A 106,846-nucleotide genomic window follows, 5' to 3' on the forward strand; every position below is an offset into this window, starting at 1 on the left:
CTCTTTCCCTACCCGACGCTCTGCCGGTCTCCGCCTCCGCCGAGGGTGGCCGTCGCCCCGCCGCGTCCGGCCGCACCGCCGCCACGCCCCGCTGCGCCGGCGCCCAAGAAATGTCCCCCCAACCAGCCGAAATGCTAGGGAGCAGGGGTAATTACGGAATGGGCCTTTCCCGGGCGAAAACCGCCCCCGAAAGGCCCTTATTTCCTTGCTTCTGGCCGAAATGGCGCTATATAGCGCGCCATCTCACACGGAAACATGGCTCACAAGGCCGTCCGGTGGCAGCCGGGGCGAGAACGCTCCGTTTTGCTCACACGTTTCCGGAGGAACCAACCGGAGAATTAGAACGATGGCACTACCCGATTTCACTATGCGTCAGCTCCTCGAAGCCGGCGTGCACTTTGGACACCAGTCGCACCGCTGGAATCCGAAAATGGCTCCGTTCATTTTCGGCGCGCGCAACAACATTCACATCGTCGACCTCGCCCAGACCGTGCCGATGCTGCACACGGCCCTTCAGGCCGTCAGCGACACCGTCGCCAAGGGCGGCCGCATCCTGTTCGTCGGCACCAAGCGCCAGGCGCAGGACGGCGTTGCTGACGCGGCCAAGCGCTGCGCGCAGTATTTCGTCAATTCGCGCTGGCTCGGCGGCACGCTGACCAACTGGAAGACGATCTCGGCCTCGATCAAGCGCCTGCGTCATCTCGACGACGTGCTCTCGGGCGGCGAAGCCAATTCCTACACGAAGAAGGAGCGCCTGACGCTGCAGCGCGAGCGCGACAAGCTCGATCGTTCGCTCGGCGGCATCAAGGACATGGGCGGTCTGCCCGACCTGATCTTCGTGATCGACACCAACAAGGAAGACATCGCGATCCAGGAGGCCCAGCGCCTCAACATCCCGGTCGCCGCGATCGTCGACACCAATTCGGACCCGAAGGGCATCACCTATGTGGTCCCCGGCAATGACGACGCCGGCCGCGCCATCGCGCTGTATTGCGACCTGATCGCGCGTGCGGCGATCGACGGCATCTCGCGTGCCCAGGGCGATTCGGGCATCGACATCGGTGCCTCCGCCCGTCCGCTCGCCGAAGATCTGCCGGCGGCGTCCTCGAGCGGCTTCCAGGGCCTTGCCGGTCCGCGCGGCACCGCCGACGACCTCAAGAAGCTCCCGGGCGTGTCGGGTGCGATCGAGAAGAAGTTCAACGACCTCGGCATCTTCCACTACTGGCAGCTCGCCGAGCTCGACCACGACACCGCGCACACGATCGGCGAAGAAGTCGGTCTGCCGAGCCGCGCGGACGCCTGGGTGGCCAAGGCCAAGGCGCTGACCGCAGAAGCGGAATAGTCAAAAAGAGCGATCGGCTGGCCGGATCGGATCCGGCCACCATTTCATTCAGTTGACGCGAATTCCTGAGATGGACCGCGGCGGGGCAATTGGAGCCACGCCGCGGCGAACCGGCAGGCAAGAAGGATTTTCAACGATGGCAACGATCACTGCTGCGATGGTCAAGGATCTGCGCGAGTCCACCGGCGCAGGCATGATGGACTGCAAGGCCGCGCTGACCGAGAACGACGGCAATATGGAAGCGGCGCAGGATTGGCTGCGCAAGAAGGGCCTGTCGAAGGCTGCCAAGAAGTCGGGCCGCGTTGCGGCCGAAGGCCTGATTGGCGCGCTTACCAAGGGCAACAAGGGCGTCGTGGTCGAGGTCAACTCCGAGACCGACTTCGTCGCGCGCAACGGCCAGTTCCAGGGCCTGGTCAAGATGGTTGCCCAGGTTGCCTTCGACGCCGGCGCCGATGTCGAGAAGATCAAGGCCGCCAAGGTCGGCGACGTCACGGTGGAAACCGCGATCAATGACGCGATCGCCACCATTGGCGAGAACATGACGCTGCGCCGTGCCGCTGCGCTCGAGGTGAGCCAGGGCGTGGTGTCGCACTACGTCCACGGTGCCGTCATCGACGGCGCCGGCAAGATGGGCGTGATCGTCGCGCTGGAATCGCCCGGCAAGGCCGACGAGCTCGCGACGCTCGGCCGCCAGATCGCGATGCACATCGCGGCCGCCAACCCGCTGGCGCTCGATCCGTCCGGTCTCGATCAGGCGGTCGTCAAGCGCGAGAAGGACGTGCTCGCCGACAAGTATCGCCAGCAGGGCAAGCCGGAGAACGTGATCGAGAAGATCGTCGAGTCCGGCCTCAAGACCTATTACAAGGAGGTCTGTCTGCTCGAGCAGGCCTTCATCCACGACACCGGCAAGTCGGTGGCGCAGGCGGTGAAGGAAGCCGAAGGCAAGGTCGGCGGCGCGATCAAGATCGCGGGCTTTGTGCGCTATGCTCTCGGTGAGGGAATCGAGAAGCAGGAAAGCGACTTCGCGGCCGAGGTCGCGGCGGCCAGCGGCAAGAAGTAAGCGCCGGAACGTTCCTTCCGGCGTGCCGCCGGAAGCGGCGCCCGGACGAGGAAAGTGCTCATGACTGATCCGGTCTATCGTCGCGTCGTGATCAAGCTGTCCGGCGAATATCTCGCGGGACAGCAAGGCTTTGGCATCGATCAGCCGACCATGGACCGGGTTGCGGACGATCTGATCGCCGCCCGCCAGCTCGGCACCGAGGTCGCGGTCGTGATCGGCGGCGGCAATATCTTTCGCGGTGTCGAGGTGTCCTCCCGCGGCGTATCGCGCCCGACCGGCGACACCATGGGCATGCTTGCCACCATGATGAACTGCCTGGCGCTCGAAGCCACGATCGAGCGCAAGGGCATGCCGGCGAGGGCTCTCTCGGCGTTCGTCATGCCCGAGGTTTCCGAGCTGTTTACCCGCACGGCAGCGCACAAATATCTCGCCGAGGGCCGGATCCTGCTGCTTGGCGGCGGAACCGGCAATCCGTTCTTCACCACCGACACGACCGCGGTGCTGCGCGCCGCCGAGATCGGCGCCCAGGCGGTGCTGAAGGCGACCAATGTGGACGGCGTCTACTCGGCCGACCCCAAGAAAGACCCGACCGCGACGCGATTCGACCGTCTGACGCATTCTCAGGCGATCGAGGGCGGCTACAAGGTGATGGATGCGACCGCCTTCGCACTTGCCCGCGAGACGTCACTGCCTATCATCGTATTTTCGATCGCGGAGCCCGGTTCGATCGGCGCGATTCTGCGTGGCGCCGGCCACGGAACCATCGTCGCCGGCTGACGGCTCATCTGGCGCGCCCCAGAAGCAGGGGCGCGAGGTCGCCGGGATTTTGAAGGAGAAACGTGATGGCCACGGGTAATTTCGACCTCAACGAAGTGAAGCGTCGCATGCAGGGCGCCGTCCAGTCGCTCAAGCACGAGCTTGGCGGCTTGCGCACCGGCCGCGCCTCGGCCTCGATGCTCGATCCGGTGCAGGTCGATGCCTATGGCAGCCACATGCCGCTCAATCAGCTCGCCACCGTCAGCGTGCCGGAGCCGCGCCTGATCTCGGTGCAGGTCTGGGACAAGTCGATGGTCAAGGCGGTGGAAAAGGCGATCGTCGATTCCAATCTCGGCCTGTCGCCCGCGACCGAAGGCCAGGTGCTGCGCCTGCGCATCCCCGAGCTCAACGAGGAGCGCCGCAAGGAGCTGGTGAAGGTCGCGCACAAATACGCCGAAGCCGCCAAGGTCGCCGCGCGCCACGTCCGCCGCGACGGTCTCGACGTTCTCAAGAAGCTCGAGAAGAATCACGAGATGTCGGAGGACGACCAGAAGCGTCACGCCGACGAGGTGCAGAAGGCCACCGACGGCACCATCACCGAGATCGACCAGCTGCTGGCCGCCAAGGAAAAAGAGATCCTCACCGTCTAAAGCGCGGTGAATTGTCATCGCGCTTTGGGTTATTGTTCGCGCATGATCGTTTCGGAAAGTCGCTTCGCATTTTTCCGGGTCATGCTTTAAGGCCGCTTCCATGTCCAACGCCGCCGCGCCTGCAACGGAAGGACCCGACCGGTCCGACGCGCCTGCGCATGTCGCCATCATCATGGATGGCAACGGGCGTTGGGCGGCCGCGCGCGGCCTGCCGCGTGCAGAGGGGCATCGCCGCGGCGTCGAGGCGTTGCGCCGCGTGGTGCGGGCCTCGCACGAACTCGGCATCCGCTACCTCACCATCTTCTCGTTCTCGTCGGAGAACTGGTCGCGGCCGGCGAGCGAGATCGGCGATCTCTTCGGTTTGCTCCGCCGCTTCATCCGCAACGACCTCGCCAGCCTGCATCGCGATGGCGTCAAGGTCCGCATCATCGGCGAGCGCGACGGGCTCGAGGGCGACATCTGTGCGCTGCTGAACGAGGCCGAGGAGCTGACGCGCGACAACACGCGCCTCACGCTGGTCGTCGCCTTCAACTACGGCTCGCGGCATGAGATCGCGAAGGCGGCGCAGAAGCTCGCGCGCGAAGTTGCCGAGGGCAAGCGCGATCCTGCTTCGATCGACGCCGAGACGCTTGGCGCGCATCTCGATGCACCCGACATTCCCGATCCCGATCTCATCATCCGCACCAGCGGCGAGCAGCGCCTGTCCAACTTCCTGATGTGGCAGGCCGCCTATAGCGAGCTGGTGTTCGTGCCGATCCACTGGCCCGATTTCGACAAGGCGGCGCTGGAAGGCGCGATCGCCGAATTTGCCAGGCGCGAGCGCCGTTTCGGCGGCCTGGTCGCGAAAACCGCCTCGTGAGCGAACCAGACGCCGCATCGGCGGGCGCCAAGCCTGCCCCGAGCAATCTCGTGATGCGGGTTCTCGCAGCGCTGGTGCTGGCGCCGCTCACCATCGCGGCCGCCTATGCCGGCGGCTGGCTGTGGGCGCTGCTCGTCACCCTGGTGTCGATCGGGCTGTTCGCGGAATGGCTGACGGTTGTGGGCGCGGGCTCAGCCGCGCTGACCGGGGCGGGGACGGTCGTCATCGCCATGATGGGTCTGTGCGTTGCCGCTGGCGCGCTCAAGACCGCCATCATCGTCGGCTGCGTCGGCGGCGCGATCATCATGCTGATCGCGCGCGGCAAGTTCGTCTGGGCGGCGACCGGCTTTGCCTACGCCGCGGCGGCCCTGCTCGCCTCGATCCTGGTGCGGAAGGATCTCGCCAACGGTTTCTCCGCGCTGATGTTCATTCTGCTGGTGGTGTGGGCGACCGATATCGGTGGCTATTTCGCCGGCCGCAGCATCGGCGGTCCGAAGCTCTGGCCACGCGTCAGCCCGAAGAAGACTTGGTCCGGCGCCCTCGGCGGCTTCACGGCGAGCCTTGCGGTCGCCGCCGGCTTTGCCGCGTGCGGGATCGGGAAGGCAGTTCCGCTGCTGCTCGTCAGCGCGGTCCTGTCGGTGGTGTCGCAGCTCGGCGATCTCTTCGAATCTGCCGTGAAGCGGCGCTTCGGCGTCAAGGATTCCAGTCACTTAATTCCCGGTCATGGCGGTCTATTGGACCGTCTGGACGGTTTTGTCGCCGCCATCCTGGCGGCATGGCTTATCGGCTTTCTCCGCCATGGTGTGCATAGCGCCGGAAGCGGTCTTATGGTTTGGTGAGGATATGAGCGCCGTTCCCTTGCGTAATAACAGGCTTGCTGCGTCCGACATCCGCAGCGTCACAGTCCTCGGTGCCACCGGCTCGATCGGCGACAGCACGATGGATTTGCTGCGTGCCTCGCCCGAGCGCTACCGCGTCGAAGCCTTGACCGCGAACAGCAACGTCGAGGCGCTGGCCAAGCTCGCCAAGGAGTTTTCCGCGCGCTACGTCGCGATCGCGGACGCTTCCAAGCTCGGCGAGCTCAAGGCTGCGCTCGCGGGCACGAGCACCGAATGCGGCGCCGGCGAGAGCGCCGTCATCGAGGCGGGCGCCCGTCCGGCCGATTGGGTGATGGCGGCGGTCAGCGGCGCGGCCGGTCTGAAGCCGGCATTGGCGGCGGTTGATCGCGGCGCCCATGTCGCGCTCGCCAACAAGGAATGTCTCGTCTGCGCCGGTGATTTCTTCATGCAGCGCGCGGCAAAAGCCGGTGCCTGCATCCTGCCGGCCGATTCCGAGCACAACGCGCTGTTCCAGGCGCTGGCATCGGGCAATCGCGACGAACTGGTCCGCGTCATCATCACCGCGTCGGGCGGCCCGTTCCGGACCTGGAAGCCCGCCGACATCGAGCAGGCAACGCTCGAGCAGGCCCTGAAGCATCCCAACTGGAGCATGGGCCAGAAGATCACGATCGATTCCGCCTCGATGATGAACAAGGGCCTCGAAGTGATCGAGGCGTCCTATTTGTTCGCGCTCTCGCCCGACGAGATCGACGTCCTGGTGCATCCGCAGTCGATCATCCACGGCATGGTCGAGTTCTCCGACCGCTCGGTGATGGCGCAGCTCGGCTCGCCCGACATGCGCACCCCGATCGCGCACTGCCTCGGCTGGCCCGACCGCATCAAGGGACCGGCGGCCAAGCTGGACCTCGCCAAGATCGGCCAGCTCACCTTCGAGGCGCCGGATTTCGAACGGTTCCCCGGACTGCGGCTGGCGTTCGATTCGCTGCGGACCGGGAAGGGGGCGACCACGGTCTACAACGCCGCCAACGAGGTCGCGGTCGCCGCCTTCATCGCCGGCAAGATCCGCTTCGGCGCCATCGCGCGGCTGGTCGAGGCGACGCTGGACGACTGGGTCCGCGGCGGGAACCAGGCCCCGATGACGTCCGCGGATGACGCAATATCCGTTGACCATGTTGCTCGAAATAGAGCTGCCGCCCTATTGCCTCAAATTGCCTTAAAGGCATCCTAGATGGTTCGGGGCCAGGGCCTTGCGGCGCTGGATGAGGGAATTCGATGATCGACTTTTTTACCCATAGTTTCAATGCGTTGAGCCATGGGCTCCTCGGCTACGTTGTTCCCTTCCTCTTCGTCCTGACCATCGTCGTGTTCTTCCATGAGCTCGGCCACTTTCTGGTCGCGCGCTGGGCAGGCGTCCGGGTCCTAACCTTCTCGCTCGGTTTCGGACCTGAGCTGGTCGGTTTCAACGACCGCCACGGCACCCGCTGGAAGATTTCGGCGATCCCGCTCGGCGGCTACGTCAAGTTCTTCGGTGACGAGAGCGAGGCCTCGACCCCGTCGGCCGAGACGCTGGCGGCGATGACCGCCGAGGAGCGCGCCGGCAGCTTCCACCACAAGAAGGTCGGCCCGCGGGCAGCCATCGTTGCGGCCGGGCCGATCGCCAATTTCATCCTGGGCGCGCTGATCTTCGCCGGCATGGCGCTGTATTATGGCAAGCCGAGCACGATCGCGCGGGTCGATGGCGTCGTCGCCGACGGCGCGGCAGCCACGGCCGGCTTCAAGATCGGGGACGTCGTCGTCCAGATCGACGGCAAGCCGATCGAGAGCTTTGCAGACATGCAGCGAATCGTGGCGATGAACGCCGGTTCTGCGCTTGCTTTCCAGGTGAAGCGGGACGGCGCCATCGTGTCGCTGACCGCGACCCCGGCGCTGCTCGACCGCAAGGACCCGTTCGGCAACAGCCATCGGGTCGGCGTTCTCGGCGTCGAGCACAAGTCGCAGGCCGGTGAGGCCTCGACCGCGCCGGTCGGCGTCGGCGAAGCGCTCAAGATCGGGGTCGAGCAGGTCTGGTTCATCATCACCAGCACCTTCAAGTTCCTGGGCTCGCTGTTTGTCGGGCAGGGCAATCCGAACGAGGTCAGCGGCGTGCTCGGCATCGCCAAGATGTCGGGACAGGCGGCCAGCGCCGGGTTCCAGTTCGTGATCAATCTGTGCGCAGTGCTGTCGGTGTCGATTGGCCTGCTGAACCTGTTCCCGATCCCGCTGCTCGATGGTGGCCACCTTATGTTCTATGCGGCGGAAGTCGTTCGCGGCCGGCCCTTGTCCGAGCGGACCCAGGAGATGGGGTTCCGAATCGGGCTGGGTTTGGTGCTGATGTTGATGGTGTTTGCCACCTACAATGACATCCTGCGGATGGCCGCTTCCTAATACGGGCTTTTTTGTGGCGTTGCTGATCAGCAACGTCTTGGAATGAAATTGAAATTACGGTGTCTGCTGCCGTTTGCGGCACCGAGGAAATTGGCTACAAGCGGCTTCGAACTTGGGGAATCTCCCAGACCGGCGTTGGGGTTGGGTCTGGTACTGATAAGGGCGCGTTGCGCAATGAAGTTTGGACTGCGACTCCGGGGGGGCTTGCTCGCAACCCTGATCTTGTTCGGCGCGCCGGTGGTTGCCCCGGTTGGGGCTGTTTTGGTGTCTTCGTCTGCGCTTGCGCAGACCGTCCAGTCGATTTCCGTCGAAGGGAATCGCCGTGTCGAGGTGGAGACGATCCGCTCCTATTTCAAGCCGGGTCCGGGCGGTCGCCTGGATCAGGGCGCCATCGATGATGGCCTCAAGGCGCTGATCGAGACGGGCCTGTTCCAGGACGTCCGAATCAACCGTGGCGCCGGTGGCCAGATCATCGTCTCCGTGGTGGAAAACCCGGTGATCGGCCGCATCGCCTTCGAGGGCAACAAGAAGATCAAGGACGAGCAGCTCACCGCTGAGGTCCAGTCCAAGGCGCGCGGCACCTTCTCCCGCGCCATGGTGCAGTCCGACACGCTGCGAATCGCCGAGATCTATCGCCGCTCCGGCCGCTACGACGTGCGCGTCACGCCCGAGATCATCGAGCAGCCGAACAACCGCGTCGACCTGGTCTTCACGATCGAGGAAGGCGCCAAGACCGGCGTCAAGTCGATCGAGTTCGTCGGCAACAACGCGTTCTCGTCCTATCGCCTGCGCGACGTCATCAAGACGCACGAATCGAACCTGCTGAGCTTCCTCGCCAGCAGCGACATCTACGATCCCGATCGCGTCGAAGCCGACCGCGACCTGATCCGCCGCTTCTATCTCAAGAACGGTTTCGCCGACGTCCAGGTCGTCGCCGCGCTGACCGAATACGATCCGGAGAAGAAGGGCTTCAACGTCACCTTCAAGATCGAGGAAGGCGCGCAGTACCGCGTCGGCGCGGTCGACTTCCGCACCAGCATTCCGAACTTCGACCCCACCTCGATGCGCAGCTATTCGCGCGTCAATGTCGGCTCGCTCTACAACGTCGAGTCGGTCGAGAAGTCGGTCGAGGAGATGCAGATCGAGGCCTCGCGCCGCGGCTATGCCTTCGCCGTGGTCCGTCCCGGCGGCGACCGCAATTTTGACGCGCACACGGTCAACGTCGTGTTCAACATCGACGAGGGCCCGCGCACCTATATCGAGCGCATCAATCTGCGCGGCAACACCCGCACGCGCGACTACGTGATCCGCCGCGAGTTCGACATCTCCGAGGGCGATGCCTACAACCGCGCGCTGGTCGATCGTGCCGAGCGCCGCCTGAAGAACCTCGACTACTTCAAGAGCGTGAAGATCACGACGGAGCCGGGCTCCTCGAGCGACCGCGTCATCCTGATCGTCGACATGGAAGAGAAATCGACCGGCGACTTCTCGATCTCGGGCGGTTACTCCACGACCGACGGTGCGCTCGCCGAAGTCTCGGTCTCCGAGCGTAACCTGCTTGGCCGCGGCCTGTTCGCCAAGGCGTCGGTGACCTACGGCCAGTACGCGCGCGGCTACTCGTTGTCGTTCGTCGAACCCTATCTGCTCGACTACCGCGTCGCGCTGGGTCTCGACCTCTATCAGCGCCAGCAGCTGTCCAACAGCTACATCTCCTACGGCACCAAGACGCTCGGCTTCTCGCCGCGCCTCGGCTTCTCCTTGCGTGAAGATCTGTCGCTCCAGCTGCGCTACTCGATCTACCAGCAGGAAATTACGCTGCCGTCCTACTTGGCGAACTGTAACAACAACCAGTTCCTGGCGGATGGCGTGACGCCGAATCCGCTCTTCAACCCGAGCCCAGCCTTTGCCAATGCCAATGGTATTAGTCTCGCCTCGACGAACGGCCTTGGCTGCTACAGCGACGGCGAAGCCTCGTTGCCGGTGCGCAAAGAGCTTGCCGGCGGCAAGACCCTGACCTCGGCTCTCGGCTACACGCTGAGCTACAACACGCTGGACAACAACAAGAACCCCACCGACGGTCTGCTCGTCGACTTCCGCCAGGACTTCGCCGGCGTCGGCGGCGACGTCTCCTACCTGAAGTCGGTGGTCGACGCGAAGTACTACACACCGCTGGTGTCTGATATCGTCGGCCTCGTGCACATGCAGGGGGGCATGCTGAACCAGATCGGCAACAAGGAACTGCGCATGCTCGATCAGTTCCAGATGGGGCCGAACCTTGTCCGCGGCTTTGCCCCGAATGGCATCGGCCCGCGCGATTTGAATCCCTACGGCACGCAGGACGCGCTTGGCGGCACCAAATATTGGGGCGCTTCGCTCGAATTGCAGATGCCGTTCTGGTTCCTGCCGAAGGAAGTGGGTCTGAAGGGCGCGGTCTACGCTGACGCTGGCGGTCTCTTCGACTATCAGGGACCGACGACGTGGTTCGCGACCAACGAAATAACCACGACCAGGAATTCGAACTGTACGCCGTCGACGATCAACCCGGCCACGCCTGGCACCTGTACCGGCCTGGTGTATGACAACGGCAATACCGTCCGTTCGTCGGTTGGTGTCGGCCTGATCTGGCAGTCACCATTCGGACCCTTGCGCTTCGACTACGCCGTGCCGCTCACCAAGGGCAAGTACGACCGTGTGCAGGAGTTCCGGTTCGGCGGCGGCACCACGTTCTAATTCGAACAGCACGGCATGATCCGGCCCCCTGGGTTACCCTTCTTGGGTTTCTCTCGGGGGCCGATCTTTCAAAAAGATCGTGCTCAATCCATGAGATAAGGCATGATGCGGCCTGACCGCTTCATGCCGAAGCCGGACCGCAACGGGGTGGAATGGCGCAGCCGACCTTCTTCAAGAAACCGCCTGCCACAGCGCTGGCCGATATTGCCACGCTGACCAAGGCGCAGCTGGTCGACCTCACACGGGGCGACCGCGTCATCACGGGCCTGGCTTCGCTCGACGAGGCCGGCCCGATGCATTTGGCGTTCTTCGACAACCTTAAATATGCCGATGAGCTCAAGGCGACCAAGGCCGGCGCCTGTCTGGTGAGCCCGCGCTTCGAGGCCCAGGTGCCCGCGCATGTGGCCGTGCTGCGGGTGGCGCAGCCGTTCAGGGCCTTCGTCAGGATCGCCCGGGAGTGGCACGAGGACGCGCTCAGGCCGCAATCCTGGGTCGGCAATGACCGCATCGCTCCGTCCGCCATCATCGATCCCACGGCGCGGCTCGAGGACGGGGTGATCGTCGATCCCCTCGCGGTGATCGGCGCCGACGTCGAGATCGGCAGCGGCACAGTGGTCGGCGTCGGGGCTGTGATCGGCCCGGGCGTCAAGATCGGCCGGGACTGCAATGTCGGCGCCCGTACCGCCATCCAGTGCGCCCTGATCGGCAACAACGTGCTGATCCATCCCGGCTGCTCGATCGGCCAGGACGGCTATGGGTTCATCTTCTTCGGCCCCGAGGGCCATCTGAAGGTGCCGCAGACCGGGCGTGTGCTGATCCAGAACGACGTCGAGGTCGGGGCCAACACCACCATCGATCGTGGCTCCCTGCGTGACACCGTGATCGGCGAGGGCACCAAAATCGACAATCAGGTTCAGATCGGCCACAATGTGACGATCGGTCGGCACTGCCTGCTGGCGGCCCAGATCGGCCTCGCCGGCAGCCTGACCATCGGCGACAACGTGGCGCTGGGAGCGAAGGTTGGTATCAACAATCACCTCAAGATCGGCGACGGAGCCCAGGTGACCGCGATGAGCGCCGTCAAGGACGACATTCCGCCGGGCGGCCGCTGGGGCGGGCACTTTGCCAAGCCGACCAAGCAGTGGTTCAAGGAAATTATCGCGGTGGAGCGCCTGGTACGCGACAGCAAGGCCGATCCGAAGAACGAGGGACGGGAATGACGGAGGAATCGCCTATCAAGTTCGAGCTGGTGGATATCAATGCGATCCTCCGGACGCTGCCGCACCGTTTCCCGATGCTGCTGATCGACCGCGTGATCAACATCCGCGCCGATTACAGCGGCATCGGCATCAAGAACGTCACCTTCAACGAACCGGCCTTCCAGGGCCATTTTCCCGAGCGCCCGGTCTATCCCGGTGTGATGATGATCGAGGCGATGGCGCAGACGGCGGGCGTGATCGGCATCACCTCGGTCGAGGGCACCGAGAAGCCGCGCGCGGTGTATTTCCTCACCATCGACAAGTGCAAGTTCCGCAAGCCCGTGCTGCCCGGCGATACCATCGAATACCACATGCGTTCGATCGGCCGCCGCAAGGCGATGTGGTGGTTTCACGGCGACGCCAAGGTCAACGGCCAGGTCGTTGCGGAAGCCGACGTCGGCGCCATGCTGACGGATTAAGCGAGATCAGCTCCTCTGGACGCGTTCGCGCGTCGGGCAGGCGTAACGGCCGACTGTCACATCGCGCTTGATGTTCTGGTTGAAGAACTGGCCCATGGACGGTGCGCCCAGCAGGTGCTCGACCGTGTCCGCCGTCACGCCGCAATAGCGGTCATAGGCGCCGTTCACCGTGACGAGAAGGTGCTGCTGCGCGGGATCGTAACAGACTCGCTGCAGCACCGTGCTGCGGGTGATGTCGCGGCATTCGAATGTCTCGAGATCGACGCGGCGATGTTCGCCAGTCTCGATCGTCTCGGATACGACCGGCGCGGTCGCGAGCTGTGCGAGCAGGATTGCAAGGGCCCTGACCACGATGACTTCAAGCTCCACATGAACGCGTTGAGGCGTTGCGGCGGCCGGCTCATCCGGCACCTGAAACACGCCGAGATGATACGTCACTGGACAGATCGGGCATAGTCGCGCTAACCAGCGGAAAACTGAGCGACTTCAAAGCCTAACCAGACCTTCTTGATGAGTCAGATTGCTTGATGAGTAAGATTGATCCTACCGCACGGGTCGAGGACGGGGCCGTGATCGGCGAGGGCACCGAGATCGGGCCCTTTTGCATCATCGGCCCGCATGTCGTGATCGGCGCGAACTGCAAGCTGATCGGGCATGTGCACATCACGGCGCAGACCACCATCGGCGACAATTGCACCATCTATCCTTTCGCCTCGCTCGGCACACCGCCGCAGTCGCTCAGCTATCGCGGCGAGCTGACCAAGCTCACGATCGGCTCGGGCTGCACCATCCGCGAATCCGTCACCATGAACGCCGGTACCGTCGCCGGCGGCGGCATCACCACGGTCGGCGACCGCGGCTATTTCATGAATTGCAGCCATGTCGGCCATGACTGCCATGTCGGCAATGACGTGATCTTCGCGACCTCGGCGACGCTCGGCGGTCATGCCGAGATCGGCGACTTCGTTTTCATCGGCGGCCTGTCCGCGGTGCACCAGTTCACCCGCATCGGGCCGCAGGTGATGGTCGGGGGCGTTTGCGGCGTGCGCGACGACATCATCCCGTTCGGGCTGGTCAACGGCCAGTACGCCGTGCTCGAAGGTCTCAACATCATCGGCATGAAGCGGCGCAAGTTCACCAAGCAGCGGCTGGCGACCGTGCGTTCGTTCTACCAGAAGCTCTTCCACGGCCCCGGCATGTTCGCCGAGCGCCTCGCGGCGGCGCAGCCGCTGGCGGGGGAAGACCCCGCGATTGCCGAGATCCTCGACTTCATCGGCAAGGGCAAGCATCGCCCGCTCTGTCTTCCCGCCATCGAGAAGTGATCCTGGCATGGCCGCGGACATGACATCGGCGGCAGCGGAGATTTCATCGCCGGTCGGCGTGGTCGCAGGCGGCGGCGCCATGCCGTTCGCGGTCGCCGACTCGCTCGCCGCGCGCGGCTTCACGCCGGTGCTGTTTCCGCTGCGAGGCGCCTGCGATCCGGTGCAGGTGGACAAATTCCGCCATCGCTGGATCTCGGTCGGTCAGCTCGGCCGCGCCATGCGGCTGTTCCGCGAGGAGGGCTGCCGCGACCTGATCTTCATCGGCACGCTGGTGCGGCCTTCGCTCACGGAAATCCGCTTCGATGTCACGACGCTGCGGCTGCTCGGCAATGTCATCCGAGCCTTCCGCGGCGGCGACGATCATCTGTTGTCCGGTGTCGGCCGCATCCTTGAGCAAGGCGGTTTTCGCATGGTCGGCATCAAGGACGTCGCGCCCGACCTGCTGATGCCCGAGGGCTGCATCAGCCGCGCCTGGCCGGCTGACAATGCCAAGGCCGACATCCAGCGCGGCCGCGCGGTGCTGACCGCGCTCGGGCCGTTCGACATCGGCCAGGCGGCCGTGGTGATCGACGGCCATGTCGTGGCGGTCGAGGACATCGAGGGCACCGATGCGCTGCTCGCGCGCGTCGCGCGGCTGCGCGAGGAGGGGCGGATTCGCGCGGCCACGGGTCGCGGCGTGCTGGTGAAGGCACCGAAGAGTGGCCAGGATCTGCGCTTCGACCTGCCTACGATCGGGCCGCGGACCATCGAGGGCGTCGCGAAAGCCGGCCTTGCCGGCATCGCCGTCATCGCCGGCAACACCATTGCCGCCGAGCCGCAGGCGATGATCGCGCTCGCCGACGCCAAATATCTCTTCATCATCGGCCTGCCGGCGTGATGCAGAACCGCGATCCCAAGCGCAGGATTTTCCTGATCGCGACGGAAGAATCCGGCGACCGGCTCGGCAGCGCCTTGATGAAGGTGCTGCGCCAGCGCCTCGGCGACGGCGTGCAGTTCGAAGGCGTCGGCGGCCGCACTATGGCGCGCGAGGGGCTCGAGACGCTGTTTCCGATCGATGAGCTGTCGATCGTCGGTTTCGCCGCGGTGATCCAGCAATTGCCAAAGATCCTGCGGCTGATCCGCGAGACCGCGGATGCCGTGCTGGAAGCCGCGCCCGATGCGCTCGTCATCATCGACAGCCCGGATTTCACCCATCGCGTCGCCCGCCGCGTGCGCGCGAAGAATCCCGCGATCCCGGTGATCGACTACGTCTCGCCCTCGGTGTGGGCCTGGCGGCCGGGCCGGGCGCGCGCCATGCTCGGCTATGTCGACCATGTTCTCGGACTGTTGCCGTTCGAGCCGGAGGAATATCGCAAGCTCGGCGGGCCGCCCTGCAGCTATGTCGGCCATCCCCTGGTCGAGCAATTGCCTTCGCTGCGGCCGAGCGCGGAGGAGCAGGCACGTCGTGATACCGAGCCGCCGGTGCTGCTGGTGCTGCCCGGCAGCCGCCGCAGCGAGATCCGGCATCATCTCGACGTCTTCGGCACAACGCTCGGGCGGCTCCAGGCCGAAGCCCGCGCGTTCGACCTGATGCTGCCGACCATGCCGCATCTCGAAGCAACCGTGCGCGAGGGCATCGCGAGCTGGCCGGTCAAGCCGCAGATCGTGGTCGGCGAGGCCGAGCGGCGCGCCGCCTTCCGCATCGCGCATGCCGCGCTGGCCAAATCCGGCACGGTGACGCTGGAGCTCGCGCTGTCGGGGATTCCCATGGTGACCGCCTATCGTGTCGGCGCGATGGAAGCCTTCATCCTGCGCCGCGCGATCCGCGTCTCCTCGGTGATCCTAGCCAATCTCGTGATCGGCGAGGACGTCATTCCGGAATATCTGCAGGAGGACTGTACGCCGGAGAAGCTCGCGCCGGCGCTGACGGAGCTGCTCACGGATACGCCGCTGCGCAAGCGGCAGGTCGAGGCGTTCGCGCGGCTCGACCAGATCATGTCGACCGGCAACAAATCGCCGAGCGTGCTCGCGGCTGATATCGTGCTGGCGACGATGCGCAAGGTGCGGCGCTAAGACGACGCGAGGACTTGGCCGACTTCGATCGCGCCCTACGCCAAGCCGCCATCGACCCGAAAGCATTGGCTGGTGATGCGCCGGCTCTCGTCGGATGCGAGGAACAGCGCCAGGCCGGCGATGTCGTCGGGCGTCACTGCATCGGGAACGGCCTGGCGGGTGCGCATCTCCGAGATCTTCTGCTCGTCCGGAAACCAGAGCCGGCGCTGGCGCTCGGTGATGACCATGCCCGGCGCGATGGCATTGACGCGAATGCGGTCGGGACCGACGATCCTGGCCAGCGAGTTGGTGAAGCCGGCAATCGCCGCCTTCGCCCCGGCGTAAACCGGCAGCGCGGGCGCGCCGCGCATCCAGGCCACCGACGACATGTTGATGATCGAACCGCCGCCGCGCACCTGCATCTGCGGCACGATGGCCTGCGCGGCAAAAAAGACGTGCTTGAAGTTGACGCCGATCATCCAGTCGAACTCGGCCGAGGTCACCTCGGCCAATACCTGGCGCTGATCGTTGGCGGCATTGTTCACGAGGACCGCGGCATCGCCGAGCGATCGGTGGACCTCTGCCATGGCGGTGCGCAGGCCATCGATGTCGAGGAGGTCGCACGGCACGAACAGCGGTGCGGCGGCGGAGGTCTTCGCCAATTCCTGCACCAGCGCTTCGCCCGCCTGCGTATCGATGTCGAGGAAGGCGACGCGGGCGCCCTGGCCCGCGAAGGCGCGCACGAAGGCGGCGCCGATACCGCTGGCGCCGCCGGTGATCAGCACCACACGGCCGGCAAGGCTGGAATAGGTGACGTCAGTCATGCGATCAGTCGCTCCGTCTCGGGGTCGAACAGGCAGATGCGGCGGGTGTCCAGCGCGAAGGAGGCCGAGGCGCCCGGCGTCGGGCGGATGTCCGGCGAGATGCGCGCCTGCGCAGGCTCGCCGCCAAGCCGGAGCAGGACGATGGTCTCCGCGCCCGTGGGCTCGACCAGCTCGACTGGTGCGGTAACGATGACAGACGCGCCCACAGCACCGGAGAACACGCGGTCCCCCTCGGTGATGCATTCCGGCCTGATCCCAAGCACCACCTCGCGGCCGACATAGGACTGGGCGGCGTCGTAGCTTTGCAGGCGCAAGCGAACCTCGTCCGGCCGGCCAGCGCCGATCACGACCACCGGTCCACCAGAATCCGCCTCGAGCCGGGCCGCCATCGTGTTCATCGGCGGTGAACCCATGAAACGGGCGACGAACAGATTGGCGGGATAGCGGTATACCGTGTCGGGGTCGGCGAATTGCTGCACCACGCCGCGATGCATCACCGCGATTCGCGTCGCCATCGTCATCGCCTCGATCTGGTCGTGGGTGACATAGATGATGGTGGCGCCGATGCGCTGATGCAGCCGCTTGATCTCCATCCGCATCTCGACGCGCAGCTTGGCGTCGAGGTTGGAGAGCGGCTCGTCGAACAAAAAGAGCAGGGGATCGCGCACGAGGGCCCGCCCCATCGCCACGCGCTGGCGCTGGCCGCCGGAGAGCTGCGACGGCTTGCGGCCGAGCAGCGGCTCGATCTGCAATAGGCGCGCGACATTCGCGACGGCCTTCTCCTGCTCAGCCTTCGGCACATGCCGGCACTCCATGCCGAAGGTGATGTTCTGGCGCACCGTCATCGACGGATAGAGCGCGTAGGACTGGAACACCATGGCGATGTCGCGGTCCTTGGGCGGGACGTCGTTGACGACGCGCCCGCCGATTTCCACCGTGCCGTCGCTGGCACGATCGAGCCCGGCCACGATGTTGAGCAGCGTGGACTTGCCGCAGCCGGATGGACCGACCAGCACGGTGAATTCGCCGCTCTCGATGTCGAGGTCGATGCCCTTCAGCACCTCCAGATTGGCGTAGCGCTTCGACAAGGCGCGAATGCTCAGTGCTGTCATGACACATCCATCATTTCACCGCGCCCGCGGTGAGGCCGCGTACGAAGTATTTGCCGCCGATCAGATAGATCAGCAGGGTCGGCAAAGCCGCGATCATCACTGCGGCGCTTTGCACGCCATGCTGCGGGATATCGGCGACCGCGGCGGAGAGCGCGATCAATGCGGCAGTGACCGGCTGCTGCTGGCCGGTCGTGAACGTCACGCCATAGAGAAACTCGTTCCAGATATGGGTGAACTGCCAGATCACGGTGACGACCAGGATCGGTGGCGAGAGCGGCAGGATGATGCGCCAGAAAATGCGAAAGAACCCTGCGCCGTCGATGCGCGCCGCTCTGATCAGCTCCTGCGGGATCGCGACATAGTAGTTTCGGCAGAATAGCGTGGTGAAGGAAAGCCCCTGGACCGTGTGAATCACGACCAGGCCCGTGAGCGTGTTCATCAGGCCCGTATCGCGCAGCACGATGGTCCAGGGCAGCAAACGCATCTGCTGCGGAAGGAAGATGCCGAGCGTGACGATCCCGTAAATCCAGCTGTCGCCGCGAAAGCGCCAGAGCGACACCGCGTAGCCGGCGACCGCACCAAGCAGGGTGGAGAAGATCGTGGCGGGAATGGTGACCAGCGCCGAGTTCAGCATGTACGGCCGGATGCCGGCGCAGGTTTCGGCGACGCAGAAACCGCTCCAGGCGGCAGGGTAATTGCTCCAGGCCAAATGTTGCGGCCAGCCGATCATCGAACCCTGCGCGATCTCCTCGTTGGTCCGCAGCGAGTTCAGCACCACAACGGCCAATGGCGCGAGCCACGCTGCGGCGACCAGCGTAACGACGAGATAGATCAAGATCCGGCTTGAGGTGAAGGTTCGGTCACGCATGGAGCGCCCGCCGCCGCTGGACGTAACGCCACGCCGCATAGGGCAGCAGCACCGCAAGAAGAATGAGCAGCATGAGGACAGCCGCCGCCGCGCCCCGGCCGAGCAGGCTGCGCTGGAACATCAGGTCATAGACGACGAGGGCCGGCAGCTGGGTCGCAATTCCTGGACCGCCATTGGTGAGGGCGCGGACGAGGTCGAAGGTTGAAATCGCGAATTGCAGCTGGATGACGATGACGGTGATGGTGATCGGCCACAGCGTCGGCAGGATGACGCGCCGGTACATCCTGATAGGTCCGGCGCCGTCGATCTGCGCAGCCTTGATCAGGTCGACGTCGACGGAGCGGAGGCCGGCGAGGAAGAGCGCCATGGCAAAGCCCGAGGACTGCCAGATCGCAGCGATGACGATGGTCCAGATCGCCATGTCGCGGTCGATCAGCCAGTCGAACCGGAAGGAGGTCCAGCCGAGGTCGTGGACCAGCTTCTGGATGCCTAGGCCGGGATTGAGCAGCCAGCTCCAGACCGTGCCGGTCACCACGAACGACACCGCCAGGGGATAGAGGAAGATCGAGCGCAGCACGTTCTCGCCGCGAATGCGCTGATCGAGCAGGATCGCAAGGATGAGGCCGGTTGCCAAGCTCAGCAACACGAAGGCGCTGCCAAACAGCAGCAGATTGTCGAGGGCGATCTGCCAGTTTCGCGAGGCCGCAACCGCGGAATAGTTGCGCAAACCGACCCAGCCCGAGACCGGGACAAGAGTGGATGGTGTGAACGAGATCCAGATCGTCCACAGCGAAAATGCAATGAGGTGCGCCGCTGACAGCAGCAGCGGCACCCAGATCATCAGATATTCGGGCAGCCGGCGGACCATGTCAGAGCTCGCCGGCCGGCCCGGTCGTATTGTTGTCGCGACGGCGTTGGTCAACGTGCGCTCTCGACGGCGTCGGCGAGGCGGGTGGCCGCTTGCTCCGGCTTGATCGTCTTGTTCTTCACATATTCGGTGATCACGTCGATCAATGCTGCGGTCATGCCGTTTTCCTGCGCCATGTTGTGCGCAAGACTGAGGACGGCCTGGTTGCTGGCGATCGCGTCTTTCAGGGCTGCTGCGGTGCGCCGTTGACCGTCCGACCAGCCTTCACCTGAGAGATCGACATCGGTGCGCACGGGGATCGATCCCGTGATCTGCGAATACATCGTCTGGATCGCCGGATCCATGACGAGCTGGGCCATCAGCGTCTGGCCGGCCTGCAGATCGGGCTCCTTGCGCTGCCAGAAGATGAAGGCATCGGCATTCAACAGGAAGACCGGCTTGCCATTGTCGCTCGGGCCCGGGGCGATCATGAAGTCTTCGAACTTGAAACCGGCGTTGCGCAACACGCCCTGCGCCCAACCGCCCATGATCATCATGCCCATGTCGCCGTCGACGAAGCGCTTCAGATTGGTCGAAAAGTGCTGGGCACCGACGTTGGGGTCCATCCAGTCGGCGATCTTGCGGACCTGCGCGAACGCAGCCTTGATCTCCGGGCCCTCCAGCGCCTTCTTGTCGAGGTTCATGATGGCCGCGCGGTAGGCGGCGGGGCTGATGCCCGCCAACGCGGCCTCGAACTTCTGTCCATCATCGGGGCGAGTGCCGCCATTGGCGACGGGATAGGCGACGCCGCCCGACTTCATCTTCTCGGCGAGATCGTTGAACTCGGCCCAGGTGACGGGGATCTTGTCGGCCTTGGCCTTGTCCATCGCGCGCTTGGAGAGGAACAGCATGTTGGTGCTGTAGATCTGCAACGGCAGCGCTATCCACTTGCCCGCGGGCTTGTGCAATTTCGCAAGGTCCGGCGCGACGACCTTCTCGTAGCCGGCGGCCGCGACCACCGCGTCGAGATCGACGGTGGGGGCAATCTTCGACCACGCCGCAATCTCGGGTCCCTTAAGCTGCGAACAGGCCGGCGGATCGCCGGCGATGATCTGGGCGCGCAGCTTGTTCATCATCTCGGTGGTGAAACCGGGGACGGGCGAGTGCTGCCAGACGCCGCCTTTCTCCTCGAACTTCTTGCCGAGCGCGGTGATGGCCGCCCCATCGCTGCCTGCGGACCATTGCGAGATCGCCGTCAGGCGCGGCTTGGCCGCGCCTTGCGCGCGGGCAAAGGCCGGCAGCGCGAGCATGGCCGCGGATCCAGCGAGCAGACGACGCCTTGTTGTGGTGATCGGCATGGCAAGTTCCTCCCGGTGTGAACTTCTTGTTTGAGTGCCTGAGGTCGCGTGTCAGGGCATGTCAGGCGGCCTCCGTCGATGCCGCGGGCATTCCGCCGCGGCTGGCGAGGCAAAAGGAGGCGAAGGCCAATGCGGCCTGCGGATCGTTGCCGTTCGAGGGCGGCACGAAGGCGAGCGACATCTGCGCCAGTTTCCGTCCGCCCAGGAGGCATGCATCGATCCCGTCGATGACGGCCTTTCGATCGTCCTCAGAGAGAAGGGACGGCCAACCGCTGACGACAACGCCGCGGCACGGCTTGACGTTCAATGTGTTGCCGATTGCGAGGCCGAGCCTGAACAGCCGTTGCCGCAATTCCTGGCGCATCCGCGAGGTGAGGGGGATCGTGGTCACCCATTCACTGCCGAGCTGAAGCAATTCCGCTTCGGTGGTGCGCAGGAGCTCGGCCAGCGCCGGCAGCGACGTATAGGCTTCGACGCAGCCGTGATGGCCGCAGCGGCAACGCGGTCCATCAGTGCCGAACACCATGTGACCGAGCTCGACCGGCTGGAGCGCATCGTCCTCGATCGGATCGTCCATCCACGCCCCCGCGACGCCCTGGCCGACGAAGACGAACAGATGCGCATCGCTGAACGGGTAGTGCTCGCTGCGGCAACGGTGAAAGGTGGCATGCGCGACCACCGAATTGGTGAAGGCGACCGGGACGTCCGCAAACAGCTCACCGAGCATGGCGCCGATACGTTCGACGTCGCAGGGGATGATCGGATTGCCAAACTCGCTCAAGCGGCCAAGGCCGGGAATGGTGATGCCGATCTGCGCGAGCCTGACGCGGCGCCGGCGCGTCCAGTTGCGCAGCAAGGTCAGGGCTTCGCGAAACACCCGGCTGACCGCCTCGGCTGTTGGCTTTGCCGGCAGCGGCACGCGCTCGGCGTAATGCAGTTCGCCCGACAGGCCGCCGACGCCGATGCCGAGCCACTGACCGGTCAGCTCAAGGGCCCCAAGCGCCACAGTGCGATCGAGCGAGACGAGGCCGGTCGGGCCGCCGACATAGGGGGCAGGGCGCCGCACTTCCTCGATCAGGCCTTCGGCCCTCAGGTCAAACAGGATGCGCGACAGGCTCGCTTCCGACAGGCGCACGGCCTTGGCCAGCGGCGGGCGGAACGAGCCGCCCGACTGAAGCAGATGAGTCAAAATGGCAGCGCGCGTCTGCCGCCGACTTCTCGGCTGCTCCGGCATTTCCATCCCTGTCGTCATTCTTACTTAGTGTAAGAATTTGCGCGCGGAGCGTTTCGGCTGTCAAGCGTTTGCCGGCGCAATGCGCCGACTTGTTGTTGTGCGTGGCAGCAAGACCCGCGAGCGATCCGATCAGGATTTTGGTGGCCGGCCTTCCGCCCATTCCGGCAATTCGACCTTCGGGTCGTACCAGTTGGCTGCGTCCGATCGCCAGATGTGCACCTCGGGCCGTTCCGCGATCAGTGTATCCAGGCATCCCATCCGCAGCAGCACCGTATCCTTGCCATCGCGTGCGGCGACGATGTGCGATCCACACTGCGAGCAGAAATACCGCGTCTTGCCTGGAGAGGATTCGAATCCGCGCAGCAGCTCTTCGCCCCTGGTCCAGCGAAAGCAGTCGCGTGGAACATTGGTGACGGTGGAGAAGGCCGAGCCGTGCGTCTTCCGGCAGGTCTGGCAATGGCAGTGCACGATCATGCTCGGCGAGGCATCGACTTCGTAGGCGACATGTCCGCAGAGGCAGCTTCCACTCAGCATCAGGTTCTCCAAATCTATGGGGTGGGCAAAGCGAAGCGCGCCCACCATTTCTGTTCCCAGCACGGAGAGGTGGTGGGCACGCTGCGCTTTGCCCACCCTACGGCATCTGCGCAAAACAAAAACGGCGCCATCCGGAGATGGCGCCGTTTAGAAAGCCGTGTGTCGGCTTAGGTCTTACTTGCGATCCTTGATCGCAACGTAGTCGCGGCGGGTGACGCCGGTGTAGAGCTGGCGCGGACGGCCGATCTTCTGCTGCGGGTCCTCGATCATCTCGCTCCACTGGCTGATCCAGCCGACGGTGCGGGCGACCGCGAACAGCACGGTGAACATCGAGACCGGGAAGCCCATCGCCTTCAGGGTGATGCCCGAATAGAAGTCGACGTTCGGGTACAGCTTGCGGTCGATGAAGTATTGGTCGCTCAGCGCGATCTTCTCGAGCTCAAGCGCCACCTTCAGCATCGGATCGTCGCCGTGGCCGGTCTCCTTGAGAACGGCGTGACACATCTTCTGCATGATCTTGGCGCGCGGATCGTAGTTCTTGTAGACACGGTGACCGAAGCCCATCAGGCGGACTTCGGAGTTCTTGTCCTTCACCTTCGCAATGAACTCGGGGATCTTGTCCACGGTGCCGATCTCGGCGAGCATCGCGAGCGCGGCTTCGTTGGCGCCGCCATGCGCCGGGCCCCAGAGGCAGGCAATGCCGGCGGCGATGCAGGCGAACGGGTTGGCGCCGGAGGAGCCGGCGATACGCACCGTCGAGGTCGAGGCGTTCTGCTCGTGGTCGGCGTGCAGGATGAAGATCTTGTCCAGCGCGTCAGCGAGCACCGGGTTGATCTTGTACTCCTCGCACGGCACGGCGAAGCACATGTTGAGGAAGTTCTCGGCGAAGGAGAGCGAGTTCTTCGGATACACGAAGGGCTGGCCGACCGTGTATTTGTAGGCCATCGCCGCCAGCGTCGGGATCTTCGCGATCATGCGCATGGAAGCGATCATGCGCTGCTTCGGATCGTTGATGTCGGTGGAGTCGTGATAGAACGCGGCGAGCGCGCCGACCGAAGCGACCATGACGGCCATCGGGTGAGCGTCGCGGCGGAAGCCCTGGAAGAAGCGGGCCATCTGCTCGTGCACCATCGTGTGATGGATCACGCGGTGGTCGAAATCCTTCTTCTGCTCGGCCGTCGGCAGATCCCCGAACAGCAAGAGATAGCAGGTCTCGAGGAAGTCGCCGTTCTCGGCGAGCTGCTCGATCGGGTAGCCGCGGTATTCCAGCACGCCCGCGTCACCGTCGATATAGGTGATCTTGGACTGGCAGCTCGCGGTCGAGGTGAAGCCGGGATCGTAGGTGAACAGGCCGGACTGGCCGTACAGCTTGCCGATATCGATGACGTCAGGCCCGACGCTGCCACTGTGGATCGGGAGATCGTAGTTCTTATTTCCGACCGTCAGCGTGGCGGTCTTATTGCTTGATTTTGCGTCCATCAGAGGTCCCCGATGTGTGGTGAAACGGGCCGGACCCGGAAGACCCCGATGAGATGGTGGGGCAGGCCGGATATTCCAGAATGTACGGGGAAGATGGGTATATTATTGCTGTGTGCGCTGCAAGATCATGGCAGCCATGGCCTACTTACGTCTTAGTCTAGTCCTTGGACTGATCCTTGAGCCGCTCCAGGCTTTCCTGGCGTCCCAGCACGTCCAAAACCTCAAATATACCAGGCGAAGTGGTACGGCCGGTCAGCGCCGCCCGCAGCGGCTGGGCTACCGCGCCGAGCTTGAGACTATTTTCCTCTGCAAAAGCACGCAGCGCGGCTTCGGTGGTCGCACCGCTCCACGTCTCGACTTTCTCCAGCGCGGAATGAAGCTGGCCGATCAGCTTGCGATTCTCCGGCGTCAGCAGGGCGGCCGCCTTCGGATCAAGCTGCAGCGGCCGGTCGGCGAAGATGAAATAGGCGCCGTCGATCAGCTCGATCAGCGTCTTGGCGCGTTCCTTCAGCGCCGGCATGGCCTTCAGCAACTGCGCCCGCGTGGTGTCGTTTAACTTGGCCTTAATCTCGTCGCGGGCGGGCACGATGTGATCGAGCACGTCCTCGAACATCTTCACGAGTGATTGATCGTCGGCGTGGCGGATGTAGTGGCCGTTGAGGTTCTCCAGCTTGGCGAAGTCGAAGCGGGCGGCGGCGCGGCCGACATTGGCGAGGTCGAACGCCGCGATCATCTCCTCGGTCGAGAAGATCTCCTGGTCGCCATGGCTCCAGCCGAGGCGGACGAGATAATTGCGGAGCGCGGCGGGGAGGTATCCCATGGCGCGATAGGCATCGACGCCGAGCGCGCCGTGGCGCTTGGAGAGCTTTGAGCCGTCCGGGCCGTGGATGAGGGGAATGTGCGACATGCTCGGCAGCGCCCAGCCCATCGCATCGTAGATCTGCTTCTGGCGGGCGGCGTTGATCAGATGGTCGTCGCCGCGGATGACGTGGGTGACGCCCATGTCGTGGTCGTCCACCACCACTGCGAGCATGTAGGTCGGGTTGCCATCGCCGCGCAGCAGGACGAGGTCGTCGAGGTTCTCGTTCTGCCAGACCACGCGACCCTGGACCTGGTCCTCGATCACGGTCTCGCCGGTCTGCGGCGCGCGCAGGCGGATGGTCGGCTTGACGTCGGACGGAGCGGTGGCGGGATCGCGGTCGCGCCACATGCCGTCATAGAGGCGGGTGCGGCCCTCCGCGCGCGCCTTCTCGCGCATCGCGGTGAGCTCCTCGGCGGTGGCGTAGCAGCGATAGGCCTTGCCGTCGGCGAGCAGCTGCTCGGCTACCTCGCGGTGCCGGGCGGCGCGGCTGAACTGGTAGATGACGTCGCCATCCCAGCCGAGCTCCAGCCATTTCAGCCCGTCCAGAATCGCGCCGATCGCGGCCTCGGTGGAGCGCTCCCGATCGGTGTCCTCGATCCGGAGCAGCATCTTGCCGCCGTGCTTCTTCGCATAGAGCCAGTTGAACAGCGCCGTGCGGGCACCACCGATGTGGAGGAAGCCGGTCGGCGAGGGAGCGAAGCGCGTGACGATTGGGGATGTGGTCATTCGATGGCGAGCAAGGAGGGTAAAGCTGTGGGGCGACCGTGTATCATAGGGATGGGAGATTTTGCCAATGCTAATCCAGGTCGTTCATAGCCATCCGCTTGCGGACAGCTACAATCATGCGTTGTTCCAGACAATTGTGGAGACGCTCGGGCGCCGGCATGAGGTCATCGCGACCGACCTTTACCGCGAGGGCTTTTCCCCGGCGATGACCGAGGCAGAGCGGCGCAGTTACTTTCAGAGCCCCTACGCCGACGAGGCGGTCGCAGGTCTGATCGGGCATTTGCGGCGTGCCGATGGCATCATCTTCTGTTTTCCGCATTGGTGGTTCTCGATGCCGGCCATGCTCAAGGGCTATTTCGACCGGGTCTGGGCGCCCGGAACGGCGTTTGCCCACGATCTGGCAGGCGGGCGCATCCGGCCGCTGCTGACCAATATCCGCCTGTTTGGCGTCGTGACGAGCTACGGCTCGCCGTGGTGGCTGACCCGGATCGTCATGCAGGATCCCGGCCGCAAGGTGTTGTTTCGGGCGCTGAAACCGATGTGCGGGCCTCGCGTTCGTTCGTTCTATCTGGCCCATTACGACATGGATCGCTCAACGCCGGCTTCCTGCGCTGCCTTTGTCGAGCGCGTGCGCGCCAGGATCGCCGAAGTTTGACCGGGGAGCGGGTATGGGGCTTGGCCTGACGGCGCGAATTTGGCAGAAGGACCGCTGATTTCCCTGCAGGATTATCGTAATGACAGAACCGGTGGCGACTGAGGTTGGGCGCGATTTCATTCGTGACATCATCCAGGCCGACCTCGATCAGGCCAGGTACCAGGAGATCGTGACCCGGTTCCCGCCGGAGCCGAACGGCTACCTGCATATCGGCCACGCCAAGTCGATCGCCCTCAATTTCGGCATCGCCCAGGAGTTTCCGGGCCGCTGCCATCTGCGCTTCGACGACACCAACCCGGTCAAGGAAGAGCAGGAATATATCGATTCCATCCAGGCCGACGTGCATTGGCTCGGCTACGATTGGGGCAAAAACCTGTTCTTCGCCTCGGACTATTTCGATCGCCTGTACGAATGGGCGGAGAAGCTGATCCGTGACGGGCTCGCCTATGTCGACGACCAGTCCCAGGAGGAGATTCGCCTGGCGCGCGGCACGCTGACCGAGCCCGGCAAGAACTCGCCGTTCCGCGACCGCTCGGTGGACGAGAATCTCGACCTGTTCCGCCGCATGAAGGCGGGCGAATTCCCGAACGGCGCGCGCGTGCTGCGGGCCAAGATCGACATGTCCTCGGGCAACATCAACCTGCGCGATCCCGTGCTCTACCGCATCCTGCATGCGCACCATCCGCGCACCGGGACCAAGTGGAGCATCTATCCGAGCTACGACTATGCCCACGGCCAGTCGGATGCCATCGAAGGTATCACGCACTCGATCTGCACACTGGAATTCGAGGACCACCGGCCGCTCTACGACTGGTTCATCGAAAAGCTGCCGGTGCCGTCCAAGCCGCACCAGTACGAAATGGCGCGGCTCAACCTGACCTACACGCTGCTGTCCAAGCGCGTGCTGACCCAGCTCGTCCGCGACGGCCATGTCGCCGGCTGGGACGATCCGCGCATGCCGACCATGGCAGGGATGCGCCGCCGCGGCGTGCCGCCGGCGGCCTTGCGTGAATTCATCAAGCGCATCGGCGTCGCCAAGGCCAACAGCGTCGTTGACGTCGGCATGCTCGAGTTCTGCATCCGCGAGGAACTGAACCGCACCTCGCAGCGGCGCATGGCGGTGCTGAAGCCGCTGAAAGTGGTGATCGAGAATTATCCGGAAGGGCAGACCGAGGAGCTCGAGGCGATCAATCACCCCGATGATCCCTCCGCCGGCACGCGGAAGATCACCTTTGGCCGCGAGCTCTATATCGAGCAGGACGACTTCATGGAGAACCCGCCCAAGAAGTTCTTCCGCCTGTCGCCGGGCAATGAGGTGCGGCTGCGCTACGCCTATTTCGTCAAGTGCACCGGCGTGATCAAGAACGACAAGGGCGAGGTGGTGGAGCTGCGCTGCACCTATGATCCCGCGACCAAGGGCGGCAACGCGCCCGACGGCCGCAAGGTCAAAGCGACCATGCACTGGCTGCCGGCAGCAAATTCGGTGCCCGCGGAGATCCGCATTTACAACCAGCTGTTCGCCAATCCGAGCCCGGACGCCTCGAATTTCGCGGCTGACCTCAATCCGCAGTCGCTGGAGATTCTCTCTGGCGCCCGGATCGAGGCCTCGGTTGCCGAGAGCAATTCGATGGAGCCGATGCAGTTCGAGCGCCAGGGCTATTTCGTGCGCGACAAGGACTCGACGCCCGGCAAGCCGGTGTTCTCGCGCACCATCGGCCTGCGCGACACGTTCGCGAAGGAAGTCGCCAAGGGCTGAGGGGCGATAATGAGCCGTGGGGCCGACGCCATCGTTTCCGCCATCATCGCAAAATGGTGCGCCGGCTTCGCGACGCTCGATGCCGCCGCGCTGTCGTCGCTCTATGCGAAGAACGCGTTCTTCTTCGGCTCCAACCCGACGCTATATCGGGGCAGGGACGGAGTAGCGGCCTATTTCAATGGCCTGCCGCGCTGGCGCTCGTCGAGCGTCCGCTTTTCCGAGGTGGCTGCGGCGCAGGTTGCGCCCGATGTGATCAACATGGCCGCGATCGCCTCGTTCGATCTCGGCGAGGAGGCCGCGCCGCTGTCGGTCAAGCTCACCTGGGCAATCGTGCGTGAAGACGGCGAGTGGAAGATCGCCAGTCATCACGTGTCGTCACGGACGCCGTTGATCGAGTTATAGGTTCGAGACAGCGCTTACGCGCCTCCTCACCTTGAGGGGCCGACATATCACGCCCGCAGGCCGTCATCTTCGACGGTCGGTCAGATGTCGTAGTAGAGATGGAACTCGTAGGGGTGCGGCCGTAGCCGGATCGCATCGACCTCCTTCTTTCGCTTATAGTCGAGCCAGGTCTCGATCACGTCAGCGGTGAAGACGCCGCCGCGCAGCAGGAATGCGTGATCGCGCTCAAGCGCGGCCAGCGCTTGGTCCAGCGAACCCGGTGTCGACTTCACCTCCTTGGCTTCGGCGGGCGGCAGGTCATAAAGATTCTTGTCGATGGGGCTGCCGGGGTCGATCCGGTTTTCGATACCGTCGAGGCCGGCCATCAGCATTGCAGCAAAGGCCAGGTAGGGGTTGCAGGAGGGGTCGGGCGAACGAAACTCGACGCGCTTTGCGCGTGGATTCGGCGAGTACATTGGAATCCGGCAGCAGGCCGAGCGATTGCGCTGGGAGTAGACCAGGTTGATCGGAGCCTCATAGCCCGGCACCAGACGCCGATAGGAGTTGGTCGTCGGCGCGCAAAGCCCGCACAACGCCCAGGCGTGGGTCAGCAGCCCGCCGATGTAGTAGCGGCCGAGCTGGCTCAATTCGGCGTAGTCGCTCTTGTCGTAGAACAGGTTGGTCTCGCCCTTCCACAGCGACTGGTGCACGTGCATGCCCGAAGCGTTGTCCTCAAACAGCGGTTTCGGCATGAAGGTCGCGGTCTTGCCATGTTGATGAGCGGTGTTCTTCACCACGTATTTGTAGATCATCAAATTGTCGGCCATGCGGGTGAGGGTTGTGAAGCGCATGTCGATTTCGTTTTGGCCACCGGTTGCGACCTCGTGGTGGTGAGCTTCGATCTGGATTCCCAGCTGTTCCATGGTCAGCACCATTTCGGTGCGTAGCGCCTGCATGCTGTCGGTCGGAGGAACGGGAAAATATCCCTCCTTTGGGCGCGGCTTGTGCCCCAGATTCGGCGCTTCCTCCGCGCCGGTGTTCCAGCTGCCTTCGCTGGAATCGATCTCGTGCATGGCATAGTTGATGCCCTGACCGTAGCGCACCTCGTCGAAGACAAAGAATTCCGCCTCCGGGCCGAAGTAACTCGTGTCGGCGCGCCCGGATTCCTTGAGATAGGCTTCAGCCTTGTGGGCGATGTAGCGGGCATCCCGGCTATAGGATTCGCCGGTCACGGGGTCGCGGATGTTGCAGATGAGGACCAGCGTCTTTGCCGGACTGTAAGGGTCGACGAAGGCCGTCGTCGGATCGGCGACGACCAGCATGTCGCTCTCATGAATCTCCTGGAAGCCGCGGATCGACGAGCCGTCGAACCCGATGCCTTCCGCGAGCGCATCGACGCTCACCGCGCTCGGCGGGACGGAAAAATGTTGCCATACCCCCGGCAGGTCAGTGAACCGCAGATCGATCATCCGGACCCCCTCGTCCTTGATCGCCTTCACGAGATCTTCGGCTGTCGCACATTTCGGAAACATGGCTCGCTCCCAGCATTATTGCGATGCGCGTCTTGCGGGTCGCGTTGCCGTTCAGCCGCAGCCAAACGGCTTGCGACGGTTGTGGTCCATACTCCGTGTTGCTGCCCCACCAGCCTCAATCCGGCTTGGTGGCATTTGCGGTCGGGCGGCTACGCACGCGCCGGCTGCATCAGCTTTGGTGAGGCCCGCGCATCAGCTTCATGGCGTCTTCAATATGCCGCCAGGTCTTGGCGAGCTCGAGGTCGCCCTTTGACTCGAGATCGATGGCGTTCTGGGCTGCTTCCGCAATGGCCTTGGGGCCATGTGCTTCCAGAAGTTGCCGCGCATAGTCGTGGATGTCGATTTCTCGCATGGCGTCACCTCCCTCTTGTGCCGGGCGCCACGCGAATTGGGTGGGGCCGGGAACGATAGGCCTCGACACCTGTCAAGCGCAGCTAGTCTGCATCCTGGACAGCGCACTCGCAAGGGCTCTTTCCGGGGGACGGCCGCAAGGATTGGATGCGGCTTCAGGAGCGTCAACAAAGCGTAAGTCGGAGGGATGCATTTTCTCCGCTGCGCCCCCATCTAGCCAGGAGAGGGGAGGTGAGCATCATGCGCATCCAACATTGGCAAGACGCTGCCAGCCTCCTTGTGGGCCTGTGGCTCGTCCTTTCGTCCTTTATCCTCGGCTTGTCCGGGGTGGCCGTCTGGGTCTCCATCGCGCTCGGGCTCGGCGTCATGCTGTTTGCCATCGAGGCATTTGTCATCCCGTCCTATTTCGAGGAGTGGGGAGAAATGCTGCTGGGCCTGGCTTTAGTGGCCGCGCCTTGGACGATTGGCTATGAGACAACGGCTGCAACAGTCAGCAGCGCACTGTCCGGCATAGTGGTGATCTCGCTCGCGGTCTGGGAGTTGATGACTGACCGTGACTTCAGCACTTGGTGGCACGATCGCTGGCATCGCTTGGCCGGCTGAGCGGATGTGTTAGCCGCGCGCTTTGCCGACCGCCATAAGCGGTCGGCAAGGTGGAGGTTTGCTCGTTCGAGTGTGCCGAAAGCAGGGCCTGTGCAGGGCTTTGCGGCCCTGCATCGGGATCATTCCCTCACTCGGCGGCTCTCGACTCGATCTGCTGCCAGATGCTGATCTTGCGCGTCTCCGGCATCAGGAAGACCGCGAGCACGAAGCACACCGCGGGGACCACGATCGGATAGAGCAGTGCGTAGCCGATGCTGCCGGTCGCGGCGAATGCCGCTGACGTGATGAAAGGCACCAATCCGCCACCCCAGCCATTGCCGATGTGGTACGGCACTGAGACCGACGTATACCTGATCCTGGCAGGGAAGAATTCCGCCAGAAAGGCGCCGACCGGCCCGTACACCATCCCGACATAGCAAACGAGGATGAAGATGATGAAGGTCGCGGTCGCATAGTTGATGTTTCCGGGCTGCGTAACCGATCCCAGCCACAGATACAGCGGGTAGTACGTGATCGCGGCGAGCAGCATGCCGCCGAGGATGACCGGCTTGCGGCCGATCTGATCCGACAGCCAGCCAAAGAAGATCAGGCTCGGCGTCGCAATGAGCAGCGCGGCCCCCACGATGTAGGCGGAGGTCAGCGCGTCCACCTTGGAGACCTGCTGCAAGAAATACAGCGCCCAGAACTGACCGCTGTACCAGACCACGCCCTGTCCGATCAGGACCACAGTTGCGATCCCGATATATTTGATGTTCGAGCTGAGGAAGGCCTCCTTCCACGGATTCCTCGTCATCTGGCCGCGGGACCTGATCTCCTGGAAGATCGGCGTCTCCTGGAGCTGGAGCCGGATGTAGATCGCGATGGCCACCAGCAGGAAGGACACCAGGAACGGAACGCGCCACGCCCATTCGTCGAAAGCCTGGTTGCCGGCATATGTCCGCGTGAGGACGATGACGGCCAGCGACACCACGATCCCGAGCGTAGGCGAGGTCTGCAGCCAGCCGGTATAGTAGCCGCGTCGATCGTCCGGCACATGCTCGGCCACGTAGGTGATGGCGCCACCATATTCGCCGCCCAGACACAGGCCCTGGATCATGCGCAGCCCGAACAGAACGAAAGCGGCCGTCAGCCCGATGGACTGGTAGGTCGGGATCAATCCGATCGCGCCCGTGCCCAGTCCCATTCCGCTGAGCGTGATGAGAAACGTATATTTGCGGCCGACCCGATCACCCATCCATCCGAACAGGAATGCTCCCAGCGGACGGATCAGAAATCCTGCGGTGAACAGCGCGATCGTGCTGAGCAGGGCGGCGACGGGGTGGGACTGCTCAAAGAACTTGACCGATAGAACTGCGGCCAGGCTGCCAAAGATGTAGAAATCATACCATTCGATGATGTTTCCTACCGAAGCAGCGATGATTACGCGGCGAAAATCGCTCGGTACCTGCATGTGCGCCTCCTATGGTTTCAAAACGTCTCCTCGCTTGTTTCAGCGTCGATCGTCTCGCGGAGAGCGTGATGCGCGGCGTTGCAGGCGCCAATTCAAAGAGTTGCGTCGGCAACGTCTGACCTCAGGCGCGTTTCGCGCCACCTGAGAAGAGCTCCAGCGGCCTTAGAACCGCGAGCCACCACTCCCTGCCCGTCTGTCGGGGGCGGGGGAACCGTAGTGTAATCCCATCACGGGCCGGCAACTCATGAGACTTTCGACTCAATCGAGCTGACACGGGGTGTTTTGCAACGGAGATCGCAAGGGCTCGAATTACCCGCGACTTCTGGCAAGCAGCGAACGGAAAGGTGTCTCAGGCGTTGTGAGGGGGCCAGAAAAGGATCCCACCATGCAGAACATCGCAGAGCATATGGAAGTCATCGGCGCCGACGGCGTCCATGTCGGCACCGTTGACCGGGTCGAGGGCAACCGCATCAAGCTGACCAAGAAGGACAGCGGCGAGGGCAGCCACAAAGGTCATCATCACTTCATCGACAAGGGCCTCGTCGCCGGCGTCGAGGGCAACAAGGTCCGCCTGTCGGCCAAGGCCGATGTCGCCGTGACGATGGAAGAGGAAAAGTAGACCTCAGTTCCTTCGTTCCCGATCCGTACCGCTATTCGCCCGCCTGCACGTTCCGGTAGCCTCTGTGCCGGTCGCGTATCGCAAGGTGCAGGGATGGCGAAGTCGGGCCGGCCGCAGCGTGTCTCGCAAGGGATCGCAGGAACTTGGCCGACGGGCCGCACCGCGTCGGCGGGCGGCTTTGTGCCGGCCGGGTTTGGTGCGTGGCCTGCGATTGTCGAAACGCTGCGCGAATGGCTGCGCGCCGAGGCCGGCGCCGGGCGGCTGCTGCCGTGGGTCCCTGTCGCCTTCGGCAGCGGCATCGCGCTGTATTTTGCCGCCGATCATGAGCCGGTGCTGTCCGTCGTGGCCGCGACGGCCATCGCCCTCTTGCTTGGTGCGATCTTGTTGTGGCGAACCCGGTTGTTTGCGCCCGCGATCATGATCGCGGCGGTCGCGGCCGGCTTTGCCATGGCGACCTGGAAGACGGCGCGGATCGCCCATCCCGTTTTGGCAAAGGCGCTCTATTCGGTGTCGTTGTCCGGCTTCGTCGAGACCCGCGACATCCGCGAGCGCACCGATCGTTTCGTGCTGCGCGTCACCGCGATGGAGGCGCAGCGCAGCGACGTCAAGCTGGAACGCGTGCGGCTTTCGGTGCGCAAGGGGACCGCGCCCGAGGTCGGCAGTTTCGTGCAGTTGAAAGCGCGGCTGATGCCGCCGATCTCGCCGGTGCGCCCCGGCAGCTACGATTTCTCGCGCGACATGTTCTTCCAGGGGATCGGCGCATCAGGCTTTGTGATGGGCGCGATCACGGCCTCGGTGCCGCCGGAGACCGGCGGCTTGAGGCTGCGCTATGCCGCCTTCATGCAGGGCCTGCGCGATGCGATCGATGCGCGCATCCGCGCCACGCTCGACGGTGACAATCGCGCAATCGCGACCGCGCTGCTGACGGGGCGGCGCGATGCGATCACGACGCCCGTCAACGACGCCATGTTCATCTCCGGCCTTGGACACGTGCTCTCGATCTCCGGCTATCACATGGCCGTCGTCGCCGGTGTCGTGTTCTTTGCGGTGCGCGCGCTGCTGGCCTTGATCCCGGGACTGGCAGTCGGCTTCCCGATCAAGAAATGGTCTGCTGCCGCGGCGCTGGTCGCGGCCGCGTTCTATCTGCTGCTGTCGGGAGCGGAAGTTGCGACGCAAAGATCGTTCTTCATGACCGCGGTGGTGCTGATCGCCGTGATGGTCGATCGCCGCGCCATCACCTTTCGCACGCTGGCGGTGGCCGCGCTGATCGTGCTGGCGGTCGCGCCGGAAGCGCTGGTGCATCCGAGCTTTCAGATGTCGTTCGCGGCAACGCTCGGCCTCGTCGCGCTGGTGCAGATCGGTATGCCGAACCTGTTCGCCTCGCCTGATCATTCCGCGACCGCGCGGATTGCCCTGTGGGGCGGCCGCGAGATCGCGATGCTGTTCCTGGCCTCGCTGATCGCGGGGCTCGCGACCACGCCCTATGCCGCCTTCCATTTCCACCGCGTCACGCCCTACGGCGTGCTGGCCAATCTCGGCGCCATGCCTGTCGTCTCGGCGCTGGTGATGCCGGCCGGGCTGCTGGGATTGCTTGCGGCGCCGTTCGGGCTCGACGGCGTGTTCTGGTGGCTGATGGGGATCGGCATCGACTGGATGGTCATGGTCTCGCGCTGGGTGGCGGCCCTGCCGGGTGCGATCGGCCGCCTTCCGGCGTTCGGGATCGCGCCGCTGATCGCGGCCAGCCTCGGGATCATCGTCATGGGTCTGCTGCGCACGCCGCTGCGGTGGTCGGGCGCGGCGGTGCTGCTGGTTGCGGTCCTGTGGGGGCTGACCGCGCGGCAGCCCGATATCCTGATCGCGAGTGACGGGCAGAGCGTCGCGGTGCGGGGCAGGAACGGGCACCTGCATTTGGTCAGGGCCAGCAAGGACGGCTTCCTGCTGAAGGAATGGCTCGCTGCCGACGCCGATCCGCGCGATACCGGGAGCGGCTCGCTCAGTGACGGCGTGTCATGCGATGAGGCCGGCTGTGTCACGCCGCTCGCCGACGGCCGCCTGGTCGCCCTGGCGTTGCGCATCGACGCGCTGGCGGACGATTGCAGCCGCGCCGCGCTGGTGGTGACGGCCCGTCCCGCGCCCCCGGATTGCGCTGCGATGGTCGTTGACCGGCAGCGTCTCGCTGCGCAGGGCGCGCTCGCGCTGACCCAGCGCGGTGACGGCTTTGCGGTTCAGGCAGTGAAAGCCAGAGGCACCGACCGCCCGTGGGCGCCGGCAGCCGCCGGCGAAGCGGATTTCGGCGTGAGCCTTGTGCCCCGGGCGGCGGCTCCCCGGGACGCCACGCCGTCCGAGGCCGATCTGCAGGCCGACGACTGAACGGGCCGGCTACAGGTACCAGGCCAGCACGGCGTCGAGCCCGGCGCTCCCGATCACCGGCAGGGCTACCATCTGGCTCAGTCCGGCGGCACGGGCCTCAATGGCTGCGACCGAACCATCATGCGCGAAATCGTCGTTGAGAGCGGGCATGCCGGTCGCCCAGGCGCCCCCGATGCTGCCGTCGCCCCTGGCGATGGATCTGGTCGCATAGAACGCGGCAAGGTCGGTCTGCGCGCTGCAATCGCCGGCGCGATAGACCAGCGCGGAACGGGCCTCGTTCGGCACCCAGATCTCGAAGCGCCGCGCGATCGGTGTCGCCTGCGCGGAGAGGAAGGTCAGCACCCAGGTCTGGTCGCGCTCGGTGCGGTAGGGAACGCCAACGCCGAGATTGATCCCGACCTCCGCGGCCTCCTCCCAGCGCAGGAAACTCTTGGCGTTGTGCAGGTCCTTGATGATCAGCGGCAGGCCGGCTTTCCAGGTGCGGCCCGGCAGGCCGAAGCCGCGCGGAAACCTGGTGTGGCGGGAGTTGAACTCGAACATGTCGGCGGTGCCATAGTAGCCGTCGACGAGTGCCATTTCGTGGGACGTATCGGGATCGTTGTGCCAGAGCTCGATCGCACCGACATGCGCCGCGTCGTCGCCGCAGAACAGCACCATCACGGCCTGCAGGAATTCGCCCGAAAAGACCGGCACCGCGACGCCGCAGGTGAGGCCTGCCGCGAGCGCCTGGTCGGTTCGCTTGAAATAGGAATTGGCGAATTTGGTGAGGATGACGGGATGACCGGCGGCCCAGGCCTTGCCGGGAAGGCCCTCGTCATGACCGAAGCGCAAGTCCTCGCTCACGGCCTTGAACGCGGACAGCCCCTCGCCGTAGAGGCCTCCTCCGAATTCCAGCCGCATGCGCGTGCGATCAGGCACCCAGAGTTCAACGACGCGAATGAAGGTTTTCATCGAACGTGTCCGCCGCCTCAAGTCACTGGCAGCATCGGCCATTTACCGGCGGAGCGGACGTTCAAAATTCAGGCAGGGCCGCGCAAACTTCGTGCGACGCAAGGGGAACACAAGCATCACCACGTCGCCGGCCACGGCCGGCGATGGCGATTTCCATTCTGGCCCCGACCTGCGAGCCGGGGATCGCTCCGATCAGCCGATCGGCAGACGCGTGATCGTCGGCCTGTCGGCAACGATTTGCGGCGTCTGCTCGCGCTCGCCGAGCGGCTGGGTCACGGGCAGTTGCAGCACGGTTGCGCGCTGGCCTTCGACGAGCTGTGTCACCAACACGTATTTGCCGTCGGCAAATTCGATCGCGTCGTGATGACGATCGGGAATGTGCGGATCGACCTTGCCGAACTTGCCGACGCGCGAATTGATCGTGCGTGTCCAGATCCAGCGATTGTCGTAACGGACGTTGTCGGCGAAAGCGAGCTCCGTTCCCGGCAGCAGACATACGGCGACGGACATGTCCGCTTCGGAAGCGAAGCCGCGCGTCGAGGTGCCGCGGAAGGTTGTCGTGACGATCGTCTCGCCGACTTCTGCGGGACGCGTCGCGACGGCGTGCAGGCTGTAGTCACACATCGTGTTGCTCCTCATTCGAAGATAGCAACCCGCGCCTCTGTTTCGGAGGCGCAGGCCTCTATCAGAGTGGAAGCCCATCAGGTTCTGCTTGGTTGTGGGCAAATCTGCGGCTTGGATCCGCGGGCCGCCATCACAATATCTTTTTCAAATACTGGAGGAACAAAGTCCGCTCCCGTGCATTTAGCGGCCTTATCCGTCAGCGGCCTGCAGGTGCCGACCAGCCGGAGTATGGCCAGACCGGTTGTGACGGCTGCGCGACGGCGTTGCGTGCATTGCGGAATTGTTCGCTCGCCGCTGCCGGTGTTGCCTTGCGGGCATGGTGCGGCTCTGCGGCGATGGCTTGCGACGCGGATTCTGCGATCAGCGCCATCATGATTGTGCTCAAGACGATCTTGCGCATGGTTGTCTCCTCGGTCTGTCAAAGGCCTTACGAAGCGATGCGGGCTTCGTGCGGCGTGCCGAGGATCTAGCGCTGGAGAGGTGGCGGGATAATCTGCGCAAAACCAGAAAGACTATCCAGCCGGAGCGGACAATCATCCGCTCCATCGTTTAAGGCGCGGTCGCCAGAGGGCGCCGCGCGGACGTGTTCAGTACTTCCGGTAAAGCCCGATCAGCTTGCCCTGAATCTTGACCCGGTTGGGCGGCAGGATGCGGACCTCATAGGCGGCGTTGGCGGGCTCGAGCGCGATCGAGGCGCCCCGGCGGCGGAAGCGCTTCAGGGTTGCCTCTTCGTCGTCGATCAGGGCCACCACGATGTCGCCGGTGTCGGCGCTCTCGTTGCGCTGGATCAGCGCCATGTCGCCGTCGAGGATGCCGGCTTCCACCATGGAATCGCCGCGCACTTCGAGCGCGTAGTGCTCGCCCGAGCCGAGCATGTCGGGCGGAACGCTGATGGTGTGGCTGCGGGTCTGCAACGCCTCGATCGGCGTGCCGGCCGCGATCCGACCCATCACCGGCACGGCGACGGGACGCTCGCCCTCGTCGGCGGGCGGGCTTGAGGTGGTGCGCACCTTGCCGAGATTGCCCTCGATGACGCTGGGCGTGAAGCCGCGGCGGTTGCCGGCGGCGGCCTGCAGCTCGGGCAGCTTGATCACCTCGATGGCGCGGGCGCGGTTGGGCAGGCGGCGGATGAAGCCGCGCTCCTCGAGCGCGGTGATCAGGCGATGGATGCCCGACTTCGAGCGCAGGTCGAGCGCGTCCTTCATCTCATCGAAGGAGGGCGGCACGCCGCTTTCCTTCAGCCGCTCGCTGATGAACCGCAGGAGCTCGTATTGTTTGCGCGTTAACATCTCGACCAAAATCCCCCGGTTGATGTCGTTCGATTCCGAGACGCTGAATTCAGCGATAAGCCGCTACATGCTCGAAACAAATCATGAACGGACACTATATGTTCGATACATGTTCCGCAACTGCTTAATTTACCGTGAACGCGACAAAGTTCGCGGAACGCGTGCGAACGAAGCGGTCAGACGGGCAGTCGCAGCACCTCGCAAGGCGCACCGGCCTCGGCCTTCGGTGCGAATGGTGCGCGCACGAGAAGTGCCTGTGCCGCAGCGAGATTCGCAAGCAGCGAGGAGTCCTGGTGGTTGACCGGATTGGCAACGAGCGTGCCGTCGTCGCGCATATCGAGGCGCGCGCGCAGATAATCCTCGCGCTGGTCATTGGCGCCGACGGCGCGGCCGAGCACGGCGCGTTCGCGGCGATGATGAATCACCTGCTGGCCTGCCAGCGCGCGAATCAGCGGCACCAGAAACAGGAAACCGCAAACGTAGGATGACACGGGATTGCCGGGCAGGCCGATCACGCGCATCGCCCCGAGTTGTCCGTTCATCATCGGCTTGCCCGGCCGCATCGCGATCTTCCAGAACGCCATCGAGATGCCTTCGTCCCGCAGCGCCTGCTGCACCAGGTCGTGGTCGCCGACCGAAGCACCGCCGGTGGTGATGAGGATATCGGCGCCGCTCTCGCGGGCGCGGCGGATACCGGCGGTGGTGGCGGCAAGCGTGTCGGCGGCGACGCCGAGGTCGATGGTGTCGGCGCCCTCGCTGCGGGCGAGCGCGTGCAGGGCGTAGCCGTTGGAATAGACGATCTGGCCGGGGCCGGGCGTCGTGCCCGGCATCACCAGCTCATCGCCGGTGGCGAGGACCGCAACCTTCGGGCGGCGACGGACGGGCAGAAGCGGGTGGTTCATCCCGGCGGCGAGGGCGAGGTCGCGCTCGGTGAGCCGGGCTCCCTTGCGCAGCAGCACGTCGCCTTCCGAGAAGTCGACGCCGGCGGGGCGGATGTGCCGTCCCGTCACCGCGGCTTCCTTGATCGTGATGCGCTTGCCGTCTGCGACCGTGTCCTCCTGGATCACGACCGCGTCGGCGCCGTCAGGCACGACGCCGCCGGTGAAGATCCGCACGGCTTGGCCGGCACCGACCGTTCCGGCGAATGGCCGGCCCGCCGCGACCTCGCCGATCACGGTGAGCTGGGCATCGACCTTCGCTGCGTCCGCCGCGCGTACCGCATAGCCGTCCATCGCCGACATCGCCTGCGGCGGCTGGGTCCGCTGCGCCGCGACGTCGCGGGCGAGCACGCGGTGAAAGGCTTGGTCGAGAGCGACCGATTCTTCGGGCAGCGGCTCTGCGCCGGCAAGCACCGCGGCGAGCGCGTCAGAAACCGGCATCAGGGCCACGGTGAAAACTCCAGCTGCGCCCGTTCGGGCAAATCGGCGGCGAGAGTTCTAGCCGAGTGCAGGCACAGAGGCAAAACGGGTGGCCGCGCGGGATGATTTATCCTGCGTCATGCGCTTGGCGATGAGAGGCAGCATCACGTCCGCCGCGGCATGATCCGGAAGGCGAGACAGACCGGCACGAGGGTGGCCATGGCGAGGACGAGAAAGACGAGAGCCACGGCCAGCATCGGTCAGGTCTCCGGCTGTTTGCCCGGACTGACGTCCGGCGCAATCGGCCCCTGATCCTTGTCGGGCATCGGGTCGGCCTGGGCTTTCAGGTCGGCGGCCTTGCTGATCAACTTTGCGGAGAGGTCAGAATCCGAAGTGGTTCTGGCGAATTTCATCAGCAGGGAGGCCTGCTTGGTGAGGTAGGTTTTGCCCAACACGACGATAGGTCCGATGTAGAATTCCCAACGGACTCATGAGTCCTGAACGGGACATTCGTTCCCCGAACTCCGTACAAAAATGCACAAAGTAATTTGGTTCCTCATTTTCGGCGGAATGAGTTCCGGGAACCGGATGGCGCGATGGCGGAATGCCAGTCAGATTCCCAGCGCCCTCAGCGCGTTGCCGACATCCTGGGGCGAGGTCACATGCACCGCGGTCAAACCGCAGGCACGGGCGCCCTCGATGTTCTCGGCGAGGTCATCGAAGAACACGATTCGGTTTGCCGGCACGCCCATCGCCGCGATGACATGGTCGAAGGCTTCCGCATCCGGCTTGCGCAGACCTATGCTGGACGAGAGGTACAGCTCGCGGAAATGGCCGAGCAGGCCGGCATATTCCTTCGAGAAATAGTCGACATGCGGCCGGTTGGTGTTGGAGAAGGCGTAGAGCGGCATTTGCTTGGCCGCGCGCGGCAACAGCTCGGCGATGTCAGGCATCTCGCCGGCGAAGATCGCGTTCCATCCCTCCAGGAACTGCGCATCGGAGATCTCGATGCCGAGCAATGCGCGCAGCGACCGGAAATAATCCTCGTCGCTGATCTTGCCGACCTCATGCAGCCGGTAGGCCTCGCTGTCACGTACAAAGCGCGCGACGACGGCTTCGGGCTCGCACCCCGCATGTCCCGCCCAGCAGGCGATTGCCTTGGAGAAATCGATATCGAGCACGACGCGCCCGAGATCGAACAGAAGCGCATCCGCGCTGCCGGGAGAGAGCGGGGTCACCTGTATCCTTTCACTCAGTATCGATAGGGTTCGTGATCGAACAGCGGGAACGCGCTGAACACGCTCGGCGCATTCGTCGCGGTGGCCGGATGCAGGCAGGACTTGTTGACCCCGGCGAAGGAGGTGGCCCCCAGCAGGCCGAGGCAGCGCAGCACCTCGTCCTCCAGCAGCTCCAGCATCCGCGTCACGCCGGCTTCGCCGGCCGCCGCCAGCGCCCAGCATTGCAGCCGGCCGATGCCGACGAGGTCGGCTCCCGCCGCGATCGCCTTGACGATGTCGGTGCCGCGGCAGAAGCCGCCATCGACCATGATCTTGGCCCGGCCCTTCACGGCGTCGACGATTTCAGGGAGCACATGCATGGCGCCGCGGCCGTGATCGAGCTGGCGGCCGCCATGGTTGGAGACGTAGATCCATTCGACGCCGTGATCGACCGCGATCTGGGCATCCTCGGCGGTGGCGATGCCCTTGAGGATCAGCGGGATCTTGAACTTGTCCTTGACCATCTTCACGGTCCGCCACTCCAGGCCCTTCTGGTAATCGCCGCCGGTGGCGCGCAGCCGGCTCTCGCGGACATAACGCTTGGCGATGTCACGTTCGCGACGGCTGTAATGGGCGGTGTCGACGGTCAGGCAGAAGGCGGCGTAGCCGTTCTTCTCGCTCCGGCTGACGACATCGGCGACGAAGTCGTCGTCGCCGCGGACGTAGAGCTGGTAGAGCCGCAAGGCATCGGGCGCGGCTTCGGCGGTCTTCTCCAGGCCCGGCTCCGACACCGAGCTCAGCATGTGCGCCGCACCGAAGGTGCCGCACGCGCGCGCGACGCTGGCTGCGCCGTGCGGGTCGAAAATCTCCAGCGCACCGACCGGGGCCAGCACGACCGGCAGCCGCATCTTGCGGCCGAACTGCTCGACGGAGCCGTCGACCGTGCGCACGTCGCGCAACACGCGCGGCCGGAACGCGATCTCGTCCAGCGCCATGCGGTTGCGGCGCATCGTGGTCTCGGTCTCGGCGGCGCCGATGATGTAGTCCCAGGCATTCTGGTTGAGGTTGGCGCGCGCCTTCCGGATGAATTCGTGCAGGTTCTGGAACAGCTCGTTGCTGGCGCCGAGTTCGACGTTCCGTTCCGGCCGGATGCGGGGCGCTTCGTTCATTGTTGTCCTCCCGAGAATTTGAAGCCTTGTCTCATCGCCTAACCCGTCCGGCCCTCCAAAACCATCCTAAAATCGCATAGCTGCGAGGCATGGACGGACCGGCCGATTCCCGCCCAGCGCGAGACGGTTTCCGAACGTTGCCAAAAGTTTAGGTCAGGACGAAGAGATTTTTACGGGTGTACCGGCCGGCGTGGCATCCCGGCCTTGAAGAAACCTGAATGGTATTGTGAACAACCGGCTGGATCGCCATTTGCATGGCGGCTCCCGAGCCCCGAGCAAGAAGGCCAAATCATCCATGCGAAAATCCCTGCTGTTCCCCCTGGGCGCGCTCACAGGCGTGTGTCTGACCGTTTTGGTATCCGGCCCGCAAGGCGGACTATGGGCGGCGAGGGCGGCGGCAGGCGCGGATGATGCCTATACCCAGCTCAACCTGTTCGGAGAAGTCTTCGAGCGCGTGAAGGCGAGCTACGTCGAGAAGCCCGACAATGCCAAGATGATCGAAGGTGCGATCACCGGCATGGTGACTTCGCTCGATCCCCATTCGCGCTACATGAACGACAAGGCCTGGACCGAGATGCAGGAGACCACCTCCGGCGAGTTCGGCGGCCTCGGCATAGAGGTCACGATGGAGGAGGGCCTCGTCAAGGTCGTCTCGCCGATCGACGAGACGCCGGCCTCCAAGGCCGGTATCATGTCCGGCGATCTCATCAGCAAGATCGACGGCGAGGCGGTGCAGGGCATGACGCTCGAGCAGGCCGTCAACAAGATGAAGGGCCCGGTCGATACCCAGACCAAGCTCACCATCGTGCGCAAGGGCGCCGATGCTCCGCTCGATGTCGCGATCAAGCGCGAGATCATCCATGTCCGCCCCGTGCGCTTCCACGTCGAGAACGGCGACATCGGCTATATCCGCGTCACCTCGTTCAACGAGCAGACCACCGACGGCCTGAAGAAGGCGATCGCGTCGATCTCCAAGCAGATTCCGCAGGAGAAGCTCGTCGGCTACGTGATGGACCTGCGCAACAATCCGGGCGGACTGCTCGACCAGGCCGTATCGGTGTCGAGCGCGTTCCTGCAGCGCGGCGAGGTCGTCTCGACCCGCGGCCGCAATCCGGAAGAGACCCAGCGCTTCACCGCGCATGGTGGCGACCTCACCAAGGGCAAGCCGCTGGTGATTCTGGTCAATGGCGGTTCGGCTTCGGCCTCGGAGATCGTGGCCGGCGCGCTGCATGACCACAAGCGTGCCACCATCATCGGCACGCGCTCGTTCGGCAAGGGCTCGGTGCAGACCATCATTCCGCTTGGCGCCGGCAACGGCGCGCTGGCGCTGACCACCGCGCGCTACTACACGCCGTCGGGCCGCTCGATCCAGGCCCAGGGCATCGCGCCCGACATCGAGATCCTGCAGGACGTCCCGCCCGAGCTGAAGGGCCGCGTGGACACCATGGCGGAATCCCAGATGCGCGGCCATCTGCAGGCCGCCGACGGCACCGAGCAGACCGGATCGCAGTCCTACGTCCCGCCGGAAGAGAAGGACGACAAGGCCTTGCACGCGGCTTACGACTTCCTGCACGGCGTCACCGCGAATGCGGTCGCCGCCAAGCCCGCGCCGAAGGCTGCGGTGCCGAACTAAGGCTTTACGACTTCGAGACGCCGATATCGCCCGGGAGTGGATCACCGCTCCCGGGCGATTTCGTTTTGGGCGCAGGCTCAGCTCGGGTTCATGGCCGCGAAGGTCGCCTCGTAGCGGCCGTCGCGCTCGGCCCAGCGGCGCGCGCGGTCGCGCTCGACCAGAACTTCGTCGCGGGGATGAACGCGCAGCTCCAGCAATTGCATGACCTCCGCAATGTAGGCGGCCAGCGGCATCGCACGCGCATCGCCGGCCTGCTGCGTGCCTGTCAGTTCGGTCTGTACGTAGGGCGGCGCCAGCTCCAGCACCTCGACCGGAATCTTGCGAAGCTGGTGCCGCAGTGACTGCAGCCAGGAATGCAGGAACGCCTTGCTGGCGCAGTAGGCCGGGAAGTCGGCCCGCGGCACGAAAGCAAGGTTTGAGCTGGTCGCGATGATCGTGGCGTTAGGCTGTCCCTTCAGCAGCGGCAGGAACGCGGCCGTCACGCGCAATACGCCAAGAATGTTGGTCTCGACGATCGCTTCCGCATCCGACGCATCCCAGCCGTCCGCAGCCATGTCCTCCGGCCGCGAGATGCCGGCATTGGCGATCAGCACGTTGAGCTCGGGGAAGCGTTGGCGCACCTCGGTCGCGAGGCGCGGCAGGCTCGAGGGATCGTCGAGGTCGAGCGGCAGGCCGATCAGTTCAGGGCGTTCAGCCGTGATCTGATCGAGCAGGGCCCGCCGTCGCCCGGTGACGATGACGCGGTTGCCGTGGTCGTGGAAAGCTTCAGCCAGCGCGCGGCCGATGCCGCTGGTCGCACCGGTGATGAGGATCGTGTTGCCAGTCATCTTCATGATTGCCTCTCAGGGGAGTTGGAGGCCACGGCAACCGGCGAAATCCCGGCGGCGAGCATCTCGACCAGACAGCCGACATCCGGGCGCGGTCGAGCCGCGCCGGAGCAAAGTCTTGAATGAGGGAGCGTCCGCAGACAGGGGGTGCGATGGGCATGACCGTGGCGTCTCGTGAATCGAGATCTCCCAGCCGGGATCCTCTCGACAAAGGACGCGTTGGATGACGGTAACGCCTACGGCAGCCGCATCGCGGCGGCTGCAAGTGCTGAAATACTTTGGCTTGATGTCACCGTCAAGCGCGAGCCGGGGCCGGAGACCTAGCTCGCCTCGCGGCGTCGCCTTTCGTCGCCTTCGCGCTGGGCGAGGCGGCTGCGGTGCAGCGCGAACAGCTCCAGCACCTTGTCGGCCGGCTTTGCGGCGCTGAACAGATAGCCCTGCATCTCGGAGCAGCCGAGTGCGCGGAGCAGGCGCTGCTGCTCCTCGGTCTCGACGCCCTCGGCGGTAGTGGTCATACGCCGGGCAGCTGCGAGACTGACGACGGCCTGGACGATGCTGGCCGAGCCGTCGGGGCCGGCGATGTCGTTGACGAAGCAGCGGTCGATCTTGATCTTGTCGAACGGGAAGCGGTGCAGGTAGCTCAGCGAGGAATAGCCCGTGCCGAAATCGTCGAGCGCGATGCGCACGCCGATGGCGCGGAGCTGGTGCAGGATCGCAAGCGCGGTGTCGTCGTCGCGGATCAGCACGGCTTCGGTGATCTCGAGCTCGAGCCGGCTCGCCGGCAGATTGGAGGCGGCCAGCGCCGCCATGATCTTCAGCGCCAGCGTGCCGCTCTTGAACTGCACGGGCGAGACGTTGACGGCGAGACGGATGTCGTCGGGCCAGTTCGCGGCGTCCCGGCAGGCGGTTGCCAGCACCCATTCGCCGATCTCATTGATCAGGCCGGTGTCTTCGGCGATCGGGATGAACTCGGCCGGCGAGACCATGCCGCGCTCGGGATGACGCCAGCGCACCAGTGCCTCGCAGCCGGTGATGCGGTCGTCCTTCAGGGCGAGGCAGGGCTGGTAATAGACCTCGAGCCCGCCATGTGCGATGGCGTGGCGCAGGTCGATCTCGAGCTGGCGCCGCTCGCGGACCTTGGCGTCCATCTCCGGCTCGAAGAAGCGATAGGTGCGGCGTCCGGCGGCCTTGGCGGCATACATCGCCATGTCCGCGTTCTTCAGGATCTGGTCCAGCGCGGCGCCGTGTCGCGGCGCCAGCGCGATGCCGATGCTGGCGTCCGTGGTCAGATGATGGCCCATGCAGTCGAACGGCGTGCGGACGGCCTGGAAGACCCGCGCGACCAGCTCGTTGATCTGCTCCAGGGAGGTCACCGCGCTCTGCACGATGGCAAATTCGTCGCCGCCGAGCCGGGCCACGAAATCCGTCGGCCCCGCGCAGAAGCTGAGCTTCGCTGCGACCGACTTCAGCAGCTCGTCGCCGACGAGGTGACCGAGTGCGTCGTTGACGCCCTTGAACTCGTCGATGTCGATGTAATGCACCGCGATCTCTTCGCCGCCGGCGATGGATGCCAGTTCCTGCCGCAGATGCTCGTGGAACATGGCGCGGTTGGGCAGGTCGGTCAGCGCGTCGTAATGGGCGAGGTGGGTGATGCGCTCCTCGATGCGCCTGCGCTCGGTGACGTCCTCGTGCGTCGCCACCCAACCGCCGTCCGTGAGCGGCTCGTTGAGGATGTGAATCGAGCGCCCGTCGGAGGTGTCGACCACCATGGAATTGCGCAGATGGATGTCGCGCAGCACGCGCTCGACATACTGATCGATATCGCCGGTGAACGAGCCGGTGGTCTTGCGATGGGCGATGATGTCGTGGAAGCTGGCGCCGGGCTTCACCACCTCCGCCGACAGGCCGTACATCTCGATGTAGCGCTGGTTGCAGATCACCAGCCGCCGCTCAGCGTCGAACAGCAGAAGGCCCTGGGTCATGTTGTTGACGGCGCGGTCCAGCCGCTGCTTTTCCAGCGTCAGCCGTTCCCGCGAGAGACGGTGCTGCTCCAGCAGCTTGCGCACGATTGCGATCAGGACGCCGGCGATGGCGAGCGCGGAAGAGGCCGCGACCGAGATCAGGATGCCGATCTGCTCGCGCCAGTCTGTCAGCGCCGCAGCGCGCGTCGTGGTCGCCATCATCAGGATCGGGAAGTGGGGCAGGGCGTGCGAGGAGATCAGCCGGTCTTCGCCGTCGACCGGGCTCATGAAGCGTCCGGCGAAATGGTCGAGCCCGAACACCCGCTGATGCTCGAACGGGCCATTTTTGAAATTCCGGCCCATCAACTCGCTGGCATGCGGATAGCGTGCGAGCAGCGTGCCGTCACGGTGCAGCATCGAGATCGTCGCGCCCTCGCCGAGCACGACGGTCTCGAAGAACTTCTCGAAATTGGCCGGCTCGATGCCGCGTCCGACCACGCCGAGGAATTCGCGGTTCGGCCCCAGGATCCTGCGGACGATCAAGATGGTCCAGGCGCCGGAAATGCGGCTGTGCACCGGCTCGATCAGGACGTCGGGCGCGTTGGGGTCGTAGCGGAAGGTGCGGAAATAGGGGCGATCGGCGACGTTGACCTTCGGGGCCGGCCACGCCGTTGACGAGTTGATCACATTGCCGTCGGCGTCGATGACGTTGACGCCGCCCATATACGGCAGCGCCTCGATCTTCGAGCGCAGCAGCCGGTGGATGTCCTGGCCTGAAAGGCGCTTGCGATAGTCGTCAGGGCTGGCAATGCCGGTCGCATGGACGTGGTCGACGAAATCCTTCTGGATGACCGCGAAATCCTGCAATTGCTGATCGAAATGATGGGCCAGCATCAGCACGGTGTTTTCCAGCTCGCGGCCGGAGTTGCGCAGCGCGCGCTCGCGGAAATTCTGCGCCATCAACACGGCGCCGACGGCGATCGCGGCGATCAGGAGCGTGCCGCCCACGACCAGCCAGCGGATCGGGCCGCTGCGCACGAAGGCCTGGTCGAAAAGGCGACTGCCGTATTGCATCATCATGTCGATCGTTGCCGCATACACGCCAGGATCGATTCTGGATCCTCAAGACATCCGTTGGTTTACGGGAACGATGTGGAGGCGGCGTTAGCAAGTGCGGTTAACGCGACATGAACGATCACACACAAAAGCAATCGGTGCGCGGGATGCAAGGCGTGCAGGAATTGCCGCGAGCTCTGCACGATGCCGGTCAATTCCTGCCGGTTTTGCGATGATAAACCAAGGCTTAACCATCTAAGTTGCGGGCTGATCGCCGCAGGCATCGCGCTTGCGATCATCGCCGTCGTCAACAACCTCGGCTCGACGCTGAAGCTGAAATTCGGCTCGATCAGCACGTCGCTGCGCTGACGGAGCGCTTTTCGCTTCGCGTCAATGTCGTCACCACGATCAGCGCCGCGATGATGTTCGTCGCCGCGCTGATCAGGATCGGCAGCGTGTAGCTGTGATTGAGATCGTAAGCGAAACCGGCCGCGCTTGGGCCGATCAGCGTGCCGAAGGCGACGCTGGTGTAGAGGATGCCGATGATGCCGCTGACGTTGCGGCCGCCGAAATAATCCATCACGACAGCCGGCAGCACCGCAACCCAGCCGCCATAGAACACGCCGTAGACGAAGGCGAACACAGCGAGTTGCCAGGCATGGGTCGACACGGCCCAGATCGCGAGTGCGGCCGCCATCCCGACAAACATCAATAGCAGCGCGGAGGTTCGCCCCATGCGATCGGCAAGTCCGCCGAGCAGAAACCGACCAGCGGTGCTACCGATGCCGATCACGCCGAGCAAAAGCGCTGCGGCCGCGGGCGCCACGCCGTGGTCGCCGGCATAAGGAACGAGATGCACGAAGGGTACGAAGACGCCGAACGCGCAGATCAGGCAGGCGACATAGAGCGCGATGAAATTGCGCGAACGCACCGCTTCAGGGACGGACGCGCCGTCCGGACGGTTGGAGCCTGCCGCCAGCGGCGGGTCGCCGTCGGGACCCAGGCCGCGACCGCGTGGATCGTTCTCGATGAGCGACGCCAGACTGGCGCCGACGGCCGCCGCCAGCAGGCCAAGCACAATGTAGGCGCTGCGCCAGCCTAGCGTCCCGATCAGGAGCGTCGCGAGTGGCGGCATCGCCAGCGTACCGACCCCGATCCCGCTGACCGCAAGGCCGGAGGCAAAGCCGCGCCGGCGCACGAACCAGCGTTGCACCGCGCCGATTGCAGGTACGTAGGCGCATCCAACCCCGATCCCGACCCCAAGCCCATAAGCCAGATAGACTTCGACGAGATTGCGCGCAAAGCCGGCGGCAACGAGCCCAAGCCCGGTGAGCAGCATGCCGGTCACCGCCAGCACGCCTGAACCGAAGCGATCGGCGAGCGGGCCGCTGATGATGCCGAGGCCAAAATAGAGAAAGCCCGCGAGCGAGAATACCAGCGAGACCGAGCCGCGCGAGGCGCCGAACTCAAGCTGGAGTGGTGCGAGGAACGCACTGAACGTGTAAGCGGAGCCGAAGCCGACCAGTGTGACCGCGAATGCGCCGGCGACAACGAGCCAGCCGTGGAAAATGCTCCGATGAGCCAGTGTCGATTGAGCAGTCATTGTTGCCTCCCAGAGGTGAGGGACGGATGGCGGCGATGCCAGGACGTTGCGCGCTGGAACGCGGCGCCGGCGCGCAGCAGCGTGGCCTCGTCGAGATGGGCGGCGACGAGCTGGAACGCGATCGGCAGTCCGTCCCTCGATGCACCGCCCGGCAGCGTAATCGTGGGATGACCGGTCATGTCGAACGCGCAGGTGTAGCGCTGCAGTTTCGCGATCAGATCAGGCTGCTCGCCGAGCGTCTGAATCATGGCGAGAGTGACCGGCGGGAACGGGTGGACAGGGATCAGCAGGAGGTCGATGGTCTCGAACAGCGCCGCCACGCGGCCCCGTAGCGCGAGACGCCGCAGCAGAATCTTCTGATAGTCGAGTGCCGAGAGCGCGCGACCAGCCTCGATCACCGAGGCCAGCACCGGGCCATACTCGTTCCTGCGGGCGGGATAGGTCGCCTCGTGCGCGTTCGCGGCTTCCACCGCACAATTCGGCGCCCAGTCGGCAATTGCGTCGGTGACGTCAGGAAATCGGATGTCGACGGAATCAGCGCCGAGCGCACGGAAAACATCCATGACGTCGGCCAACACGCGGCGCGTCGCAACGTCCACGTCGTCGCTGTTCCAGGCGGCGTCCACGCCGATCCGGAGGCCCTGCACGTCCTGTCCTGCTGCGGCAAGATAATCCGCTACTGGCTCGAGCAACGAGGTCGGATCTTTCATGTCGCGTCCGGCGATCACTCCCAGCAGCACGCCGGCATCCGCCGCGCTGCGGCAGATCGGTCCAACGTGGTCGAGCGTTGCAGCCAGCTCGAATGTGCCGTAGCGGCTGACGCGGCCCCAGCTCGGCTTCAGTCCGGTCAGTCCGTTGGCGGCACATGGCCAGCGGATCGAGCCCCCGGTATCGGAGCCGAGCGAGCCAAAGCAAAGTCCGGCGGCTGTGGCGACAGCCGCCCCGCTCGATGAAATGCCCGGCCAGTAATCCGCATTCCAGGGATTTTTCGGCGGCGTCACCGATGGATGGTGATCGGAATATGCGCCCTCGGTAAGCTGCAGCTTGCCGAGCACGACGGCACCCGCGTCCTTGAGCCGGCGCACGACGGTTGCGTCTTCAGGAGGCCGGAAATTGCGATGAAGTGCGGTGCCGGCCGCCGTCGGAACATCCTTTGTCCAGATCAGATCCTTCAGCGCAATCGGCACGCCATGCAACGGGCCCCGATACTTGCCTTGCGCCATTTCCGCGTCTGCAGCCTTCGCCTCTGAGATGGCCGTTTCCGCCATCACGTGAACGTAGCTGCGGAGTTCGGAGTCAATGTTGTTGATGCGGTCGAGCTGCGAGCGCGTAACCTCCAGCGAGGACAGTTGGCGCGCTTTGAGGTGTGCCGCGAGTTCGGTGAGCTCGAGATAGTGCAGGGCGTCGGTCACGGCTCGCATCCTCCGTTTCATTGATCACTATGGCGCTCGATCACACAAGAACGATCGACACCTGTATAAGTACAATACAGGTGTCGATTGTTGTCAACCGGTAAACGTGATTTACTGGTGTCTAGATTTTTTGGAGTTCCGATGTCGAAAGAGTCGCGCAAGTTCAAGGTTCCCGATCCGTTGGCGAACGTCTACGATTTCGCCAACACGCTGGATGTCCGCCATTTCACCCATTTCGGCTTGGCGCACCCGCAGAGCGACGAACTCGCAGGGCCGAAGCAACTGGCGGATTGGATGCAGGATCGCGGCCTTGGTGCCGAGGGCGGGCGGGTCACGTCCGCGATGTTCGAGACCGCGCTGACGCTGCGCGGAGCGTTGCGCGCCTATCTGCAATGCGAGCCGGCCGAACGGCGCCGGAATAGGGACGTTATCAATGCGCTCGGCGACGCGCTGGCGCCGTTTCAATTGCGGGTGGAGCTGCGCGCGGGGCAGGGCGCAATACTGTCGGCAGCGCGCGAAGATGCGCTCGCTGGTCTATCGGCGGTCGCGATCGAGCTTCATGACGCAACCCTTCTGGGATCGCTGGACCGGTTGAAAATGTGTGCGTCGGAGGAGTGCCGCCGGGTGTTTTTCGACCGTTCGAAGCCGGCGACGCGGCGCTGGTGCATGTCGACGCTGTGCGGCAACCGGATGAAAACGCGGGCCTATCGTGAGCGGCAGCGCGAGGCGAAATAGCTCAGGCGCGGTAATGGCCGGACTTGCCGCCGAGCTTCTCGACGAGATGGATGCCCTCGATGCGCACGCCGCGCTCGACCGCCTTGATCATATCGTAGATGGTGAGGCAGGCGACCGAGACGGCGGTGAGCGCCTCCATCTCGACGCCGGTCGGGCCCGTCACCTTCACGCTGGCACGGACGAGGCAGCCGGGCAGCTTTGCGTCCGGCTCGATCTCGACCGTGACCTTCGACAGCGCGAGCGGATGACAGAGCGGAATCAGCTCCGAGGTGCGTTTCGCCGCCATGATGCCGGCGATGCGCGCGGTGCCGAGCACGTCGCCCTTCTTGGCATTGCCCGAGACAATCAGGTCGAGTGTCGCCTTGGTCATGACGACGCGGCCTTCGGCGACCGCAACCCGTTCGGTTGCGGGCTTGTCCGAAACGTCCACCATCCGCGCCTCGCCGGAGGCGCCGATATGGGTGAGGGCAGGGCCGGCTTTCTTGGCGGGCTTGCGCGCCATGTCAGCGCGTACCGGTCGCGCGCGCCGTGGTTTCGCGTGCGAGGAGCGTGCGCGTGGCGGCGGTCACGTCGGTCTGCCGCATCAGGCTTTCGCCGACCAGGAAGGTCGACATGCCGACGCGCTCGAGCCGCGCGAGATCGGCGGGCGTGAAGATGCCGCTCTCGCCGACCATCAGCCGTTCCGAGGGGATCAGCGGCGCCAGTGTCTCGCTGGTCGCGAGCGTGGTCTCGAAGGTGCGCAGGTTGCGATTGTTGACGCCGATCATCGGCGAGCGGAGTTTCAGTGCGCGATCGAGCTCGGCGCGGTCATGGATCTCGATCAGCACGTCCATGCCATAGGCGATCGCTGCGTCTTCGAGATCCCTGGCGGCGGCGTCGTCGAGCGCAGCCATGATGATGAGGATGCAATCGGCGCCATGCGCGCGTGCTTCCGCCACTTGATAGGTGTCGAACAGGAAATCCTTGCGCAGCACCGGCAGGGACGTCGCTGCGCGCGCAGCCACCATGAAGTCGAGATGGCCCTGGAACGAGGGCGTGTCCGTCAGCACGGAGAGGCAGGCGGCGCCACCGGCGTCATAGGCCCTGGCAAGCTGCGGCGGATCGAAATCGGCGCGGATCAGCCCCTTCGACGGCGAGGCCTTCTTGACCTCGGCGATCAGCGCGTAATCGCCGTTGGTGTGCTTGGCCCTGATCGCGCGCACGAAGCCGCGCGGGGCGGGTTGTGCCTTGGCCTTGGCCTCGACGGCGGAGAGCGGCTGCGCGCGCTTGGCGGCAGCGATTTCCTCGCGCTTGTACGCTTCGATCTTGGTCAGGATGTCCGACATGCCAGGCTCAGCCGTTGGAGACTGCGATCAGATGCTTCAGTCGCGCGTTCGCCGCGCCGCTGTCGAGCGATTTCGCTCCGATCGCCACGCCCTCCCTAAGGTCCTTGGCGCGTCCGGCGACAACCAGCGCGGCGGCCGCGTTCATCAGGGCCACGTCGCGATAGGGGCTCGGCTTGCCGCTGAGCACGCTTTGCAGCGCGATCGCATTGGCGTCGGCGTCGCCGCCCTTCAGCGCGCCGGGCTCGCAGCGCGACAGGCCGGCATCCTCCGGCGTCACCTCGAAATTCCGGATCTCGCCATTCTGGAGCGCCGAGACGAAGGTCGGGCCGGTGAGGGTGATCTCGTCGAGACCATCGGAGCCGTGCACCACCCAGGCCGATTCGGAGCCGAGGTTCTTGAGCACCTGCGCCAGCGGCTGCACCCATTGCCGCGAGAACACGCCGACCATCTGTCGCTTCACGCCGGCCGGGTTGGAGAGGGGGCCGAGCAGATTGAAGATCGTGCGCGTCGCGAGCTCGACCCGGGTCGGGCCGACGTTCTTCATCGCGGGATGATGCGCGGGCGCGAACATGAAGCCGATGCCGCATTCGCGCACGCAACGCCCGACCTGCTCGGGCCGGAGGTCGATCTTGACGCCGAGCGAGGCCAGCACGTCGGCTGCGCCCGAGCGCGACGACAGCGCGCGGTTGCCGTGCTTGGCCACCGGCAGGCCGGTGCCGGAGACGATGAAGGAGGCGCAGGTCGAGACGTTGACCGAGCCGGAGCCGTCACCGCCCGTGCCGACGATGTCGACCGCGTCGGCGGGCGCGTCGACCGTGAGCATCTTCGAGCGCATCGCCGAGACCGCGCCGGTGATCTCGTCCACGGTCTCGCCACGGACCCGCAACGCCATCAGCAGGCCACCCATCTGCGAGGGCGTGGCCTCGCCCGACATCATGGCGTCGAAGGCGGACGCTGCTTCCTCACGCGACAGGCTGGCGCCGGTCGCCACTTTTCCAATGATCGATTTCAGGTCGTCCATCGCGTGCTTTCAACTCACTGGTTCGCGCCGGTCACTTGCGCGAAGGCGGCCTGATTAATGGTGGTCCCGATGTCGGTTTCAAGCTTGTTGACGTAGGAGGCGACCTGCTCATCGGTCTGCGCCCGGTCGAGGCTTTCCTTCAGCTTCTTGACCGCGTCGGAGGCGGCGTCGACCGGGGGATCGACGACGTCGGTGACGCGGAAGACGATCACCTCGGCGCCGCCGGTCACCGGCGTCTGTCCGACGCCGTCCTTGGCGGTGCGGAAGGTTGCCGCGACGACGGCGGCCGGCACGCTGGCCGGCGTATCGTCGCGCTTGAAGCCGGTCGCGGTCTCGACCTTGGCGCCGATCGCGGCGGCTTCATCGGCGAGCTTGCCGCCCGCTTCGAGCTTCTGCACGATCTCGGCCGCCTTGGCCTTCAGCTTGGTCGCGATCTGGTCCTGGCGCCACCGCGCCTCGACCTGGTCGCGGACCTCGTCGAGATTGCGGTCGCGCGAGGGCGTGATCGCGAGCACGTCGTACCAGACATAGCCGCCCTTGAACGAGATCGCGTCGTTGTCGACGCCGACGTCGGTATTGAACGCCTGCGACACCACGTCGAGGCCCTGCGGGATGTTGGCGACCGGCTGGCCGTTCGGCGCGCGGCCGGAGCGGTCGACGGCATCGATGGTCACGGCGGTTAGGCCGAGCTTCTGCGCCGCGTCGATCACGCTGGAGCCGCCGCCGCGCTCGTCTTCCATCTTGTCGCGGAGATCGGCGACCTTGACGCGGGCGCGCTCGGTGGCGATCTCGCGCTTGATGTCGCCGGCAAGGCTGGCGTAGTTCGCCTCATTGCCCGGCTCGATCTTGTCGACCTTGACGATCGAGGTGCCGAGCGCGCCCTGGATCGGCTGGCTGATTTCGCCCGCGGGAAGCGCGAAGGCGGCAGCACCGACGGCGGCGTCGAGCGAGGATTTGGTCACGAGCCCAAGGTCGACGTCCGAGGCGCTGAGCCCGCGCTCCTTGCCGAGATCCTCGAACGACATCCCGCCGACGAGACGCTCGCGCGCGGCCTGCGCCTCGGTGGCGTTGGGGAACACGAGCTGCTGGATCTGGCGCTTCTCGGGTGTGCCGAGCCGGTCCTTGCGCTGCTCGAACAGTTTCTTGGCGTCTTCGTCCGAGACCTCGGTCCATTTGCCGATCTCGTCCGGCGAGATCACGACGAAGGAGATTTTGCGGTATTCGGGCGCACGGAACTGGACCTTGTGGTCCTCGAAATAGGCGGCGAGCGCCTCAGGCGACGGCGCCTCGATGGTGCCTGCCTGGGCCGCGTCGAGCCTGACGAACTCGATCGAGCGCTGCTCGTTCTGGAAGCGCGTCAGCACGTCGATCATCGTCTTCGGCGGCTCGAGGCCGGCGCCGATCGTGCCGGTGATCTGCCGGCGCAGCGACACCTTGCGCTGCTCGGACACGTAGCGCTGTTCGGTGTAGCCGAAATTGCGGATCACGGCCTGGAAGCGGTTCGGATCGAAGCTGCCGCTGACGCCCTTGAAGTTGGGGTCGTTCATGATGAACTGGCGGATCTGCTCGTCGGACTGGCCGAGCCCAAGCCGGCGCGCCTCTTCATCGAGGGCGGCTTCCGCGATCGTCTGCTGGAGCACCTGGCGGTCAAGACCGAAGGCGCGCGCCTGGTCCGGCGTCAGCGGGCGGCCGAACTGGCGGCTGATCTGTTGCAGGCGGTCGGTGTAGATCTGCCGGAACTCGTTCAGCGAAATCTCGGTGCGGCCGACCTTGGCCACGGTGGACTGCCCGAAGCCGCGGAAGATGTCGGCGATGCCCCAAATGCCGAAGCTGATGATCAGCACGCCCATCACGATCGCCATGATGGTCTTGCCGACCCAGTTTGATGAGGCCTTGCGCATTCCTCGAAGCATTTGGTCCAACTTGTTTGGCAGGAGGGGAACGGGAGCGCGTCTTAATGCAGATTCCGCAGAAGCGCGTCACCAAATTGATATGCCATCATAAAGTGGCGACTTTCCCCCCGCAACCTCAGGTCAGGCGGCCGCCTGAGACTGCGGTTAAAAGCCCCAAAGCGTTTTCCAGTGACGTGGACCCGGTTCGCGTCAGGAAAACGCGCCAAAACAAGAATCTGGAACTGCCGCGACAGCTCTGCTAGCGCATGCACAAACCTCATTTTGCTGGAAATAGACATGACCGACGCCATCCGACCGCTGATCGCCGGCAATTGGAAAATGAACGGCCTGAAGGCCCAGACTGCCGAATTCGACACCATGCTCAATGGCGCGGCAGACGTCGCCGCCAAGGCCGACCTGCTGGTCTGCCCGCCGGTCACCCTGGTTGCGGCCTTCGCCGACAGGGCGCGGGGCAAGAAGGTCGCGGTGGGGGCCCAGGACTGCCACCCCAAGGCTTCCGGCGCCCATACCGGCGATGTCGCCGCCGAAATGCTGGCGGACGCGGGTGCGACCGCGATCATCGTCGGCCATTCCGAGCGCCGCGCGGACCATGGCGAAAGCGATGCTCTTGTCCGCCAGAAGGCCGAAGCGGCCTGGCGGGCCGGATTGGTCGCGATCGTCTGCATCGGCGAGACGCAAGGCCAGCGCGACGCCGGCCAGACCCTGGACATCCTGCGCGGCCAGCTCAACGGCTCGCTGCCGGACGGCTCGACCGCCGCCAATCTGATCGTCGCCTATGAGCCGGTCTGGGCGATCGGCACTGGCCTCACCCCCACGGCCCAGGATGTTGAGCAAATTCATGGGTTTATCCGCGAGTTCCTGACCTCCCGGTTCAAGGCCGATGGGGCGAAGATGCGAATCCTCTATGGCGGCTCGGTGAAGCCCTCGAACGCGGCCGAACTGATGGCGGTGAAGAACGTCAACGGCGCCCTGGTCGGCGGCGCCAGCCTGAAAGCGGCCGATTTCCTTGCGATCGCGAAGGGCTGCCCCTAGCTAAGCCAAAGCTTTGATCTTGCACTGATCGGGGGTGGCAATACCCCCTCCGATCGTGTAACACCGCGCAACTTCAGGAAAACCCGCGAAGCGCGATCGGCCGCCGTCAGGCGCCGCCCGCTTGTGACGGAAGGATACTATGCAGACCGTTGTCATCGTCATCCACCTCATGATCGTCGCCGTCATGATTGGCGCCGTCCTGCTCCAAAAGTCCGAAGGCGGCGGCTTGGGCATGGGCGGCGGCGCGGGCTTCATGTCGAGCCGCGGCACCGCGAACCTCCTGACGCGGACCACCGCGATTTTGGCTGCGGGCTTCTTCCTCACCAGCATGTTCCTGTCCTGGCACGCGGGCTATAACCGCGCGCCGTCGTCGATCATCGGCACGCCGGCCTCGCAGGGCCAGCCGGCCGGCGGGTCGCCGATCGCACCCCCGACTTCGGGCGGTATCCTGGATTCGCTGAAGAAGGCCGACGAGCAGCAGCAGGCGCCGGCTCCGACCGGTCCGCAGGTGCCTCGCTCGCAATAAAGCAGGGGGGCCATGCAGGGCAGCTTCTACCGTCCTGCATCAAAAATCCCCATCAAGGCACTGTCACCACTCTTAGTTTTGGCTCACCCACAGGCCCGCAAAATCTTTGGGGCGGAATACGAATCGCTTTGGCGAATCGAATTCGAGGGATTAGAGGTTAAGTCCCATGGCGCGGTACATATTCATCACCGGCGGCGTGGTTTCTTCGCTCGGCAAGGGTCTGGCTTCAGCGGCACTGGGTGCCCTGTTGCAAGCCCGGGGCTACAAGGTCCGCCTCCGCAAGCTCGACCCCTATCTCAACCTCGATCCCGGAACGATGTCGCCGTATCAGCACGGCGAAGTGTTCGTGACCGATGACGGCGCGGAGACCGATCTCGATCTCGGTCACTACGAGCGCTTCACCGGGCGGCCTGCGACCAAGCAGGACAACATCACCACGGGTCGCATCTACCAGGACATCATCTCGAAGGAGCGCCGCGGCGATTATCTCGGCGCGACCATTCAGGTGGTTCCGCACGTCACCAATGCGATCAAGGAATTCGTCCTCTCCGGCAACGATGGCTACGACTTCGTGCTGGTCGAGATCGGCGGCACCGTCGGCGACATCGAGGGCCTGCCGTTCTTCGAGGCGATCCGCCAGCTCAAGAACGAGCTGCCGCGCGATCACGCCATCTACATTCACCTCACGCTGCTGCCGTATATCCCGAGCGCCGGCGAATTGAAGACCAAGCCGACGCAGCACTCGGTGAAGGAGCTGCGTTCGATCGGCATTCAGCCGGACATCCTGCTCTGCCGCACCGATCGCGAGATTCCAAAGGAAGAGCGGCGCAAGCTCGGCCTGTTCTGTAATGTGCGCGAGAGCGCCGTGATCGAGGCGCGCGACGCCGACAGCATCTATGCCGTGCCTGAAGCCTATCACGCGGCAGGCCTCGACGACGAAGTGCTCGCCGCCTTCGGCATCGAATCGCGCATCCCGCCGGTGCTCAAGAGCTGGCACCAGATCAACGAGCGCATCCGCAATCCCGAAGGCAACGTCACCATCGCCATCGTCGGCAAATACACCGGCATGAAGGACGCGTATAAGTCGCTGATCGAGGCGCTCTCGCATGGCGGCATCGCCAACAAGGTGAAGGTCAATCTCGACTGGATCGAGAGCGAGATCTTCGAGAAGGAAGATCCGGCGCCGTTCCTCGAGCACGTCAACGGCATCCTGGTGCCCGGCGGCTTCGGCCAGCGCGGCGCCGAAGGCAAGATCCGCGCGGCGCAGTTCGCGCGCGAGCGCGACGTGCCGTATTTCGGCATCTGCTTCGGCATGCAGATGGCGGTGATCGAGGCGGCGCGAAACCTCGTCGGCATCGAAGAGGCCAACTCCACCGAGTTCGGCCCCACCAAGGAGCCGCTGGTCGGCCTGATGACGGAATGGCTGCGCGGCAACGAGCTCGAGAAGCGCTCGCAGGCCGGCGATCTCGGCGGCACGATGCGGCTCGGCGCCTATCCCGCCGCGCTCAATCGCGGCAGCCGCGTCTCGCAGGTCTATGGCGGCGCGACCGAGATCTCCGAGCGCCACCGCCATCGCTACGAGGTCAACACGGCCTACAAAGATCGCCTCGAGCAGCACGGCCTGAAGTTCTCGGGGCTCTCGCCCGACGGCGTGCTGCCTGAAATCGTCGAGTACGAGGATCACCCCTGGTTCATCGGCGTGCAATTCCATCCCGAGCTGAAGTCGCGGCCGTTCGAGCCGCATCCGCTGTTCGCCTCCTTCATCCAGGCGGCGATGGTGCAGAGCCGGCTGGTCTGATCCTCTAAGGTGTCACGGTGAAGTCGTGCTCGCGATGCATTGCGTCGCGAGCGATCGGCGCTGAAGCGTCAGGCGCCCGCGACCCCGCGACGAGGGTCATCTGCGGCCGCCGCGTCAGCTTGTAGACGGCGGCGGGTGGGATATTCAGCATCGCGCGATCGATCAGTGTTGCGCGCAGGCCGAGCCGGTCGAGCACCGGCCGCGGAATCGGACAGCTCATCCCATAGGTGAACTGGTAGAACGCGCCGCCGGGGCGGACGTGACTGAACGCACCGCCGACGATCGAGATCACCTTGCGCGTCGACATGTTGAGCAGGGGCAGGCCGCTCACCACGGCGCCGACGGGCGCGCCGTCGTAGAGGCGCTCCGCCGCAAGCCGCGCCGCGTCCATCCACAGCACGCGTGCACCGGGAAAGCGCATCTGCAGCAGCTTCATGAAGTCCGAGCCGTACTCGATCAGCGTGAGGTCTTCCTCGCGCACACCGCGCTTGAGCAGCTTGTAGGTGAACGCGCCGGTGCCGGGGCCGAGCTCGAGGATCGGGCCGGTCGATGCGCTGACCTCGCGCGTGATCAGATCGGCGAGCGCCGCGCCCGATGGTGCGATCGCGCCGACCCGGCGCGGGGACGACATCCAGGACAGGAAGAACGAGAGAAAATCGTTGGGCATGTGCACTCCGGCATCGTGGTTGCGCCTCGAAAGATCAGAAGCGAGACGGATGCAGTGTTGCGGAGGCGCATTGCGACAGCATTGCGCTGTCAGTCACGGATGCGGATTGATTCAACTCTGTCGCATCGGCGGCAGCGTCATCCTGAAGCAGGCGCCGCCGTCCGGCCCGTCCGCCACCGAGACGTGGCCGCCATGCAGCAGCACGATTTCGCGCACCATGTTGAGGCCGAGGCCGGCGCCGCGATCGAGCGGCGACAGCCGATAGAACGGCTCGAAGATCTGTTCGCGTTGATCGGCCGGGATGCCGGCGCCTTCATCGGTGACCTCGATGCTTGCAGGCCTGCCGACGCGAATGCCGATCGTGCCGCGGCGGGGCCCGTGCTGGATCGCGTTCTGCACGAGATTGGTCAGGGCGCGCTCCAGCGCTGCCGCGTCGCCGATCGTCTCGATCGGTGTCTCCGGCGCGTCGAGCGCCAGCTCGTAGCCGGCGGCAATCGCCAGTGGTGCGAGGTCGGCGGCGACGCTCTGCGCAACCGCGGCGAGATTGACGTTGGTGAAAGGATGGCCGCAGCGGTCGAGCCGCTGGATGTCGAGCAACTGCTCGGCAAGCGTGGCGAGCCGTGCGGCATCTTCCAGCAAGCGGGTCTTATCCGGACCTGCGGCAAGCGATTCCAGCCGCGTGTTCAAAATCGCGATCGGCGTGCGCAGCTCGTGCGCGGCATCGGCGACGAAGCGCTTGTGGCGGGCATAGCCCTGATCGAGCCGTGCCAGCGCGTCGTTGACCGCGCTCACCAGCGGCACGACCTCCAGCGGAATCCGTTCCACCGACAGCCGCGCGCCGCGCTGATGGATGTCGATGCGGCGCGCCTCGTCCGCGGTGGTGTCGAGCCCCCGGAAGGCGCGCTGCACGATCATCGGTGTCGCGATGAAGGTCGCCGTTCCCATCAGGAGCAGGCCGGGCAGGGCGATGCCGAGGAACGCGAGCGATGTCATGAACAGCGCCTTCGCGCCGGTGAGCCGTCCTTGCGTCGCCGTGATGATCTGCACATTGCCGGCGTCGGTCTCGACGCGCTTCAGCCGCGCGGCCGGCTTGCGCGGATCGTCCTCGAACATCTGCCAGCCGAGGCGAGCCTGGCTGATCTGGTCGAGGCCGTTGCCGATCGCAGCGAATTCGGCCGGCACGGCGCCTTCGCTGAGCGAATGTCCCTGCTTGTCGCGGACCAGGAACCAGAGATCCGGCGTTTCGCCGCGCAGCTGCTTCAGCTCGCCGGTCTGGCGCAACATCAGGCCACCTTGCGCGTCGCGCGCGAGCGCGCCCTGCACGACGTCGATGACGCGATCCTCGTCCCGCTCGGCGAGCACGAAGCCGGAGGCGCACAGCCCGGCCAGAACCACAGCAACCAGCGCGATCAGGATCGCGGCCTGGAGTGAGAGCAGGCGCCAGCTCAGCCGCGAGCGCAGGCAATAGGGATCGTCGTGCTTGCTCATGTCAGCTTCTTCAGGAGATAGCCGACGCCGCGAATGCCGTGGATCTCGACGCCGGCATCGGCCTCGGCAAGCTTGCGGCGCAGCCGCGAGATATGGGTGTCCAGCGCATTCGACTGGATCTCGTCGTCGAAATTGTAGACCGCCTCTTCCAGCGCCGAGCGCAGTACGGTGCGGCCCATGCGGCGGAGCAGGGCTTCGAGCACCAGCAGCTCCCGACGCGGCAGCTCGAACGGCTGGCCGTCGATGCTGGCTTCGCGGTGGCCGACATCGAAGGCGAGGCGGCCGGTGCGGATGACTTCGGGGGAGATGCCGGCGGGCCGCCGCAGCACCGCGCGCAGCCTTGCCAGCAATTCCTCGACCGCGAACGGCTTCGCCAGATAGTCATCGGCGCCGCTGTCGAGCCCGGCGATGCGATCGGCGAGCTCGCCGCGCGCGGTCAGGACGATGATCGGCACGCCGTCGGCGCGTGCGCGAAGCTTTGGGATCAAAGCCAGGCCGTCGCCGTCGGGCAACTGGCGGTCGAGCAGCACGGCGGCATGGACGTCGGCGGAAATGGCTTCTTCCGCCTCCGCAAGCGTAGGGGCGTGATCCACCACCATATCGTAGCGCCGCAGTGCCGACGAAAGCGCCGTGGCCATCTCCGCCTCATCCTCGACGAGCAAAATCCGCATGATCCCGATACCTGAACCGCAACTTGACCTTTCTAGCGGCCTGATCATTGCGGCAGCATTGCGGGAAATGGACGCGGCGTGTTGCCGGAAGCTGTCCAGCCATGCGCGAAACGCCACAGGGGGCGGCCGGGCAGGGCTCAAGACAGCCTCATGGCCGATCGCTATAACCGCCGGACCTGTTCAGGGAGGAAAACAACCATGATCTACGAGATGCGCGTCTATCGTTGCGTGCCCGGCCGGCTTCCGGCGCTGCTGAAGCGGTTCGAGACGGTGACGCTGAAGCTGTGGGAAAAGCACGGCATCAAGCAGGCCGGCTTCTTCACCACGCTGATCGGTGAATCGAACCAGGAGCTGACCTATTTCCTGGCCTGGGAGTCGCTTGCCGATCGCGAGGCGAAGTGGGGCAAGTTCATGACCGACCCGGACTGGATGAAAGCGCGTGCCGAGAGCGAGGCGGACGGCCAGATCGTTGGCAACATCGTCAGCCAGCTCCTGACACCGACCGCCTTCTCGTCGGTCAAGTAAGGGATCGCCAGCGCAAGGGCCTCGCAGGGAACCCCGGCGCAACCCTGATATTCGGGGGGCCCGGGGCGAATGGGGTTGATCCGACCCTGATGGTGGCTATGGTCGCGGCGAAACGAGGGATTTGCCTTGAGCTCTTCGACGTCAGCAGCGCCGGTCGTCACTGTCGGAACGGTCAAATTCGGCAATGATCTGCCGATCTCGATCATTGCCGGACCCTGCCAGCTCGAAAGCCGCCAGCATGCGCTGGAGGTCGCCTCCGCGCTGAAGGAGATCGCCGCGCGGCTGAACGTCGGCCTCGTCTACAAGACCTCGTTCGACAAGGCCAACCGCACCAGCGCGTCGGCGGCGCGCGGCCTTGGCCTTGCGCAGTCGCTGCCGATCTTCGCCGAGATCCGATCCTCGCTCGGCCTGCCGGTGCTGACCGACGTGCACGATGCCGCGCAATGCACCGAGGTGGCGCAGGCGGTGGACGTGCTGCAGATTCCGGCCTTCCTGTGCCGGCAGACCGATCTGCTGCTGGCTGCGGCCGCAACCGGCAAGGCCGTCAACGTCAAGAAGGGGCAATTCCTCGCGCCCTGGGACATGACGAATGTCGTGACCAAGATCACCACCGCCAACAATCCCAATGTGCTCGTCACCGAGCGCGGTGCGTCCTTCGGCTACAACACGCTGGTGTCGGACATGCGCGCGCTGCCGATCATGGCACGCACGACCGGCGCGCCCGTGATCTTCGATGCCACCCATTCGGTGCAGCAGCCGGGCGGGAAGGGCGCGTCCTCCGGCGGCGAGCGCGAGTTCGTGCCGGTGCTGGCGCGCGCGGCCGTTGCAGTCGGCGTTGCCGGTGTTTTCATCGAGACCCATCCGGATCCTGACCGCGCGCCTTCCGATGGTCCCAACATGGTGCCGTTGCGCGAGTTCGAAGGGCTGATCCGCACGCTGATGGCGTTCGACGCGGTGACCAAAAGCACGACGCGCTGATGCACCAGCCTGTGACCAGGCCACCCTCCGACCAGAAGTTTCCGCCCGCGATCAACATCATCGCGCTCGCCGGTTTCTCGGCGGCCTTGTCGACGCGGGCGCTCGATCCCGTGCTGCCGCATGTCGCCGAGGATTTCTCGATCAGCATCACCACGGCTGCGAGCATCGCGGCCGGCTTTGCCTTGATCTACGCGCTGGTGCAGCCGGCGATCGGCGCGGCTGCCGATCTGTTCGGCAAGGCGCGGCTGATGACGCTGTGCCTGGCGCTGCTTGGCGTCGCCTGCATTCTGGGCGCGCTCACGACCACGTTCTCGGCCCTGTTCGCGACCCGCATCCTAGCCGGCATTGCCTCCGGCGGTGTGTTTCCCGTGGCGCTCGGCCTGACCGCCGACCTCGTCGCGCCCGCCAAGCGACAGGTCGCGATCGGGCGCACCATGGCGGGGTCGATGACCGGCAATTTGCTCGGTGCATCCGCCTCCGGCATCATCGGCGATTTCATCGGCTGGCGCGGCGTGCTCGTGATCCTCGGCGCGCTTGGCCTGATCGCGGCCGTTGCGGTCGCGGCAGGCTTCCGCGGTGCCGCGCTGACGCCGCCGCCGAAGACCGATTTGAAAACCCTGCGGCAGGGCTACCGCACCATCTTTGCCAATCCCAACACGCGATATTGCTATTCGGCCGTCTTCGTCGAGGGCTGCTGCGTGTTCGGTCTGTTTCCTTTCATCGCGGCGTTCCTGTTCGATCTCGGCGAAAAATCATTGTCGATCGCGGGCATCGTGATCGCCGGTTTTGCGGTCGGCGGCTTGCTCTACACCTTCGCCGTCTCGCGCATGCTGCCGCGGCTCGGCGTCAAGGGCATGATGATCGCCGGCGGTTGCCTCGTGGCGCTGCAGCTCGGCGCGCTCGCATTCGGTCCGGGCTGGAAGCTGCAATTCGCCAGCATGCTCGCGATGGGCTGGGGCTTCTACATGATCCATGGCTGCTTGCAGGTGTTTGCCAGCGAGCTGTCGATCGGGGCGCGCGCGACGGCGATGTCGCTGCATTCGTTCTTCTTCTTCATGGGGCAGACGGTCGGCCCGATCGCCTATGGCCTTGGCCTGCAGCATGGCGGCAAGGTGCCGACGCTGCTCGCGAGCGCGGCGATCATGATGACGCTGGGTCTCGTCTGCGCGCGTTGGCTCAGGTCGCGGGCGCCGGCGGACGCGCGGGCATGACGGAAGTATCGAATTACCGGGCTTCCGTACTTCTCCGGGATAAAACGGTAGCCAACTCCCTTCAATCTTAAATCAAATCTCACCGTTCGCTCCGTAGATTGCCCGCAAACCGCCGAGGCGGCGGCAACATCTGTGGATCAGTCGATGCAAAAGCAGCGTTCGGTCGCCCGTATCCTCGGCGCGGTGGTTGGGTCTCTCGGTCTCGTCCTCGTCGTCATCTCGGCCTATGCGCTGAAGCTCGCGGTGACCCGCTACTCGGACAGCAACCGCATCGTCTCGCTCGCCATCGCCAGCCGCGACCTGACCAACACGCTGGTGATCTTCCGCCTCGAGCGCGGTGACACGCTGAGCTATCTGGCCTCGGGATCTCCCGCGCCCGACAGCGTCATGAAGAGCCTCGCCGAGCAGCGCGCCACCGTGCAGAAGAATTACGCGCAGGCCTTGGAGAGCCTTGCCGCCGCCGACGCCCCCGGTCTTGCCGAGAAACTCGACAAGCTCCGGGGCATCTGGGCGCAGCTCGAGGAGCTGCGGCCGCGCTCGGTCACGGCCTTGAAGCAGGAGAAGGCGGCGCGTGAAGCCAGCCTGACGCCGAGCTGGGCCAAGGTCAGCGACGCCTATATGGACGCGATCGGTGAGGTCACCGCCCATGTCGACAGCGCGATGACGCTGATCGACCCCGTGGTCGATCGCCTCCTGATCGCCAAGCAGGCCTCCTGGCAGGCCCGCGCCAATGCCGGCCAGACCATTCTCGTCCAGTTCTCCTCGATCCTTGCCAACAAGACCTGGACCGCCGCCGACGGCGTCACCTTCGCCGATCTGCGCGGCCGCATCCAGCAGTCCTGGCTGGTGGTGCGCGACCTCAGCCCGAACGTTGCCTCACCCGAATTGCTGCAGGCGATCCGCAATGCCGAGCCGGAAATCTCCGGCACGCTCAGCGACGAGCGCAATGCGATTGCGACCAAGCTGCTGGCCGGTGAGCCCGCCGGCGTCCCCGGCATCGAGTACCGCGACCGCCAGCTTGTCGGCGCCAACAACGTCGTCATCGTCACGCAGACCGCGCTCGCCAACATGATCTCGCGGGCCGAGGACGGCGCTTCGCGCGCACGCGTCAGCCTGATCCTGTTCGGCCTCCTGGTGCCGGCCTCGCTCGCGCTGACGGTAGGCGGCCTGTTCCTGATGCGCAACCGCGTCACCCGGCCGCTGACCGCGATCACCGGCGTCATGACCCGCTTTGCCGCGCATGATTTTGCCAGCGAGGTCCCGGGTCTCGACCGCAACGACGAGATCGGCCGCATGGCTTCCGCGCTGCAGGTGTTCAAGGACGCCATGATCAATGCCGAGCGCCTGTCTGGTGACCAGGCTGCCGAGCGCGCCGCTAAGGAGCAGCGCGCATCCGAAATGTCCGGTCTCGTGCGGCAGTTCGAAAGCCGGATCGGCCAGATGGTGCAGACGCTGTCGAACGCCTCGGGCGAGCTGGAGACGACGGCCCGCTCGATGTCGGGCACGGCGGCGGAGGCCCAGGCCCAGGCCGGCTCCGCCTCGACGCTGGCCGACCAGGTCGGCGGCGGCGTGCAGACGGTTGCGGCCGCAGCCGAAGAGCTCAACGCCTCGATCCGCGAGATCAACCGCCAGGTGGAGCAGGCGAGCCGCGCCACCGAGCATGCGGTCGTCACCGTCAAGGAGACCGACGGCACCATGCGTGCTCTCGCCGACGGTGCTGACCGCATCGGCGAGGTCATCGGCCTCATCACCTCGATCGCCGGCCAGACCAATCTGCTGGCGCTGAACGCGACCATCGAAGCGGCCCGCGCCGGTGAATCCGGCAGGGGCTTTGCGGTCGTGGCGAGCGAGGTGAAGAACCTGGCCTCGCAGACCGCAAAGGCCACCGAGGAGATCAGCGCACAGATCACCGAGATCCAGGGCGCGACGCAGAAGGCGGTCTCGGCCATCGACGGCATCGTCAAGACCATCGAGGAAGTCTCGAGCATCAACCGCGTTATCGCCGCGGCGATCGAGGAGCAGAACAAGGCGACGGCCGAGATCGCCAACACCGAGCAGCACACGGCGGAGGCCACCTCGACGGTGACGCGCAACATCGCAACCGTGTCGTCGGCGGCGAACGAGACCGGCCGCGCCGCGTCCGGCGTGCTGAAGGCAGCTGCAAACTTGTCGAGCCAGTCGACCTCGCTGACCTCAGAGGTGGACGGCTTCATCAGCAAGGTGAGGGCGGTGGCGTGAAGCAAAACGGTGCGATTTGATCGACGGGCCGCCGCAGCATCAGGCTGCGGCTGCAATCGTGCTTGAGCGTCACCGTGTCACGTCGGGCTTGGGTATACATGGCACGTGAATTGCTTCGATTTTGGGCAAATCGAGGTGTGAGATCGTGGACGCCCAGACCAGCCGTTCCAGCACAGCCGGCAAGATCTCGACCGGATACCACACCAGGCCACCGCTGCGCCGTTTCCTGACTGATTGCTACGAGGAATTCCGCGCCGATAAGTCGGGCGAGCTGGCCGACTATATTCCCGAACTCACGCGTGCCAATCCGGACCATTTTGGCATCGCGCTCGTCACCATCGACGGCCATGTCTACGAGGTCGGCGACAGCGCCGTGCCGTTCACGATCCAGTCGGTCTCGAAGGCCTTCGTCTTCGCGCTGGCGCTGGAGATGGTCGGCGAGGAGCGCGTCGCGGCCACGATCGGCGTCGAGCCGAGCGGCGAGGCCTTCAACTCGATCCGGCTCACCAACGACAACCGGCCGTTCAACCCGATGGTCAACGCCGGCGCGATCGCCTGCTCGGGCCTGATCTACCAGGTTGACGGGAAGGGGGCGTTCGAGCGCGTCCGCGCAAAACTCAGCCAGTTCGCCGGCCGCGAGCTCGGCGTCGACGAGGCCGTGCATGCCTCGGAGACGGCGACCGGCAACCGCAACCGGGCCATTGCCTGGCTGCTGCGGAATTACGCGGTGCTGCCCGACGACGTCGACGCCGTGCTCGAGGTCTATTTCCGCCAATGCGCCATCCTGGTCACCGCTCGCGATCTTGCGGTGATGGCGGCGACGCTCGCCAATCGCGGCGTCAATCCGGTGACGGGCGTGCAGGTGATCACGCCGCACATCGTCGCGCGCACGCTGTCGGTGATGACGAGCTCGGGCATGTACGACTATGCCGGGGAGTGGACCTACCGCGTCGGCATTCCCGCCAAGAGCGGCGTCGGCGGCGGCATCGTCGCGGCGCTGCCGTCGCAGCTCGGGCTCGGAACCTTCTCGCCGCTGCTCGACAACCATTTCAACAGCGCGCGCGGCTTGAAGGTTTGCGAGGCGCTGTCGGCGCGGTTCGACCTGCACATGCTCAACCGCAATGCCGACGTCCGCACCAGCATCATGGCGGATTACGACATCTACGGCATCTCCTCGCGCCGCAGCCGCCAGCCGCACGAGCAGCAGATCCTCGACGAGCGCCACAGCGACATCCGCGTGCTCGAGCTGGTCGGCGCGATGAATTTCGGCACCATCGACTATTTGACGCGACGGCTCACCAGCGAGCCGCCGAACGCGCCGCTGCTCATCATCGACTTCCGCCGCGTTCCCGACATCACCGCGGCCGGCGCGGAGCTACTCGGTGAGACCCTGACCGCGCTCGGCAATGCCGGCGTCACCACGATCCTGTCAGGCCTCGAGGAGACGTCCGCGGTGTGGTCGGCGATCGCCGCGCGCACGGGCGAGCCGCGCCGGTTGCGCCGCTTCGCCCTGCTTGATGACGCCATCGAATGGGCCGAGGATCAGGTGATCTATCGTTCCGGCGGCTTCACCGACGTGAAGGAGAGCGCGCATCTCGGCAATCAGGCGCTGCTGGCCGAGCTCGACGCCGACGAGATCGCTGCGATCGTCGAACTGTCCTCCACGCGCCACTATGCGGCCGGCCAGCGCATCATCGCGGCCGGCGAGCCCGCCAACTCGCTGTTCTTTCTCCAGAGCGGCATGGTCAGCGTCAAGCTGCGCAGCGGCGTGCGGCTGGCCTCGCTCGGCCCCGGCATGGAATTCGGCGAGATGGCGATCCTGGAGAAAAGCCGCAGCGCCGACGTCTTTGCCGACACGCCCGTCACCTGCCTCGAACTGCCGCTCGACAGTTTTGCCGATTACCGGCGTCTGCACCCGGACGCGTCGCTGAAGATCATGCGCAACCTCGCCGCCATCCTGGCGCGGCGGCTGGTCGCCGCGAACGCGAAGGTCGATCTGCTCAGCGCGTATTAATTTGCCCTGTCAGCCGGGATCAGCTCCATGCCGCCGGCGATGATCGCGTCGCTGCGCCAAGAGCCTAGGGCCACGAGCTGAGATATCGAGATTAAGACAAAAGCGAATGGACCGGCGGCGAGGATCGGATCATATTCGCAGGCATCACTTGCGAGGGCATAGGGGGGGCAGCAGCAGGGAGCCACCGAATGTACGCCAATATTCTCATGAGCACCGATGGTTCGGATGTCGCAAGAAGAGGCGTCGAGCATGGGATTGCTCTGGCGAAAGCCTTGAACGCCAAAGCGACAATCGTCACCGTCACTGAAGCGCTGCCGATCGATTTTGGCGGCGGGCACGACTCGGGATGGGTTCCCTCGCAGGCAGAGTTTGATAGTTTTGACGCGGCCTGCAGGGAGCGGGCAGGTAGAGTCCTCCATGAGGCTCGGACCATGGCCGAGCGGAGCGGGCTGTCGGTCGAACTCCTGCACGTTCCGAACTCGCACCCGGCCACTGCGATTGTCGAGACGGCAAAGTCCAGAGGCTGCGATTTGATCGTCATGGCTTCGCATGGGCGTCGCGGCCTCAGGAAGTTGTTTTTGGGCAGTCAAACCTCCGAGGTCCTCGTGAACGGCAGCGTGCCGGTCTTGGTCGTGCCGTAGGACGGGACCCCGCTATTTCGTCCCGTCAGCCGGGATCGGCTCCATGCCGCTGGCGATGATCGTATCGCGCGCGGCGGGAGAAGCGAGGAACTTGATCAGGGCCCGGCCGGCCTCGGGTTCCTTCGAGCCGGCGGCGATGCCGGCGGAGAAGATCGTGATCTTCTGCAATTCGTTCGGCAGCGGTCCCACGATGTCGATACCCTTGACGGGCTTCAGCTCGCTGATCTGCTGAAAGCCAAGTTCGGCCTCGCCATGCGCGACGATCTCGCCGACCGGCGTTGCCGGAATCTTACGCGCCTTGTCCTTCATGACATCGGCGATGCCGAGCTTGTCGAACATCTCGGTCGAGACGTAGACGCCGCTGGCGCTGTCGGAATAGGCGATCGTCTTCGCCGCCAGCAGCGCGCGCTTGACCGCCTCCACCGAGCTGATGTCCGGCTTCGGCGCGCCCGACTTCACGGCAACCCCGATCGGCGATTTGGTGAGATCGACCTGGCTGCCGGCCACGACCTTGCCCTTGCCGGCGAGGTCGGTGAGGGCATAGCCCACCATGATCAGGACATCGGCCGGCTCACCGCGCTCGAGCCGGACCGGGATCGCATTGGTGGTGGTCCCCATCGACGGCCCGTAGGCGGTCACGACCTTGTTGCCGGTGGCCTTCTCGAACTCCGGCACCAGCGCCTGATAGGCGGCCGTCAGACCGCCGGAGATCATCACCCTGACGTCCGCAGCTTCGGCCGCGCCGGTGAGCCACAGGGCGCCCAGAAGACCCAGCGCAGTGTTGCGGAATGTTGTTGATAGCGATGTCATCGTCATGTCTCTCCAGCTAGCCCCGTCCGCGATAGGGTGCGACGCCTTGCTCGGGCACCCACAGGCCTTTCGGCACACGGCCGGTCTGCCAGAACACGTCGATGGGAATTCCGCCGCGCGGATACCAGTAGCCGCCGATGCGCAGCCATTTCGGCTTGATCTCGCTTGCGATGCGCTTGCCGATCATCACGGTGCAGTCCTCGTGGAAGGCGCCGTGGTTGCGGAAGCTCGCGATATAGAGTTTCAGCGATTTCGACTCCAGCAGCCATTGGCCGGGCGCGTAGTCGATCATCAGATGGGCGAAATCCGGCTGGCCCGTGACCGGGCAGAGCGAGGTGAATTCCGGCACGGTGAAGCGGACCAGATAATCGGTGCCGGCTTGCGGATTGGGCACGCGGTCGAGCTGAGCTTCTTCCGGCGTATGCGGCCACTCGACCGCGCGGCCGAGCTGGAGGGATTTTTTCGCCATCGTGTTTTGCGTCCTGTTGGGGACGCTTCTTTAGGCGATCGTCTGTATCATGACCACCCGATCGTTGCCGGATTCGCAGCCCCAGAGCTCGCCGGGACGGCCGTCGAGCTGGCGAACATTGGCATTGGCCTTGTCGCTGGCGAAGACGTTGAACCGCTCGGTCGTGGGATCGAAGCGGAGAATCGCGTTGGCCGAGAAATCGGTCAGCCAGACCTTGTCCCTGTCATCGACATAAACGGCGTAGGCGCGGGGGCGCTCGCCCGGCAGCTTCCAGGTCTTCCAGGAACCGTCCGCGGGATCGTGCACCGAGACATGGCCGCTGTTCCACTCGCTGACCCAGATCCGGTTCTTCGAATCCGACCAGACCCGGCGCGAGCCCTGGCCGGGCGTCGGCGGCTCGACCACGCCGGCATGGCCGGTCGCAACATCGATCTTCGCGATGTAGCTGCCGGCGAGTGAGGCGTACCAGACATCGCCCTTGGGCGTGACCGTGATGCCGTACGGGCCGATGCCCTTTGGCGCCTTGAACACGTTCATCTCGCCCGATTTCGGCGCGAGCCGGCCGTAATAGCCGGACTGGCCGGTGAACCAGTAGGTACCGGCCTTGTCGAACACGCCAGTGTTGAGATTGGCGTCGGCGAACTTTTCCGGCAGGCGGAACAGCGTGACCTTGAGATCGCCAGGATCGACCCGCGCGATCGCGTTCTGGCCGCCTTCGGTGATCCAGGGGGCGCCGTCGGGGCCGATCGTCACGCCATGCGGGGCGGCACCCTGGCCGAGGCTGACCGTCTTGAAGGTGCCATCCTTCGGGTCAAGCCTGCCAAGCATGCCCTTGCCCTGCGCCGTGAACCAGACGGCGCCGTCAGCGGCGGGGGCAAGGTCGTGCAGGCCGATGCCGGCGCTGATGGGGAAATATTTTGTCCGGAACGGGCCTTCCTGCGCGAAACCTGGGCGGACGGCGAGGACGGCGGTGCTCGAGGCAAGAAACTGGCGGCGATTCATGGCGTTACCCCGGCTGTTTCAGATTGAGGTTGGACGCGCAGATCAGGCGCCGTCAAGTTTAGTCCTGGGTACTTCGCGCGTCAGTCGAAGCCGGCCGTCCAAGCGTTCACATTTGCTTGCGCTCCGTGTAAGACCCGCGTCACCGATCAGCCCTAACGAACGGAAGTGCACATCATGACCGCCATCATCGACATCATCGGACGCGAAATTCTCGACAGCCGTGGCAACCCCACCGTCGAGGTCGACGTCGTGCTGGAAGATGGCGCGCTCGGCCGCGCCGCCGTGCCGTCCGGCGCCTCCACCGGCGCCCATGAGGCGGTCGAGCTGCGCGACGGCGACAAGGCCCGCTATCTCGGCAAGGGCGTCACCAAGGCCGTCGGCGCCGTCAACGGCGAGATCTTCGAGGCGCTGAGCGGCCTCGACGTCGAGCAGCAGGCCCAGATCGACCAGATCATGATCGAGCTCGACGGCACTGCGAACAAGAGCCGGCTCGGCGCCAACGCCATCCTCGGCGTCTCGCTCGCTTGCGCCAAGGCGGCGGCGAACTCGCTCGACATGCCGCTCTATCGTTACGTCGGCGGCACCTCGGCGCGGCTCTTGCCGGTGCCGATGATGAACATCATCAATGGCGGCGTGCACGCCGACAATCCGATCGACTTCCAGGAGTTCATGATCCTGCCGGTCGGCGCGTCCTCCTTCGCCGAGGGCCTGCGCTACGGCGCCGAAGTCTTCCACACGCTGAAGTCGGAGCTGAAGAAGGCCGGCCACAACACCAATGTCGGCGACGAGGGCGGTTTTGCTCCGAACCTGCCGTCGGCCGACGCCGCGCTCGAATTCGTCATGAACGCGATCGGCAAGGCCGGCTACAAGGCAGGCACCGACATCGTGCTCGGCCTCGACTGCGCCTCGACCGAGTTCTTCAAGGACGGCAAGTACGTCTATGAAGGCGAGGGCAAGACCCGTTCGATCTCCGAGCAGGCGAAGTACCTGGCAGACCTCGTCTCGCGCTATCCCATCGTCACCATCGAGGACGGCATGTCCGAAGACGACATGGACGGCTGGAAGGAGCTCACTGATCTCATCGGCAAGAAGTGCCAGCTCGTCGGCGACGACCTGTTCGTCACCAACGTCAAGCGCCTCGCCGAAGGCATCAAGGCCGGCCGCGCCAACTCGATCCTGATCAAGGTCAACCAGATCGGCACGCTGACCGAGACGCTCGCCGCCGTCGAGATGGCACACAAGTCGGGCTATACCTCGGTGATGTCGCACCGTTCCGGCGAGACCGAGGATTCCACCATCGCCGATCTCGCGGTCGCCACCAATTGCGGTCAGATCAAGACCGGCTCCCTTGCGCGTTCCGATCGCACCGCCAAATACAACCAGCTCCTCCGCATCGAGCAGCAGCTTGGCAAGCAGGCGCTCTACGGCGGCAAGGCGGCACTGAAGGCGCTGGCATAAGCCAGCGCTCGAACAAACACAGGGGAGGATCGACATGAGCGACGGCAAGACCGGACTGCAACTGCGTTCGCTGATCAAGAAGAGCGGTGAGCTCGAGATCTCGCTCGTCGACGTGCCGACTCCCGAGCCCGCGGACGACGAGGTCGTCGTCCGCGTCGAAGCGGCGCCGATCAACCCGTCCGACCTCGGCCTGCTCGTCGGCGCCGCCGATATGAGCACGGCCAAGGCGTCCGGTACCAAGGAGGCGCCCGTCATCACCGCGAAGGTGCCTGACGGTGCGATGCGCGCGATGGGCGCGCGGATCGACCAGTCCCTGCCGGTCGGCAATGAAGGCGCCGGCATCGTCATCAAGACCGGCGCATCGGACGCTGCGAAGGCGCTGATGGGCAAGACCGTCGCGATGATCGGCGGTGCCATGTACGCGCAATACCGGACCCTGAAGGCCAGGGACTGCCAGCCGCTGCCCGAGGGCACCACGGCGGCGGAGGGCGCGTCCTGGTTCGTCAATCCGCTCACCGCGCTCGGCATGACCGAGACGATGCGGCGCGAAGGCCACAAGGCCCTGGTGCACACTGCGGCCGCCTCCAATCTCGGCCAGATGCTGAACAAGATCTGCCTCGCCGACGGCATCGCGCTGGTGAACATCGTGCGCAGCCAGGAGCAGGCGGACATCCTGAAGAAGATCGGCGCCAAACACGTCGTCGATTCCAGCAAGCCGACCTTCCTGGACGATCTCACCAATGCGCTGGTCGAGACCGGCGCCACCATCGCCTTCGACGCCATCGGCGGCGGCAAGCTTGCCGGCGACATCCTCAACTGCATGGAAATCGCGATCAACAAGACCGCCAAGGAATACAGCCGCTACGGCTCCAGCGTGCACAAGCAGGTCTATGTCTACGGCGCGCTCGACATCCGTCCGATCGAGCTGCCGCGCGGCTTCGGCATGGCCTGGGGTGTCGGCGGCTGGCTCTTGACCCCGTTCCTCCAGAAGATCGGTCCGGCCGATATCGGACGGCTCCGTCAGCGCGTCGTGAACGAACTGAAGACCACCTTCGCCAGCCATTACACCAAGGTGGTGTCGTTGCCCGAGACGCTCGATCCCGCCAATATCGCGGTCTACGCCAAACGTGCTACCGGCGAAAAATTCCTCATCAACCCAAATAAATAATCGTGGCGCGCGACGGCGCGTGACCGAAAGAAGGTCTTGCCTTCCGAGCGAAGCGGGAGATTATTCCGCCGCCATTGAAAGCGGAAAACCGCATGGCTCAGAAGGGGACCTCTCCATGACCGATCTCAATCGCCGTCATCTGCTCGCAGGCGCGGCCGCCGTCGGTGCGGCTGCCGTCACCGGCCTCCGGCCGACCGCCAGCAATGCCGCAGTGCCGCAGGCCGGCACGCAGGCGCCGGGCTTCTACCGCTACAAGGTCGGCAGCTTCGAATGCACCTCGATCAACGACGGTGCGCGCACCTTCCCGATGCCGGACAAGTTCGTCGTCAATGCGCCCAAGGACGAGGCGCTGGCCGCGGGCGAGGCCGCTTACATGCCCAAGGGCATGGTCACCGTGCCGTTCAATCCGCAGCTCATCAACACCGGCTCGAAGCTGGTGCTGATCGATGCCGGCAACGGCGTCGCCAACCTCGAGCCCAGCAAGGGCGCGGTCGGCCGCACCCTGCAGAACCTTCAGGCCGCAGGCGTCGATCCCAAGAGCATCGACATCGTGCTGCTCTCGCATCTGCATCCCGACCACACCAACGGCATTCGTTTGGCCGATGGCGCGCTCGCCTTCCCGAACGCCGAGATCATGGTGCCCGGCAAGGACTGGGAGTTCTGGACCAGCGAGGACAATGCCGCCAAGGCCGAGTCCAACGCGATGATGAAGAACTACTTCGCCAACGTGAAGAAGACCTTTGCCGGTCTCGAATCCAAGGTGACGAAGTACGAGTGGGGCAAGGAGGTCGCGCCGGGCGTCACTTCGATCGCGACGCCGGGCCATACGCCGGGTCACACCTCGTTCGCGGTCGCCTCGGGCGATGCGAAAGTCCTGATCCAGTCCGATGTCACCAACATCCCGGAATTCTTCCTGCGCAATCCGGACTGGCACGTGATGTTCGACACCGATGCCGCGATGGCGCAGGCGACGCGCCACAAGTTCTACGACATGGCGGCCGCCGAGAAGGCCACCGTGATCGGCTTCCACTTCACCTTCCCCTCGGTCGGGCATGTCGAGAAGGACGGCGCGAAGTATCGCCTGATCCCGTCGGCATGGAATCCGACGATCTGATCGAGACGATAGATTTCCAGGTAAGATCAGGCCGCCTTCGGGCGGCCTGATTGTTTTGAGATCTCGTAGCCCGACCATCTGCTTTCCAGAAACGCAGCGTTTCCAAATCGGACCGGTTCATGCACTTGCATCCATTGATCCGGATCGATTAAGTGCCGCCCGGCACTCCCGCTCAAGCCCTCAAGGACATTCCATGGCCTACAACATCGTCGTGATCGCCGGCAGCCTTCGCAAGGACAGCTTTTCGCTGAAGATCGCCAACGCGCTCGCCAAGCTCGCGCCGGCCTCGCTCAAGCTCGAGGTCGTTACCCCCGCGGGCATTTCGTTCTTCAACCAGGACCTCGAGGGCGCGCCGCCCGCCGACTGGCTGGCCTTCCGCGACAAGCTGCAGAAGTCCGACGGCGTCATCTTCGTCACTCCCGAATACAACCGCGCCATCCCCGGCGCGCTGAAGAACGCCATCGACGTCGCCTCGCGCCCCTATGGCAAGAGCTCGTTCAACGGCAAGCCGGTCGGCATCATCTCGAACTCGCCGGGCCCGCTCGGTGGCGTCAGCGCCGCCAAGACGCTGCAGAACATCCTGCCGGGCATCACCGGCCCGATCATGCAGCAGCCGGAGACCTACCTGACCGCCGTCGGCGACGCCTTCGACGCGAACGGCGATCTGACCAAGGACGCGCTGAAGGGCGTGCTTCAGGCGTACATCGACGCCTTCGCCGCGCACGTCGCGAAGCATCACGGCTGAGGCTGACCCCGCGGCCACAAATTCGGTCCTCATTCTGAGGAGACCGCGCAGCGGTCGTCTCGAAGGATGGCCGCGGGGACGGTCGGGCCTGCGTGGTTCGAGACGGCGCTTCGCGCCTCCTCACCATGAGGGTCTGGCAGGGAAATGGTGTGGGGTTAGCGCGCCCTTAACCAAGTTGCCCCATCTTCCCAAGATGGTCTCCCGTGCGCGCCTGAAATCGATCCTGACCGGCCTTGCCCTCTATGCGATGGCGGCCGCAATCGTCGGCTATTTCGGCGTCAACGCCTATACCGGCAAATACGGCCTCAACGCCCGTCAGGAACTCGACCAGGAGATCATCGCGCTGACCAGCGAGCTGGCGCAGCTCAAGCGCGAGCGCGCCCGGAGCGAGCAGCGCGTCTCGCTGCTGCGTTCCGCGCGGATCGATCCCGACATGCTCGACGAGCGCGCACGGTTCCAGCTCGACTATGTCAATCCGCACGATCTCGTCCGGATGATCCCTCAGAACTAGCGTTTCCGCGCGTTTCGAAACCGAGACCGAAAACCGGCGCCGCGACCGGCTGCCTGCCTTCGTCGCCACACCGAAAGTTGCAAGGCCGCAGCCGCGATGCCGCCTTGACGGCGCGGCGCCCGCGGGGGCATGGCTTGTCCGGCGCGCTGCCCCCCAGGATTGACGGAGATCAATCGGTCCGCGCCGGCACGTCCTAGATTGCCACCCGGAGGAAACGGTGATGAATGGGCAAGCTCCCCAGCATCACGCGGCCCGCGTCGAGGCCGCCATTGCATCAGGCCAGGCGGCCCGGTCCGCGCTCGTGGCCTCATGGCGCCGTTCGTCCCGACTGCATCATCTCGACCCCTCCGGCCGCGGCCTGCCGCAGCGGCTGACGGAAGCGGAACTGCGCGAAGCCCGCGAGTGCATCGCGCCGCTGCTGGCGGCCGCGCAAGGCGCCATGGACCGGCTCTATCAGGCCGTTGGAGCGGCCGGCTGCTGCGTGCTGCTGGCCGACGGCGAGGGGGTCCCGGTCGACCGTCGCGGCACGCCGGCGGACGACGCGACGTTCCAATCCTGGGGCCTGTGGACCGGTGCGCTGTGGAGCGAGGAGCACGAGGGCACCAATGGCATCGGCACCTGCGTCGTCGAGCAGCGGCCGCTGACGATCGACCGCGACCAGCACTTCTTCACCCGCAACACGCTTCTGAGCTGCACCGCGGTTCCGATCTACGACCATGAGGCGGCCTTCGCCGGCGTGCTCGATGTCTCCTCCTGCCGCGCCGACCGCACCGACGCGTTTTCCAATCTGATCGCGCTCGCCACAGGCGAGGCAGCAAGGCGCATCGAGGCCGACCTGTTTCGCCGCGCCTTCGCCCATGCCCGCATCGTGCTGACGCAAGGCCCGGACGGCCAGTCCATCGGCCTCGTCGCGGTCGATGCGGACGATCTCGTGATCGGCGCGACCCGCACCGCCCGGGCGGCACTCGGGATCGCACCGGGCAGGGCGCTGCAGCCGGTGCCCGCGGCCGATCTGCTCGGTGGCGACACCGCGCGTGACCACCTTGCCGGCGGCCAGCGCGCGGTGTTGCAGCGAGCGCTGCTCCGTGCCGGCGGCAACGTGTCGGCCGCCGCAAAAGCCCTCGGCGTCAGCCGCGCCACGCTGCACCGGAAGCTGAAGCGGTTCGAGATCAAGCACTGAACTTCAGTCGTCATTGCGAGCGCAGCGAAGCAATCCAGGATCTTTCCGCGGAGGGACTCTGGATTGCTTCGCTGCGCTCGCAATGACGATGTGGAGTCCGCAAACGTCCCATCTCCCCCGCGACTGTCGCAGAACTGCGACACTCCCGCCCGGCCATCGCTCCCGCCTGGGCTGACAGACATCACCTCCCGCGAGATCGTCGGCGCAAGTCGTGAACACACGACGGATCGCGCAAACAGCAACATCGGGAGTGAGCAATGAACAAGGTGGAATTCCTCGGCGTCACCCAAAGCCCCTTCGCCGAACGCTACGACAATTTCATCGGCGGCAAGTTCACAGCGCCGATCGCGGGCAAATATTTCGACAATGCCTCGCCGGTGAACGGCCAGATCGTCTGCAAGATCGCGCGCTCCGACGCGCAGGACGTCCAGGCGGCCCTCGACGCGGCGCATGCCGCCAAGGGCGCGTGGGGACGCACCAGCGTCGCCGAGCGTGCCGCGATCCTGAACCGGATCGCCGACCGCATGGAGGAGAATCTCGAGCGCCTTGCGGTTGCCGAGACCTGGGATAATGGCAAGCCGATCCGCGAGACCCGCGCCGCCGACCTGCCGCTCGCGATCGATCACTTCCGCTATTTCGCCGGCGTCGTGCGCGCGCAGGAAGGCTCGATCGGCGAGATCGACCACGACACCATCGCCTATCATTTCCACGAGCCGCTTGGCGTGGTCGGCCAGATCATCCCCTGGAACTTCCCGCTGCTGATGGCGTGCTGGAAGCTCGCCCCCGCGCTGGCGGCCGGCAATTGCGTCGTGCTCAAGCCGGCCGAGCAGACCCCAGCCTCGATCATGGTCTGGGCCGAGATCATCGGCGACTTGCTTCCGCCCGGCGTCCTCAACATCATCAACGGCTTTGGCCTCGAGGCCGGCAAGCCGCTCGCCTCCAGCCCGCGCATCGCCAAGATCGCCTTCACCGGCGAGACCTCGACGGGCCGGCTGATCATGCAATATGCCAGCCAGAACCTCATTCCTGTCACGCTGGAGCTCGGCGGCAAATCGCCGAACATCTTCTTCAGCGACGTCACCGCCGAGGACGACGATTTCTTCGACAAGGCGATCGAGGGCTTCGTCATGTTCGCGCTGAACCAGGGCGAGGTCTGCACCTGTCCAAGCCGGGCGCTGGTCCATGCCGGCATCTACGACCGCTTCATGGAGCGGGCGCTCAAGCGCGTCGCCGCCATCAAGCAGGGCGATCCGCGCGTGGCCGACACCATGATCGGCGCGCAGGCTTCCGGCGAGCAGCTCGCGAAAATCCTCTCCTATATCGATATCGGCAAGCAGGAGGGCGCCAAGGTGCTCGCGGGCGGCGGACGCGCCGAGCTCGCCGGCGATCTCTCGGGCGGCTTCTACGTCCAGCCGACCGTGTTCGAGGGCCACAACAAGATGCGGATCTTCCAGGAGGAGATCTTTGGCCCCGTCGTCTCGGTCACGACGTTCAAGACCGACGACGAAGCGCTCGCGATTGCCAACGACACGCTCTACGGCCTTGGTGCCGGTGTCTGGAGCCGCGATGCCAACCGCTGCTACCGCTTCGGCCGGGCCATCCAGGCCGGCCGGGTCTGGACCAACTGCTACCACGCCTATCCCGCGCATGCGGCGTTCGGCGGCTACAAGCAGTCCGGCGTCGGCCGCGAGACCCACAAGATGATGCTCGATCACTACCAGCAGACCAAAAACCTCTTGGTCAGCTACAGCCCGAAGAAGCTCGGCTTCTTCTGATCGAAGATGTGATCGGGCAGGAGAGAGCGCCCGTTCCATCGTCATCCATCTGTCAGAGTCTTCGGACAAGACGGCAGCGCCGCACCCATCCGGGTTCGGCGCTGCTGGCGTTCGAGGCGATGCCAGGCAAAGACGGAGGCTTGGCGATGCGGAACATGCGTTCACGACGGACAATGTATGTCGGAGCGATGCTGCTCGGCGCAGTGGTGCTTCCGCTGTCGATGGCCTTCGCGCAGACCGCTGCCGCGCCGTCAGGCGCAAAACCCTTCCTGACCGTCGATGGCAAGGCGCCGCTCGTCCTCGGACATCGTGGCCTGCCGGGACTGGTGCCGGAGGAGACCGAAGCCTCGTATGATCTTGCGGCCGCCGTCGGGACCGACGCGTTCGAAGAGGATCTGCACCTGACCAAGGACTGCGTCCTGGTCGTGCGCCATAACCCCTGGCTGAGCGACAACACCAATGTCGCCGAGGTGGCGAAGACCAATGCATCCGTGGCTGCGCGCAAGCGCACCGTGCCCGGCGTGCGTGTCAAGGCGCCGGCTTCGCCCAGCGCGCCTGCCGATTATCTGACCGATCTCACCGATCCCTCCGATCCGAAATCGGTGCTGAAGTCATTGATCGTGGACGGCGAGGATCACACCAACGACTGGTCGATCACCGATTTCACCATGGCCGAGCTGAAGACGTTGATCGGCGGCACCACCTATGACGCGGCCAACGAGCGGCCGAAAGTCTTTAACGGCAAGCTCCCGATCATCAGCTTCCAGGACGTCATCGACATCGCCAAGGCCAGGAGCAAGGAGACCGGCCGTTCCATCCTCGTCTATCCCGAGACCAAGAACCCGACCTGGAACAACGCCCAGGCCATCGCCAATGGCTGCGGCGCGCCCGGCAGCCGCCCGCTCGAGGATGCCCTGATCAAGATCATTGGGGATAACGGCCTCAACACCAAGGATGCGCCCATCCTGGTCCAGAGCTTCGAGCCCGGCAGCCTGAAATATATGCGCAGCCATGGGCTCCAGACGCGGCAGGTCCAGTTGATCGACGGCAACGGCATCGATTTCAAAACCGGCAAGGTCCTCCTCAACAACATCACGAGTTCGCGTCCGTTCGACTGGACGGTGGCGGGCGATGCGCGCCTCTACGATGCGATGCTGACCCCGGAGGGCCTTGCCGAGATCAAGACCTATGCCGACGGCATCGGTCCGTGGAAGGCCTATATCGTTCCGCTCAAGATCGCGCCGTGGAAGGACAGCAATGCCGACGGCACGCCCTACAAGGGATCGACGCCGGAGGCCTCGACCCAGGATGCGACCAGCCTCGTCACCGACGCGCACAAGCTCGGCCTGTTCGTGCATGTCTTCACGTTCCGGAACGAGAAGAAATATCTCGCTGCCGACTATCGCGGCGATCCTAGCCTTGAATATCTCAAATTTTTCCGGCTTGGCGTCGATGGGGTCTTCAGCGACTTCACGCATACCGGCGTTGCCGCCCGCGCAGCGTATTTGCGCGAGCTGGGCTGGTAGCCGGCACGGCGATTCGGACACTCGCAGGGGCTTGGACCCGTCGCTCAACGTGTCCGAATTTCATTCCGCGGCGGCACGCGCCAGCTCTGCTGGCGGGTGAGCTAAAGTTGCCTGATCAAGCCTAAAGGTTTTGCAAAGTTTCCATCACGTTGCAGTGCGGCATAATGAAAGTCGTGCCATGTCGCCGCGGTGCTTTCCAAGGGCGTTTGACTTGGGTTAGAGAGGGCTGAAGTTTTCTCTGACCCGGAATTCCCATGGCCGCACCCAAGAAAGCCGCCGCAGGCGCTGTACAGCACAAGACCGACGGCGGCTCGCCCCCGGAATTCACCAAGGAGGAGGAGTTTAAGGCGCTCCGCGAGATGCTCCTGATCCGGCGGTTCGAGGAAAAGGCCGGCCAGCTCTACGGCATGGGTGCGATCGGCGGCTTCTGCCATCTCTATATCGGCCAGGAGGCCGTGGTGGTCGGCATGCAGATGGCCCTCAAGGAGGGCGATCAGGTCATCACCGGCTATCGCGATCACGGTCATATGCTGGCCACCGGCATGGATGCCAACGGCGTCATGGCCGAGCTCACGGGCCGCCGCGGCGGTTATTCCAAGGGCAAGGGCGGCTCCATGCACATGTTCAGCAAGGAGAAGCACTTCTACGGCGGCCACGGCATCGTCGGTGCGCAGGTCTCGCTCGGTACGGGTCTGGCGTTCGCCAACCACTATCGTGGTAACGACAATGTCAGCGTCACCTATTTCGGCGACGGCGCGGCCAACCAGGGCCAGGTCTATGAGAGCTTCAATATGGCGGAGCTCTGGAAGCTGCCGGTGATCTACGTCATCGAGAACAACCGTTACGCCATGGGCACTTCGGTCTCGCGCGCCTCGGCGCAGCAGGATTTCTCCAAGCGCGGCGCGTCCTTCAACATCCCCGGTAAGCAGGTCGACGGCATGGACGTTCGCGCCGTCAAGGCTGCGGGCGAGGAGGCCGCGACCTGGTGCCGCGCCGGCAAGGGCCCCTTCATCCTGGAAATGCAGACCTACCGCTATCGCGGCCACTCGATGTCCGACCCGGCGAAATACCGCACGCGCGAGGAGGTCGAGAAGGTCCGCCACGACCAGGACCCGATCGAGCAGGTGCGCAACCGCCTGCTCGCCGCCAAGGTGAGCGAGGCCGATCTCAAGGCGATCGACGCCGAGGTGCGCGACATCGTCAACGCGTCCGCCGACTTCGCCCAGCATGATCCCGAGCCGGAAGCCGCCGAGCTCTGGACCGACGTTTACCGCTGAACGCGCGCAAGCTTTCTTTTGGAGTCGATATGCCAATTCAAGTGCTGATGCCCGCGCTGTCGCCCACGATGGAAAAGGGCAACCTCGCCAAGTGGCTGAAGAAAGAGGGCGAGCAGATCAAGTCTGGCGACGTCATCGCCGAGATCGAGACCGACAAGGCGACGATGGAGGTCGAGGCGACCGATGAGGGTACGCTCGGCAAGATCCTGATCCCGGAGGGTACCGCCGACGTCGCGGTGAACACGCCGATCGCGACCATCCTCGCCGATGGCGAAAGCGCCGCTGATCTGGCCAAGGCACCCGCGCCGGCGAAGCCGGCTGCTGAGGCTGCTGCGCCGGCCGCTGCAAAGGCCGAGGCGCCCGCGCCGAAGGCTGCGCCTGCACCGCAGGCCGTCGCCGAGCCCGATCCGGAAGTGCCGGCCGGCACCGAGATGATCACCCAGACCATCCGCGAAGCCTTGCGCGACGCCATGGCTGAAGAGATGCGCCGCGACGCCGACGTCTTCGTGATGGGCGAAGAGGTCGCCGAATATCAGGGCGCCTACAAGGTCACGCAGGGCCTGCTCCAGGAATTCGGCGCCAAGCGCGTCATCGACACCCCGATCACCGAGCACGGCTTCGCCGGCGTCGGCGTCGGCGCTGCGATGACCGGCCTGAAGCCGGTCGTCGAGTTCATGACCTTCAACTTCGCCATGCAGGCGATCGACCAGATCATCAACTCCGCGGCCAAGACGCTCTACATGTCCGGCGGCCAGATGGGCTGCTCGATCGTGTTCCGCGGTCCCAACGGCGCCGCTGCGCGCGTTGCCGCCCAGCACAGCCAGGACTATTCGGCCTGGTACTCGAACATTCCGGGCCTCAAGGTCGTCGCGCCGTTCTCGGCCGCCGATTACAAGGGCCTGCTCAAGGCCGCGATCCGCGATCCCAATCCGGTGATCTTCCTCGAGAACGAGGTGCTCTACGGTCACACCGGCGAAGTACCCAAGCTCGACGATTTCGTGATCCCGATCGGCAAGGCGCGCATCGTGCGCTCCGGCAGCCACGTCACCCTGATCTCCTGGTCGAACGGCATGACCTATGCGCTCAAGGCCGCCGACGAGCTGGCCAAGGAGGGCATCGAAGCCGAGGTGATCGATCTGCGCACGCTGCGCCCGATGGACACCGAGACCATCATCAACTCGGTCAAGAAGACCGGTCGTGCCGTGACGGTGGAAGAGGGCTGGGCCCAGAGCGGCGTCGGCGCCGAGATCGCCGCGCGCATCATGGAGAACGCCTTCGACTATCTGGATGCGCCGGTCGCGCGCGTCTCCGGCAAGGACGTGCCGATGCCCTATGCGGCGAACCTGGAGAAGCTCGCGCTGCCCTCGGCGGCTGAAGTCGTCGAGGCCGCCAAAGCCGTCTGCTACAGGTAGACCATGGCGGGCCCCAAGGAGCAGCCACTGCCGCCCGACGTCATGACCCGCGAGGACGCGGTCGAGATCCTGCGCGTGTTCGTGCTGGACGGCGGGCTGTCGATGGCGTTCCAGCGGGCCTTCGAGGAGCCCGACATGTGGGGTCTCTTGCTGGTCGATCTCGCCCGTCACGCCGCGCGCGCCTATGCGCGTGAGAGCGAATATACCGAGGAGGACGCGCTGAACCGGATCCTCGACATGTTCCAGGCCGAGATCGAGCGTCCGACCGACACCGGCACCACGACGCCGCGCGGGAAGGGGCACTGACCGTGGCGATCGAATCCTATCATTTCGATTTCATGCTCGAGGCCATCCGCGAGGCGGAGGCCTCGATCGCACAGGGCGGCCTGCCGATCGGCGCCGTGCTGACGCGCGACAACAAGATCATCGCCCGCGGCCACAACAACCGCGTGCAAGAGAATAATCCGATTCTTCATGGCGAGATGAGCTGCCTGCGCGAAGCCGGCGCGATCTCGTTCCACGACACGGTCATGTACACGACGTTGTCGCCATGCTCGATGTGCGCGGGCGCGCTCGGTCTGTTCAAGGTGAAGCTGGTGGTGATCGGGGAATCCGTCACCTTCGAGGGATCCAAGGACATCCTCGACAAGTTCGGCATCCCCTGGATCGATCTTGCCGACGACCGCTCCATCACCATGATGAAGAATTGGCGTTCCAATCCTGCCAATGAGCGCCTGTGGCAAGGCGACATCGGCAACTAAACCTGGTCTGTTCGTCTTCGCTGTCGGAGACGAATTCTTGCAAAGTTCTTCTTGAGGTCAGCATGCCCATCAACATCCTGATGCCCGCTCTCTCGCCGACGATGGAGAAGGGCAACCTCGCCAAGTGGCTGAAGAAGGAAGGCGACAAGGTCAAATCCGGCGACGTCATCGCCGAGATTGAGACCGACAAGGCCACCATGGAGGTCGAGGCCATCGACGAGGGCACGATCGCCAAGATCCTCGTGCCCGAGGGGACGCAGGACGTCCCGGTCAACGACGTGATCGCAGTGCTCGCCGGCGAAGGCGAGGACGTGAAGGCCGCGGGTGCCGCCAAGCCCAGCGCTTCGGCTGCGCCGCCCAAGGCGGCTGAAGCTCCCGCCGCGGCTCCGGCTGCCGCACCTGCGCCGGCTGCTCCGAAGGCTGCGCCACCCGCACCCGCGCCGCAGGCGGCAGCTCCGGCCGCACAGAGCAACGGCCATGGCGGCCGCGTGTTCTCCTCGCCGCTGGCGCGGCGTCTGGCCAAGGACGCCGGCATCGACGTGTCGATGGTCACTGGCACCGGTCCGCACGGCCGTGTCGTTGCGCGCGACGTCGAGCAGGCCAAGTCCGGCAAGGGCCTCAAGGCGCCTGCTGCCGCGCCGTCCGGCGCGCCCTCGATCGCGCCGACCATGTCGGACAAGCAGATCCTGTCGCTGTTCGAGCCCGGCTCCTACGACATCATCCCGCATGACGGCATGCGCCGCACCATCGCGCAGCGCCTGACCGCGTCGATCCAGAACGTCCCGCACTTCTACCTGACCATCGACTGCGACATCGGCAAGCTGCTCGCCGCGCGCGAGGAGATCAATGCGGCTGCTCCCAAGGACAAGGAGAAGAAGCCGCTCTACAAGATCTCGGTCAACGACTTCGTCATCAAGGCGATGGCGGTGGCGTTGCAGAAGATACCGAACTGCAATGTGAGCTGGACCGAGTCCGGCATGGTCAAGCACCACCATTCCGACGTCGGCGTCGCCGTGGCGATGCCGGGCGGCCTGATCACGCCGATCATCCGCAAGGCCGAGACCAAGACGCTCTCGACCATCTCCAACGAGATGAAGGACTTTGCCGCGCGCGCCCGTTCGCGCAAACTGAAGCCGGAAGAGTATCAGGGCGGCACCACGGCCGTGTCCAACCTCGGCATGTACGGCATCAGCCACTTCACCGCCGTGATCAACCCGCCGCATGCGACCATCCTTGCGGTCGGCACCAGTGAGGAGCGGCCCGTCGTGCGCGGCGGCAAGATCGAGATCGCGCACATGATGAGCGTGACCTTGTCCTGCGACCACCGCGCCATCGACGGCGCGCTCGGCGCCGAGCTGATCGGTGCCTTCAAGCAGCTCATCGAAAATCCCGTCATGATGATGGTCTGAGATGGCGCATGACGACGCGCTGGCCCTGGATCTCGATGCTGGTTTCGCTGATCCTCACGCTCAGCCCGCTCGGCCGCGACATCGTTGACTCCGCCTTCTTTGCCGGGGAGGCGCTGTCGCGCAACATCTGGGCGCCGATCGCGCTCACCATCTTCGCCGTCATGGCGCTGGTCATTCTCGCGGAATGGCTGATCAGAATTTATGTTCTCAATCGCCGCGCCCGCGGCGCAACGACCGCTTGAGTTGAACGGGAGCCGCCATGGCCGATACATCCTTCGACGTCATCATCATCGGCTCCGGTCCCGGCGGCTATGTCACCGCGATCCGCGCCGCCCAGCTCGGCCTCAAGACCGCGATCGTCGAGAAATCCTATCTCGGCGGCATCTGCCTGAACTGGGGCTGCATCCCGACGAAAGCGCTGCTGCGGTCGGCCGAGATCTACCACTACATGCAGCACGCCAAGGATTACGGCCTGTCGGCGGAGAAGGTCTCGTTCGATCCGAAGGCCGTGGTGCAGCGCTCGCGCGGCGTCTCCAAGCGGCTGAACGACGGCGTCGGCTTCCTGATGAAGAAGAACAAGGTGAGCGTGATCTGGGGCGCCGCCTCGATCGACGCCCCAGGCAAGATCACCGTGAAGAAGTCCGACGTCGAGGCACCGAAGGGCGCGCTGGGCGAGGGCGCTTATCAGGCCAAGCACATCATCGTTGCGACCGGCGCGCGGCCGCGCGTGCTGCCCGGGCTCGAGCCCGACAAGAAGCTGATCTGGACCTATTTTGAAGCGATGGTGCCGGAGCGGATGCCGAAGTCGCTGCTGGTGGTCGGCTCCGGCGCGATCGGCATCGAGTTCGCATCGTTCTTCCACACCATGGGAAGCGACGTCACCGTCGTCGAGGTGCTGCCGCAGATACTGCCCGTCGAGGACGCCGAGATCGCGGGTCTTGCACGTAAGCGCCTGGAGAAGCAGGGCATCAAGATCATGTCCTCGACCAAGGTGACGAAGCTGGAGAAGAAGGCCGACAGCGTCGTTGCCACCATCGACGACGGCAAGGGCAAGCCTGTCACCACGGAATTCGAGCGCGTGATCTCGGCGGTCGGCGTCGTCGGCAATATCGAGAATCTCGGCCTCGAAAAGCTCGGCGTGAAGACCGACCGCGGCTGCATCGTGATCGATGGCTACGGCAAGACTAACGTCCCCGGCATCTACGCCATCGGCGACGTCGCGGGCCCCCCGATGCTCGCGCACAAGGCCGAGCATGAGGGCGTGATCTGCATCGAGGCGATCAAGGGCCTGCATCCGCATCCCATGGACAAGAACATGATCCCGGGCTGCACCTATTGCCATCCGCAGGTCGCCTCCGTCGGCCTGACCGAAGCCAAGGCCAAGGAGAACGGCCGCGAAATCCGCGTCGGCCGCTTCCCCTTCGTCGGCAACGGCAAGGCGATCGCGCTCGGCGAGGACCAGGGCCTAGTCAAGGTCATCTTCGACAAGAAGACCGGCCAGCTTCTCGGCGCCCACATGGTCGGCGCTGAGGTCACCGAGCTGATCCAGGGCTACGTCGTCGCCATGAACCTGGAGACGACGGAAGAAGAGCTGATGCACACCGTATTCCCGCATCCGACCCTGTCGGAGATGATGAAGGAAGCCGTGCTGGATGCGTATGGACGGGTGCTGAACATTTGACGGACAGGCGGCGGAGCCGGCCGACCCGTCATCCTGAGGTGCGAGCAAAGCGAGCCTCGAAGGATGCACGGCCGAGCTGCGGCGGCAGGGCCCGTCGCCCTTCGAGGCCTCCGCCTCGCTCCGGCACCTCAGGGTGACGAGATAGAAATTGAAGCAACACAACAACAAGAGGGAATGAACCCATGCACGACAACGACAACCTGACCATCGAGCGCCCGACCTTCGTCACCCATCTCGAATGCGCGATGGAGGGCGATCATTACGCCGCCGACCAGGTCCACAATCTCTCCAAGGCCGGCAAGCCGCTGCTGGTGCGCTACGACCTCGCCGGCGTGAAGAAGGCGCTGACCAAGGATGCGCTCGCCCAGCGGCCCGGCGACATGTGGCGCTACCGCGAGCTCCTGCCGGTGCGCAAATGCAAGGACATCGTCTCGCTCGGTGAAGTCACGACGCCGCTGATCCGGCTGCCTAAGCTCGGCAAGAAGCTCGGCGGCGGCGAGATCATCGTGAAGGACGAGGGACGCCTGCCGACCGGCTCGTTCAAGGCGCGCGGCCTCGTGATGGCGGTGTCGATGGGCAAGGCGCTGGGCATCAAGCACATGGCGATGCCGACCAACGGCAATGCCGGCGCGGCGCTCGCGGCCTATGCGACCTCCTGCGGCATCAAGACCACGATCTTCTGCCCGGCCGACACGCCCGAGGTGAATGTCAGCGAGATCGAGCTGCAGGGCGCGACCGTCTACCGCGTCAACGGCTATATCGACGATTGCGGCAAGATCGTCGGCGAGGGCAAGGCCAAGGTCGGCTGGTTCGATACCTCGACGCTGAAGGAGCCATACCGGATCGAAGGCAAGAAGACCATGGGCCTCGAGCTGGCCGAGCAGCTCGGCTGGGACGTGCCCGACGTGATCTTCTATCCGACCGGCGGCGGCACCGGTCTGATCGGCATGTGGAAGGCGTTCGACGAACTGGAGAAGATCGGCTTCATCGGAAGCAAGCGCCCGCGCATGGTCGCGGTCCAAGCCTCCGGCTGCGCGCCGATGGTGCGCGCCTATGACGCCGGAACCGAGCATGCGACGCGCTGGGAGGACGCCCACACCATCGCTTCGGGCATCCGCGTGCCGCAGGCGATCGGCGACTTCCTGATCCTGCGCGCCGTGCGCGAGAGCAAGGGCTTTGCCATCGCGGTGGACGACGACAAGATCTCGGCGGCGCTGAACGAGGTCGCGCGCGAGGAGGGGCTGCTGCTGTGCCCCGAGGGCGCCGCGACCTACGCCGCCTACAAGGACAGCCTCGCCGACGGCCGCGTCTCGAAGGGGGACCGCGTGATGCTGTTCAACTGCGCCACCGGCCTGAAATATCCGCTGCCGCCGGTCACCCGCACGCTGGACCGTCACAAGCCGATCGATTTTTCGCAGTTCTAGCGCGTCATTTCGTCTCTTCACGAACGAGCCCTCTTCCCGTACGCGGGAAGAGATAAAAACAAGAACGACATCGTTGGGGAGAAGACAATGAAGAAGGCCGTCTGGGCCGGGCTGATCGGTATTCTCGCTGTCACCGGCGCGGCGCGCGCCGAGGACTATCCCTCGCACCCCATTACCATCATCGTGCCGTTCGCGGCCGGCGGCCCGTCGGATGCGATGGCGCGGGTGCTCGCCGAACGGATGCGCGTCTCGCTCGGCCAGCCGCTGGTGATCGAGAACGTCACTGGCGCGGGCGGCTCGATCGGCGTCGGCCGCGCCGTGCAATCGCCGCCTGATGGATACACCATCTCCTTCGGCCATCTCGGCACCCACGTCGCCAACGGTGCCGTCTACAAGCTCAAATACGACCTCGTCGCCGACCTCGAGCCAGTGGTGCTGCTGCCGAGCAATCCGATGATCGTGGTCAGCAAGAACGCGGTGCCCGCGACTTCGCTGAAGGAGCTGCTGGAGTGGCTGAAATCGCGGCCGTCGCCGCCGACCGCCGGCACCGCCGGTGCGGGCTCCGGCAGCCACATCGCCGGCGTCTATTTCGAGAGCGTCTCCGGCATCAAGCTGCAATACGTGCCGTATCGCGGCACCGCGCCGGCGCTGAACGATCTCATCGCCGGCCAGATCGACGTCATCGTCGACCAGACCTCCAACTCCATCAACCAGGTCCGTGCCGGCACCATCCGCGCCTACGCCATCACCGACGACAAGCGCCTCGCCTCGGCGCCGGAGATTCCGACCGCGGAGGAGGCGGGCCTGAAAGGCTTCAACATGACGCTGTGGTCGGGCATGTGGGTGCCGAAGGGCACGCCGAAGGAGATCGTCACCAAGCTCAACGCCGCGGCCGTAGAGGCCTTGAACGATCCCGCCGTGAAGAAGCAGCTCGAAAGTCAGGGCCTGGAGATGACGCCGCAGGACCAGCTCACGCCGGAGGCGCTCGGCGCGCGGCAAAAGGCCGAGATCGCCAAATGGTGGCCGATGATCAAGGCGGCGAACATCAAGGTGGACTGAGGCGCGCGGCGTGCTTCTCCCATGTCGGCGGTCATCGTCGCGGTCCAGCATCGCCTTCGGTGGCCGCCGGGCAATTACTCCATGATCTTGTCGCCTGCTGCCAGCGCCTGCTCGAGGCATTGCATGAACTCCGCGGGGGCGAACGGCTTTCCGAGAAAACAGGTTGCTCCGGCCTTGAGCGCACGCATGCGAAGGCTCTCGTCGGGGAAAGCCGTGATCAAGATGAACGGCGTAGCCGAACCCTGCGTGCGCATCTGCGCCAACAGATCGATTCCGGTCTTGAACGGCATCTGCACGTCGGCGACGACGCAGGAGGTACGGTTGGAATCTCTCGAGCTCAAAAACTCGTCGGCGGAGGCGAATGTGTGGACGATATACCCGCGCGATTCCAGGAGATTGTTGATCGCCGCCCGCACGTAGGGGTCGTCATCAAGCACCGAAATGACCGAAGCCGCTGACAAGACGTCCGCTCCTCGCCCGGGGATTGCGCTTGCCGTCGCTACGGCCCAACCTCACCATGCAAGGTGGACCTGCCACTCACCATTGCAAACTCATACTTAGGTTTGTACGTCGGACCGGCTGGGCCGAATCCCGAGCGCCTCACTCATTCTCACGAGGTCGGCCAGGGACTTCGCGCCCATTTTGCGCATGATATGGCCGCGATAGATCTTGACGGTGATTTCCGCCAATCCGAGTTGGGCGGCCACTTGCTTGTTCATCAGGCCTGATGTCACCAGTGCCAATACGTCGCGCTCCCGCGAGCTGAGTGACTCGAAGCGTGATCTGACGTCCGAGACCGTCTTATTGAGATCGCGACGCTTGCGGTCTCGCTCGATGGCGGCCTGGACTGCGTCCAGGATGTCCTGGTCGCGGACCGGCTTGGTCAGGAAATCGATCGCGCCGCCTTTCATGGCCCGAACGGTCATGGGAATATCGGCGTGACCGGTAATGAAGATAATGGGCGTGTGGATATTGGCCTTGGCAAGATCGGACTGCAGGTCAAGGCCGCTGGCTCCGGGCAGGCGGATGTCGAGCACGAGGCAACTGGGCACTTGCGGCGGCTTGGCCTGGAGGAGCTGCGGCGCCGAGCCGAACGCTTCGACCTTGAGGCCGACCGACTCGAAGAGGTTGGTGAGCGCGCGGCGCATCGAGGCGTCGTCATCGACGACGAAGACGATCGGCTGATCGGCGTTCTCCGGCGGCGGCGAAGGCTCCATGCGCTCGGTCACGATGCTTCCTCTCGATGGAGGGGCAGGGTGATCTGAAACGTCGCGCCGCCCGACTGGTTCGGAGCGGCGGAAAGTCGTCCGCCATGGGTCTCGATGATGGAGCGGCAGATCGACAGCCCCATGCCCATGCCGCCGGACTTCGTGGTGAAGAACGGCGTGAACAGGCGGTCTATCGCCTGTTCACCGATGCCAACGCCGCGATCGGCGACGCTCACCAGAATCGCGCCTTCGCCGTCCGCTGCCGAGCGGATCGCCAGCTCGCGCGGGCGGTCATGGACGTCTTCCATGGCCTCGATCCCGTTCATGATCAGGTTGATCAGGACCTGCTGCAGTTGGATCCGATCGCCAAAGATTTTGGGCAGGCCCGATGACAGCTCCATTCGCACCGATACGGCGTGGCTGGCCATTTCGCGCTGAACAAGCGCGACGGCCTCGCGCACGACCAGGTTCGCGTCGAGCGGAACCATCTCGATTTCGGTCCGCTTGGCGAGCGCCCGAACGTGACGGATCACGTCGCTGGCACGCTTGCCGTCCTCGGTGATCCACTCCACGGAGCGGCGCGCCGCCTTGAGATCGGGCGGACTGCGCTGCAGCCAGGCAAGACAGGCATCGGCGTTTGCGATCACTGCAGCGAGAGGCTGGTTGATTTCATGGGCGATTGAAGCGGTCAGTTCACCCAATGTCGTGACGCGTGTCACATGGGCGAGTTCGGCTTGGGCCTTGCGCAACGCGTCTTCGGCCTGATCGGCCCGGATGGCCGCGGTCACGTCGGTGCAGACGCCACGATAACCCAGAAAATTCCCGCCGGCATCGAAGAACGGCTTGCCGCTGGTCCGGACATAGATCTGCTGCCCGTTGCGGTCCTTGCTGCGATACACCAGGTCGCGGAATGGAACGTGGGCGTCGAGCGCCGCCCGATGTTGTCGCCATTTTTCCGGCTCGAGATCGGCGTCCGGAGCAATGTCCCAACGCGTGAGCCCGATCAGGCCCATGGGGGCGGTGACGGTATAGGAGTGTTCTGATACCAGGGTCACGCGGTGGTCTGGCCCCGTCTCCCAGAACCAGTCAGACGCGGTTTCGGCATAGTCACGAAAGCGCTGTTCGCTCTCGCGCAGCCTGCGCTCTGCCTCCTTGGTCGCCGTGATGTCGGTCACCGATCCGACGAACTCGACGCAACCGGCGGAATCTCGCGTGGCCCGGGCCACCGCTCGGACGTACTTGATGGAGCCGTCGGGCATCACGAGCCGATATTCGTGATCGTAGTCTTTTCCCTCGCGCGCCGCCCGACCCGTGGTCCGCTCCACCGCGAGCCGGTCCTCCGGATGGATCCGCTGGAGCATGACGGGAATCCGCGGCTTGGCTCCCTCGTCGCATTGGAAGATGCGATAAGTCTCCTTGGACCATGTGATCTCGCCGGTTGCGGCCCTCCAGCCGAAACTGCCGGTGTGGCTCAATTCCTGCGCCTGGGCGAGATAAGCCTCGCTCTGTCGCAGAGCATTCTCCGCTTCCTTGCGCTCGGTGATGTTCTCGCAGGCGACCAACACGATCGGTCCGCCATCGGCCCGCAGCATGGACTTGGCGTTCTCGCGCACCCATAGCACCGAGCCGTCCTTGCGCACCTTCCGGATCTCCCAGGTGTGGGACTGATCGACGGTCTCAAGGCACAGTGCGACGCACGCGCGGACAAAGTCGCGATCTTCCGCGAAGAAGACATCCAGCACCGATCGGCCGATCAACTCTGCGGCCGTATAGCCCAGTTGCGCGGCGCCGAACGTGTTCACGTTGATCACGGTTCCGGCCGGATCGACCATGAAGTACATGACCGGATTGTGCTCGAAGACTTGCTGCCACTGCTTGACCGCTTCGAGCAAGCCGCCATCGGGCTCGGTGTGCGGCTTAGCGGTGACAGTTTGCTTGACGCAGCCGGCTAGGAATTGCGCGGCTGACTTCCCGAACGTCGCTGCCCGGCCAGGCTTCATCGCAGACGCTCCCGGCGCTCTCTGCTTGTACGCGAGTAGAGCACGTTGCCGCGAGAGGAGCAATTCCGGCCAAAGTCGGATTGGGGTGATGCTCGCCTGTGGATTGACCGCTCGCTGCCTTGGCCAGCGCGGCGCGGCAACGGCGCTTCTCCGCAGAGTTTTCACGGTACCCGTGCAGCGGGAGCATCGTGCGCGGTCTCGTTGAACATGACGAGTTCGGGAGCCCCGGGCGACTACGGACAAACCTAGGTATAGCTCCCGTAATCCTAGTCATGTCGGCCATTTTACCTCCGTACAATTGAGCGCTTCGTGCCGGGCAGACTACCCTCACGACCAATCGGGAGTGTCGACCAGCCGATCGTAGCGCGTGCACGAGAGCCGGTCTGAAGCCGAGGTCTTACCGACAGGCACGATCAAGGACGGAGCCACCGCAATTCTCGACACGCAACCGCGATCGTCGCAATTCGCGACCTGCGAGAGGTCGAACGGAACGAACTGGCAAAGGCGCAAGCAACAGTGGGAGACAGCAATGTGTGATGCATCCGTACTTCCTGAGCGTGGCCTATCCGAGTCCGAAGGGGGCTCTTCAGTCAATGGCTGTGCGGTGTGTGGCGGCAAATTTGGTTTGATCCGCCACTACTCGTGGCGCACGGCGCTCTGCTCCAAGAAGTGTGTCGATCGTTTCCGCACACGCCGCGAACGCGACCGCCGGTGGTTGTTCCGGGCGCAGTTCGCATAAGCCTGAATTGGAGAGCTGACATCGTTCCGAAGCTCTGATCCGGGAGCCCGTGCCTTGAACCGCCCATGCAAGCTCTTGTGCTCGATCGTTCTCTTCTGCTCCACCGCGACGGTCCAGGCGCAGGAGACCGGGCACGGCGCCGTTCATCGCCAGCACCCACCCCAGGACCAGGGCCTGCACGAAAAGTTCTATTCGACCTGGCACATGCCGGATAATCCGAGTCTCAGCTGCTGCAACAGCGCTGACTGCTATCCGACCGACATCAAGTACGTCGACGGCCAGATCTATGCGCGGCGCAGGGAGGACGGAAGATACATTCCGGTCCCGCCGCAAAAAGTGGAGCGAAACAGGGACAATCCGGACGGCCGAAACCATCTTTGCGCTCCACCGCCAGCACTGTCTCCGTTGGACGGCGTTTACTGCTTCGCTCTGGGAGGTGCCACATGAGATTCGCGTTCGTGCTGGTGAACGGCCGGACCCCGTTCCGGCAGGCGCGGTGCATGCAGTGCTGCGAGCCGATCAGCGGCAGCTATCTCCGCGAGATGCCGACCCGTCTGCCGTACTGCGATTATCAATGCTACGCGATGTTCTGCGAGGCCCTGGCGAAAGATCGCGTGAGGGCGGCTTCATGAAGTTCATGCTGGTCAATCACGAGCCCCCGCCAAGCGCGGCGACGTGCAGCACGTGCTCGCGGTCGATCCGGTCCGGCTATGTCCGGCATGTGCGGACACAGCGCCGCTACTGTGACTATGACTGTTACCGCCGGGGCGAATTCGTGACGCTGTTGATGCCCTGGTCGATGCCTGGGCACAGAGAGCCGGCTGCCGGGAACGCCGCCGGAAACATGATCGAGATGTTGGCGGTGCTGAGTGCCGTTTCGTGCTGGAGCTACACGATACAGGTCTGGACCTTCGCGAGAGTTTTGACCGGCGCATATTTGGACGGTCGCGACCTGATCACGACGGAAGGAGGTGACACCTAGCTGCGCGATCGTACCCGCGCGGAAGCCGCAGCAACGTGACCTGGCAGACGCCGCGTCCAGCCCCGGTGGCGTCGACTAGGGAGCGGGTGCTGCGGCCGCCACGGGTGCCGTTGCGCTGACTTCGTGCGTCACCACGCGCTGATCGCTCTTGTCGGCGACCATGCCGCTGCCCTCGAACCGCGCGCGGTAGACCAGCACGTTCTCCATCACGCGCTGGACGTAGTTGCGCGTCTCCGACAGCGGAATCCGCTCGACCCAGTCGATCGGATCGACATTGGGGTCGCGCGGGTCGCCGCGTGCCTGCACCCATTCGCGCACCCGGCCGCGGCCGGCATTGTAGCCGGCGAACGTCATGATCTGGTTGCCGCGATATTCCGACAGCAGCGCGCTGAGCTCGGCCGCGCCCATCTGCGTGTTGTAGACGGGATCCGAGACCATCTTGTCCCAGTCATAGGTCAGGCCGAAGCGTTTTGCGGTGTCGCGTCCGGCTTCCGGCGTCACCTGCATCAGGCCGACCGCGTTCGCCGCCGACTTGTCGCGCTGGTCGAACGAGCTCTCGGTGCGCGCCACCGAATAGATCACGCTGGTCTCGATCGCGGGCGCGACCTGCTTGTGCTCGGGGATGCCGATGGTCGGGAAGGCGTAATGGTCGAGCGCGAACCCGCGCGCCAGCGCCGACTTGCCGACCTCCAGCATGACGCGCGCGTCGTTGCGCCGGCCGGCGAGCTCGCCGAGCGCTTCGAGCGCGGCGACATCGGTGCTCTCCTTGGCGAAATCCTCGGCATAATAGAACACCATGTCGCGCTCGCCGATGCCGTAGAGCATGTCGGCGGCGCGCACGCGCTCATCCGAGGCCGGCGTGTCGGCTGCGGCCAGCACCGGCGAGGGCGGGCGCAGCTCGATGCGGTCGATGCCGAGCTTTGCGCGTGCAAGCTGGCCGTAGTAGGCGGTCGAATAGCGCGCCGCGGCCTTGTAGCTCATGCGTGCATCGGCGGTTGCACCCATGGCTTCGGCGGCGCGGCCGCGCCAGTAATGGGCGCGCGACAGCGCGATCGGGTTGGCCGAGCCTTCGTCGATCGCAGCGAAATGCACCATCGCCGTCTTGGGATCGTCGAGATAGCGCAGCGCGATCCAGCCGCACATGAAATGATAGTCGACGCGGTAGACCTCCATCGCCGGCACGGCTGCCGCGCGCACCACGTCGTAGGCGGTCCTGGACTTGCCCTGGTCGAGCAGCTTTCGCGCCAGCAGGCGGCGCTCGCGCCACCAGGCGTCGGTGTCCTGTGCTGCCATCATGTCGGGCGCGGCGGCGAGGATCACCTCGGCTGCGTCGTCGATGCGGTCGTTCTGGATATGCCATTGCGCACGGCAGAGGACATAGCCGAGATCGCGGCGCGCTTCAGTCGAGACGTCGTCGAGATAGTCCTTGGCCTTGTTCGCCTTGCCGGTGACGGCCGCGCAGGCCTTGACGATCGCGAGCGCATCCTCGCCGAGCCGTTTTGCCACGCGCCTTGCGCCGGCATAGTCCTTGGCGCCGAGCCGCTTGTCCATGCGGGCGCGGTGATCCTCAGCAGTCAGGAGATCGTGGAAGGCCTCGTAGGAATCCTCTTCGCTGTGCTCGGACAATTCCTCCGTCCGCCAGGCCTCACGCACCAGGCGCGTGGCCCGGTCGCTGTCGCCTTCGCCCAGCAGCACGCGGGCGAGCGCGAACTTGCCCTTGGCGCTGGTCGGCCGGTCCATGGTGAATTTGTGCACGGTGGCGGCATCGCTCTTCTCCTGCCACAGCCGCGCCTCGGCGCGGCGACGGAGCAGGGCGCTGCTCGGCCAGTCCGGATTGGCGGCGAGGAAGCCGGCGTAGCGCTTGAATGGCGCGGTGCTCTCGGAATGGCGCAGCATGAACCAGTCGGCGAGCTTCTGGCCGGCAGGGTCGGCGATGCGGTCGCGCGCCGCGCTCGCATCGTCGCTCTTGCCCTTGCGCGCGAGATCGATGGCGTCCTTCAGCGCGGCGAGATCGCCGGTGAGCGGCGGTGCCGCCGGCTTGTCCGAAACCTCATCGTCCTTCTTGGACTTGCGCTTGGCGTCGGCATGCTTGCCGTGGCGCGATTTCGCGGCAGCGTGACGCTGCTTGCCGCCGGCTTTCGCCTCATGCGTTTTCTTCGACGCCGACGATTTGTGACTGCTCTTCGCTGCCAGCTCAGTAGGAAGGAGGGCCAATGCGGCCACGGCAACGACACACGCGAGCGAGCGTAGGCACTGGTTCATTCGATGGTCCCCCTGCGAAACCACTACAAACCAAGGTCCGCGACGACATGCGGCTTGAGAATCAGAACGACACCACCAAACGATGTCATGACATCGTTTCGCATTCCTCACGCTCGTTCAACAATGCGGCAAAATACGGATGGGAACTCGGGAACTTCCGAAATGACGGAAAGGGTAATGGCTTTAACCTTTGTTAACGAATAGGGCCCGCGCGACGGTTGTGTGCGGTCAGGGGCGCCGCGAGGGCCAGATTGCGCGTGTTCCCACCGCCAAATCCGGTGTATTGAGTTCCCAGCCGGTCCTTTCAGCCCTTTATCCCGTCGCTCATGCCACTTTTCAACCAGTCGATCCGGCGCAAGATCGTCGGCATCGCCCTCGGATTGATCATCCTGATGCTGGTCACCTCGATCCTGTCGATGGTGATGTCGAGCCAGGTCGGCGTCCTCCTGGACGAGCTGACGAACCGCTACATCCCGGCCTATGGCGATCTCGCGCGCGCCAATATCCGCTCGCTGGAGCGGTCGGTGGCGCTGCGGCGCATGGTCATGATGAAGATGCAGGAGGCTCCCGACGAGGAGGCCTATGCGGCGCGATTGAAAGAGTTCGAGGAAGCCGACCGCAGGATCGAGCAGGAGACTTCGAACGCGCGCAGCCACATCAACGCGATCATCGACGATACCAGGACGCCCTCGGACAATGCCGCGCTGGCGCGGATCGACACCCGCATCGACACCGCCGTCACCGAGCTGCGCCAGGGCATGACCGAGGCGCACGCAACGCTTCTCAAGCAGATCGATGCCAAGCAGATGCCGGAGGCGCGCGGCACGCTGGAGCATCTGGACGCCCTGCGCGACCAGTTCAATCAGAGGATCGACGGCATTCGCGCCGACATGCTCAAGCAGGTCTTCTCCTCAACATCGACGGTGATCGGGCGCCAGCATCAGACGATCATCATCTCGGCTGTCATTACGATCCTCGCGGCGGTGGTCGGATTTGCCTTTGCGCTGCTGGTCTCGAGTGGCATCACGCGCCCGGTGCGCCTGCTGCTCGCCGGCACCCGTGAGGTCGAGGCCGGTCGCTTCGACAAGCCCATCACCGTCTCGACCCAGGACGAGATCGGCGAGCTCGCCGCCGCCTTCAACCGCATGGTCGAGCAGCTCAGGCACAACGAGCGCATCCGCGAGACCTTTGGCCGCTACATCGACCCCAAGGTGGTGCAGGGGCTGATCGACCGGCCGGAGGTCGCCATCGACGGCCAGCGGCGGGTGATGACGATCATGTTCTGCGACATGAGCGGCTTCACCTCGATGAGCGAGGGCATGACCCCGCACGGCCTCGTCAAGGTGATGAACCGCTACTTCACGGTGATGTCCGCGCCGATCCGCAGCCATCGCGGCGTCATCGACAAATATATCGGCGACGCCATCATGGCCTATTGGGGCCCGCCCTTCATCGAGGAGAGCGAGCCGGCGTTGCTTGCCGGCAATGCGGCCATCGACATGGCCGACCAGGTGCCGGCGCTGCAGAAGCAATTGCCCGACCTGCTCGGCATCCGCGCCATGCCGGCTCCTTGCGACCTGCGCATCGGCATCGCCACCGGCGAGGTCCTGACCGGCAGCATCGGCTCCGAGCTGATGATGAGTTTTACCGTGATGGGCGATGCCGTGAACCTCGCCTCGCGGCTCGAACTGGTCAACAAGGTCTACGGTACCCGCATCCTGATCGCACAGGCGACGGCCGACGCGATCGGCGCGCATCTCGAGCTGCGCGAGATCGATCGCCTGGCGGTCGCCGGCCAGAGCGCGCCGCAGGCGATCTTCGAGGTGATGGGCAGGGCAGGCGCGCTGGCCGGGGCACAAGAGGCTCTGCGCAAGCACTATGCCGAGGGGCTTGCCGCCTATCGCGACCGCCGCTTCGACGAGGCTCGCGCGGCCTTCAACGCCGCGCTGGAGAGCGTGCCGGGCGACGGCCCATCGCGGACCATGCTCGCCCGCATCGGCGAGTTCGTGTCGAGCCCGCCGGCGGCCGATTGGGACGGGGCCTGGCGGATGGACAGCAAATAGCCGGACTACTCCGGAATAATTGATACTAGTCCATAACGATGTTTGCCGTGACCTATTTGCCGGGCTTAGGTTGAGTGTCCTTAAGGCGTTAAATGGGGACACGCCGATGACAGAACTTGAGGACAGGCTGGAACGCTTTGAGACGCTCACGGCCGAATGTGAGTTGATCGCCAAGCTCGCCACCGAAAGCAACAAGCGGGAATTCTATCTCAAGCTCGCCGGGCACTATTACGAGCTGGCGAACGAGACGCGGCGCGCGGTCGCGTCCAGGGCTGCTGCTTAAATGGCTGCGGCTTAAATGTCTGCTGCTTAAATGGCTGTTGCTAAAACGGTCGTTGCCTAGAGGCTGCTGCTTGAACAGCGGTTGCTTCTGGCTGCGAGCGCGAGGTCGTGGCCTGACGTAAGCCCCGGACATGCAACCCGCTGCAGGATGCGAGCAACCATCGCAGGCTTGCGGGCGCTGCGCGGCCGAAAGCCGTTTTTAACGTTTGGCGCGCATCCTGGGGATGCGAGGGCACGCTGCGTTGCGTCGTTCCTTGCGATGGGAATGCCGGGGTCCGTTGCAACACAACGTGCCTCGTGGTCGCCGCCTTGGCGGCGTTTCTTGCAGGGCGATCCCATGCGTGTTGTTGCAGTACTCATCCTCGCGCTGATGACGGCGGCCTGCAATCCGGGACAGGACATCACCGGCTCCACCGCTGCCTGCCCGGCGCGGAATTACAGCTCCTACAATCCCCGCGACATGAACCAGTGCGTGGCAGCCTGCAAGGCGTGTGACCACGGCACCACCGTGACCTGCACCACCTCCTGCACCCTCAAGGGCGCGCACTGAGGGGACGGTTCCGTGCTGACGGTGCGGGAGCACCGGAACGATTCACATGGGTTAGTCATTGAAGGGGGCGGGCAGGACGCGGAGTCCTTTGGAATGGGTATGCTCGATCCCGGTCGGTTTCTGGTGTCATGCTCGCAGTGCGAGGCATGGCCGATGGCAGCCAATGTGAAACGCTCGAGCTGGTCGGCGCAGCCGTACGAAGTCCGCTTCGTCTGCCCACGCTGCCGCCGCGAGGAAACCGTGATCATCTCCGCATCCGGCGAGCTGACCCCGATCAAGCGCATTGACGTTCCCCCGCATGATGTCACGGCGGCCTGGGCCCAGGCGCAGCGGCCAAGAGGGCGGGCGTAGCTCGCCCGTCTTGAAGTCAAGAGGGCGGGCGTAACCAACGCAGCGTAGCACGATCCATTCTTGGAACCCGGCCGATGCCGGGGCGTTTCCGCCTCGTCATCAACGTGATCGAGGCCATGCGAATGATCAGCGAGCATTTCGACACCCGCACACGGATCAACATGAAGCTGGCGCTGGACCGGGTCTGCCGCAATCGCCCCGGCGGCGAGGACCATGGCTTCCGCAAATCGGTTGCCGAGAACATCATTCGCTGCGCGCTCGCAGGTCGAACCGGCATCAGCCAGCTAGTCGATGCCGGCGAGCGGGCGATGATCACGACGCATGGCGAGAGGGAGCCGGCCTGATTGCGCCAGCGCAATCTTCGGTGCGGTGCTTCGACGCCCATGCAACCGGCCGATTGACTCTCTGCTTGCCCGCCCCGTAGATTGATCCGTGACGGTTCTCCTCACGGAGATCAAAAGGGAACGTGGTGCGGGATTTTCCCAATGTGGATTTTCTCAATGCCATGGCTGCCCCCGCAACTGTAAGCGGTGAATCCTTCGTCTCATGCCACTGGGAATCTCGGTCCTGGGAAGGCGACGGAGCGGTAACGACCCGCGAGCCAGGAGACCTGCCGTCAGCCGTGGTCACACGCGAAGATGTCGGTCGGGGAGTACAGACATTGGTTTCACCGGAGCAATCGATCGCTCCGAAAACCTCGTTCGCTGTGACGTGCCACTGACGTCATACCGAGGTTCAAACCGTGTCTCGTATTGTCTCTGCCGCCAGGCGCCTTAGCGCCGGCCTCGTCGCGTCCGTCTCCCTCTCTTCGCTCGATCTCGCCATCGCCCATGCGCAGCAGGCCGCCGCGGAGCAACTGCCGCCGGTCGAAGTGACCAGGCCTGACGACCAGAACCGCACCCGCGCCAGGGCGACGGGCGAGCGCAACACAATGAGGCGGCGCCCGGCACCGCGTGCCGCCCCAGGCGGAGCAGCACCGGCATCCGGCTCCGGCAGCGAGGCTGCCGCGGGCTATGGCGGCATCGTTGGGGCCGCCACGACCGTGATCACGGCGGGAGATATCGCGCATGCGCCGTCGCAATCGCTCGCCGAGATCATTGCGACGCAAGTCCCGGGCGCCCAGCTCACGACGCTCTATGGCGGGCCGGTCGCCGCCAGGACCAGCGTGGATTTGCGCGGCTTCGGCGCCTTTGCCACCGCCAACACGCTGGTGCTGGTCAACGGACGGCGGCTCAACGACATCGACATGGCGCAGGTGGACCTCTCCACCATTCCGCTCAATTCCATCGAGCGGATCGAGATCACCCGCGGCAATTCCGGCGCGGTGCTCTACGGCGACAACGCGGTCGGCGGTGTCATCAACATCGTCACCAAAAACGGCGTCGGCGGACCGCCCGTGACCGCACGCATCGAGGCTGGCTTCGGCGCGTTCAAAACAACGCTCGGCAATGTCTCGACCTCGCTCAATTCAGGCCCGTGGTCGACCTCGTTTTACGGCAACGCCGTCAGGACCGACGGCTACCGCGACAACAATCGCTATGTTCAGGAGAACGGCGTCGGCAATCTCAATTACACCACGCCCGGCCTGACCGCCTTCCTCACCGTCACCGGCGACAATCAGGAACTGCGGTTGCCCGGCGGCCGCACCGTCGATCCCTCCATCGGCCTCGACGAGCTCGCAACCAGCCGGCGGGGAACGAGCACACCCTTCAACTACGCCAACCAGCAAGGTTATAGTGCGACCGCGGGATTCACCAAGATGCTGGTCAACGGCGTCGATCTCATCGTCGACGGCGGCGTGCGCGACAAGAAGCAGCAGAGTGCCTTCTTCTCGAGTCCGGCGCCGGTCCCGGCTCTCTTCACATCGACCTATGTCGATGCCGACCTCACGACATGGTCGATCACGCCGCGCCTCAGCGTGAAGAGCCTTGCCTTCGGCATGCCGTCGCAACTCCTGACCGGCATCGACTATTACGATGCGAGCTTTCAGCAGAACCGCGGCGCCGGGCAGAGGCTTGCACCGTGGCACAATTACGACCTCCGGCAGCAGACGGTCGCGGGCTATTTCCAGCATGCGCTGGGTGTTGCGCCCACCACCGACATCTCCTACGGCGCGCGGGTGCAGAGCATCAGTCTTTCCGCGCGCGACAATTTCGATGCGGCAGCTCCGTTCAACGCCGATATCGGCGCGCTCCGGCTCACGAGCAACGAGACCCAATATGCGCTGCATCTTGGGGCCGAGCATCGTCTCGATGACATGTTCTCGCTGTTCGGCCGTGCCGCGCGGGCCTTCCGCACACCTGATGTCGACGAGCGTGTGTCGTCGGGCCCGTCGTTCGATCCCGTGACCTTTGCTTCGCTCCCGCAGACATTCCAGCTCAAGACCCAGACCTCGCAGGACGTCGAGGGCGGGCTGCGCATCAAGGGCGGCGGCTTGCAGTTCCAGAGCAGTCTCTACCTGATGGACCTCACCAACGAGATCCATTTCAATCCGGTCCTGTTCTACAACACCAATCTCGACCCGACCCGCCGCTACGGCTCGGAGACCAGCCTGTCCTTTCGCGTCAATGACACGCTGCTGCTGCGCTCCGGCATGGCCGTGACGCGGGCCGTGTTCCGCGAAGGCGTCTGGGCCGGCAACGACGTGCCGCTGGTGTCGCGCTACACCGCAAGTGCCGGCGTCACCTGGAACATCTGGCAGAACTATGTCGTGCTCGACGCCACCGCGCGCTTCTGGAGCGAGCGGCGCATGGACAATGACCAGGCGGGAACCCAGAAGCCGATCCCCGCCAATGGCACGATCGACCTCAAGCTCAGCGGCCAGGTCGAGCGCTATTTCTGGTCGCTCAGCGTCAACAACGTGCTGAACGCGCTCTACTACGACTATGCCATCGCCAGCACGTTTACCGACGGCCGCTTCAGCGCCTATCCGCTGCCCGGCCGCACCTACCTGCTCAAGGCCGGCGCCACGTTCTGACACGCGATGGGGCTGTCACAGGCCCTCAAATCGACTAGACTTCAAACAGAAGGAGATCATCTATGGCTCTCGACATCCTGCCGTCCCTCGGCGACCGCGTCCGGCTGCATCCGGTGACACCCCGCCTTGCGCCGATGTTCGGCTTTGCGCTGCTGACGGTGGCATGTGCGCTGGCAAGCTTTGCGTTCGCCTGCGCGACGCCGTTCGCCGCCTTCGCCGTTATCGCCGCCGCGATGCTGCCGCTACGTCCGGCGCTGCTCGTCGTCATCGGCGCCTGGCTGGTGAACCAGAGCATCGGCTTTGGCGTGCTGCATTATCCCGTCGATGGCAGCACCATCGCCTGGGGTTTTGTCATCGGCGCCGCCGCGCTGGTGGCCACGGCCGTCTCATCCGCGTTGCTCCGCGCGCTGCCGCGGGGCCGCACGTTCTTGACGCTGGCCGCCACGCTCGTCGCCGCCTATGGGACCTACGAGCTGGCGCTGCTGGCCGCGACGCCGTTCCTGGGCGGCGAGGGCGCCTTCACCGCGGCCATCGTGACGCGGATCGGACTGACCAGCGCCGCCTGGCTCGGCGGCCTCGTCGCCGTCTGCGAGATCGTCCGGCTGGTCGATCCGTTCGGCCGCAAGGGCGCGATGTCGGCCTGAGCGGAGGTCCCGTAGCCCGGATGGAGCGCAGCGAAATCCGGGACCGGTGTTGCTTGTGACAAAGACCCCGGATTGCGCGGAGCCTGTCATCGGGCGGCGCTCCGCGCCGACCCGGTGGCTCCATCCAGGCTACGAGACTGAAGTCCGGTCATGGCGATGATCGGACCGTGGTCTGTCTGCGACAAACCCGGACTATCGGCTCACGCTCACCAATCGCTCGCTGACCGTCCGTGCGATCGCCGCCGGTGCCTCCTCGGGGATTGCGAAGCACGAGCTCGCATTGATCTCGCAGAGAACGTAGGTGTCGGCGCCGGCCGCATCGCGCGGCCCGTAGAGGAAGTCCGCGTCCCAGATCACCGGCAGCGACGCCTCGTCGATCGCCAGCAGCTTCATCATCTGCGGCGTCCATTCGTCCTCCATCAGCCTCCGCAGCGCCTGGAATTGCGGCGCGTCCGGCCCGTGCATGATCCGCGGACCCGGTTGTGCCTCGGGCGCATCAGGTCCTTGCGGCGGCGGCGGGATCAAGGCCTTGATCAATTGATGCCCGAAGCCCGCGACCTTGGGTCCGCTCATGTAGCAACGGATCATCCCGTCGGGCAGGCGGGGTTGAAACGGCTGATCGATGATGCAGCCGCCCCAGCCGAAATAGGGTTCGCAGCGCGCGAAGAAAGCCTCGAGCGGAATGTCCTCGGGAAAGCTGCCGCGCTGCGCATGCAGCACGCGAACCGTTGCGTCTGCATTCGGCAGCCGTTCAACCTTCCAGACTCCCTGGCCGCCATTGCCGCGATTTTGCTTGAGCACGCGCGGGCCGTTGGCCCGGACGCGCTCGGGAAATTCCGCCCGGAAGGCCGCAACCGTGTCGTAGCGGTGCGTGTCGGCGCCCCAGCCCAGATGACGCGTTCGATAGAGGACCTCCTTGACGCCCATTTTCAGAATGACATCGGGGTGCGCACTCACCCATGGGCCTCGCGCCGCGACGTCGCACAGCAGCACATCAAGCTCGGCGCGCGTCTTGCCCTGATGGATCGGGTCGACCCAGACGAGCACGCCATCGACCCCGAGCAATTGGTCGCGGACGACGTCGGGGAAACTCTCGTCGTAGATGGCTGGTTGCGCGTCGATGCCGACGGCCGCGAGCGCTTCGAAGACGCGGACGAACCGGCTGTTTTGTGGGGTCGCCTCGCGGCGCGAGGTGGCGTCGCCGCGTGAGAGGATGGCCAGAGAATGTCGGAAAGGCTGTCGTTCGGTGTCCATGCGCAAGCTCCACGTATTGCGTGCTGCGCAGACTTGGACCGAAGTCTCACGGGGAGTCTGCCTCGTCCCCACCCGAGTATTCTACGCAGGATCGTCTGGATATCGCAAGACGTGAAGATGCCGCGTCCGCACGGCGAGTTTCCGTCCTCGGCCTTCGTTCCATTCGATTGGTGAAAATCTTTGTGACGAGGTTTTACCGCATCTCCACGGCACGCCGGTTGACGGCTCCGTCCCGCGGGCATCTAATTTGTGACATCGGGGATATGCGATCTCCCCGCGAGGCGACATGCCCAAGAATCGCGTCCTGGTCACCAAGGGCGCAGCATGTCCGGATCATTCGCTTCCATCTCGTCCAACAGACCGGCAGTCGCTCCAACGTTCTTTGGCGCGTCGGTTGATCCGCGCCCATTGTCCTCGTGGCCGGTGCATCTCTATGCTGCTCAGGGATGCCCGGTAGCGATGCCCTGAGCAAGAGCGAGCAATTCACCGGGGGCAGGGAGACCGGGAGAATGACCATGAGAACGCGAAGACTCTACCGCACAGCCATCTTGTTGACGTTTGCCGCGGGCCTGGCATCGGCCTGCACGCAGATCGTCCCGGCGGCGCATGCGCAAGACATCAATTGGCAGAAGGTCGACGAGACGCTCGGCCGCAAGCCCACCGTTTCGGACGATGTCCACCGTTACGGTTTCCCCCGCACAGACCTCTCCGTGACTTTGGACGGGGTAACGATCAAGCCGGCATTGGCGCTCGGCGGCTGGGTCGCGTTCAAGCCGGCGCATGGCGGCGTCATGGTCATGGGTGACCTCGTGCTCCTCGAGACCGAGATCAATCCGGTGATGGCGAAGATGATCGCGAGCGGACTCGAAATTACCGCCGTGCACAATCATCTGCTGCGCGCGAGCCCGGCGACGTTCTACATGCATGTCGCCGGACACGGCGATCCCGTCAAGCTGGCTGCGGCCATTCACGATGCGCTGGCCGAAAGCAAGACCCCGCCGACAGTCGCTGCGCCGGCGAGCCCTCCGCCCGCCGTCGATCTCGACACCGCAAAGCTGGACCAGATCATCGGCGTCAAAGGGCAAGCCAACGGCGGCGTCTACCAGTTCAATGTGAAGCGGCGCGATCCGATCATGCAGGAGGGGATGCCGTTGACCCCCGTCGGCGCGATGGGCGTCGCGATCGGCATCAATTTCCAACCGACCGGAGGCGGGAAGGCGGCCATCACGGGCGACTTCGTGTTGACCGGCGAGGAGGTCAATCCGGTTATTTTGGCACTGCGGACGCACGGCATCGAGGTGACGGCGCTCCACAGTCACATGCTGGACGAACAGCCGCGTCTCTTCTTCATGCACTTCTGGGCGAACGACGACGCGATCAAGCTCGCCGAAGGCTTGCGCGCCGCGCTCGACAAGACTGCGAGCACGAAGAGCTGACAACCGGCTGTCGCGTAGCCCGGATGGAGCGCAACGCAATCCGGGGCCGCTCGCCTGAACTGCACCCCTGTAGTGAGACACGATAATCAGGGACAGGTGCCTGCCGCTTGAGGCGGCAGGGCGGGTTGATGGGTTAGGGGCGGGTTGCGGGGCTGCTGCGCAGCAGCCCCGCAACCTGGTAG

99 protein-coding genes and 1 riboswitch are annotated in these 106,846 nt (G+C 64.9%); of the genes, 59 read left to right on the plus strand and 40 right to left on the minus strand.

Going from position 1 to position 106,846, the window contains the following annotated elements:
* The first annotated feature begins 346 nt into the window (after positions 1–346).
* From RAD16_RS36970 to fabZ, 11 genes are all read left to right on the plus strand, one after another.
* Positions 347–1,342, plus strand: a complete 996-nt coding sequence (locus tag RAD16_RS36970; protein WP_458162800.1) for a 30S ribosomal protein S2 — start codon at positions 347–349, stop codon at positions 1,340–1,342.
* A 136-nt stretch (positions 1,343–1,478) separates the two neighbouring features.
* A complete protein-coding gene (gene tsf, locus RAD16_RS36975; RefSeq protein ID WP_458162801.1) occupies positions 1,479–2,402 on the plus strand; it encodes a translation elongation factor Ts in 924 nt (307 codons plus the stop codon).
* 60 nt (positions 2,403–2,462) lie between these two features.
* Positions 2,463–3,179, plus strand: a complete 717-nt coding sequence (pyrH, locus tag RAD16_RS36980; RefSeq protein WP_458162802.1) for a UMP kinase — start codon at positions 2,463–2,465, stop codon at positions 3,177–3,179.
* A gap of 65 nt (positions 3,180–3,244) precedes the next feature.
* Positions 3,245–3,808: a ribosome recycling factor gene (gene frr, locus RAD16_RS36985; protein ID WP_283086728.1), complete on the plus strand. Its 564-nt coding sequence runs from the start codon at positions 3,245–3,247 to the stop codon at positions 3,806–3,808.
* Between the two features lie 100 nt (positions 3,809–3,908).
* Positions 3,909–4,667: an isoprenyl transferase gene (locus RAD16_RS36990; protein WP_458162803.1), complete on the plus strand. Its 759-nt coding sequence runs from the start codon at positions 3,909–3,911 to the stop codon at positions 4,665–4,667.
* Positions 4,664–5,506, plus strand: a complete 843-nt coding sequence (locus tag RAD16_RS36995) for a phosphatidate cytidylyltransferase (RefSeq protein WP_458162804.1) — start codon at positions 4,664–4,666, stop codon at positions 5,504–5,506. Before RAD16_RS36990 ends, RAD16_RS36995 begins: the two co-directional genes overlap by 4 nt.
* A gap of 4 nt (positions 5,507–5,510) precedes the next feature.
* Positions 5,511–6,734: a 1-deoxy-D-xylulose-5-phosphate reductoisomerase gene (gene dxr, locus RAD16_RS37000; protein WP_458162805.1), complete on the plus strand. Its 1,224-nt coding sequence runs from the start codon at positions 5,511–5,513 to the stop codon at positions 6,732–6,734.
* Between the two features lie 44 nt (positions 6,735–6,778).
* Positions 6,779–7,930, plus strand: coding sequence for an RIP metalloprotease RseP (rseP, locus tag RAD16_RS37005; protein ID WP_458162806.1), 1,152 nt, complete (start codon positions 6,779–6,781; stop codon positions 7,928–7,930).
* A gap of 174 nt (positions 7,931–8,104) precedes the next feature.
* Positions 8,105–10,660: an outer membrane protein assembly factor BamA gene (bamA, locus tag RAD16_RS37010; protein WP_458162807.1), complete on the plus strand. Its 2,556-nt coding sequence runs from the start codon at positions 8,105–8,107 to the stop codon at positions 10,658–10,660.
* A 152-nt stretch (positions 10,661–10,812) separates the two neighbouring features.
* Positions 10,813–11,880 carry a UDP-3-O-(3-hydroxymyristoyl)glucosamine N-acyltransferase gene (gene lpxD, locus RAD16_RS37015; RefSeq protein ID WP_458162808.1) on the plus strand — a complete coding sequence of 356 codons (1,068 nt, stop codon included), beginning with the start codon at positions 10,813–10,815 and terminating at the stop codon, positions 11,878–11,880.
* Positions 11,877–12,338: a 3-hydroxyacyl-ACP dehydratase FabZ gene (gene fabZ / locus RAD16_RS37020; RefSeq protein WP_326899493.1), complete on the plus strand. Its 462-nt coding sequence runs from the start codon at positions 11,877–11,879 to the stop codon at positions 12,336–12,338. The genes lpxD and fabZ overlap by 4 nt, the downstream gene beginning before the upstream one ends.
* A 6-nt stretch (positions 12,339–12,344) precedes the next feature.
* Here fabZ and RAD16_RS37025 read toward each other — a convergent pair whose 3' ends face one another.
* Positions 12,345–12,689 carry a KTSC domain-containing protein gene (locus RAD16_RS37025; protein WP_458162883.1) on the minus strand — a complete coding sequence of 115 codons (345 nt, stop codon included), beginning with the start codon at positions 12,687–12,689 and terminating at the stop codon, positions 12,345–12,347.
* 176 nt (positions 12,690–12,865) lie between these two features.
* Here RAD16_RS37025 and lpxA point away from each other — a divergent pair, with 176 nt between their 5' ends.
* From lpxA to lpxB, 3 genes are read left to right on the plus strand one after another with little or no spacing between them, the layout of a single operon-like run.
* A complete protein-coding gene (gene lpxA, locus RAD16_RS37030) occupies positions 12,866–13,660 on the plus strand; it encodes an acyl-ACP--UDP-N-acetylglucosamine O-acyltransferase (protein WP_458162809.1) in 795 nt (264 codons plus the stop codon).
* Positions 13,661–13,679: 19 nt separating this feature from the next.
* Entirely contained in the window at positions 13,680–14,537 is an 858-nt protein-coding gene (locus RAD16_RS37035) for an LpxI family protein (protein WP_458162884.1), read from the plus strand.
* Positions 14,534–15,712, plus strand: a complete 1,179-nt coding sequence (gene lpxB, locus RAD16_RS37040) for a lipid-A-disaccharide synthase (protein ID WP_458162810.1) — start codon at positions 14,534–14,536, stop codon at positions 15,710–15,712. Before RAD16_RS37035 ends, lpxB begins: the two co-directional genes overlap by 4 nt.
* A 35-nt stretch (positions 15,713–15,747) precedes the next feature.
* On the opposite strand, the gene RAD16_RS37045 is transcribed toward lpxB, so the two are convergent.
* From RAD16_RS37045 to gltX, 9 genes are all read right to left on the minus strand, one after another.
* Positions 15,748–16,515: an SDR family NAD(P)-dependent oxidoreductase gene (locus RAD16_RS37045; RefSeq protein ID WP_458162811.1), complete on the minus strand. Its 768-nt coding sequence runs from the start codon at positions 16,513–16,515 to the stop codon at positions 15,748–15,750.
* On the minus strand, positions 16,512–17,627 hold the full coding sequence (locus RAD16_RS37050) for an ABC transporter ATP-binding protein (RefSeq protein WP_458162812.1): 1,116 nt from the start codon (positions 17,625–17,627) through the stop codon (positions 16,512–16,514). Before RAD16_RS37050 ends, RAD16_RS37045 begins: the two co-directional genes overlap by 4 nt.
* Before the next feature lie 10 nt (positions 17,628–17,637).
* Positions 17,638–18,495 (minus strand): carbohydrate ABC transporter permease, encoded by an 858-nt coding sequence (locus RAD16_RS37055; protein ID WP_458162813.1) that lies wholly within the window; start codon positions 18,493–18,495, stop codon positions 17,638–17,640.
* Positions 18,488–19,417: a carbohydrate ABC transporter permease gene (locus tag RAD16_RS37060; protein ID WP_458162814.1), complete on the minus strand. Its 930-nt coding sequence runs from the start codon at positions 19,415–19,417 to the stop codon at positions 18,488–18,490. The genes RAD16_RS37055 and RAD16_RS37060 overlap by 8 nt, the downstream gene beginning before the upstream one ends.
* Complete coding sequence (locus tag RAD16_RS37065) at positions 19,414–20,700, minus strand: ABC transporter substrate-binding protein (protein WP_458162815.1); 1,287 nt, start codon at positions 20,698–20,700, stop codon at positions 19,414–19,416. The genes RAD16_RS37060 and RAD16_RS37065 overlap by 4 nt, the downstream gene beginning before the upstream one ends.
* Positions 20,701–20,761: 61 nt before the next feature.
* The gene (locus RAD16_RS37070) at positions 20,762–21,940 is read right to left on the minus strand and encodes an ROK family transcriptional regulator (RefSeq protein ID WP_458162885.1); all 1,179 of its coding nucleotides are present in this window, start codon (positions 21,938–21,940) and stop codon (positions 20,762–20,764) included.
* 123 nt (positions 21,941–22,063) lie between these two features.
* Entirely contained in the window at positions 22,064–22,564 is a 501-nt protein-coding gene (locus RAD16_RS37075; RefSeq protein WP_458162816.1) for a GFA family protein, read from the minus strand.
* A gap of 78 nt (positions 22,565–22,642) precedes the next feature.
* On the minus strand, positions 22,643–23,947 hold the full coding sequence (gene gltA / locus RAD16_RS37080; RefSeq protein ID WP_458162817.1) for a citrate synthase: 1,305 nt from the start codon (positions 23,945–23,947) through the stop codon (positions 22,643–22,645).
* A gap of 157 nt (positions 23,948–24,104) precedes the next feature.
* Positions 24,105–25,535 (minus strand): glutamate--tRNA ligase, encoded by a 1,431-nt coding sequence (gltX, locus tag RAD16_RS37085; protein WP_458162818.1) that lies wholly within the window; start codon positions 25,533–25,535, stop codon positions 24,105–24,107.
* 67 nt (positions 25,536–25,602) lie between these two features.
* Here gltX and RAD16_RS37090 point away from each other — a divergent pair, with 67 nt between their 5' ends.
* From RAD16_RS37090 to RAD16_RS37100, 3 genes are all read left to right on the plus strand, one after another.
* Positions 25,603–26,190 (plus strand): NAD(P)H-dependent oxidoreductase, encoded by a 588-nt coding sequence (locus RAD16_RS37090; RefSeq protein ID WP_458162819.1) that lies wholly within the window; start codon positions 25,603–25,605, stop codon positions 26,188–26,190.
* A gap of 79 nt (positions 26,191–26,269) precedes the next feature.
* The gene (locus RAD16_RS37095) at positions 26,270–27,946 is read left to right on the plus strand and encodes a glutamine--tRNA ligase/YqeY domain fusion protein (protein ID WP_458162820.1); all 1,677 of its coding nucleotides are present in this window, start codon (positions 26,270–26,272) and stop codon (positions 27,944–27,946) included.
* Between the two features lie 9 nt (positions 27,947–27,955).
* Positions 27,956–28,348 (plus strand): SgcJ/EcaC family oxidoreductase, encoded by a 393-nt coding sequence (locus RAD16_RS37100; protein WP_458162821.1) that lies wholly within the window; start codon positions 27,956–27,958, stop codon positions 28,346–28,348.
* Between the two features lie 80 nt (positions 28,349–28,428).
* On the opposite strand, the gene glnA is transcribed toward RAD16_RS37100, so the two are convergent.
* The gene (gene glnA, locus RAD16_RS37105) at positions 28,429–29,859 is read right to left on the minus strand and encodes a type I glutamate--ammonia ligase (RefSeq protein WP_458162822.1); all 1,431 of its coding nucleotides are present in this window, start codon (positions 29,857–29,859) and stop codon (positions 28,429–28,431) included.
* 169 nt (positions 29,860–30,028) lie between these two features.
* Positions 30,029–30,211, minus strand: coding sequence for a hypothetical protein (locus RAD16_RS37110; protein WP_458162823.1), 183 nt, complete (start codon positions 30,209–30,211; stop codon positions 30,029–30,031).
* Positions 30,212–30,450: 239 nt separating this feature from the next.
* Here RAD16_RS37110 and RAD16_RS37115 point away from each other — a divergent pair, with 239 nt between their 5' ends.
* Positions 30,451–30,813, plus strand: a complete 363-nt coding sequence (locus RAD16_RS37115; RefSeq protein WP_458162886.1) for an SPW repeat protein — start codon at positions 30,451–30,453, stop codon at positions 30,811–30,813.
* 127 nt (positions 30,814–30,940) lie between these two features.
* Here RAD16_RS37115 and RAD16_RS37120 read toward each other — a convergent pair whose 3' ends face one another.
* On the minus strand, positions 30,941–32,263 hold the full coding sequence (locus RAD16_RS37120) for an MFS transporter (protein WP_458162824.1): 1,323 nt from the start codon (positions 32,261–32,263) through the stop codon (positions 30,941–30,943).
* A gap of 385 nt (positions 32,264–32,648) precedes the next feature.
* On the opposite strand from RAD16_RS37120, the gene RAD16_RS37125 reads away from it, so the two are divergent.
* The gene (locus RAD16_RS37125) at positions 32,649–32,882 is read left to right on the plus strand and encodes a DUF2171 domain-containing protein (protein WP_026311879.1); all 234 of its coding nucleotides are present in this window, start codon (positions 32,649–32,651) and stop codon (positions 32,880–32,882) included.
* A gap of 93 nt (positions 32,883–32,975) precedes the next feature.
* Positions 32,976–35,252, plus strand: coding sequence for a ComEC/Rec2 family competence protein (locus RAD16_RS37130; protein ID WP_458162825.1), 2,277 nt, complete (start codon positions 32,976–32,978; stop codon positions 35,250–35,252).
* 9 nt (positions 35,253–35,261) lie between these two features.
* Here RAD16_RS37130 and RAD16_RS37135 read toward each other — a convergent pair whose 3' ends face one another.
* The 8 genes from RAD16_RS37135 to RAD16_RS37170 form a co-directional block, all read right to left on the minus strand.
* Positions 35,262–36,203 (minus strand): GAF domain-containing protein, encoded by a 942-nt coding sequence (locus RAD16_RS37135; RefSeq protein ID WP_458162826.1) that lies wholly within the window; start codon positions 36,201–36,203, stop codon positions 35,262–35,264.
* A 192-nt stretch (positions 36,204–36,395) separates the two neighbouring features.
* Positions 36,396–36,827 carry a hypothetical protein gene (locus tag RAD16_RS37140; RefSeq protein WP_458162827.1) on the minus strand — a complete coding sequence of 144 codons (432 nt, stop codon included), beginning with the start codon at positions 36,825–36,827 and terminating at the stop codon, positions 36,396–36,398.
* Between the two features lie 196 nt (positions 36,828–37,023).
* Complete coding sequence (locus tag RAD16_RS37145) at positions 37,024–37,227, minus strand: hypothetical protein (RefSeq protein ID WP_458162828.1); 204 nt, start codon at positions 37,225–37,227, stop codon at positions 37,024–37,026.
* 187 nt (positions 37,228–37,414) lie between these two features.
* Positions 37,415–38,116, minus strand: coding sequence for a transcriptional repressor LexA (lexA, locus tag RAD16_RS37150; protein ID WP_027559402.1), 702 nt, complete (start codon positions 38,114–38,116; stop codon positions 37,415–37,417).
* Positions 38,117–38,292: 176 nt separating this feature from the next.
* On the minus strand, positions 38,293–39,504 hold the full coding sequence (locus tag RAD16_RS37155) for a molybdopterin molybdotransferase MoeA (RefSeq protein WP_458162829.1): 1,212 nt from the start codon (positions 39,502–39,504) through the stop codon (positions 38,293–38,295).
* Between the two features lie 230 nt (positions 39,505–39,734).
* Entirely contained in the window at positions 39,735–39,929 is a 195-nt protein-coding gene (locus tag RAD16_RS37160; protein WP_458162830.1) for a hypothetical protein, read from the minus strand.
* A gap of 156 nt (positions 39,930–40,085) precedes the next feature.
* Positions 40,086–40,718 (minus strand): HAD family hydrolase, encoded by a 633-nt coding sequence (locus RAD16_RS37165; protein WP_458162887.1) that lies wholly within the window; start codon positions 40,716–40,718, stop codon positions 40,086–40,088.
* Between the two features lie 8 nt (positions 40,719–40,726).
* Positions 40,727–41,860 carry an alpha-hydroxy acid oxidase gene (locus RAD16_RS37170; protein WP_458162831.1) on the minus strand — a complete coding sequence of 378 codons (1,134 nt, stop codon included), beginning with the start codon at positions 41,858–41,860 and terminating at the stop codon, positions 40,727–40,729.
* 295 nt (positions 41,861–42,155) lie between these two features.
* Here RAD16_RS37170 and RAD16_RS37175 point away from each other — a divergent pair, with 295 nt between their 5' ends.
* Positions 42,156–43,493: a S41 family peptidase gene (locus tag RAD16_RS37175; protein ID WP_458162832.1), complete on the plus strand. Its 1,338-nt coding sequence runs from the start codon at positions 42,156–42,158 to the stop codon at positions 43,491–43,493.
* A 77-nt stretch (positions 43,494–43,570) separates the two neighbouring features.
* Here the strand turns inward: RAD16_RS37175 and RAD16_RS37180 are convergent, their stop codons facing one another.
* Positions 43,571–44,326: an SDR family oxidoreductase gene (locus tag RAD16_RS37180; RefSeq protein ID WP_458162833.1), complete on the minus strand. Its 756-nt coding sequence runs from the start codon at positions 44,324–44,326 to the stop codon at positions 43,571–43,573.
* Between the two features lie 314 nt (positions 44,327–44,640).
* Positions 44,641–47,361, minus strand: coding sequence for a bifunctional diguanylate cyclase/phosphodiesterase (locus RAD16_RS37185; protein ID WP_458162888.1), 2,721 nt, complete (start codon positions 47,359–47,361; stop codon positions 44,641–44,643).
* A 180-nt stretch (positions 47,362–47,541) separates the two neighbouring features.
* Here RAD16_RS37185 and RAD16_RS37190 point away from each other — a divergent pair, with 180 nt between their 5' ends.
* Positions 47,542–47,706: a Flp family type IVb pilin gene (locus tag RAD16_RS37190; protein ID WP_458162834.1), complete on the plus strand. Its 165-nt coding sequence runs from the start codon at positions 47,542–47,544 to the stop codon at positions 47,704–47,706.
* Here RAD16_RS37190 and RAD16_RS37195 read toward each other — a convergent pair.
* Entirely contained in the window at positions 47,687–48,940 is a 1,254-nt protein-coding gene (locus tag RAD16_RS37195) for an MFS transporter (protein WP_458162835.1), read from the minus strand. The two genes, RAD16_RS37190 and RAD16_RS37195, sit on opposite strands and share 20 nt — an antisense overlap.
* Positions 48,937–50,361, minus strand: a complete 1,425-nt coding sequence (locus tag RAD16_RS37200; protein WP_458162836.1) for an amidase — start codon at positions 50,359–50,361, stop codon at positions 48,937–48,939. Before RAD16_RS37200 ends, RAD16_RS37195 begins: the two co-directional genes overlap by 4 nt.
* Before the next feature lie 81 nt (positions 50,362–50,442).
* On the opposite strand from RAD16_RS37200, the gene RAD16_RS37205 reads away from it, so the two are divergent.
* Entirely contained in the window at positions 50,443–51,087 is a 645-nt protein-coding gene (locus RAD16_RS37205) for a CGNR zinc finger domain-containing protein (protein ID WP_458162837.1), read from the plus strand.
* A gap of 1 nt (position 51,088) precedes the next feature.
* Here the strand turns inward: RAD16_RS37205 and moaC are convergent, their stop codons facing one another.
* The 4 genes from moaC to RAD16_RS37225 are packed head-to-tail and all read right to left on the minus strand — an operon-like array spanning position 51,089 to position 55,346.
* The gene (gene moaC, locus RAD16_RS37210) at positions 51,089–51,589 is read right to left on the minus strand and encodes a cyclic pyranopterin monophosphate synthase MoaC (RefSeq protein ID WP_458162838.1); all 501 of its coding nucleotides are present in this window, start codon (positions 51,587–51,589) and stop codon (positions 51,089–51,091) included.
* 1 nt (position 51,590) lies between these two features.
* Positions 51,591–52,412, minus strand: a complete 822-nt coding sequence (trpC, locus tag RAD16_RS37215; RefSeq protein ID WP_458162839.1) for an indole-3-glycerol phosphate synthase TrpC — start codon at positions 52,410–52,412, stop codon at positions 51,591–51,593.
* A 7-nt stretch (positions 52,413–52,419) separates the two neighbouring features.
* Positions 52,420–53,433 carry an anthranilate phosphoribosyltransferase gene (gene trpD / locus RAD16_RS37220; protein ID WP_458162840.1) on the minus strand — a complete coding sequence of 338 codons (1,014 nt, stop codon included), beginning with the start codon at positions 53,431–53,433 and terminating at the stop codon, positions 52,420–52,422.
* Between the two features lie 14 nt (positions 53,434–53,447).
* Complete coding sequence (locus RAD16_RS37225; RefSeq protein WP_458162841.1) at positions 53,448–55,346, minus strand: SurA N-terminal domain-containing protein; 1,899 nt, start codon at positions 55,344–55,346, stop codon at positions 53,448–53,450.
* A 276-nt stretch (positions 55,347–55,622) separates the two neighbouring features.
* Here RAD16_RS37225 and tpiA point away from each other — a divergent pair, with 276 nt between their 5' ends.
* The 3 genes from tpiA (at position 55,623) to RAD16_RS37240 (ending at position 58,702) form a co-directional block, all read left to right on the plus strand.
* Positions 55,623–56,378 (plus strand): triose-phosphate isomerase, encoded by a 756-nt coding sequence (gene tpiA / locus RAD16_RS37230; protein ID WP_458162842.1) that lies wholly within the window; start codon positions 55,623–55,625, stop codon positions 56,376–56,378.
* Positions 56,379–56,517: 139 nt separating this feature from the next.
* Positions 56,518–56,904: a preprotein translocase subunit SecG gene (secG, locus tag RAD16_RS37235; protein WP_326897273.1), complete on the plus strand. Its 387-nt coding sequence runs from the start codon at positions 56,518–56,520 to the stop codon at positions 56,902–56,904.
* A 166-nt stretch (positions 56,905–57,070) separates the two neighbouring features.
* On the plus strand, positions 57,071–58,702 hold the full coding sequence (locus RAD16_RS37240; RefSeq protein ID WP_458162843.1) for a CTP synthase: 1,632 nt from the start codon (positions 57,071–57,073) through the stop codon (positions 58,700–58,702).
* A gap of 4 nt (positions 58,703–58,706) precedes the next feature.
* Here the strand turns inward: RAD16_RS37240 and RAD16_RS37245 are convergent, their stop codons facing one another.
* The 3 genes from RAD16_RS37245 to RAD16_RS37255 form a co-directional block, all read right to left on the minus strand.
* Positions 58,707–59,369, minus strand: coding sequence for a class I SAM-dependent methyltransferase (locus RAD16_RS37245; protein ID WP_458162844.1), 663 nt, complete (start codon positions 59,367–59,369; stop codon positions 58,707–58,709).
* 111 nt (positions 59,370–59,480) lie between these two features.
* Positions 59,481–60,857, minus strand: coding sequence for a sensor histidine kinase (locus RAD16_RS37250; protein WP_458162845.1), 1,377 nt, complete (start codon positions 60,855–60,857; stop codon positions 59,481–59,483).
* Positions 60,854–61,528, minus strand: coding sequence for a response regulator transcription factor (locus tag RAD16_RS37255; RefSeq protein WP_458162846.1), 675 nt, complete (start codon positions 61,526–61,528; stop codon positions 60,854–60,856). Before RAD16_RS37255 ends, RAD16_RS37250 begins: the two co-directional genes overlap by 4 nt.
* 198 nt (positions 61,529–61,726) lie before the next feature.
* On the opposite strand from RAD16_RS37255, the gene RAD16_RS37260 reads away from it, so the two are divergent.
* The 6 genes from RAD16_RS37260 (at position 61,727) to RAD16_RS37285 (ending at position 69,135) form a co-directional block, all read left to right on the plus strand.
* Entirely contained in the window at positions 61,727–62,053 is a 327-nt protein-coding gene (locus RAD16_RS37260) for an NIPSNAP family protein (protein ID WP_458162847.1), read from the plus strand.
* A gap of 126 nt (positions 62,054–62,179) precedes the next feature.
* Complete coding sequence (kdsA, locus tag RAD16_RS37265; RefSeq protein WP_458162848.1) at positions 62,180–63,031, plus strand: 3-deoxy-8-phosphooctulonate synthase; 852 nt, start codon at positions 62,180–62,182, stop codon at positions 63,029–63,031.
* Positions 63,031–64,242, plus strand: a complete 1,212-nt coding sequence (locus tag RAD16_RS37270) for an MFS transporter (RefSeq protein ID WP_458162849.1) — start codon at positions 63,031–63,033, stop codon at positions 64,240–64,242. Before kdsA ends, RAD16_RS37270 begins: the two co-directional genes overlap by 1 nt.
* Before the next feature lie 144 nt (positions 64,243–64,386).
* A complete protein-coding gene (locus RAD16_RS37275; RefSeq protein WP_458162850.1) occupies positions 64,387–66,480 on the plus strand; it encodes a methyl-accepting chemotaxis protein in 2,094 nt (697 codons plus the stop codon).
* 145 nt (positions 66,481–66,625) lie between these two features.
* A complete protein-coding gene (gene glsA / locus RAD16_RS37280; protein ID WP_458162851.1) occupies positions 66,626–68,494 on the plus strand; it encodes a glutaminase A in 1,869 nt (622 codons plus the stop codon).
* A gap of 188 nt (positions 68,495–68,682) precedes the next feature.
* Positions 68,683–69,135: a universal stress protein gene (locus RAD16_RS37285; protein ID WP_458162852.1), complete on the plus strand. Its 453-nt coding sequence runs from the start codon at positions 68,683–68,685 to the stop codon at positions 69,133–69,135.
* Positions 69,136–69,147: 12 nt separating this feature from the next.
* Here RAD16_RS37285 and RAD16_RS37290 read toward each other — a convergent pair whose 3' ends face one another.
* From RAD16_RS37290 to RAD16_RS37300, 3 genes are read right to left on the minus strand one after another with little or no spacing between them, the layout of a single operon-like run.
* Positions 69,148–69,945, minus strand: coding sequence for a substrate-binding domain-containing protein (locus tag RAD16_RS37290; protein WP_458162853.1), 798 nt, complete (start codon positions 69,943–69,945; stop codon positions 69,148–69,150).
* 16 nt (positions 69,946–69,961) lie between these two features.
* Positions 69,962–70,414 (minus strand): preQ(1) synthase, encoded by a 453-nt coding sequence (gene queF / locus RAD16_RS37295; RefSeq protein WP_074120056.1) that lies wholly within the window; start codon positions 70,412–70,414, stop codon positions 69,962–69,964.
* Positions 70,415–70,444: 30 nt separating this feature from the next.
* Entirely contained in the window at positions 70,445–71,416 is a 972-nt protein-coding gene (locus RAD16_RS37300; RefSeq protein WP_458162854.1) for a Vgb family protein, read from the minus strand.
* Between the two features lie 174 nt (positions 71,417–71,590).
* Here RAD16_RS37300 and eno point away from each other — a divergent pair, with 174 nt between their 5' ends.
* The 17 genes from eno (at position 71,591) to RAD16_RS37385 (ending at position 89,916) form a co-directional block, all read left to right on the plus strand.
* Positions 71,591–72,874, plus strand: a complete 1,284-nt coding sequence (gene eno / locus RAD16_RS37305) for a phosphopyruvate hydratase (RefSeq protein ID WP_458162855.1) — start codon at positions 71,591–71,593, stop codon at positions 72,872–72,874.
* Positions 72,875–72,908: 34 nt separating this feature from the next.
* Entirely contained in the window at positions 72,909–74,042 is a 1,134-nt protein-coding gene (locus tag RAD16_RS37310) for a zinc-binding dehydrogenase (RefSeq protein ID WP_458162856.1), read from the plus strand.
* Between the two features lie 115 nt (positions 74,043–74,157).
* Positions 74,158–75,156, plus strand: coding sequence for an MBL fold metallo-hydrolase (locus RAD16_RS37315; RefSeq protein ID WP_458162857.1), 999 nt, complete (start codon positions 74,158–74,160; stop codon positions 75,154–75,156).
* A 193-nt stretch (positions 75,157–75,349) separates the two neighbouring features.
* Positions 75,350–75,901: an NADPH-dependent FMN reductase gene (locus RAD16_RS37320; protein WP_458162858.1), complete on the plus strand. Its 552-nt coding sequence runs from the start codon at positions 75,350–75,352 to the stop codon at positions 75,899–75,901.
* Positions 75,902–76,094: 193 nt separating this feature from the next.
* Positions 76,095–76,412, plus strand: a complete 318-nt coding sequence (locus tag RAD16_RS37325) for an FtsB family cell division protein (RefSeq protein ID WP_092028715.1) — start codon at positions 76,095–76,097, stop codon at positions 76,410–76,412.
* Between the two features lie 220 nt (positions 76,413–76,632).
* A complete protein-coding gene (locus tag RAD16_RS37330) occupies positions 76,633–77,592 on the plus strand; it encodes a GAF domain-containing protein (protein WP_458162859.1) in 960 nt (319 codons plus the stop codon).
* A gap of 257 nt (positions 77,593–77,849) precedes the next feature.
* Complete coding sequence (gene adh, locus RAD16_RS37335; protein WP_458162860.1) at positions 77,850–79,367, plus strand: aldehyde dehydrogenase; 1,518 nt, start codon at positions 77,850–77,852, stop codon at positions 79,365–79,367.
* A 155-nt stretch (positions 79,368–79,522) separates the two neighbouring features.
* Entirely contained in the window at positions 79,523–80,893 is a 1,371-nt protein-coding gene (locus RAD16_RS37340; RefSeq protein WP_458162861.1) for a glycerophosphodiester phosphodiesterase family protein, read from the plus strand.
* 254 nt (positions 80,894–81,147) lie between these two features.
* A complete protein-coding gene (pdhA, locus tag RAD16_RS37345; protein WP_458162862.1) occupies positions 81,148–82,170 on the plus strand; it encodes a pyruvate dehydrogenase (acetyl-transferring) E1 component subunit alpha in 1,023 nt (340 codons plus the stop codon).
* A 29-nt stretch (positions 82,171–82,199) separates the two neighbouring features.
* Complete coding sequence (locus tag RAD16_RS37350; protein WP_458162863.1) at positions 82,200–83,582, plus strand: pyruvate dehydrogenase complex E1 component subunit beta; 1,383 nt, start codon at positions 82,200–82,202, stop codon at positions 83,580–83,582.
* A 3-nt stretch (positions 83,583–83,585) separates the two neighbouring features.
* On the plus strand, positions 83,586–83,888 hold the full coding sequence (locus RAD16_RS37355) for a DUF5076 domain-containing protein (protein WP_027559362.1): 303 nt from the start codon (positions 83,586–83,588) through the stop codon (positions 83,886–83,888).
* A gap of 2 nt (positions 83,889–83,890) precedes the next feature.
* Positions 83,891–84,343, plus strand: a complete 453-nt coding sequence (locus tag RAD16_RS37360) for a nucleoside deaminase (RefSeq protein ID WP_458162864.1) — start codon at positions 83,891–83,893, stop codon at positions 84,341–84,343.
* A gap of 62 nt (positions 84,344–84,405) precedes the next feature.
* On the plus strand, positions 84,406–85,752 hold the full coding sequence (locus tag RAD16_RS37365) for a pyruvate dehydrogenase complex dihydrolipoamide acetyltransferase (protein ID WP_458162865.1): 1,347 nt from the start codon (positions 84,406–84,408) through the stop codon (positions 85,750–85,752).
* Between the two features lie 8 nt (positions 85,753–85,760).
* Positions 85,761–85,994, plus strand: coding sequence for a hypothetical protein (locus RAD16_RS37370; protein WP_458162866.1), 234 nt, complete (start codon positions 85,761–85,763; stop codon positions 85,992–85,994).
* Between the two features lie 17 nt (positions 85,995–86,011).
* Positions 86,012–87,433, plus strand: coding sequence for a dihydrolipoyl dehydrogenase (gene lpdA, locus RAD16_RS37375; RefSeq protein ID WP_458162867.1), 1,422 nt, complete (start codon positions 86,012–86,014; stop codon positions 87,431–87,433).
* Between the two features lie 182 nt (positions 87,434–87,615).
* Entirely contained in the window at positions 87,616–88,857 is a 1,242-nt protein-coding gene (locus RAD16_RS37380) for a threonine synthase (protein ID WP_458162868.1), read from the plus strand.
* Positions 88,858–88,944: 87 nt separating this feature from the next.
* Positions 88,945–89,916: a tripartite tricarboxylate transporter substrate binding protein BugD gene (locus tag RAD16_RS37385; RefSeq protein WP_458162869.1), complete on the plus strand. Its 972-nt coding sequence runs from the start codon at positions 88,945–88,947 to the stop codon at positions 89,914–89,916.
* Positions 89,917–89,990: 74 nt separating this feature from the next.
* Here the strand turns inward: RAD16_RS37385 and RAD16_RS37390 are convergent, their stop codons facing one another.
* From RAD16_RS37390 to RAD16_RS37400, 3 genes are all read right to left on the minus strand, one after another.
* Positions 89,991–90,377 carry a response regulator transcription factor gene (locus tag RAD16_RS37390; protein WP_458162870.1) on the minus strand — a complete coding sequence of 129 codons (387 nt, stop codon included), beginning with the start codon at positions 90,375–90,377 and terminating at the stop codon, positions 89,991–89,993.
* A 96-nt stretch (positions 90,378–90,473) separates the two neighbouring features.
* Positions 90,474–91,133 carry a response regulator transcription factor gene (locus RAD16_RS37395; protein WP_458162889.1) on the minus strand — a complete coding sequence of 220 codons (660 nt, stop codon included), beginning with the start codon at positions 91,131–91,133 and terminating at the stop codon, positions 90,474–90,476.
* An 8-nt stretch (positions 91,134–91,141) separates the two neighbouring features.
* Positions 91,142–93,124, minus strand: coding sequence for a PAS domain-containing sensor histidine kinase (locus tag RAD16_RS37400; RefSeq protein ID WP_458162871.1), 1,983 nt, complete (start codon positions 93,122–93,124; stop codon positions 91,142–91,144).
* A gap of 1,182 nt (positions 93,125–94,306) precedes the next feature.
* Between RAD16_RS37400 and RAD16_RS37405 the strand changes: the two genes are divergently transcribed.
* Both RAD16_RS37405 and RAD16_RS37410 read left to right on the plus strand, forming a co-directional pair.
* Positions 94,307–94,495 (plus strand): hypothetical protein, encoded by a 189-nt coding sequence (locus RAD16_RS37405; RefSeq protein ID WP_458162872.1) that lies wholly within the window; start codon positions 94,307–94,309, stop codon positions 94,493–94,495.
* Positions 94,492–94,845, plus strand: a complete 354-nt coding sequence (locus RAD16_RS37410; RefSeq protein WP_458162873.1) for a hypothetical protein — start codon at positions 94,492–94,494, stop codon at positions 94,843–94,845. The genes RAD16_RS37405 and RAD16_RS37410 overlap by 4 nt, the downstream gene beginning before the upstream one ends.
* Positions 94,846–94,920: 75 nt before the next feature.
* On the opposite strand, the gene RAD16_RS37415 is transcribed toward RAD16_RS37410, so the two are convergent.
* The gene (locus RAD16_RS37415; protein ID WP_458162874.1) at positions 94,921–97,107 is read right to left on the minus strand and encodes a lytic transglycosylase domain-containing protein; all 2,187 of its coding nucleotides are present in this window, start codon (positions 97,105–97,107) and stop codon (positions 94,921–94,923) included.
* A 326-nt stretch (positions 97,108–97,433) separates the two neighbouring features.
* On the opposite strand from RAD16_RS37415, the gene RAD16_RS37420 reads away from it, so the two are divergent.
* The 7 genes from RAD16_RS37420 (at position 97,434) to RAD16_RS37450 (ending at position 103,974) form a co-directional block, all read left to right on the plus strand.
* Entirely contained in the window at positions 97,434–99,170 is a 1,737-nt protein-coding gene (locus RAD16_RS37420; RefSeq protein ID WP_458162875.1) for an adenylate/guanylate cyclase domain-containing protein, read from the plus strand.
* 106 nt (positions 99,171–99,276) lie between these two features.
* Positions 99,277–99,453: a hypothetical protein gene (locus tag RAD16_RS37425; RefSeq protein ID WP_458162876.1), complete on the plus strand. Its 177-nt coding sequence runs from the start codon at positions 99,277–99,279 to the stop codon at positions 99,451–99,453.
* A 336-nt stretch (positions 99,454–99,789) separates the two neighbouring features.
* Positions 99,790–100,002 (plus strand): hypothetical protein, encoded by a 213-nt coding sequence (locus RAD16_RS37430; RefSeq protein WP_458162877.1) that lies wholly within the window; start codon positions 99,790–99,792, stop codon positions 100,000–100,002.
* A 93-nt stretch (positions 100,003–100,095) separates the two neighbouring features.
* Complete coding sequence (locus RAD16_RS37435; protein ID WP_458162878.1) at positions 100,096–100,353, plus strand: hypothetical protein; 258 nt, start codon at positions 100,096–100,098, stop codon at positions 100,351–100,353.
* 74 nt (positions 100,354–100,427) lie between these two features.
* On the plus strand, positions 100,428–100,697 hold the full coding sequence (locus RAD16_RS37440; protein ID WP_458162879.1) for a hypothetical protein: 270 nt from the start codon (positions 100,428–100,430) through the stop codon (positions 100,695–100,697).
* Positions 100,698–100,772: 75 nt separating this feature from the next.
* Positions 100,773–100,985: riboswitch (cobalamin riboswitch) on the plus strand.
* A 110-nt stretch (positions 100,986–101,095) separates the two neighbouring features.
* Positions 101,096–103,330 (plus strand): TonB-dependent receptor, encoded by a 2,235-nt coding sequence (locus tag RAD16_RS37445; RefSeq protein WP_458162880.1) that lies wholly within the window; start codon positions 101,096–101,098, stop codon positions 103,328–103,330.
* Between the two features lie 62 nt (positions 103,331–103,392).
* The gene (locus RAD16_RS37450) at positions 103,393–103,974 is read left to right on the plus strand and encodes a hypothetical protein (protein WP_458162881.1); all 582 of its coding nucleotides are present in this window, start codon (positions 103,393–103,395) and stop codon (positions 103,972–103,974) included.
* A gap of 192 nt (positions 103,975–104,166) precedes the next feature.
* On the opposite strand, the gene RAD16_RS37455 is transcribed toward RAD16_RS37450, so the two are convergent.
* Positions 104,167–105,228 (minus strand): Cj0069 family protein, encoded by a 1,062-nt coding sequence (locus tag RAD16_RS37455; RefSeq protein WP_458162890.1) that lies wholly within the window; start codon positions 105,226–105,228, stop codon positions 104,167–104,169.
* Positions 105,229–105,743: 515 nt separating this feature from the next.
* Between RAD16_RS37455 and RAD16_RS37460 the strand changes: the two genes are divergently transcribed.
* A complete protein-coding gene (locus tag RAD16_RS37460) occupies positions 105,744–106,664 on the plus strand; it encodes a DUF1259 domain-containing protein (RefSeq protein WP_458162882.1) in 921 nt (306 codons plus the stop codon).
* Positions 106,665–106,846: the final 182 nt, after the last annotated feature.

This window comes from Bradyrhizobium sp. 18BD (assembly GCF_054185225.1).

Excerpts from the sequence above, each read along its gene's own strand:
- RAD16_RS36970 (WP_458162800.1), top strand. The coding sequence starts at position 347 with ATGGCACTACCCGATTTCACTATGCGTCAGCTCCTCGAAGCCGGCGTG.
- tsf (WP_458162801.1), top strand. The coding sequence starts at position 1,479 with ATGGCAACGATCACTGCTGCGATGGTCAAGGATCTGCGCGAGTCCACC.
- pyrH (WP_458162802.1), top strand. The coding sequence starts at position 2,463 with ATGACTGATCCGGTCTATCGTCGCGTCGTGATCAAGCTGTCCGGCGAA.
- frr (WP_283086728.1), top strand. The coding sequence starts at position 3,245 with ATGGCCACGGGTAATTTCGACCTCAACGAAGTGAAGCGTCGCATGCAG.
- RAD16_RS36990 (WP_458162803.1), top strand. The coding sequence starts at position 3,909 with ATGTCCAACGCCGCCGCGCCTGCAACGGAAGGACCCGACCGGTCCGAC.
- dxr (WP_458162805.1), top strand. The coding sequence starts at position 5,511 with ATGAGCGCCGTTCCCTTGCGTAATAACAGGCTTGCTGCGTCCGACATC.
- rseP (WP_458162806.1), top strand. The coding sequence starts at position 6,779 with ATGATCGACTTTTTTACCCATAGTTTCAATGCGTTGAGCCATGGGCTC.
- bamA (WP_458162807.1), top strand. The coding sequence starts at position 8,105 with ATGAAGTTTGGACTGCGACTCCGGGGGGGCTTGCTCGCAACCCTGATC.
- lpxD (WP_458162808.1), top strand. The coding sequence starts at position 10,813 with ATGGCGCAGCCGACCTTCTTCAAGAAACCGCCTGCCACAGCGCTGGCC.
- fabZ (WP_326899493.1), top strand. The coding sequence starts at position 11,877 with ATGACGGAGGAATCGCCTATCAAGTTCGAGCTGGTGGATATCAATGCG.
- lpxA (WP_458162809.1), top strand. The coding sequence starts at position 12,866 with ATGAGTAAGATTGATCCTACCGCACGGGTCGAGGACGGGGCCGTGATC.
- RAD16_RS37035 (WP_458162884.1), top strand. The coding sequence starts at position 13,680 with ATGACATCGGCGGCAGCGGAGATTTCATCGCCGGTCGGCGTGGTCGCA.
- RAD16_RS37045 (WP_458162811.1), bottom strand. The coding sequence starts at position 16,515 with ATGACTGACGTCACCTATTCCAGCCTTGCCGGCCGTGTGGTGCTGATC.
- RAD16_RS37050 (WP_458162812.1), bottom strand. The coding sequence starts at position 17,627 with ATGACAGCACTGAGCATTCGCGCCTTGTCGAAGCGCTACGCCAATCTG.
- RAD16_RS37055 (WP_458162813.1), bottom strand. The coding sequence starts at position 18,495 with ATGCGTGACCGAACCTTCACCTCAAGCCGGATCTTGATCTATCTCGTC.
- RAD16_RS37065 (WP_458162815.1), bottom strand. The coding sequence starts at position 20,700 with ATGCCGATCACCACAACAAGGCGTCGTCTGCTCGCTGGATCCGCGGCC.
- RAD16_RS37070 (WP_458162885.1), bottom strand. The coding sequence starts at position 21,940 with ATGGAAATGCCGGAGCAGCCGAGAAGTCGGCGGCAGACGCGCGCTGCC.
- gltA (WP_458162817.1), bottom strand. The coding sequence starts at position 23,947 with ATGGACGCAAAATCAAGCAATAAGACCGCCACGCTGACGGTCGGAAAT.
- gltX (WP_458162818.1), bottom strand. The coding sequence starts at position 25,535 with ATGACCACATCCCCAATCGTCACGCGCTTCGCTCCCTCGCCGACCGGC.
- RAD16_RS37090 (WP_458162819.1), top strand. The coding sequence starts at position 25,603 with ATGCTAATCCAGGTCGTTCATAGCCATCCGCTTGCGGACAGCTACAAT.
- RAD16_RS37095 (WP_458162820.1), top strand. The coding sequence starts at position 26,270 with ATGACAGAACCGGTGGCGACTGAGGTTGGGCGCGATTTCATTCGTGAC.
- RAD16_RS37100 (WP_458162821.1), top strand. The coding sequence starts at position 27,956 with ATGAGCCGTGGGGCCGACGCCATCGTTTCCGCCATCATCGCAAAATGG.
- glnA (WP_458162822.1), bottom strand. The coding sequence starts at position 29,859 with ATGTTTCCGAAATGTGCGACAGCCGAAGATCTCGTGAAGGCGATCAAG.
- RAD16_RS37110 (WP_458162823.1), bottom strand. The coding sequence starts at position 30,211 with ATGCGAGAAATCGACATCCACGACTATGCGCGGCAACTTCTGGAAGCA.
- RAD16_RS37115 (WP_458162886.1), top strand. The coding sequence starts at position 30,451 with ATGCGCATCCAACATTGGCAAGACGCTGCCAGCCTCCTTGTGGGCCTG.
- RAD16_RS37120 (WP_458162824.1), bottom strand. The coding sequence starts at position 32,263 with ATGCAGGTACCGAGCGATTTTCGCCGCGTAATCATCGCTGCTTCGGTA.
- RAD16_RS37125 (WP_026311879.1), top strand. The coding sequence starts at position 32,649 with ATGCAGAACATCGCAGAGCATATGGAAGTCATCGGCGCCGACGGCGTC.
- RAD16_RS37130 (WP_458162825.1), top strand. The coding sequence starts at position 32,976 with ATGGCGAAGTCGGGCCGGCCGCAGCGTGTCTCGCAAGGGATCGCAGGA.
- RAD16_RS37135 (WP_458162826.1), bottom strand. The coding sequence starts at position 36,203 with ATGAAAACCTTCATTCGCGTCGTTGAACTCTGGGTGCCTGATCGCACG.
- RAD16_RS37140 (WP_458162827.1), bottom strand. The coding sequence starts at position 36,827 with ATGTGTGACTACAGCCTGCACGCCGTCGCGACGCGTCCCGCAGAAGTC.
- RAD16_RS37145 (WP_458162828.1), bottom strand. The coding sequence starts at position 37,227 with ATGCGCAAGATCGTCTTGAGCACAATCATGATGGCGCTGATCGCAGAA.
- lexA (WP_027559402.1), bottom strand. The coding sequence starts at position 38,116 with ATGTTAACGCGCAAACAATACGAGCTCCTGCGGTTCATCAGCGAGCGG.
- RAD16_RS37170 (WP_458162831.1), bottom strand. The coding sequence starts at position 41,860 with ATGAACGAAGCGCCCCGCATCCGGCCGGAACGGAACGTCGAACTCGGC.
- RAD16_RS37175 (WP_458162832.1), top strand. The coding sequence starts at position 42,156 with ATGCGAAAATCCCTGCTGTTCCCCCTGGGCGCGCTCACAGGCGTGTGT.
- RAD16_RS37180 (WP_458162833.1), bottom strand. The coding sequence starts at position 44,326 with ATGAAGATGACTGGCAACACGATCCTCATCACCGGTGCGACCAGCGGC.
- RAD16_RS37185 (WP_458162888.1), bottom strand. The coding sequence starts at position 47,361 with ATGATGATGCAATACGGCAGTCGCCTTTTCGACCAGGCCTTCGTGCGC.
- RAD16_RS37190 (WP_458162834.1), top strand. The coding sequence starts at position 47,542 with ATGCCGGTCAATTCCTGCCGGTTTTGCGATGATAAACCAAGGCTTAAC.
- RAD16_RS37195 (WP_458162835.1), bottom strand. The coding sequence starts at position 48,940 with ATGACTGCTCAATCGACACTGGCTCATCGGAGCATTTTCCACGGCTGG.
- RAD16_RS37200 (WP_458162836.1), bottom strand. The coding sequence starts at position 50,361 with ATGCGAGCCGTGACCGACGCCCTGCACTATCTCGAGCTCACCGAACTC.
- moaC (WP_458162838.1), bottom strand. The coding sequence starts at position 51,589 with ATGGCGCGCAAGCCCGCCAAGAAAGCCGGCCCTGCCCTCACCCATATC.
- trpC (WP_458162839.1), bottom strand. The coding sequence starts at position 52,412 with ATGTCGGACATCCTGACCAAGATCGAAGCGTACAAGCGCGAGGAAATC.
- trpD (WP_458162840.1), bottom strand. The coding sequence starts at position 53,433 with ATGGACGACCTGAAATCGATCATTGGAAAAGTGGCGACCGGCGCCAGC.
- RAD16_RS37225 (WP_458162841.1), bottom strand. The coding sequence starts at position 55,346 with ATGCTTCGAGGAATGCGCAAGGCCTCATCAAACTGGGTCGGCAAGACC.
- tpiA (WP_458162842.1), top strand. The coding sequence starts at position 55,623 with ATGACCGACGCCATCCGACCGCTGATCGCCGGCAATTGGAAAATGAAC.
- secG (WP_326897273.1), top strand. The coding sequence starts at position 56,518 with ATGCAGACCGTTGTCATCGTCATCCACCTCATGATCGTCGCCGTCATG.
- RAD16_RS37240 (WP_458162843.1), top strand. The coding sequence starts at position 57,071 with ATGGCGCGGTACATATTCATCACCGGCGGCGTGGTTTCTTCGCTCGGC.
- RAD16_RS37245 (WP_458162844.1), bottom strand. The coding sequence starts at position 59,369 with ATGCCCAACGATTTTCTCTCGTTCTTCCTGTCCTGGATGTCGTCCCCG.
- RAD16_RS37250 (WP_458162845.1), bottom strand. The coding sequence starts at position 60,857 with ATGAGCAAGCACGACGATCCCTATTGCCTGCGCTCGCGGCTGAGCTGG.
- RAD16_RS37255 (WP_458162846.1), bottom strand. The coding sequence starts at position 61,528 with ATGCGGATTTTGCTCGTCGAGGATGAGGCGGAGATGGCCACGGCGCTT.
- RAD16_RS37260 (WP_458162847.1), top strand. The coding sequence starts at position 61,727 with ATGATCTACGAGATGCGCGTCTATCGTTGCGTGCCCGGCCGGCTTCCG.
- RAD16_RS37270 (WP_458162849.1), top strand. The coding sequence starts at position 63,031 with ATGCACCAGCCTGTGACCAGGCCACCCTCCGACCAGAAGTTTCCGCCC.
- RAD16_RS37275 (WP_458162850.1), top strand. The coding sequence starts at position 64,387 with ATGCAAAAGCAGCGTTCGGTCGCCCGTATCCTCGGCGCGGTGGTTGGG.
- RAD16_RS37285 (WP_458162852.1), top strand. The coding sequence starts at position 68,683 with ATGTACGCCAATATTCTCATGAGCACCGATGGTTCGGATGTCGCAAGA.
- RAD16_RS37290 (WP_458162853.1), bottom strand. The coding sequence starts at position 69,945 with ATGACATCGCTATCAACAACATTCCGCAACACTGCGCTGGGTCTTCTG.
- queF (WP_074120056.1), bottom strand. The coding sequence starts at position 70,414 with ATGGCGAAAAAATCCCTCCAGCTCGGCCGCGCGGTCGAGTGGCCGCAT.
- RAD16_RS37300 (WP_458162854.1), bottom strand. The coding sequence starts at position 71,416 with ATGAATCGCCGCCAGTTTCTTGCCTCGAGCACCGCCGTCCTCGCCGTC.
- eno (WP_458162855.1), top strand. The coding sequence starts at position 71,591 with ATGACCGCCATCATCGACATCATCGGACGCGAAATTCTCGACAGCCGT.
- RAD16_RS37310 (WP_458162856.1), top strand. The coding sequence starts at position 72,909 with ATGAGCGACGGCAAGACCGGACTGCAACTGCGTTCGCTGATCAAGAAG.
- RAD16_RS37315 (WP_458162857.1), top strand. The coding sequence starts at position 74,158 with ATGACCGATCTCAATCGCCGTCATCTGCTCGCAGGCGCGGCCGCCGTC.
- RAD16_RS37320 (WP_458162858.1), top strand. The coding sequence starts at position 75,350 with ATGGCCTACAACATCGTCGTGATCGCCGGCAGCCTTCGCAAGGACAGC.
- RAD16_RS37325 (WP_092028715.1), top strand. The coding sequence starts at position 76,095 with ATGGTCTCCCGTGCGCGCCTGAAATCGATCCTGACCGGCCTTGCCCTC.
- RAD16_RS37330 (WP_458162859.1), top strand. The coding sequence starts at position 76,633 with ATGAATGGGCAAGCTCCCCAGCATCACGCGGCCCGCGTCGAGGCCGCC.
- adh (WP_458162860.1), top strand. The coding sequence starts at position 77,850 with ATGAACAAGGTGGAATTCCTCGGCGTCACCCAAAGCCCCTTCGCCGAA.
- RAD16_RS37340 (WP_458162861.1), top strand. The coding sequence starts at position 79,523 with ATGCGTTCACGACGGACAATGTATGTCGGAGCGATGCTGCTCGGCGCA.
- pdhA (WP_458162862.1), top strand. The coding sequence starts at position 81,148 with ATGGCCGCACCCAAGAAAGCCGCCGCAGGCGCTGTACAGCACAAGACC.
- RAD16_RS37350 (WP_458162863.1), top strand. The coding sequence starts at position 82,200 with ATGCCAATTCAAGTGCTGATGCCCGCGCTGTCGCCCACGATGGAAAAG.
- RAD16_RS37355 (WP_027559362.1), top strand. The coding sequence starts at position 83,586 with ATGGCGGGCCCCAAGGAGCAGCCACTGCCGCCCGACGTCATGACCCGC.
- RAD16_RS37365 (WP_458162865.1), top strand. The coding sequence starts at position 84,406 with ATGCCCATCAACATCCTGATGCCCGCTCTCTCGCCGACGATGGAGAAG.
- RAD16_RS37370 (WP_458162866.1), top strand. The coding sequence starts at position 85,761 with ATGACGACGCGCTGGCCCTGGATCTCGATGCTGGTTTCGCTGATCCTC.
- lpdA (WP_458162867.1), top strand. The coding sequence starts at position 86,012 with ATGGCCGATACATCCTTCGACGTCATCATCATCGGCTCCGGTCCCGGC.
- RAD16_RS37380 (WP_458162868.1), top strand. The coding sequence starts at position 87,616 with ATGCACGACAACGACAACCTGACCATCGAGCGCCCGACCTTCGTCACC.
- RAD16_RS37385 (WP_458162869.1), top strand. The coding sequence starts at position 88,945 with ATGAAGAAGGCCGTCTGGGCCGGGCTGATCGGTATTCTCGCTGTCACC.
- RAD16_RS37395 (WP_458162889.1), bottom strand. The coding sequence starts at position 91,133 with ATGGAGCCTTCGCCGCCGCCGGAGAACGCCGATCAGCCGATCGTCTTC.
- RAD16_RS37400 (WP_458162871.1), bottom strand. The coding sequence starts at position 93,124 with ATGAAGCCTGGCCGGGCAGCGACGTTCGGGAAGTCAGCCGCGCAATTC.
- RAD16_RS37405 (WP_458162872.1), top strand. The coding sequence starts at position 94,307 with ATGAGATTCGCGTTCGTGCTGGTGAACGGCCGGACCCCGTTCCGGCAG.
- RAD16_RS37410 (WP_458162873.1), top strand. The coding sequence starts at position 94,492 with ATGAAGTTCATGCTGGTCAATCACGAGCCCCCGCCAAGCGCGGCGACG.
- RAD16_RS37415 (WP_458162874.1), bottom strand. The coding sequence starts at position 97,107 with ATGAACCAGTGCCTACGCTCGCTCGCGTGTGTCGTTGCCGTGGCCGCA.
- RAD16_RS37420 (WP_458162875.1), top strand. The coding sequence starts at position 97,434 with ATGCCACTTTTCAACCAGTCGATCCGGCGCAAGATCGTCGGCATCGCC.
- RAD16_RS37425 (WP_458162876.1), top strand. The coding sequence starts at position 99,277 with ATGACAGAACTTGAGGACAGGCTGGAACGCTTTGAGACGCTCACGGCC.
- RAD16_RS37430 (WP_458162877.1), top strand. The coding sequence starts at position 99,790 with ATGCGTGTTGTTGCAGTACTCATCCTCGCGCTGATGACGGCGGCCTGC.
- RAD16_RS37435 (WP_458162878.1), top strand. The coding sequence starts at position 100,096 with ATGGGTATGCTCGATCCCGGTCGGTTTCTGGTGTCATGCTCGCAGTGC.
- RAD16_RS37440 (WP_458162879.1), top strand. The coding sequence starts at position 100,428 with ATGCCGGGGCGTTTCCGCCTCGTCATCAACGTGATCGAGGCCATGCGA.
- RAD16_RS37450 (WP_458162881.1), top strand. The coding sequence starts at position 103,393 with ATGGCTCTCGACATCCTGCCGTCCCTCGGCGACCGCGTCCGGCTGCAT.
- RAD16_RS37455 (WP_458162890.1), bottom strand. The coding sequence starts at position 105,228 with ATGGACACCGAACGACAGCCTTTCCGACATTCTCTGGCCATCCTCTCA.
- RAD16_RS37460 (WP_458162882.1), top strand. The coding sequence starts at position 105,744 with ATGAGAACGCGAAGACTCTACCGCACAGCCATCTTGTTGACGTTTGCC.